The sequence below is a fragment of the Sphingobium sp. UBA5915 genome, from assembly GCF_002431195.1.
Taxonomy (GTDB): domain Bacteria; phylum Pseudomonadota; class Alphaproteobacteria; order Sphingomonadales; family Sphingomonadaceae; genus Sphingobium; species Sphingobium soli.
This window is the reverse complement of sequence record NZ_DJDV01000053.1, coordinates 113,333-226,974: the sequence shown is the minus strand read 5'-3', so window position 1 is coordinate 226,974 and position 113,642 is coordinate 113,333. Positions and strand designations below refer to the sequence as shown.

The 113,642-nt window shown below is 63.1% G+C and carries 106 protein-coding genes and 3 pseudogenes (2 of these 109 running past the window's edge); 50 read left to right on the top strand and 59 right to left on the bottom strand.

Annotated features, from left to right (window positions below; all coding sequences use genetic code 11):
- The 5 genes in view from B2V90_RS08570 to B2V90_RS08550 are tightly spaced (at most 56 nt apart) and all read right to left on the bottom strand, a layout consistent with a single transcriptional unit that may run on beyond the window.
- Positions 1-456 carry the 5' portion of a helix-turn-helix domain-containing protein gene (locus tag B2V90_RS08570; RefSeq protein ID WP_228221120.1) on the bottom strand. 339 nt of this gene lie to the left of the window's left edge, so the window shows 456 of its 795 coding nt (coding positions 1-456); it begins with the start codon at positions 454-456; its stop codon lies off the left edge, out of view.
- 56 nt (positions 457-512) lie between these two features.
- Positions 513-1,439, bottom strand: a complete 927-nt coding sequence (locus B2V90_RS08565) for a polysaccharide deacetylase family protein (protein WP_228221121.1) — start codon at positions 1,437-1,439, stop codon at positions 513-515.
- Positions 1,439-2,365: a polysaccharide deacetylase family protein gene (locus B2V90_RS08560; RefSeq protein WP_228221122.1), complete on the bottom strand. Its 927-nt coding sequence runs from the start codon at positions 2,363-2,365 to the stop codon at positions 1,439-1,441. Before B2V90_RS08560 ends, B2V90_RS08565 begins: the two co-directional genes overlap by 1 nt.
- Entirely contained in the window at positions 2,365-3,045 is a 681-nt protein-coding gene (locus B2V90_RS08555) for an isochorismatase family protein (protein WP_228221123.1), read from the bottom strand. The genes B2V90_RS08560 and B2V90_RS08555 overlap by 1 nt, the downstream gene beginning before the upstream one ends.
- Entirely contained in the window at positions 3,042-4,001 is a 960-nt protein-coding gene (locus B2V90_RS08550) for a hydroxymethylglutaryl-CoA lyase (protein WP_228221124.1), read from the bottom strand. The genes B2V90_RS08555 and B2V90_RS08550 overlap by 4 nt, the downstream gene beginning before the upstream one ends.
- Positions 4,002-4,167: 166 nt before the next feature.
- Here B2V90_RS08550 and B2V90_RS08545 point away from each other — a divergent pair, with 166 nt between their 5' ends.
- From B2V90_RS08545 to B2V90_RS08510, 8 genes and pseudogenes are all read left to right on the top strand, one after another.
- Positions 4,168-5,349, top strand: a complete 1,182-nt coding sequence (locus tag B2V90_RS08545; RefSeq protein WP_228221125.1) for a CaiB/BaiF CoA transferase family protein — start codon at positions 4,168-4,170, stop codon at positions 5,347-5,349.
- Positions 5,350-5,360: 11 nt separating this feature from the next.
- Positions 5,361-6,770, top strand: a complete 1,410-nt coding sequence (locus B2V90_RS08540) for a 3-isopropylmalate dehydratase large subunit (protein ID WP_228221291.1) — start codon at positions 5,361-5,363, stop codon at positions 6,768-6,770.
- Positions 6,767-7,387 carry a 3-isopropylmalate dehydratase small subunit gene (gene leuD / locus B2V90_RS08535; RefSeq protein ID WP_228221126.1) on the top strand — a complete coding sequence of 207 codons (621 nt, stop codon included), beginning with the start codon at positions 6,767-6,769 and terminating at the stop codon, positions 7,385-7,387. The genes B2V90_RS08540 and leuD overlap by 4 nt, the downstream gene beginning before the upstream one ends.
- A 109-nt stretch (positions 7,388-7,496) precedes the next feature.
- Entirely contained in the window at positions 7,497-8,912 is a 1,416-nt protein-coding gene (locus tag B2V90_RS08530; RefSeq protein WP_228221127.1) for an MFS transporter, read from the top strand.
- A 289-nt stretch (positions 8,913-9,201) separates the two neighbouring features.
- Positions 9,202-11,430 (top strand): TonB-dependent receptor, encoded by a 2,229-nt coding sequence (locus B2V90_RS08525; RefSeq protein ID WP_293920874.1) that lies wholly within the window; start codon positions 9,202-9,204, stop codon positions 11,428-11,430.
- A 50-nt stretch (positions 11,431-11,480) separates the two neighbouring features.
- On the top strand, positions 11,481-12,560 hold the full coding sequence (locus B2V90_RS08520; RefSeq protein ID WP_228221131.1) for an alpha/beta hydrolase: 1,080 nt from the start codon (positions 11,481-11,483) through the stop codon (positions 12,558-12,560).
- A 44-nt stretch (positions 12,561-12,604) separates the two neighbouring features.
- Positions 12,605-13,141, top strand: a pseudogene (locus B2V90_RS08515) (IS701 family transposase); the annotation flags it as partial.
- A 172-nt stretch (positions 13,142-13,313) separates the two neighbouring features.
- Positions 13,314-13,754 carry a hypothetical protein gene (locus tag B2V90_RS08510; RefSeq protein ID WP_228221132.1) on the top strand — a complete coding sequence of 147 codons (441 nt, stop codon included), beginning with the start codon at positions 13,314-13,316 and terminating at the stop codon, positions 13,752-13,754.
- Here the strand turns inward: B2V90_RS08510 and B2V90_RS08505 are convergent.
- The 21 genes from B2V90_RS08505 to B2V90_RS08405 all read right to left on the bottom strand — a co-directional run bounded on the left by B2V90_RS08505 (position 13,738) and on the right by B2V90_RS08405 (position 35,308).
- Entirely contained in the window at positions 13,738-17,457 is a 3,720-nt protein-coding gene (locus tag B2V90_RS08505; protein WP_228221133.1) for a conjugal transfer protein TraG N-terminal domain-containing protein, read from the bottom strand. The genes B2V90_RS08510 and B2V90_RS08505 overlap by 17 nt on opposite strands.
- Before the next feature lie 13 nt (positions 17,458-17,470).
- Positions 17,471-18,856 carry a conjugal transfer protein TraH gene (locus B2V90_RS08500; RefSeq protein ID WP_228221134.1) on the bottom strand — a complete coding sequence of 462 codons (1,386 nt, stop codon included), beginning with the start codon at positions 18,854-18,856 and terminating at the stop codon, positions 17,471-17,473.
- Positions 18,857-18,981: 125 nt separating this feature from the next.
- Entirely contained in the window at positions 18,982-19,581 is a 600-nt protein-coding gene (locus tag B2V90_RS08495) for a hypothetical protein (protein WP_228221135.1), read from the bottom strand.
- Positions 19,578-20,390 (bottom strand): conjugal transfer protein TraF, encoded by an 813-nt coding sequence (locus tag B2V90_RS08490; RefSeq protein ID WP_228221292.1) that lies wholly within the window; start codon positions 20,388-20,390, stop codon positions 19,578-19,580. Before B2V90_RS08490 ends, B2V90_RS08495 begins: the two co-directional genes overlap by 4 nt.
- A 29-nt stretch (positions 20,391-20,419) precedes the next feature.
- Positions 20,420-21,019, bottom strand: coding sequence for a S26 family signal peptidase (locus B2V90_RS08485; protein ID WP_228221136.1), 600 nt, complete (start codon positions 21,017-21,019; stop codon positions 20,420-20,422).
- A complete protein-coding gene (locus B2V90_RS08480; RefSeq protein WP_228221137.1) occupies positions 20,991-21,773 on the bottom strand; it encodes a type-F conjugative transfer system pilin assembly protein TrbC in 783 nt (260 codons plus the stop codon). Before B2V90_RS08480 ends, B2V90_RS08485 begins: the two co-directional genes overlap by 29 nt.
- Positions 21,774-21,795: 22 nt before the next feature.
- A complete protein-coding gene (gene traN, locus B2V90_RS08475; protein WP_228221293.1) occupies positions 21,796-22,881 on the bottom strand; it encodes a conjugal transfer protein TraN in 1,086 nt (361 codons plus the stop codon).
- Positions 22,881-24,827 carry a hypothetical protein gene (locus tag B2V90_RS08470; protein WP_228221138.1) on the bottom strand — a complete coding sequence of 649 codons (1,947 nt, stop codon included), beginning with the start codon at positions 24,825-24,827 and terminating at the stop codon, positions 22,881-22,883. The genes traN and B2V90_RS08470 overlap by 1 nt, the downstream gene beginning before the upstream one ends.
- Before the next feature lie 367 nt (positions 24,828-25,194).
- Positions 25,195-26,208, bottom strand: a complete 1,014-nt coding sequence (locus tag B2V90_RS08465; protein WP_414711591.1) for a TraU family protein — start codon at positions 26,206-26,208, stop codon at positions 25,195-25,197.
- On the bottom strand, positions 26,205-26,837 hold the full coding sequence (locus tag B2V90_RS08460) for a conjugal transfer protein TraW (protein ID WP_228221139.1): 633 nt from the start codon (positions 26,835-26,837) through the stop codon (positions 26,205-26,207). Before B2V90_RS08460 ends, B2V90_RS08465 begins: the two co-directional genes overlap by 4 nt.
- Positions 26,827-27,063, bottom strand: a complete 237-nt coding sequence (locus B2V90_RS08455) for a hypothetical protein (RefSeq protein ID WP_145206020.1) — start codon at positions 27,061-27,063, stop codon at positions 26,827-26,829. Before B2V90_RS08455 ends, B2V90_RS08460 begins: the two co-directional genes overlap by 11 nt.
- On the bottom strand, positions 27,060-27,386 hold the full coding sequence (locus B2V90_RS08450) for a hypothetical protein (protein WP_228221140.1): 327 nt from the start codon (positions 27,384-27,386) through the stop codon (positions 27,060-27,062). The genes B2V90_RS08455 and B2V90_RS08450 overlap by 4 nt, the downstream gene beginning before the upstream one ends.
- Positions 27,386-29,905, bottom strand: coding sequence for a TraC family protein (locus B2V90_RS08445; protein ID WP_228221141.1), 2,520 nt, complete (start codon positions 29,903-29,905; stop codon positions 27,386-27,388). The genes B2V90_RS08450 and B2V90_RS08445 overlap by 1 nt, the downstream gene beginning before the upstream one ends.
- Positions 29,902-30,525 carry a TraV family lipoprotein gene (locus tag B2V90_RS08440; RefSeq protein ID WP_228221142.1) on the bottom strand — a complete coding sequence of 208 codons (624 nt, stop codon included), beginning with the start codon at positions 30,523-30,525 and terminating at the stop codon, positions 29,902-29,904. Before B2V90_RS08440 ends, B2V90_RS08445 begins: the two co-directional genes overlap by 4 nt.
- Positions 30,526-30,557: 32 nt before the next feature.
- Positions 30,558-31,958 (bottom strand): TraB/VirB10 family protein, encoded by a 1,401-nt coding sequence (locus B2V90_RS08435; protein ID WP_228221143.1) that lies wholly within the window; start codon positions 31,956-31,958, stop codon positions 30,558-30,560.
- Entirely contained in the window at positions 31,955-32,728 is a 774-nt protein-coding gene (locus B2V90_RS08430) for a type-F conjugative transfer system secretin TraK (protein WP_228221144.1), read from the bottom strand. The genes B2V90_RS08435 and B2V90_RS08430 overlap by 4 nt, the downstream gene beginning before the upstream one ends.
- Positions 32,712-33,347 (bottom strand): type IV conjugative transfer system protein TraE, encoded by a 636-nt coding sequence (locus B2V90_RS08425; protein WP_228221145.1) that lies wholly within the window; start codon positions 33,345-33,347, stop codon positions 32,712-32,714. The genes B2V90_RS08430 and B2V90_RS08425 overlap by 17 nt, the downstream gene beginning before the upstream one ends.
- Before the next feature lie 7 nt (positions 33,348-33,354).
- The gene (locus B2V90_RS08420; protein WP_228221146.1) at positions 33,355-33,621 is read right to left on the bottom strand and encodes a type IV conjugative transfer system protein TraL; all 267 of its coding nucleotides are present in this window, start codon (positions 33,619-33,621) and stop codon (positions 33,355-33,357) included.
- Between the two features lie 122 nt (positions 33,622-33,743).
- Positions 33,744-34,055, bottom strand: a complete 312-nt coding sequence (locus B2V90_RS08415) for a hypothetical protein (RefSeq protein ID WP_093087992.1) — start codon at positions 34,053-34,055, stop codon at positions 33,744-33,746.
- A 214-nt stretch (positions 34,056-34,269) separates the two neighbouring features.
- On the bottom strand, positions 34,270-35,061 hold the full coding sequence (locus tag B2V90_RS08410; protein WP_228221147.1) for a DsbC family protein: 792 nt from the start codon (positions 35,059-35,061) through the stop codon (positions 34,270-34,272).
- Positions 35,045-35,308 carry a hypothetical protein gene (locus B2V90_RS08405; protein ID WP_228221148.1) on the bottom strand — a complete coding sequence of 88 codons (264 nt, stop codon included), beginning with the start codon at positions 35,306-35,308 and terminating at the stop codon, positions 35,045-35,047. Before B2V90_RS08405 ends, B2V90_RS08410 begins: the two co-directional genes overlap by 17 nt.
- A 370-nt stretch (positions 35,309-35,678) precedes the next feature.
- Here B2V90_RS08405 and B2V90_RS08400 point away from each other — a divergent pair, with 370 nt between their 5' ends.
- From B2V90_RS08400 to B2V90_RS08370, 7 genes and pseudogenes are all read left to right on the top strand, one after another.
- Positions 35,679-36,083 carry a hypothetical protein gene (locus B2V90_RS08400; protein WP_228221149.1) on the top strand — a complete coding sequence of 135 codons (405 nt, stop codon included), beginning with the start codon at positions 35,679-35,681 and terminating at the stop codon, positions 36,081-36,083.
- 174 nt (positions 36,084-36,257) lie between these two features.
- A pseudogene (locus tag B2V90_RS08395) lies at positions 36,258-36,476 on the top strand (transcriptional regulator); the annotation flags it as partial.
- A 51-nt stretch (positions 36,477-36,527) separates the two neighbouring features.
- The gene (locus B2V90_RS08390) at positions 36,528-36,677 is read left to right on the top strand and encodes a hypothetical protein (protein ID WP_228221301.1); all 150 of its coding nucleotides are present in this window, start codon (positions 36,528-36,530) and stop codon (positions 36,675-36,677) included.
- A gap of 12 nt (positions 36,678-36,689) precedes the next feature.
- Positions 36,690-37,346 (top strand): GntR family transcriptional regulator, encoded by a 657-nt coding sequence (locus B2V90_RS08385; protein WP_228221150.1) that lies wholly within the window; start codon positions 36,690-36,692, stop codon positions 37,344-37,346.
- Between the two features lie 153 nt (positions 37,347-37,499).
- Positions 37,500-37,631 carry a benenodin family lasso peptide gene (locus tag B2V90_RS08380; RefSeq protein WP_228221151.1) on the top strand — a complete coding sequence of 44 codons (132 nt, stop codon included), beginning with the start codon at positions 37,500-37,502 and terminating at the stop codon, positions 37,629-37,631.
- A 12-nt stretch (positions 37,632-37,643) separates the two neighbouring features.
- Entirely contained in the window at positions 37,644-38,327 is a 684-nt protein-coding gene (locus tag B2V90_RS08375) for a lasso peptide biosynthesis B2 protein (protein ID WP_228221152.1), read from the top strand.
- Positions 38,324-40,087: an asparagine synthase-related protein gene (locus tag B2V90_RS08370; protein ID WP_228221153.1), complete on the top strand. Its 1,764-nt coding sequence runs from the start codon at positions 38,324-38,326 to the stop codon at positions 40,085-40,087. The genes B2V90_RS08375 and B2V90_RS08370 overlap by 4 nt, the downstream gene beginning before the upstream one ends.
- Here the strand turns inward: B2V90_RS08370 and B2V90_RS08365 are convergent.
- The 4 genes from B2V90_RS08365 to B2V90_RS08350 form a co-directional block, all read right to left on the bottom strand.
- Complete coding sequence (locus tag B2V90_RS08365) at positions 39,996-42,098, bottom strand: Atxe2 family lasso peptide isopeptidase (protein ID WP_228221154.1); 2,103 nt, start codon at positions 42,096-42,098, stop codon at positions 39,996-39,998. The genes B2V90_RS08370 and B2V90_RS08365 overlap by 92 nt on opposite strands.
- A gap of 1 nt (position 42,099) precedes the next feature.
- Positions 42,100-45,048, bottom strand: a complete 2,949-nt coding sequence (locus B2V90_RS08360) for a TonB-dependent receptor (RefSeq protein WP_293920872.1) — start codon at positions 45,046-45,048, stop codon at positions 42,100-42,102.
- Positions 45,049-45,148: 100 nt separating this feature from the next.
- Positions 45,149-46,150: a FecR family protein gene (locus B2V90_RS08355; protein WP_228221156.1), complete on the bottom strand. Its 1,002-nt coding sequence runs from the start codon at positions 46,148-46,150 to the stop codon at positions 45,149-45,151.
- Positions 46,140-46,694: an RNA polymerase sigma factor gene (locus tag B2V90_RS08350; protein ID WP_228221157.1), complete on the bottom strand. Its 555-nt coding sequence runs from the start codon at positions 46,692-46,694 to the stop codon at positions 46,140-46,142. The genes B2V90_RS08355 and B2V90_RS08350 overlap by 11 nt, the downstream gene beginning before the upstream one ends.
- A 465-nt stretch (positions 46,695-47,159) precedes the next feature.
- On the opposite strand from B2V90_RS08350, the gene B2V90_RS08345 reads away from it, so the two are divergent.
- A complete protein-coding gene (locus tag B2V90_RS08345) occupies positions 47,160-48,053 on the top strand; it encodes a MucR family transcriptional regulator (RefSeq protein ID WP_293920870.1) in 894 nt (297 codons plus the stop codon).
- 268 nt (positions 48,054-48,321) lie between these two features.
- Here B2V90_RS08345 and B2V90_RS08340 read toward each other — a convergent pair whose 3' ends face one another.
- The 7 genes from B2V90_RS08340 to B2V90_RS08310 all read right to left on the bottom strand — a co-directional run bounded on the left by B2V90_RS08340 (position 48,322) and on the right by B2V90_RS08310 (position 55,215).
- Entirely contained in the window at positions 48,322-48,933 is a 612-nt protein-coding gene (locus B2V90_RS08340) for a plasmid pRiA4b ORF-3 family protein (protein ID WP_228221158.1), read from the bottom strand.
- Complete coding sequence (tnpC, locus tag B2V90_RS08335) at positions 48,930-50,462, bottom strand: IS66 family transposase (protein ID WP_414711590.1); 1,533 nt, start codon at positions 50,460-50,462, stop codon at positions 48,930-48,932. Before tnpC ends, B2V90_RS08340 begins: the two co-directional genes overlap by 4 nt.
- A gap of 58 nt (positions 50,463-50,520) precedes the next feature.
- On the bottom strand, positions 50,521-50,868 hold the full coding sequence (gene tnpB / locus B2V90_RS08330) for an IS66 family insertion sequence element accessory protein TnpB (RefSeq protein ID WP_228221159.1): 348 nt from the start codon (positions 50,866-50,868) through the stop codon (positions 50,521-50,523).
- Positions 50,865-51,254 carry an IS66-like element accessory protein TnpA gene (tnpA, locus tag B2V90_RS08325; RefSeq protein ID WP_228221160.1) on the bottom strand — a complete coding sequence of 130 codons (390 nt, stop codon included), beginning with the start codon at positions 51,252-51,254 and terminating at the stop codon, positions 50,865-50,867. The genes tnpB and tnpA overlap by 4 nt, the downstream gene beginning before the upstream one ends.
- 245 nt (positions 51,255-51,499) lie before the next feature.
- Positions 51,500-52,684 (bottom strand): hypothetical protein, encoded by a 1,185-nt coding sequence (locus tag B2V90_RS08320; RefSeq protein ID WP_228221161.1) that lies wholly within the window; start codon positions 52,682-52,684, stop codon positions 51,500-51,502.
- Entirely contained in the window at positions 52,677-53,681 is a 1,005-nt protein-coding gene (locus tag B2V90_RS08315; RefSeq protein WP_228221162.1) for a nucleoid-associated protein, read from the bottom strand. The genes B2V90_RS08320 and B2V90_RS08315 overlap by 8 nt, the downstream gene beginning before the upstream one ends.
- 181 nt (positions 53,682-53,862) lie before the next feature.
- Positions 53,863-55,215 (bottom strand): DUF5623 domain-containing protein, encoded by a 1,353-nt coding sequence (locus B2V90_RS08310; protein WP_293920867.1) that lies wholly within the window; start codon positions 55,213-55,215, stop codon positions 53,863-53,865.
- Between the two features lie 355 nt (positions 55,216-55,570).
- On the opposite strand from B2V90_RS08310, the gene B2V90_RS08305 reads away from it, so the two are divergent.
- The 5 genes from B2V90_RS08305 to B2V90_RS08285 all read left to right on the top strand — a co-directional run bounded on the left by B2V90_RS08305 (position 55,571) and on the right by B2V90_RS08285 (position 60,309).
- Entirely contained in the window at positions 55,571-56,698 is a 1,128-nt protein-coding gene (locus tag B2V90_RS08305) for an AAA family ATPase (protein WP_228221164.1), read from the top strand.
- Complete coding sequence (locus B2V90_RS08300) at positions 56,698-57,345, top strand: HNH endonuclease (RefSeq protein WP_228221165.1); 648 nt, start codon at positions 56,698-56,700, stop codon at positions 57,343-57,345. Before B2V90_RS08305 ends, B2V90_RS08300 begins: the two co-directional genes overlap by 1 nt.
- A 285-nt stretch (positions 57,346-57,630) precedes the next feature.
- A complete protein-coding gene (locus tag B2V90_RS08295; protein ID WP_228221166.1) occupies positions 57,631-57,792 on the top strand; it encodes a hypothetical protein in 162 nt (53 codons plus the stop codon).
- Positions 57,789-58,232 (top strand): hypothetical protein, encoded by a 444-nt coding sequence (locus B2V90_RS08290; RefSeq protein WP_228221167.1) that lies wholly within the window; start codon positions 57,789-57,791, stop codon positions 58,230-58,232. The genes B2V90_RS08295 and B2V90_RS08290 overlap by 4 nt, the downstream gene beginning before the upstream one ends.
- Before the next feature lie 502 nt (positions 58,233-58,734).
- The gene (locus B2V90_RS08285; protein ID WP_228221169.1) at positions 58,735-60,309 is read left to right on the top strand and encodes a hypothetical protein; all 1,575 of its coding nucleotides are present in this window, start codon (positions 58,735-58,737) and stop codon (positions 60,307-60,309) included.
- A 201-nt stretch (positions 60,310-60,510) separates the two neighbouring features.
- Here B2V90_RS08285 and B2V90_RS08280 read toward each other — a convergent pair whose 3' ends face one another.
- Positions 60,511-60,741 carry a hypothetical protein gene (locus B2V90_RS08280; protein WP_228221170.1) on the bottom strand — a complete coding sequence of 77 codons (231 nt, stop codon included), beginning with the start codon at positions 60,739-60,741 and terminating at the stop codon, positions 60,511-60,513.
- A gap of 105 nt (positions 60,742-60,846) precedes the next feature.
- On the opposite strand from B2V90_RS08280, the gene B2V90_RS08275 reads away from it, so the two are divergent.
- The 3 genes from B2V90_RS08275 (at position 60,847) to B2V90_RS08265 (ending at position 65,071) form a co-directional block, all read left to right on the top strand.
- Positions 60,847-61,584: a hypothetical protein gene (locus B2V90_RS08275; protein WP_293920863.1), complete on the top strand. Its 738-nt coding sequence runs from the start codon at positions 60,847-60,849 to the stop codon at positions 61,582-61,584.
- 99 nt (positions 61,585-61,683) lie between these two features.
- Positions 61,684-62,721 (top strand): AAA family ATPase, encoded by a 1,038-nt coding sequence (locus tag B2V90_RS08270; protein WP_293920862.1) that lies wholly within the window; start codon positions 61,684-61,686, stop codon positions 62,719-62,721.
- Positions 62,722-62,731: 10 nt separating this feature from the next.
- Positions 62,732-65,071, top strand: coding sequence for a S8 family peptidase (locus B2V90_RS08265; RefSeq protein ID WP_293920860.1), 2,340 nt, complete (start codon positions 62,732-62,734; stop codon positions 65,069-65,071).
- Between the two features lie 206 nt (positions 65,072-65,277).
- Here B2V90_RS08265 and B2V90_RS08260 read toward each other — a convergent pair whose 3' ends face one another.
- The 7 genes from B2V90_RS08260 to B2V90_RS08230 all read right to left on the bottom strand — a co-directional run bounded on the left by B2V90_RS08260 (position 65,278) and on the right by B2V90_RS08230 (position 70,000).
- Positions 65,278-66,207 carry a nucleotidyltransferase and HEPN domain-containing protein gene (locus B2V90_RS08260; protein WP_414711589.1) on the bottom strand — a complete coding sequence of 310 codons (930 nt, stop codon included), beginning with the start codon at positions 66,205-66,207 and terminating at the stop codon, positions 65,278-65,280.
- 62 nt (positions 66,208-66,269) lie between these two features.
- Positions 66,270-66,707: a TA system VapC family ribonuclease toxin gene (locus B2V90_RS08255; RefSeq protein ID WP_228221174.1), complete on the bottom strand. Its 438-nt coding sequence runs from the start codon at positions 66,705-66,707 to the stop codon at positions 66,270-66,272.
- Entirely contained in the window at positions 66,704-66,928 is a 225-nt protein-coding gene (locus B2V90_RS08250) for a CopG family transcriptional regulator (RefSeq protein ID WP_066860643.1), read from the bottom strand. The genes B2V90_RS08255 and B2V90_RS08250 overlap by 4 nt, the downstream gene beginning before the upstream one ends.
- 68 nt (positions 66,929-66,996) lie before the next feature.
- Positions 66,997-67,392 (bottom strand): MarR family transcriptional regulator, encoded by a 396-nt coding sequence (locus tag B2V90_RS08245; protein WP_228221175.1) that lies wholly within the window; start codon positions 67,390-67,392, stop codon positions 66,997-66,999.
- 14 nt (positions 67,393-67,406) lie between these two features.
- The gene (locus B2V90_RS08240; RefSeq protein WP_228221176.1) at positions 67,407-68,312 is read right to left on the bottom strand and encodes a phytanoyl-CoA dioxygenase family protein; all 906 of its coding nucleotides are present in this window, start codon (positions 68,310-68,312) and stop codon (positions 67,407-67,409) included.
- Positions 68,313-68,324: 12 nt separating this feature from the next.
- The gene (locus B2V90_RS08235; RefSeq protein WP_228221177.1) at positions 68,325-68,939 is read right to left on the bottom strand and encodes an acyl-homoserine-lactone synthase; all 615 of its coding nucleotides are present in this window, start codon (positions 68,937-68,939) and stop codon (positions 68,325-68,327) included.
- A gap of 302 nt (positions 68,940-69,241) precedes the next feature.
- Complete coding sequence (locus B2V90_RS08230; protein ID WP_228221178.1) at positions 69,242-70,000, bottom strand: LuxR family transcriptional regulator; 759 nt, start codon at positions 69,998-70,000, stop codon at positions 69,242-69,244.
- 397 nt (positions 70,001-70,397) lie between these two features.
- On the opposite strand from B2V90_RS08230, the gene B2V90_RS23220 reads away from it, so the two are divergent.
- The 9 genes and pseudogenes from B2V90_RS23220 (at position 70,398) to B2V90_RS08185 (ending at position 83,096) form a co-directional block, all read left to right on the top strand.
- Entirely contained in the window at positions 70,398-71,339 is a 942-nt protein-coding gene (locus tag B2V90_RS23220; RefSeq protein ID WP_422663666.1) for a DUF7146 domain-containing protein, read from the top strand.
- Positions 71,340-71,372: 33 nt separating this feature from the next.
- A complete protein-coding gene (locus B2V90_RS08220) occupies positions 71,373-73,388 on the top strand; it encodes a ParB/RepB/Spo0J family partition protein (protein WP_228221180.1) in 2,016 nt (671 codons plus the stop codon).
- A 134-nt stretch (positions 73,389-73,522) separates the two neighbouring features.
- Positions 73,523-77,860, top strand: a pseudogene (locus tag B2V90_RS08215) (strawberry notch-like NTP hydrolase domain-containing protein).
- 69 nt (positions 77,861-77,929) lie between these two features.
- The gene (locus tag B2V90_RS08210) at positions 77,930-79,609 is read left to right on the top strand and encodes an ATP-binding protein (RefSeq protein ID WP_228221181.1); all 1,680 of its coding nucleotides are present in this window, start codon (positions 77,930-77,932) and stop codon (positions 79,607-79,609) included.
- 106 nt (positions 79,610-79,715) lie between these two features.
- Positions 79,716-80,906 (top strand): DUF932 domain-containing protein, encoded by a 1,191-nt coding sequence (locus B2V90_RS08205; protein ID WP_293920854.1) that lies wholly within the window; start codon positions 79,716-79,718, stop codon positions 80,904-80,906.
- Positions 80,907-80,961: 55 nt separating this feature from the next.
- Positions 80,962-81,546, top strand: coding sequence for a hypothetical protein (locus B2V90_RS08200; protein ID WP_228221183.1), 585 nt, complete (start codon positions 80,962-80,964; stop codon positions 81,544-81,546).
- Between the two features lie 61 nt (positions 81,547-81,607).
- The gene (locus B2V90_RS08195; protein WP_228221184.1) at positions 81,608-81,910 is read left to right on the top strand and encodes a hypothetical protein; all 303 of its coding nucleotides are present in this window, start codon (positions 81,608-81,610) and stop codon (positions 81,908-81,910) included.
- Positions 81,911-81,931: 21 nt separating this feature from the next.
- Positions 81,932-82,774 carry a hypothetical protein gene (locus B2V90_RS08190; protein ID WP_228221185.1) on the top strand — a complete coding sequence of 281 codons (843 nt, stop codon included), beginning with the start codon at positions 81,932-81,934 and terminating at the stop codon, positions 82,772-82,774.
- A gap of 58 nt (positions 82,775-82,832) precedes the next feature.
- A complete protein-coding gene (locus tag B2V90_RS08185; RefSeq protein ID WP_228221186.1) occupies positions 82,833-83,096 on the top strand; it encodes an antitoxin in 264 nt (87 codons plus the stop codon).
- A gap of 52 nt (positions 83,097-83,148) precedes the next feature.
- Here B2V90_RS08185 and B2V90_RS08180 read toward each other — a convergent pair whose 3' ends face one another.
- From B2V90_RS08180 to B2V90_RS08170, 3 genes are all read right to left on the bottom strand, one after another.
- On the bottom strand, positions 83,149-83,538 hold the full coding sequence (locus B2V90_RS08180; RefSeq protein WP_293920851.1) for a DUF4186 domain-containing protein: 390 nt from the start codon (positions 83,536-83,538) through the stop codon (positions 83,149-83,151).
- A gap of 84 nt (positions 83,539-83,622) precedes the next feature.
- Entirely contained in the window at positions 83,623-83,898 is a 276-nt protein-coding gene (locus B2V90_RS08175; protein WP_095687240.1) for an HU family DNA-binding protein, read from the bottom strand.
- A 92-nt stretch (positions 83,899-83,990) separates the two neighbouring features.
- Positions 83,991-84,398 (bottom strand): HIRAN domain-containing protein, encoded by a 408-nt coding sequence (locus B2V90_RS08170; protein WP_228221188.1) that lies wholly within the window; start codon positions 84,396-84,398, stop codon positions 83,991-83,993.
- Between the two features lie 100 nt (positions 84,399-84,498).
- Between B2V90_RS08170 and B2V90_RS08165 the strand changes: the two genes are divergently transcribed.
- The 6 genes from B2V90_RS08165 (at position 84,499) to B2V90_RS08140 (ending at position 89,469) form a co-directional block, all read left to right on the top strand.
- The gene (locus B2V90_RS08165) at positions 84,499-85,662 is read left to right on the top strand and encodes a winged helix-turn-helix domain-containing protein (RefSeq protein ID WP_228221189.1); all 1,164 of its coding nucleotides are present in this window, start codon (positions 84,499-84,501) and stop codon (positions 85,660-85,662) included.
- Positions 85,663-85,782: 120 nt separating this feature from the next.
- Positions 85,783-85,995, top strand: coding sequence for a hypothetical protein (locus tag B2V90_RS08160; protein WP_228221190.1), 213 nt, complete (start codon positions 85,783-85,785; stop codon positions 85,993-85,995).
- A gap of 322 nt (positions 85,996-86,317) precedes the next feature.
- On the top strand, positions 86,318-86,776 hold the full coding sequence (locus B2V90_RS08155; protein ID WP_228221191.1) for a DUF736 domain-containing protein: 459 nt from the start codon (positions 86,318-86,320) through the stop codon (positions 86,774-86,776).
- 96 nt (positions 86,777-86,872) lie between these two features.
- A complete protein-coding gene (locus B2V90_RS08150) occupies positions 86,873-87,925 on the top strand; it encodes a DUF2493 domain-containing protein (protein ID WP_228221192.1) in 1,053 nt (350 codons plus the stop codon).
- Complete coding sequence (locus B2V90_RS08145; RefSeq protein WP_228221193.1) at positions 87,897-88,112, top strand: DUF6117 family protein; 216 nt, start codon at positions 87,897-87,899, stop codon at positions 88,110-88,112. The genes B2V90_RS08150 and B2V90_RS08145 overlap by 29 nt, the downstream gene beginning before the upstream one ends.
- A 418-nt stretch (positions 88,113-88,530) precedes the next feature.
- Entirely contained in the window at positions 88,531-89,469 is a 939-nt protein-coding gene (locus B2V90_RS08140; RefSeq protein WP_414711588.1) for a DUF2493 domain-containing protein, read from the top strand.
- A gap of 147 nt (positions 89,470-89,616) precedes the next feature.
- On the opposite strand, the gene B2V90_RS08135 is transcribed toward B2V90_RS08140, so the two are convergent.
- Positions 89,617-89,946, bottom strand: a complete 330-nt coding sequence (locus B2V90_RS08135; protein ID WP_293920843.1) for a hypothetical protein — start codon at positions 89,944-89,946, stop codon at positions 89,617-89,619.
- A 519-nt stretch (positions 89,947-90,465) separates the two neighbouring features.
- On the opposite strand from B2V90_RS08135, the gene B2V90_RS08130 reads away from it, so the two are divergent.
- The 5 genes from B2V90_RS08130 (at position 90,466) to B2V90_RS08110 (ending at position 97,664) form a co-directional block, all read left to right on the top strand.
- Positions 90,466-90,768 (top strand): hypothetical protein, encoded by a 303-nt coding sequence (locus B2V90_RS08130; protein WP_228221195.1) that lies wholly within the window; start codon positions 90,466-90,468, stop codon positions 90,766-90,768.
- A complete protein-coding gene (locus tag B2V90_RS08125) occupies positions 90,765-92,771 on the top strand; it encodes a type IV secretion system DNA-binding domain-containing protein (protein WP_228221196.1) in 2,007 nt (668 codons plus the stop codon). Before B2V90_RS08130 ends, B2V90_RS08125 begins: the two co-directional genes overlap by 4 nt.
- Entirely contained in the window at positions 92,768-95,713 is a 2,946-nt protein-coding gene (gene mobF, locus B2V90_RS08120) for a MobF family relaxase (RefSeq protein ID WP_228221197.1), read from the top strand. The genes B2V90_RS08125 and mobF overlap by 4 nt, the downstream gene beginning before the upstream one ends.
- Positions 95,697-96,245: a lytic transglycosylase domain-containing protein gene (locus B2V90_RS08115; protein WP_228221198.1), complete on the top strand. Its 549-nt coding sequence runs from the start codon at positions 95,697-95,699 to the stop codon at positions 96,243-96,245. The genes mobF and B2V90_RS08115 overlap by 17 nt, the downstream gene beginning before the upstream one ends.
- 351 nt (positions 96,246-96,596) lie before the next feature.
- Positions 96,597-97,664, top strand: coding sequence for an integrase (locus B2V90_RS08110; RefSeq protein WP_228221199.1), 1,068 nt, complete (start codon positions 96,597-96,599; stop codon positions 97,662-97,664).
- Positions 97,665-97,749: 85 nt separating this feature from the next.
- On the opposite strand, the gene B2V90_RS08105 is transcribed toward B2V90_RS08110, so the two are convergent.
- Both B2V90_RS08105 and B2V90_RS08100 read right to left on the bottom strand, forming a co-directional pair.
- Complete coding sequence (locus tag B2V90_RS08105) at positions 97,750-98,529, bottom strand: TetR/AcrR family transcriptional regulator (protein WP_228221200.1); 780 nt, start codon at positions 98,527-98,529, stop codon at positions 97,750-97,752.
- Positions 98,507-100,261 (bottom strand): cytochrome P450, encoded by a 1,755-nt coding sequence (locus B2V90_RS08100; RefSeq protein ID WP_228221201.1) that lies wholly within the window; start codon positions 100,259-100,261, stop codon positions 98,507-98,509. The genes B2V90_RS08105 and B2V90_RS08100 overlap by 23 nt, the downstream gene beginning before the upstream one ends.
- A 117-nt stretch (positions 100,262-100,378) precedes the next feature.
- Between B2V90_RS08100 and B2V90_RS08095 the strand changes: the two genes are divergently transcribed.
- Complete coding sequence (locus tag B2V90_RS08095; protein ID WP_228221202.1) at positions 100,379-101,731, top strand: aldehyde dehydrogenase family protein; 1,353 nt, start codon at positions 100,379-100,381, stop codon at positions 101,729-101,731.
- A 157-nt stretch (positions 101,732-101,888) separates the two neighbouring features.
- Here the strand turns inward: B2V90_RS08095 and B2V90_RS08090 are convergent, their stop codons facing one another.
- Genes B2V90_RS08090 through B2V90_RS08075 form a run of 4 tightly spaced genes read right to left on the bottom strand, consistent with a single transcriptional unit; the run spans position 101,889 to position 105,887 of the window.
- Positions 101,889-102,635, bottom strand: a complete 747-nt coding sequence (locus tag B2V90_RS08090; protein WP_228221203.1) for an SDR family oxidoreductase — start codon at positions 102,633-102,635, stop codon at positions 101,889-101,891.
- A 54-nt stretch (positions 102,636-102,689) separates the two neighbouring features.
- On the bottom strand, positions 102,690-103,958 hold the full coding sequence (locus B2V90_RS08085; RefSeq protein ID WP_228221204.1) for a cytochrome P450: 1,269 nt from the start codon (positions 103,956-103,958) through the stop codon (positions 102,690-102,692).
- 24 nt (positions 103,959-103,982) lie between these two features.
- Positions 103,983-104,408, bottom strand: a complete 426-nt coding sequence (locus B2V90_RS08080; RefSeq protein WP_066856949.1) for a VOC family protein — start codon at positions 104,406-104,408, stop codon at positions 103,983-103,985.
- A gap of 3 nt (positions 104,409-104,411) precedes the next feature.
- Entirely contained in the window at positions 104,412-105,887 is a 1,476-nt protein-coding gene (locus tag B2V90_RS08075; protein ID WP_228221205.1) for an aldehyde dehydrogenase family protein, read from the bottom strand.
- A gap of 121 nt (positions 105,888-106,008) precedes the next feature.
- Between B2V90_RS08075 and B2V90_RS23060 the strand changes: the two genes are divergently transcribed.
- Positions 106,009-106,539, top strand: a complete 531-nt coding sequence (locus tag B2V90_RS23060; protein ID WP_323132791.1) for a hypothetical protein — start codon at positions 106,009-106,011, stop codon at positions 106,537-106,539.
- Positions 106,536-107,324, top strand: coding sequence for an SDR family oxidoreductase (locus tag B2V90_RS08065; RefSeq protein WP_084438995.1), 789 nt, complete (start codon positions 106,536-106,538; stop codon positions 107,322-107,324). Before B2V90_RS23060 ends, B2V90_RS08065 begins: the two co-directional genes overlap by 4 nt.
- 54 nt (positions 107,325-107,378) lie before the next feature.
- On the opposite strand, the gene B2V90_RS08060 is transcribed toward B2V90_RS08065, so the two are convergent.
- The 3 genes from B2V90_RS08060 to B2V90_RS08050 are packed head-to-tail and all read right to left on the bottom strand — an operon-like array spanning position 107,379 to position 109,906.
- Positions 107,379-108,263, bottom strand: coding sequence for a crotonase/enoyl-CoA hydratase family protein (locus B2V90_RS08060; RefSeq protein ID WP_228221206.1), 885 nt, complete (start codon positions 108,261-108,263; stop codon positions 107,379-107,381).
- A gap of 30 nt (positions 108,264-108,293) precedes the next feature.
- Positions 108,294-109,073, bottom strand: a complete 780-nt coding sequence (locus tag B2V90_RS08055) for a FadR/GntR family transcriptional regulator (RefSeq protein WP_066856935.1) — start codon at positions 109,071-109,073, stop codon at positions 108,294-108,296.
- Positions 109,070-109,906: an SDR family NAD(P)-dependent oxidoreductase gene (locus B2V90_RS08050; protein WP_198162840.1), complete on the bottom strand. Its 837-nt coding sequence runs from the start codon at positions 109,904-109,906 to the stop codon at positions 109,070-109,072. The genes B2V90_RS08055 and B2V90_RS08050 overlap by 4 nt, the downstream gene beginning before the upstream one ends.
- Positions 109,907-110,019: 113 nt before the next feature.
- On the opposite strand from B2V90_RS08050, the gene B2V90_RS08045 reads away from it, so the two are divergent.
- Both B2V90_RS08045 and B2V90_RS08040 read left to right on the top strand, forming a co-directional pair.
- Positions 110,020-111,159, top strand: coding sequence for an acyl-CoA dehydrogenase family protein (locus B2V90_RS08045; RefSeq protein WP_293920829.1), 1,140 nt, complete (start codon positions 110,020-110,022; stop codon positions 111,157-111,159).
- 3 nt (positions 111,160-111,162) lie between these two features.
- The gene (locus B2V90_RS08040) at positions 111,163-112,083 is read left to right on the top strand and encodes an acyl-CoA dehydrogenase family protein (RefSeq protein ID WP_228221208.1); all 921 of its coding nucleotides are present in this window, start codon (positions 111,163-111,165) and stop codon (positions 112,081-112,083) included.
- A gap of 17 nt (positions 112,084-112,100) precedes the next feature.
- Here B2V90_RS08040 and B2V90_RS08035 read toward each other — a convergent pair whose 3' ends face one another.
- Positions 112,101-112,754: a TetR family transcriptional regulator gene (locus tag B2V90_RS08035; protein WP_066856929.1), complete on the bottom strand. Its 654-nt coding sequence runs from the start codon at positions 112,752-112,754 to the stop codon at positions 112,101-112,103.
- Between the two features lie 178 nt (positions 112,755-112,932).
- On the opposite strand from B2V90_RS08035, the gene B2V90_RS08030 reads away from it, so the two are divergent.
- Positions 112,933-113,642, top strand: partial view of an enoyl-CoA hydratase/isomerase family protein gene (locus tag B2V90_RS08030; protein WP_228221209.1) — the 5' portion only. Its footprint extends 292 nt past the window's final position; the window shows 710 of its 1,002 coding nt (coding positions 1-710); it begins with the start codon at positions 112,933-112,935; its stop codon lies off the right edge, out of view.

The following is a 113,642-nucleotide window of genomic DNA, read 5'->3' as shown; positions in this document are numbered from 1 at the left end:
ATCCGGCAGATAGGACAGATAGACGAGGCCCGCCGCGCATTCGAGGATCGGCAGGGCATAGCCGGGATAGTAACTATTGAAGGTCAGCGTCGTCAGCGAATGGGTGGAATCGCGGATGATCATCGAATGGCCGACATGGCTGGCAAGCGAGATCGGCCAGCCCAGCTTGCGGGTCAGTTCTACGATGTGCGGGCGCGAGAACTGGACCAGTTCGGCATGGCCCTGAAAACCGTGCGCGAGCGTCTGGACGAGCGCGGTCGGCCGGTAGTTTTTCCGCGATGGCTCGCGCTCCACCAGCCCTTCATGCACCAGCGTCTGCACCAGGCGGCACGCGGTGGGATAGGGAACATTGGAAGTGCGCGCGATCTCCATCATCGAAATCGTGCCGCCTCGATTGATAGCCTGCAACACGGCAATGCCGCGGCTGAGGGATCGTATCGGAACGCCTTTTTCCATGACGGGATGATGACAGATATGGGGCCGTATGCAACGGCATTTTATCCGACAGGCGGTTAAATGTGGGGAAGCGCGGCCTCCACCAGGGCGTCGCCGCGCGCGAACCACAGGTCGTCGCGAGATGCCATGCGGGCCAGCAGATCTTCGAACGCGCCCATGCGATAGGGCAGGCCCATGATATAGGGCGTGACATGGAGCGGCAGCATCCGACCACCGCCATGCGCCGCCGATTCCGCAGATAGCCAGTCCAGCGCGTCGACAACCTGCTGCGCATAGCTGTCGGCCGAACTCTGCTGCACGGTGATGATCTGGCGATCCGACAGTTCATGGTTGAGGGGCAGGTTGACGATGTCGCCCGCCGTCGTGGCGAAGCGATAGGGCAACTCGTCATTGGCCCAGTCGCACATGTAGGTCAGGCCCGCCTCCTTCAGCAGCCGGGGCGTGGCGAAGCTTTGCGACCGGGCGATCGACAGCCAGCCCGTGGGGCGGGTGCCTGCGACCCGTTCGATCGCGTTGAGCGAGCGGGCGATGAGGTCGCGTTCCTCGGCTTCGGGCAGGCCGGTCGCGATCGTGCCGTTCATGTCGGTCGAATGAGCGATGATCTCATGCCCGGCCGCGACGATGTCCCGGACGATCGAGGGATAGCGTTGGGCGATGGCGCCGTTGCAGGCGACCGACACCTGCGCGCCGACCTTCGCGAAGGCGTCGAGCATCCGGTAGAAGCCGACTCGTGTGCCATATTCGCGCGACGTATAGTGGCGATAGTCCGGATAGGCGGTCTGCATATGGCCGGGCGCGCGGAAGGGTTTGTCTTCGGCCAGGATCGGGAACCATTCCAGGCTGACGACGAACCAGGCGGCGACGGCCCTGCCGGTCGGCCAGGCGATCGGGGGGCGATCGAACAGGCTGGACCAGGGGTAGAGGTCATGGTCCATGCCCTTGCGGCGCATGGCATAGGACAGATAATCGGGGTCGAGCGCCATCAGCGGGCCTCCGTCGTGTAGCGTGCGGCGTCGGCCGCAGCATCGTCATAATGATGGGCGAGATAATGGTCGGCGATGTCGCCGCTGCGCGTGATCCAGGCGCGGCCGTCGGCTGCGATGTGCCGCAGCACCTCCTGAAACGCGCCGATCCGGTGCGGCTGGCCGATCAGATAGGCGTGGAGCGGGATGCACATCACGGTGCCCGATGTCGCGCCTTCCTGCGCGAGCCGGTCGAACTGACGGATCAGCGTATCGGCATAGTCGCGCGGCGACATATTGTAGACGAAGAAACCATAATGGTCGTTCACCTCCAGGCTGTAGGGCATGGAAATGAGCCTGCCGCTCTTGACATGGACCGGCCCCGGTTGGTCGTCATGATAGAGATCGCAGGTGTAGGTCAGGCCATATTCGGCGATCAGGTCCAGCGTGCGCGGCGTGTGGGTGAGGGCCGGGGCGAGCCAGCCCTTGATCGTCTGGCCGGTCGCGTCGCGGACGGTGCGGATCGCATCCTCGATCAGCGCGCGTTCCTGGCCTTCGTCCATGCCGTAGCTGTAGCGGGTGTTGTAGACGCCATGGCTGAAGAATTCCCAGCCGAGCGCGTTCACCTGGTCGATGATCTCCGGGCAATGCTGGCACATGGCGACCGAGAGGGATACCGATCCCTTGAACCCGTGGCGCTCCATCACCTCGGCCAGGCGATAATGGCCGACGCGGTTGCCATGGTCGCGATGGCTGTAGCCGACAACGTCGGGATGCGGCTTTGTCCAGCTCTTGCGGTGGGGGTTGGCGGGCGGATCAAGCTCGTAAAACTCGATATTGGGCGATACCCAGACCGCCACCGTCTTGCCGCCCGGCCATTGCACCTTGGCCCGGTCGCGATAGGGGCGGAAATCGTAGAGCCCCGGATCCATTTCCCCCTCGCGCATCAGCGGGCCTCCAGCCAGTCGATGACGGCCTGCACCGGCTCCACATCGGCATATTTGATCTGGAGGTCGGTCAGGTTGGCGAAATGATAGCTTTCATGCTTGTCCGCGCATGTCTCGATCGGCACGATCGCGCGGAAGCCGTAGGACAGCGCATCGACGGCGGTGGCGCGCACGCAGCCCGACGTGCTGCCTCCGGTCACGACGACGGTGTCGACCTTATGCCAGCGCAGATAGGAGTGGAGCGGCGTTTCGAAAAAGGCCGAGGGCATCCGCTTGGTATATTGCAGGTCGTCGGGCTCGATCTGGCACCGGGGATCGAAGGCGTGGCGCTCGCTGCCATATTTGATGTTCTGGAGCGAATCCTCCGTGTTGGTGCGGGTGCCCCAGACGCCTGCGTCGCCGGCATCGTCCTTGTAGCCGACCCGGCTCCAGATGACGGGCATTCCCTTGGCGCGGGCGAGGCGGGAGATGCTGTTGGTGTATTCGATCTGGCGCGGGTCGGTTTCATAGGCGGTCTTGAACATGTCGATCCGCGTATAGGCCTGCTGGAAATCAACGTTCACGATCGCGAGCTTTTCGCCGAAGCCGAATTTCCGGCGCGCTGGGCTGGCCATCACTTCCTCGAACAGGTCGCGCGCAGTGCGGCCATCGCTGACCATTTTCGTGCCGATGATGCTCATGCGATTGACTCCTTCATGGTCGCGGGCTGGAAACCGAGCGGGACGCCCGCATCGGGAATGAAACCGAACATCTCCTCGTTCGGCAGGGTGTCGCGCACGATCGTGCGGACGGCGGTGAGGGCGGCGATGTCGATGCCGGTGCGCAGGCCCATGGCTTCGAGCATGAAGACCAAATCCTCCGTCACGATATTGCCCGACGCGCCGGGCGCGAACGGGCAGCCGCCAAGGCCGCCGAGCGAGGAATCGAGCGTGGTCAGCCCGCATTCGATCGCGGCGAGCGCGTTGGCGAGGCCGAGACCGCGTGTATTGTGGAGGTGGATGCCGCTCAGCGCGTCCTTGCCCACCGCGTCATGGACCAGCTTGACGAGGCGATGGACGGCGGACGGATCGGCATAGCCGGTCGTGTCGGACAGGCCGACCTCGTCGCAGCCTGCCGCCATCAGGCTTTGGGCGAGGCGTGCGATCTGCGCGTCGGGGATCGGGCCTTCCAGCGTGCAGCCGAAGGCGGTGGACAGGCTGCCTTCGAAATGGGGGCGCTGATCGGACGGGAGCGCGGCGATCATGCGGGCGATGCTCCTGGCTTCGTCGATCACCTGATCATGCGTGCGCCGCAGATTGGCGAGCGAATGGGTTTCGGAGACGGAGAGCGGCAGGGTGATCTTGTGCGCACCCGCCGCGATCGCCGCCTTTGCCCCGCGTGCATTGGGCACCAGCACCGCGACGGTCAGCCCCGCTATCGTGCGGGCATGGGCGACCAGTTCGGCCGTGTCGGCCAGCTGGGGCAGGATCTTGGCGGGGACGAAGCTGCCCACCTCTATCTCGCGCACGCCGGCTTCCGCTTCCGCGTCGATCCACGCCTTCTTGGCAGCCAGTGGCATGATGGATTGCACGCTTTGCAGGCCGTCGCGCGGCCCCACTTCGCTGACGAGAATGTCGATGGGGGAAGATATGCTCATGGCAGGACAGCACCGCAACCGCGCCCGGCCGTCCATTCGCCGGCCCGCCTTTATCCACTGTGCGGATAGTCGCCAATCGCAGCCGCCTCCAAGCGGCAGAGCCACTTATTCAGGGGTCAGGAACAGCCGGGACGGACCGGACGATCGCGACAATGAGGAGTGCGCCATGGCGCCGGACGATCTGCCGCTCAGCGGCATCAAGGTTGTGGAATTCACCCATATGGTCATGGGGCCGTCGATCGGCGTGATCCTGGCCGACCTGGGGGCGGAAGTGGTGAAGATCGAGCCGATCGGCGGCGATCAGACCCGGCGGCTTCTGGGCTCGGGCGCGGGCTATTTCCCGATGTTCAACCGCAACAAGAGCAGCATTTGCCTGGATCTGAAAGCGCCCGAAGGGCTGGCGGCGGCGCGGGCGCTCACGGTGCAGGCCGATGTCCTGATCGAAAATTTCCGTCCCGGCACGCTGGCGCGGCTGGGGTTGTCGCGCGAGGCGCTGGCTACGGAAAATCCCGGCCTCGTCTATTGTTCGGCCAAGGGGTTTCTGGGCGGTCCCTATGAGAAGAGGACCGCGCTCGACGAAGTGACGCAGATGATGGGCGGCCTTGCCTATATGACTGGCCCGCCCGGCCGGCCGCTGCGCGCCGGGTCGTCGGTGATCGACATTACCGGCGGCATGTTCGGCGTGATCGGTATCCTCGCGGCGCTGCAAAAGCGGCACCGCACCGGCGCGGGCGGGGACGTCAAATGCTCGCTTTACGAAACAACGGCTTTCCTGGTCGGCCAGCATATGGCGCAGATGGCGGTCACCGGAAAGGCGGCGCAGCCCATGCCGGTCCGGGTGTCGGCCTGGGCGATCTACGACGTGTTCGATACCAAAATGGAGGGCGAGCAATTGTTCGTCGGCGTCGTCAGCGACGGCCAGTGGGTCACCTTCTGCCAGGCGTTCGGGCTGGACGCGCTGGGGGCGAATCCGGACTATGCGGTCAACAATCAGCGGGTGCTGGCGCGCGAGGTCATCCTGCCGCAGGTTCGCGCCCTGTTCGGGGCGATGGAGCGTGCCGAGCTCGTCGCCACGCTGGAGAGGATCGGGCTGCCCTTCGCGCCGATCACCCGGCCGGACGAGCTGTTCGACGATCCCCATCTCAACGCCGGGGGCCTTGTCGACGTGACGTTGGCGGACGGGACGGCGACGAAGCTGCCTACGCTGCCGCTGGAGCTGGACGGCGAACGGATGCAGGCCGGGCGAGACATTCCTCGCATCGGCGAGGATACCGACCGGCTGCTGGAACGGGCGGGCTATAGCGGCGCCGATATCGCGCGGCTCCGCGCCGCCGCCATCGTCGCGTGAGCGTGACGGATATGGCGCGCACGCTGTTCGACAAGATATGGGACCAGCATCTGATCGCCGACCTGGGCGATGGCACGGGCCTGCTCGCGATCGACCGCATCCTGTTGCATGAACGCACCGGCGGAGTCGCCTTGCAGAGCCTGGCGGAGGCGGGGCGCAGGCCGGTGATGCCGCGCCAGACCTTCGTGACGATGGACCATGTCGTCGACACGCTGCCCGGTCGGACCGACCGCACCATCATGCCCACGGGGCGCGACTTCATCGTCGCCACGCGGACAGCGGCGCGCGACGCGGGGCTGACGCTGTTCGACCTGGGCGATCCGGGGCAGGGGATCGTCCATGTGATATCGCCCGAGCAGGCGATCGTGCTGCCGGGCGTCACGCTGGTCTGCCCCGACAGTCATACCTGTTCGCAGGGCGCGCTGGGAGCGCTGGCCTGGGGCATCGGGTCGACCGAGGCGGAACATGCGCTGGCGACTGGCACGCTACGCGCGAAGAAGCCCAGGCGGATGCGGATCACCATCGACGGCGAACTGGCGACCGGGGTGACGGCCAAGGACCTGGCGCTCCATATCCTGCAACGCATCGGGTCCGCCGGCGCCAAGGGGCATGTGGTGGAATATGCCGGGGCGGCGGTCCGGGCGCTCGACGTCGAGGCGCGGTTGACGCTATGCAACATGGCGACCGAATTATCGGCTTTTTCCGGCATCATCGCGCCGGACGAGACGGCCTTCGCCTATCTCAAGGGGCGGACCTATGCGCCGACTGGCGCGCAATGGGACGCGGCTCTCGCCCATTGGCAGGCGTTGGCGGGCGATCCGGCCGCGTTGTTCGACAGCGACATCCTGCTCGACGCATCGGAGGTCGCGCCGATGTTGAGTTGGGGAACCAGCCCGCAGCAGGCGGTGCCGATCGCCGACGCGGTTCCCCTGTTCGAGCAAGTGGCGGGGCGGGACAGCCGCGAGGCTTATGACCGGGCGCTGAACTATATGGATCTCAATCCCGGCCAGTCGCTGCTGGGCCTGCCGATTGACGCTGCCTTCATCGGGTCCTGTACCAACAGCCGCATATCCGACCTGCGCCGCGCGGCGGCGCTGCTGCGCGGGCACAAGGTCGCGCCCGGCGTGCGCGCCATCTGCGTCCCCGGATCAACGGCGGTGAAGGCGCAGGCGGAGGCCGAGGGGCTGGATCGGATCTTTCGCGATGCCGGGTTCGAATGGCGCGAGTCGGGCTGTTCAATGTGCTTCTTCGCGGGGGGCGAGAGTTTCGGGCGGCAGGAGCGGGTGGTGACATCGACCAACCGCAATTTCGAAAGCCGCCAGGGACCGGAAACCCGATCACATCTGGCGTCGCCCGAAACCGTCGTCGCGTCGGCGATTGCCGGCGCCATCGCCGATCCCCGCCAGGTGAGCCACGCATGACGCCCTTCACCGAACTGACCGCCGTCGCAATGCCGTTGCTGCGCGACAATATCGACACCGACGCGATCATCCCGTCGCGCGAGATGAAGTCGGTGTCCAAGACGGGCTTGGCCGACGGGTTGTTCGCGGGCTGGCGCTATCTGTCCGTGGGTGGCCGGGACCGCAATCCCGACTTCATCCTGAACGATCCGGCCTTCGCTGCCGCGCAAATCCTGCTGGGCGGGGCCAATTTCGGCTGCGGATCGAGCCGGGAACATGCGGCCTGGGCGCTGGCGGAATATGGGTTCCGGGCCATCGTCGCCCCCAGTTTCAACCCGATCTTCCGCGGTAATTGCGTGCGTAACGGGATCGTGCCGGTCGAACTGCCCGCCGACATCATCGCGATGATCGCCGCGGCGGTCGTCGCCAAGCCGGATATCGCGCGGCCGACCGTCAACCTGGCCAATGGCTGGGTCGGTATACCCGATGGCCGGGCCTGGCCCTTTGCGTTGGAGGAAGAGGCTCGCACGATGTTGCTGGAAGGGCTGGACGCGATCGAACTGACGCTCAAGCGCGCGGCGGAGATCGTCGCTTTCCTGGACCGGGACCGGGCGTTGCGGCCTTGGGTCTATCTGTAGCATGGGGGCGCTATCCGACAGGCGATAATATCCCAGCCTGATCGCGCGTTGCCGGCGACATCATGCTTTTCTCGCCGCTTCACCTTATAGCGGATGCGTGTAACCGGCCATGAATCATCCCTTCCAACCCGATCCGTCCGCAGCGCAGAGCCTGGAAGCCGCGCCGCCCATGCCACTCAAGCTCTATATCGGCTGGAGTCTCGGCACGCTGGGGCTGACAAGCTTCATGGTCGGCAGCTACCTGCTGCTGCGCTTCATGACCGATTATATGGCGGTTCCGCCGGCGATCGCCGGGCTGGTCTTCGCCCTTGCCAAAATCTATGACGGCGTGGCCGATCCGATCTTCGGGTCGATCAGCGACCGGACGCGATCGCGCTGGGGTCGCCGTCGCCCCTATCTGTTCGCGGGCGCCTTCGCCTGTGGGTTAACATTCATGCTCGCCTTCAACGCGCCGATCGTCACCAGCCAAGCAGGCGCGGTTTCGTTGCTGGCCGTGCTCCTGGTACTCCACGCCACGTCCTACGCCGTCTTCGCGGTGCCGTATATGGCGATGCCGGCGGAAATGACCGACCGGCCGCACGAACGATCCAAGCTCATGTCCTTCCGGGTCGTCAACGGGTCGCTGGGCAATCTCGTAGGGGGATGGGCAACGGCGACGATGATCGCCTTTTTCGGCGGCGGACTGGTGGGGCACCGGGCGATGGGCATCGTCATCGGGATCACCATCTTCGCCGTGCTGATGGCCTGTTTCTGGCTTACCCGCGACGCGCGTCTGCGGGTCTATGATCCGCGCGGCCATGTGCCCTATCGCCAGCAATTGCGCAGCGCGATGCGCAACCGTCCTTTCATCATTCTGCAGGGCGCAAAGCTGATGCTGCTGAGCGCAGCGGCCCTGCATACCGCGTCGGCGGCTTTCTTCGTCCAGCGTCGGCTGGAAATGTCGGACGCTTGGCTCGGCACCATTTATGGCACGCTCACGATCGGCACGGTGATCGCCCAGCCTTTCTGGCTGGCCATGGCCCGCCGGTACGGCAAGCGCTCCACCTATACGTTCGGTGGCCTGTTCACCGCGCTGATCTGGCTTGCCTGGCTGCCGATGGGGCCGGGGACGCCGGGATGGCTGATCATCGCCATCGGCCTGGCCGCAGGACTGGGCAATGGCGGTATCGTCATGGTCAGCCAGTCGATGCTGCCCGATGCCATCGAATATCAGTATCTGAGCACCGGTCAGCGGATAGAGGGCAGCTTTGCAGGCCTCTACATCATGGTCGAGAAGCTCGGGCAGGCGATTGGCGCGTCCCTTGTCGGGCTGTTTCTGGGCCTGTTCGGTTATGTCGAAGCGCATGGCGGCGTCCAGGTGGCGCAGCCCAAAAGCGCGATTACAGGCATAACCCTCTGTTATTGCGTATTCTCAACGGCATTTCTGCTGATCAGCGTGCTGGCGATGCGCTTCTATCCGCTGGACGAACGCACCATGACATTGCGCGGGACGGCGACCCGGAATGATCGCACTGCGGATACTTGAGAGAAACGCCTATATCACGGCTTGCACGATAGCCAAGCTTACTCCGTGGCCGACGAAAGGTAAAAGCCGGTTGGACAATTAATAGTCGCAAGACAAATCCTGTGCAGGACAGGATTTTCAGAAATATTAGGGGCCGGGAATGAAAAATACGCGTCAAATCGAAAGCGTTATTGCTGTCTTGCTTGCAAGTGTCGCTCTGCCGACTGCTGGTTTTTCTCAAACTGACCCGGTAGATGAGCAGTCCGGTGTTGGTGAAATCGTCGTTACTGCGCGTAAGTCTAAGGAAACCTTGACCGATGTTCCGGTTGCGATCACGGCCCTGACCGGCGACGCACTAAATAAGCGCGGTATCACCGACGTTCAGGACCTTGCCGCCTTCACGCCCGGCTTTCGTTTTCAGAACCAGTCGGTCGGCCGCAACGACCGTGGCTACAAGCAATATAATATGCGCGGCATGGTGCCGAACAACGCATCCTCCGTCCGCCAGAACGTCACCATCTTCGTCGATGGCGCGCCGGTCAGCGGCGGCAACATCGCCGGTGTCACCGATGTCGAGCGGGTCGAAGTCGTCAAGGGGCCGCAGAGCGCCTTTTTCGGGCGCGGCACTTTTGCCGGCGCTGTCAACTTCATCACGCGCGAGCCCGGCTTTGACTGGGGCGGCACCGTCAGCGCTCAATATGAGCGTTTCAACAGCTATGACCTGAACGCCAGCGTCGAGGGCGGCATCATCGCCGACAAGCTGGCCTTCCGCTTGAGCGGGCGGGCTTATCATACCGATGGCCAGTACAAGGATTCGGTCTATTCCGACACGCGGCTGGGCCGACGCAACACCAAGTCGATCAGCCTCAGCCTGCTCGCCCAGCCGACCGAAAATCTGAAAATCCGTTTTTTCGGCGTCTATTGGAACGACAGCGACGGCCTGCCCGCCAACGCGCGCTACGGACAGGATCAATATGATTGCAATGCTGCGGGCGGCGCCACGAACAATTATATCTGCGGCGAACTGGGCAGCGTGCCGATGGGCAGCGCCACGTGGGCGCAATATATCGAGCCGACGGCCTATACCGCGCTTCAGAACGGGACGCTGCTGCACAAGAAGGGCTTTCTGGACCATCTGGGCCTGGAGCGCGACGCGCGGCAATTCCGCCTTTCCGCGGACTGGAACCTGGGCGACTTCACCGTCAGCGCGCTTGGCTCCTACGGCCTCAACAAATGGGGCTTCCTCCAGACCCAGTTCGGTGCGGACCTGCGCGGCATTCCCAATGTCGCGGCGACCGCCGCCAACGGTCGGCTGGGCTATGTCTATTCGCTGACCGAAGGCAATACGCGGGACGAGGACAAATATGTCGAATTGCGCGTACAGTCCCCGCAGGACAAGCCGCTGAAGTTCCTTCTGGGCGTCAACTATCAGAATCTGGAATATGACAATCTGACGACGTCCTACGGCACCACCGGCTATGTCCTGGCGACGCCGCGCGGATTGTCGGAAGCAAATACCTACAGCGCCTTCGGGTCGCTGACCTATGACATCATGGACAACCTGTCGATCTCGGCCGAGGGTCGCTACCAGATCGACAAGCAGTCGCAGACGACCTTCTCGACGACGACCTCTTATCTCGCCCATACGTTCAAGGCGTTCACGCCGCGCTTCATCGTCCAGTTCAAGCCCGATACGCGTTCGTCCATCTACGCCTCCTATTCGCGGGGCAATCGCGCCGGCGCGTTCAACAGCGTCTATTATGCGCAAAATGATTTCGTGAAGGCGCAGATCGACGCGGCAGCGCCGGTCCAGGGCATTGTGCCGGAAGAAAAGCTGTGGATGGGCGAAGTCGGTTACAAAGCGCAACTGTTCGACAATCGCGTTCGGATCCTGGCTGCCGCCTATTATGGCAAATGGACCGATCGCGGCATTCCCAGCGCCATCCCGATCTATACCGACGCCGCAGCCCAGGCGACCGGCGTTACCAACGGAACGGTGGTCATCACCGCGCCGGGCGGCCGGGTCGAGGTCAAGGGCATCGAGTTGGAGACGACCTTTAAGGCGACCGACAATCTGCTGCTCGAAGGCACGTTCAACATTGCCGACACGAAAATCCTGAACACCTACAGTTCGGACGCCTTCGCCCTGACCGGCAATGGAACCCCCTATGGTACGCAACTGCCCTTCTATCCCAAGATCACGGGGACCGCGTCTGCCACCTACAGCCGGCAGATCGGCATCTTCGACGCCTATGTGCGTGGCGATGTGATCTATACCGGCAAACAGTATGAAACCGAAGCGAACCTGGCCTATACGGCGCCGGCCGCGACGGTGAACCTGCGCGTCGGCGCGGAGTGGGACGGCAAGCGGGTCGAATTGTTCGGAACGAACATCTTCAATAACAAGACGCCGACCAGCCTGGCTAGGGGTACCTACGCCACCTATACGGCGGCGGGGATCGCGACCACGCGCAACGCCATCACAGTGTCGCTGCCGGATCGCCCGAGCTACGGGATCAAGGTCAGCACCAAATTCTGATCGGACGGCGGGCCGGAGCAATGCTCTGGCCCTTTTCCATGGGGAAATACATGATCCGAATGATGCGGGGATTCCGCGCGATATTGGTGCTGTCGGCAGGGCTTGCCCTGACCGGCGCGGGGCCGGCCCAGCCGGGCGCGATCGACTATTCCCTCGCGCCACAGGCGCCGCAGCCTTATCCGCAGCTGATGTTCACGCTGGACGGTGGCGTGCGCGGGATCGCCGATCTGACCTACGCCACCCAATATGGCTATCGGCCGTTGCGACTCGACCTTTATCTCCCGCCCGCAGATCGCCCCATACCCAAGACCGGGCGGCCGGTGATCGTCTATGTCCACGGCGGGGGCTGGGTGATCGGCAACAAGCGCCAGCCCGACTTTCACGGCCATTTCCTGCAAACCATGGCGGCGCTCGCGCGGCGGGGCTATATCGTCGCGTCTATCGAGCACAGGCTGCGCGAGGAGTCGGGCTTCCCGGCAGCGACGCAGGACGCCAAGTCGGCGATCATGTGGCTGCGTAAGAATGCGGCAAGCTATGATATCGACGTCAACCGGTTCGCCATTTGGGGGGGATCGTCAGGCGGCAATATCTCCGGAAATGTGGCGGTTAGTTGCGGAGTAAAGGCGCTCGATCCGGTCTTTTCCGCCTATACCCCAAAAGGCGCTACCCCGCCGCCCGATCCGCTCGCCGGCTATTCCAACTGCGTTCAGGCCGCCGTTGCCTGGTACGGGGTGTTCGACTTCAACACGCTCAAGGCGCAGGTCATTCCCGGCGGCGACTCGAATTTCGACGAGCCGACATCTGCCGCTTCGCGCTATCTGGGATGCGCCATCCAGTCCTGCCCGGCGGACCGGCTGAAAGCCGCTAACTCGGTCGCTCTGGTCGATGCGGGAGATCCGCCGATGCTGTTGATCCACGGCACGGGGGATACCAATATTCCCTACGGCCAGTCTGTGGAAATGGACAAGGCGCTCAAGGAAGCGGGCGTTTCCTCCATGCTCCTTCTGATTCCCAATTCGCTCCATGGCTTTCGGGCGAAAAACGACGATGCGTCCGCAGCGGACATGCGCAAGGCGCTCGAGGCTACTTTCGCCTTCTTTGAGGAGACCATAGGTCAAGGAGGGCGTTGAGCCTTTCCGGTTCCCGTAGGGCGTTTCTGCGCAACAATAGCGTTGTCCCTGACAGCTCCTCACTCGCCGCTCACAAGATGCTGGACAGTGCCAAATGGCGCCAGGTCAGCTGGCGGCGCGGGACAAAGGGCCGACTGTCCGCGCGCTTTGCCGCCATGCGCGTCCGCGTCGCCGATGGCGCGCCCCAACGCATCAGCGCCTCAGGAGCGCAGCATATGCCCGGTGAAGAGGTCTGGCTGGTCGGCGAACATCGCTCGAATGACGAACGAAAATACTATCTCTCCAACCTGCCTGCCCACATACCGATCAAACAACTGGCAGGGGCGATCAAGGCGCGATGGATCTGCGAGCAGGCCCACCAGCAGCTCAAGGAAGTGCTTTGTCTCGATCATTTCGAGGGCCGATCATGGACCGGGCTTCACAGGCACGGCCTCATGACAATGATCGCCTACGCTTTCCTGCAAACCCGAATAGTGACTGCGGAGAAAGTTTTGCAGTTGAGGGTTGCCCGAAGATCTCGTTTGAGCCGGAGTCAGACCAAATCGAGGAAGTGGACCAATGGGCTGGAGCCGTATAGCTAACCCCTGTCAGATCCTTTCTTTCTACTCTTGTTGTAACCCGATCAACCACGCGGTCATGGGTCGCTCCCGAAGCACGCTTTAGCTTGCCATGAACCGTATGAAGCGGAGCAGGAGAGAATTCTTTGTTATGTTTGCAAAAGGTAATTCGTAGGTATAGAATTGGGAAAATGCTATGCAAATCGACAACGAAACTGATGGTTTGATCAGTGGTTGCTCGCCTCTACGGCTTAGCGATTGCCTTTGGCGTCCTTGGCATGCGAAGCTCTGGTGGAGCGGTGTGCTCGTTTATTGGCTGGGCATGCTCGCGTCTCTCAAGATAGAGGCCTTGACCGAGGTTTATCATTCGGCTGCCGGTGGATATCTAGTCATCTTGTTCTATCCGCCGATTTTGGCCTTTGTCCTATCCTTTGGATTTATCAAATGCTGTTTGAGCCGCTTGCCTGCTGCTGCTGGGGATGATGAGATGGACGAGGAGGAATATTGGAAAAAGCGGAGGCTTGGCCCATCAGGTATGCCGAAAGAGGTGGATCCGCTTGAGCCAAGTTCAGGTACATTTTGGATCGGCAACCCTTTGAACCCGCTCAATCTGGGCAACATCAATCGCGGGTCTTGAACTCGGGGCTCCCATCCGTGGGGCCATGCCCCAGATCTATGGAAAGTCGGCCCGTGCGAAGAATCGACGATTGCTCCAGAGATGTAACCGGCGCGGTAATGTCAGTGGTTCCCCGACCGCTATCGGCTTCGCGCAAATATCTGTTCCGTAGGCCATGCGGGCCAAGGATATCAGTTGCGAGGTGACTGGCGAACGCTTCTGCGGGGTTGCGAGTTTTGGATGCAGCGCGCTCGGCATTTGAAATCGCGTGTCTAATATCATAATTTACCACGCTGAGTTGAGCGCTTGCAACTTCATTGGTCGACCCTGTCTCCTGGCTTGAAAAGCCAATCGATCCTCCCACTCGGCCGGCGGCTGCATTCGACTTTGCTCTGCCGCTCGGGCCACGAACATGCGATGTAGAACCTCCAATCTCACTCTGCGCTGATACGCTGAACGTATTCTGATCTTGCGCAGTTCGACCGATCGAACGATCCCAACCCGTCTGCGCCATGATCGCCTGCACATCCCGCTGCAGCGTATCCGCGACCTGGGGCTTCAAGCGCCAATCGCCCATCCTGTCCATTTCGAACCCGCCCTTGAGCCAGTTAGCCATGGCTGCGCGACCTTCCACGCCACCGCCCATGAAATGCTCGATCGTATCGGGACCGGCCTGCTTGCCCGCCTCGAACCGCGTGCTGGTGTCATTGCGGGCGGATTTCTCGAACCTGGCGCTGCTCGATACCAGCAGGTCATTATGGGCAAGACTGAACCGTGCATGGCCGCCATTGGCGACCGCGCCAAGCTGGCTCTCGTTGAGCAGGCCCGCCTTCCACATCTGCGTTGCGGTCGCGGGTGTCAGGTTGAGGCTGAAATCGCCATTCTGGCCCATGGCGATCTGCCGCTTGCTCATCTCGATGCCGTTGGCGCGCAGCAGCCCCTGCATCCGCGACAGGCGCTCGCGTTCAACGATGCTGGTCATCCGGGCGTTCCGTGCCCGGTCGGCAATGCCGTCGGCACCGCCTTCCGCCATATCGAGCTGGTTACCGCTGGCGTCGGCAAGCGTCCGGATGAAGCTGTCGAGACGGGCGGCTTCGCGCGTGGACATGCCCGCCGCTTCGGCGCCCTGCGCAAAGCCAAAATTCTCCGATTGCCGTCGCTGTTCGCCGATCCGGGCGGCGCTGCGGGTCCCGTCATGGCCGACCTCGCGCTGGGCATCGAGCTTGCCCGACCGCTCGGCAAAGTCGTAGCCGGCAGCCTCCTTGGTCCGTCCATAGACGCTCGATCCCTCGCGCGCCGCCTCGGCGGTCGCCCCGTCTGCGGTGCCGAGGTCCGTCGCGGCCTTGTAGGTCTCGAGCGCCTTGGTTACCTGGGCCTCATCGCGGCCAGTGGCGCGGGAGAGCTGCGTGATGGCGGAGGAGCGCGCTTCGCCGGAAAGGGCGTTAATGAAGGCAATGCGACGGCTCATCTCGTCAACGGGCAGGCCCAGCATGGCGGCGGCGTTGCGCTGGCCTTCATTGCCACCCGTGCGGTGGGCCTGTTCGGTCGCGACATTGCCGCGCTCCACACGTGCAACCCTGTCTCCCGCATAGTCGCGCCGCCCCTCCATAGCACCGACCTGCACCTGCGCTGCCGTCAGGTCATTGCGAAGCATCGCCTCCTGGGCGAAGCTATTGGCGATCAGTTTCGCGAACGTCGGATCGGCGCTGGCCTCGGCCACGACGCCGCTCGCCTTAAGTTCGGCATCTTGGTTCCCATAACCGGCCCGTTCAAAATGCCGGGTGGCCTGCTGCATCATCATGCCATAGGCGCGGGTGTCCCCGAACGCTCGCCACTGAACCAACCCCTGGGTGAAGGCGCCGAACGCCTTCTCGCCGGCCTCGCCCGCGCCAAAATAGCGGTTGCCGAGGGTCCGCAGCGCATCCTTCTCGGCAAAATTGTGGATGGCGCCCGTAGCTGCCGCCGCGCGAACCGCGCTGATCGTTGCCGGGTCGCCCAAGTCCCGGCCATCAAGCGCGGGCGCAAGGCCGCCCATCTCGCGGGCGGCATCGAGCGCGCCAAGCCCCATCGCCGCGCCACCGGGCGCGCCAGTGCCATGGGATGCCGCGACCGCGCCCGCCGCGCCGAAGCCGCGATTGGCGCCGAAGCTCGATCGCTCGCCAAAATCTCCGAAGGTCGACGCTGCGCCACGGCGCGCGCCCGTGCCCATGGCCGAGGCCTGCGCCTCCAGCGCGGAGGCGAGGCCCTCGGAGGTGGACACGCCAGCGGCGGCAGCCGAGCCCTGCGCCTGGACGCCCAGCGAGCCGCCGGTGAAGGAGGAGAAGACATTACCGGAAAAGCGGAAGACGGTGAACACGAACGCACCGGCCAGGCCTGCCGCCGCCGTGCGGAAGCTCCCGAAGATCGCCAGCGCCTTCATGGCGGAAGAGGGAGCCAGCATCCAGGCATTGGCGCCCAGGTGGTTTGAGCGCATTTCGGCGAGCACCGCCATTGCCCGGCCCAGCGTCAGCTGATAGATGCCCGCATCGATGACGCCCCAGAGCGCCACGAATACGAACAACCCCAGCGCGAAGCTCGCGACCCGAAGGTTGATGGGGGTGAGGATGAACAGGAGGGCGATCGGCATCATGAAAAGCATGATCCCGAACACGGTCGCGCGGATCGTCGGCATCCATTCATTGGCGGTGGACATGGTCGCCAGGCCGCCTGCGACGACGGCCCGGTTGGCCATCACCCGCGAGGCGGTCGCCGGACTGTCCTCGAACAATATATCGCCGACGCTGGTCCCCAGCAGCACATCGGTGAGGAAGGCCTGGGCGGTGAGCGGCGTGCCCAGCATCATGTCGCCCATCTCGGAGAGATTGCGGCGACAGCGGGCGAGCTGGTCGGGCTTGTCGATGTCATAGCCAGTGCGCTGGCAGACCTGCGCCGAATAGCCTTCGAACACAGCAGGGTCGGACAGCCGGTCCGCGATATGCTCCCAGGCCTCGTTGCAGCTGACCGTCGTCCCGCCCTTGTCGACAGCGGTGAAGACCGTGCTGAATGTCGCCGGCCCCGCCATCTCCGCGAAAGAGGCAGGGAGGTCGGTGCTGGTGCGGAACAACTGGTCATCATCGATCCCGTATGCGGGCGAGACCCGGGCGACCGGATAGCATTGGCGGACATAATCTTTGATCGTCGCATCGAGAAAGGCGTCGGTCATGGGACCGCGCGGGCTCACCGCATTGAGGAACAGGTCGAAGGCATGGCCGCCCGCACCGAACTCGAGCTTGGCGTGGGGGTCGAGCGTATTGTCGTCGATCGTCTCGGCGAGCGCCCGCTCCATCATGTTGGTGACGCCGGCCACCAGGACGATGAGATTGGGGACGTCGCCGACCGGCTGATAGGCATTGCGCACCCGGTCATAGACATGGACGGTGCCGGTGGTCGCAACCAGGCCGACGAACAGGCCGATCCCGACCAGCATCTGGAGGCCGAAGGCGACAAGGCCCATGCCGGTGCCGCGGATCATGGCGAGCACGGCACCCAGCGCGAGGCCCACCACCGCGACGATCAGCACCAGCGTCTCATAGCGGGGATCGGCGAAGATCATCGAGACGAGGCGGAAGGCATCGACCGTCTCGGCAAAGCCGTCATAGGTGTGGAAGCTCGTCTCCAGCGCCAGGGCGGGGGAGGCAATCGAGATCGCCGTCAGGCTGGCGAGGGTGCGGGCAAGGCGTTGCATCGACTGTCCCCAATCAGCGGTTGCGATTGGCGGCGGCACCGGCCGCATCGCGCGCGTCCCGGTCGCGCTGGCGGATTAGGCCCGCATAGCCGGTAGAGAGATTGGCCTGGGAAAGGGCGGCCAGATAGGATTGCCGCATCTGCGCCCGCTGGCGCAGCACCTCCTCACGCAGGTCTCGCAGTTGCTCGATCCCCTTGGTGAGAATGCGGGTCTGGCAGATATTGGCGCTCGTCCCGTCGCTGGCGCCCGCGGCATTGGTGCCGCGCTCCGCGTTGGAGAGCGCGAAATCGATGCTGCGCGAAAGGTCGTTCAGCATCTGATAGGCAAGGGTCAGCGCAACCAGTTCTTCGGTATCGCCGATCACCGAATCCACCACATCCTGCCGCACGCCCCATTCGAGCACGCGGTAGACCGGCAGGGTGCGGACATTGGCGACGAACCGCCGTTCCTCGGCCGAAAGCGCTGCGCGGGTGCTGATTTTCTCGGCGATGGCGGTCATGCGCTCGCGTGCGAGCGCCAGCGCGCCCTTGCCGCCATCCTGGGTGCAGTCGGCGACGGTCGGTGGCATGGCGAGCGCACGGCGCATCACCCGGCCGCTCAGGAAATCATCGGAGGATTCGGTATCCTGCGCCGCGCAGGCGGGGATCGCGGCAAAGAGCGGCACCTTGTCGGTCGCGTCCCAGCGCATATAGACGTCGCCCACCCGGGCGCGCATCACGCCCGCCCAGTCCGACGCGCCAACGCGCGAGGCGGCATGGGCGAGCAGCGATCCGGTGCGGAAGATGTCGGTCACTTCGGCCGGGCAGTTGGCGAGCGCGTCCTTCAGATCCTCGGTCGGACTATTCCCGTTCGCCTGGATCTTCTCGCGGCTCTGCTGATAGCTTTTGGCGTAACCTTCCTTCACCGACTTGTAGCCGGTCATCTCTTCGATGATGCCCGACATATTGTCGTCGCTCCTGGCGATCTGAACCATTCGGTTAGCGAGGCGGCAGTCGTTGACCTGGATGGAATTCAAAAAATTGGTGGCCGCCTCCATCTTTGAGATGATGTTGCCCATCTTCTCGTCGAGCGTCTCGAGCAGATATTGAAAGGCGACGGCGGGCGCGGCCTGGAGGATGCTTTCGAGCTTCTGGACGAGATAGTCAGGGTCAAGGAAGGACATGCCGCCAAGGAACATGTCGATGCCGCCGCATCCCGCCTTCACCTTGGGAAGGGTGAGGCTGGTCAGATAATCGCTATGGACATCGATCCGGCCCGACATGCCGCCGGCGGTCACATAGCCGCGGGTCTGGTCCTCGAAGCTGCCGGGGCTGGTGTAGGTCACATTGTCGAACCAATGTTCGGCCCAGCTTTGTGCATGGGCCGGCGCGGCGGTGAGGCCGCAGCTTGCGACCAGCATTGCCCCTAGCAAGGGAGTGGGGCGGCAAAGGCGAAGGTTAAAAAAAGCAGCGGCAAGGGCGGCGAGGACCATGGCGGACTCCGAAAGCATAGGGGAGGAAGGAGAAAGACCGAGCCCGCCATTGCTCAGCCTTTCCGACGATGGGAGAGTGCGGATTGCGCGGGTAGCCCGACGATCCCGGTGAATTTGGCCATGGCGCGCACGCCGACGGCCGGACGTACGCCGGTCTGCATCTTGATGCCGAGATAGAGATTGCGCGCGATATTGACCGCATGATCGGTCCCGATCGCCATTGGCAGGGTGCGGCCGCTGTCGGAGACCGGGCGTAGCCAGAGGATCGGATGGCCGATCCAGGGGAGGCCCAGCCGCCCCGATCGCAGCATGGCTTCCGGTTCGCCGATCGTGCGGACGGTCAGTCCGTAGCGGGACTTGAGCGCAAGCAGCCTGGACCAGAGATCGCCGCAAGGGACGCAGCCGGGGGTGGTACTCATCTCGATCACGAACGCCGTACCCTGGCCCTTCAACGTCGCGTCGAAGTCGGGGGGATAGTCGCGGGTTTGCGGAACCCGTTTTAGCCAGCCTTGCATCTCCGCCTGGGTTGCAACGGGATGGATGGCGGCGCGCGCGGCAAGGGTGCGATCCGGCGCGGCACCAGAAACGTGGATTGGGGCAAGTACCAGCATCGGCAGAATGGCGAAGATCGTGATGATCGCCGCTTTCTTCATGGCCGCGCTCCTGTTGCGCCCGCGGCGGGATCACCCGCCGCCACCGGCCCGTTAGCCAGCGCATCGAAGAAGCCATTCTCCTCGCCCGCGCCGGTCAGAAATTGTTCGGGCCGTATATCGCCGGAAAGAAGCTTGACCGCCTGATAGGCGGTCTGGATCAGCGTCGGGAACGCCTCGACCCCGTTGGCAATAACCATCCGCTGGCTCGAATTGCGGCGGATGACCATGGTGGTGGGGGTCACCTCGACGCCGAAGCGGGTGCCAAGCTCCGGTTTCTGGTCGAGATCCTGCCGCATCACCTGCCAGCCCGTCTCCTCCTGGAAGCGCTGGATGATCGGCCATTGCACCCGGCAATAGCCGCAGGCGGCGCGCGAGAACATGACCAGCGCGAACTTGCTGCCGCGCGAGCGGAGGTAGGAGCGACGAACCGCGTCCTTCTCCGCGCCCAGCGCGTCGCGCGCGTCGCCGACCATGGGATTGGCGGACTTGGCGCTGAGTTCCGGATGGGCGAGCATGGCGAGCTGCGTGACGCCGGCAAAGGCGCGGGCCTTGCGGCGGGCAAAATCCTGCAGCCGCCAGAAGTCCGACACCGCCTCGACCGTCAGCACGGTTGCGGCATAGTCGCGCTGCTCGACGATGAGCCTGGCGATCCGAGGCGGCGACCATCTGGCAAGCTCGGCGATGGGCGGGATGACGGGCGCCTTGATGTCCGCTGCGCCGGGCTCAGCCGGGTCGGGCTTGGCGACATACCACCAATATCCCTGTCGCGCCGGAGGTTCCTGCGCGACCGCCGGGAGGGACAGCAGCATGGTCAGCGCCGTCGCAAGGATGCGCGCCTTCACAGGATTTGCTCCATGCGGGTCAGGCGCTCGATCCGCACCGGTCCGAAATAGCGGCTGTCAAAACCGCCGGCATGATCGGAGCCGACATAGATATAGCCGGGCGGGATCGGACGATCGGCCCAATGGAGAGCGCCCAACGCCTGTCCGTTGCGGCCGAAGGGACGGGTGGCGCCAAGGAAGCTGCGCCCGCAATAATACCAGCTGCGCTTCCCCGGCTTGCCGTCGACCGCCGGGCGCTCGATCTCGCGGAGCCGTTCGCCGGGCAGGCAGAGAGCGCGCTTGGTGACGCTGACGGGCCTCGGGCCAGCGACCGGATGAGACAGCATGAACTGAACGAGGTCGCCCCTGGCGATCGGCCCGGGCGCAGGCCTGACCGCCCAGGCGTCGATCGACGGGCTCATCACCAGCGTCACCTGGGAAAGGCCAACCCAAGTGAGCGAAGCGACGGGCAGGATCACCGCCAGCATCGTCCAGAAGCGCCGACCACTGGCCGGCTGATCCCCCACCGCGCCGCCCAGCGCCAAGGCGGCGTCGGCGGGAAGCGTCCTGAGTCGGGGCCACGCGGTCCTAGCGGCGAGACAGGCGAGACGCAGCATCGCGGACCTCTTCCTTGCCGCCGAGGCGGGCATATTCTTCGATCAGCCCCGACAGCGCGGCATCGCCATAAACGATATGGCTCGCGCGGGGGCCGCTCTCCTCGTCGCGCTCGCAATAGGGAAGGGTGGGATCGCCCGGCACCATCGCGAAGGCAGGCACGCGGGTCACGCCATGCTGGCGGAACAGGATCGGGTCGACGACGATCTGGACATTGCGCATGGCGCAGGCCGGTCCTTCGCATCCCGGATCAAGACGCAGGATTTGGGCGCTAAGCTTCGCCATCGGGCCGATGCGGGAAAGGCCGCCGGGCACGCCGCGAAAGGCAATGACGCCGCCTGCCTTTTCAAGCTGCGCAACATAAGTGCGCAGGGTCGGGATCGGCATGGAGGAGGAAGCGAAGATCAGCGGGACCCATGCCTTGCTTGCTGCGGTGGGAGAAGGCTCTGGCATTGCCGGATCATCGGGGAGAGCGAGGCCGAGCGCCTGGTAAAGCCTGGCCTGCATGGCGTCATGCTCTGCTGCCAGGCGCTCGGTCGCGGCTGCTTTGTCCGCTTTCACCCGCGCTTCTATCTCGGGGAAACGGCCCCTGCGCCCGAGCGCGTCGAAAGCCCGCCTGCGCATCGCTTCGCCCGGGACGGGGATGGACGTTAGACCCGCCTGTGCGTTCGTCGGCGTCGGCGGCTCGGCATCGACCGGTTCGGCGGCGCCTGCCGGGCTGGCAACGCCAATCGAGGCGAATGCGAGCAGCAGCATGGGCCTGAGCCGTCGCCGCCGGTCAGGGCGTGATGGTGCGTAGATAGTCATCAACCTTGTCCTTCATGTCGATCTGGATATCGGATTGGGCGCGGGCCTCGATGTCGGCATAATATTCGGAGAGATCCATCCGGCTGAAATCGAGCGCCTGGAACTCTTCCGCCGAAAAGCCGCGGCAATAGGGATGTTTGGGGGTGCCCCAGCCAAGCTCATTGAAGGCGGCGAGCTGGGGCCGGCCCTGTTCCTGGATGATCCGGCCGAGCTTCGTGTTGAAGCAGCAATGGCCGATCGCCTTCTGGATGCAGACGCCAAGGATGCTCGACGCGCAATAGCTGCCGACCTCATGGCACATGTCCGAGCCCCGCAGCATGCCGGTTTCCATATCCTGTTGGTCGCAGCCCTGGAGCAGCAGCTCGATCATGTAATTGACAGCCAGGCTGATCGCGATCGAGGTGGGATCGATGCCCACGATGATCGCGTTGGCGCCCGCGCTCGCCGCCTCGCTCGCGGTCGCGCCGGCCTTGAAGGCGGTATAAGCCGCTTTCATGCCGGTGAAGACGCCCTTGGCGATGGCGATCTTGGTGGTGATCGAGCTGAGCGAGCCGCCCATCCCGTCCTTCACGATCTTGCCCTTATCCTTGCAGCAATTCTGGAAGGTGACACTGGCGCCAGGGGGGCGGCAGCGCAGCGCGCGTCCCCCGAATATCTCGATGGTGCCAAGGCAATTGCCTTCGGCGTCGACCGGCCCGTCGGCGGGCGCGCCCGGATCATCGACCAGCTCTTCGGTCTCAATCGGGGTGACGCTTGTATTGATGCAGCTATGGGGCGAGCAGGCGGGCACAGCGCCGCCGGCCGGGGTGAGGCAGGCATAGGCCGCGCCGAGAGGGCAGCCATAGGCGCCGCTGCTATCCGCCACGCAATCGACCTTGCCGATAGGACAGAGCGGGCTGCCATCGGCTGTCGTCAGGCATTGTGCCATTTCGCCCGCGTCGGCGGCATCGCCATTGCCGTTAAGGTCGGCGGCGCAAAGCTGGGCAGCATGGGTCGGGGACGCCAACGCTCCAAGGGAGAGGGGCGCTATAGCGCAGGCGATGGCGAGGCGGCGCATCATCGACTGGCCGCCGTGCAGGCCAGATCGGAACCGGCGAGCCGCACGGTCTGCATCATGACCACCGCCTCGGGAAAATCATCGAGGCAGCCACAGTTCGAGACGATCTCTTCGCCCGGGCCCAGCGGACAGACATTGTCGCTGGTGCAGACATGATAGAAGCTGTCCCAGCCTACCGGCACATTCTGCTTCTGCGCGACGGTTCCGGCCGGCCCGACGCCGCTATTGGCGCTGGGCGCGCGGGTCTTGCAGACGGCCTCGCAGGCCGCCACCGTGGGGCGATCGGGCAGGGTAAAGGCGCGAGTGGTCTGGCTGAGCGACCCGTCGGTGCCACGCGTCTGATCGGCGAGCAGCGTCTCGGTGGAATGGTCGATGATATAGGCGGCGCGTGAAAGATCGGGCTGCGTGATGCCCGATGTGTCGATCAGGCAGCCGTAGCGCCGGGTTCGCAGGAAAAAGTCGCGGCTATATTGGTAGGTACATTGTCCCGTGCCGAACAGCCTGGCCTGGGGCAAGGGCTTGAGCCCGGTATTGACGCCGTTGCGGACTGTCTCGACGCCATCGACATCCTCCTGGGTGAGGCGGCAGGCGGTATCGCCCGCATAGCCTGCGCACAGATCCACCAGTCGCTCGGAGACCTCGCAGTCGGTATCGACCTGGACCTCGACAGTCACATAGCCCCAATTGCCGCCGCCCCCGCCGCGCACGCGCGCGCCGACCGTAGTGGCGCCGGACTTGAGCCTGTGGGTGAAATCGATGGGTGTGCGATTATACCAGGGATCGTCGCTGACGCGGCAGTCGCCCGAGGGCAGGGCGTCGCCAAGCCAGGGCCGCTTTCCGGCATAGCCCACGACCACGTTGTTGATCCGGGCCTGGACCCAGTCATCCGCGCCCATCTCGACGATCCGCGCCGAGCGGATGCGCGCGGGAAGGATCGGCGTGAAGGTGACCGCATAGGCGGGTGGGCTGCTGCCGCAATTGCCCGCGCCCCGAATCTCGAACCGGAGGCAACCGGCGCCGCAACTGCTGGTCGACGTGATGGAGCCGCTGGCCGCGACGATATCTTCAAAATCCCAGGCCTTGACGCTGATCTCGCGCTCGATTGTGCAACTGCGCGACTCCTCCGCCTTGCCATTGCCGGCGGGTGAGGCGGCGAGCGCGGTGAAGACCGAACTTGCCTGTGATGCCGAAGACGCGTCGCCGCTGATCGCGGTCGGATTGGCGCGATAGCTGGTGGCCGCGACCTGCGGCGCAACTGTGCAGGCAGTGGTCTGCGCGCCTGTATAGCGGATGACCGGTCCCTCGATACTGGCCTGCGCGACGCCGATCCTGGGATCGGCGGTCGTGAGCGCGCCGACGACCCCGCCGCCCAGATCCTTGAGCACCGAGGGCAGATTGCCCGCAACGAGGTTGGCGCCGCAGCTGGCATTGACGCAATAGCAGCCGGAAAGTGCGGGCAGCTCGACCTCAGCAAGTTTGACGTCGCCGGACGCGGCGACGTCCCATTGGAAGGACCGGCAATTGTTCCATGTTCCCTGATCGCAGGACATGATGCCATTGGCGCAAATGCCCGAGACCGGAACCGGCACGGTCAGGTTGGTATCGAAACTGCCATTGAGATCCTTGTCCTGCGCGATCGAGAGATGGGTGATGTCGCCGGATGCACCGGGCTGTACCAGCAATTCGAGCATGGTGGTGCTCTCTTGGCAGGCGAGATTGGGGGTGAAGCTGCGGCTCTTGTCGACCGTGCTCACCGGCTGGTTGGCTAGGCCCGGCGTCAGATAATTGCTGGTAATCGCCTCGCTGTCCGATGATTTGGCGCGCGATGCCGCCGCGGCGGCCCGCGCCCGTGCATCCATGTCCTGCGCGCTGGCCGTTTGCGCCTGTGCTGTCGGGGCGAGCAGCACGCAGAGGCCGGCCAGGCTGGTGGAGAGTCTGCGCTTCATGCCTCAGGCTCGTCTGCTTCCGCGGACGCAATGCTGCGGAGGCGAAACAGGGAGCAAAGCGCGGCAACGCCAGGAGGCGCCGACAGGCAGCGGAACGCGGCCCGTCCATCCACTATGGTCAGCACGGCCGAAGCGAACGGGGCTTCAGGCAGAGGGGGGTAGCCTCGCTCGCCGGGGGTATATCCGGCCGTGCCGACCTTCCTCTCCTGCGTTTTCCAAGCCGCAGAAGAAGAAACCCGGAAAGGAGCGGCGCCGGATGGCGCCGGCGCCGCTCCGCCCGCGCAGCGTCCGACCGGGCCGACATGGCCTTGGCGGGCAGACCGGGCAGGGAGCCGGGTCGCTGCGGGGCTTGGGGGAGGGGATTTGCTCATGGGGTCGAGACCCCTGCGCAGCAGATCACCTTTTCAAAGGACATGAACTGGGCATTGTCCTTGCCCGGCGCATGCTTGGCCGAGGACCAGAGCGCGCCGGGGCGCCCGATATTGACGCATTTGCCGCCCTTGACCGGCTCCATGATCTGGAACTTGTAGCGGCTCTTGGTCCAGATCGGCTGGGCCTTGAAGGAGCAGCCGTCGGCTGAGGAGATAGTGAGCGCGCCGAGCCGCCCCATCATGAAGGTCCCGCGCGCAGCAAGGCCCGCCCAGGCCTCGACGCTGTCGCCAAAATGGATATCGCCCGCGACCGGATAGGTGGCGCCCCAGCTTCCCATGCACCAGAAGAGCGGATCGATGACCTTGCCGGCCGCCGCCGCGGCGCTGTCGGCCATGCAGGCGAGGCCCGCCGCGGGATTGCCGAAGAGAATGCCCTCGGGCTGGATGATCGCGCCCAGCGTTCCCGACTGCCAGGTCGGCAGCACTTCGGTGATCATCGCGACGTCGAACCCGTCATCCTCTATGCAAGGGAGGTCGGTGAACATGTCGAGCATCTTCCAGACCGGCGAGATGTAGTAATGCATCTGCGCAAAAAGCTTCTGGCTGTTGGTGCCGTCGGCGATTCCTGAATGGCTGCCCTGAAGCCTGCCGCCGGTCGGCAGGAGGTCGGCGCCGAGCGCCATCATGCATCCCGGCTCGGTGACGACGTCGATCATCCGGTTGGGCGACCAGAAGCTCACCTTGACGCCGAACCAGAAGGTCGCGCCCTTGCGGCAGGCGCACAAGGGTTTGGAAGCGGACTGGGCGTCGAGCGCCTTGTCGAGCTTGTCGAAACTGCCGACGCGCACGCCGCCGATGGTGATCGGGAAGATGCAGTTCCAGCGCACCTTGGTCAGCGGATTGAAGATGGTGCCAGCCTCGCACTTGGAGGCGTGGGCAGGTGCCGACGCGCCACCGGCAGCCAGCGCCAGGGCGAGCGGCGCCATGCGCGCGAGAAGCCTGCGCTTCATGGCCGCGCCCTCCCGTCCGCCGTGCGGAGCGGCGCATATTCGTTAAGGACTAGCTTCTTGCCTTGTTGTGCGACGATCACCGGCGCGACAATGAGGCCAAGCCGTTCCTTCACCCGTTCCTCCAGGATGAAGAGCGGCCGTCCGCTGCGTTCGGAAAGGTCGAGCGCGTCACCTGCGGTCAGCAGGATGAAATCGGTGAACCGCGCCTGTTTCAATGCCCAGCCCAGATCGCGCGGATGGACGATGACCAGGCGCTGTGGCAGCGACACATAGTCAAGCGGATTGAAGGTGAAGCCCTTGGGGTAAAGCAACCGACCATCGGGCAGGCGGATATCCTCCTCCACCGTATAGAAAGGGACGAGGCTGCGGACCCGAGCTACCCTGGCCTGCCCCAATGGCGCTGCCTGGAGCGCTGACCAGTTCGAGCGCGGGCCAAGGCGCGAGGCAAGGCTGGGTGCCTTGGCGGCGCGGGCCTCTATCTCCGTCATGGCGTCGGGCTCGGCGATGGGCCAGGTCCGGCCAATCGTAGAGGTCGCAGCCGTTGCAGGCTGACCGCAGGCGAGGCCCAGCATCAGCGCGCCGATCAGGGCGTGGCGGGCACGATCGGGGAAGCCTGGTTCAGCGACCATGGCGCTGTCTCCACCAGGGCCGCTCGTCAGTTCTGTCGCCACAGATCGCGCAGATGAGCGCTGACGCGCCGAGCACGAAGCCCGCGAGCAGCAAAAGCTGGAGACGCAGCGGCAGCGCACCTGGCGTTTCGAGCACGAGGATCGTAAGGACGAGGAGCATGAGCTGCGTGCCCACCAGCAGGCGGATAGGCCCAGTTGCCGGGGCGGCGCTGAGGATGCCCTTCATCGCCGGTTCCACCAGTGGCGTAGCCATTTGGCCGACGTGCCCGCAGCGCCGGTCATGCCGATGAGTAATATGCCGCTCCCAAAGCAGCACGCGGCAACCATCACCGCGGCGCGCAGGATGAGAAATGGCGGCTTCTGGAGCGCGATCCCGGCGGCGCCAACGAGCAGTCCCAGCATCATCGTCTCGATCGTCACAAGCCGAAAGCGCCATTGGAAGGCTTGCGCCTCGGCTTTTGCAGCAGCGCGCGCTTCGATAAAAGCTTCGAGCGCCGGATCGGGTTCGAACTCGAAGCGCGGCTGGTTCTGGTCGGAGGGCGTGCGCATCACAGCGGCTCCCCATCGATTGTGGGCCCAAGGATTTCGATCGGATCGACGCCGGCCAGATCGCAGACTGCTTCCAGCGGCGAGAGCCCTGCGCGCAGTCGCGCCTCGAACGCCGCCACCTCTTGCGGCGCGCTGGTGTTGATCCAGTAGGAGAAGGGATCGACGACGAGGCGTGCGATGCCCAGACCCAGCGGCGAGTCGATGAAGACTTCCGAATAATGGGGCTTGTTGTTGCGGACCGACTTCAGGAGATCGAGGACGAAGCCTGAATAATCGAGGATCTTGTTCTCGACGGCCCTCTCATAGGTCGACCCCTGGAGCAGGAAGCGGGTGGCGGCATTTTCGAGGATCACCTGTCCCGTGCCGCCAAAGAGCAGCAGGTCGTTCATCGACTGGAGGACGACCCCGAAACTCCCCTGATATTTGCGCGCCCGCCGGTAGCCCTGGCCGAAGACCTCGGCGAGGCGGGAAAGATCCTGCCCTTCGGTCCGGGTCATGAACTGGGCGGCCTCATCGCACAGGACAAAGCGGGGCCGGTCGCGGGCGGAAAGATAGAGTTCCTGCGTGACCGCGTTCACCACCACCATGACGATCACGTTGAAGAGATCGGGCATGGCTTTGAGGCGCTCAAGCTCGAGCACGACAAACTCGTCAGCGGAAATGTCGAAGGTCGAGGGGCCGTTGAAATAATGGCCATAGGCGCCTGAACTGCCAAAATCGCGCAGGTTGAAGGCGAGTTCGCGCGCGGCGGGGATCAGATGCTCGACCTTGTCGAGATCGCTTGAGGCATAAGCGGGATAAGCGCCGAGCCAGTCGCGGACCGCGTCGATCCCGGCTTCCGCGCGCCCACTGTCGATCGTCCACTGGACCGCGGACTTGAGCAGGTTCCATTCGGACGTGCTGACGCCCTTGCGGGTCGCGGCATTGGCCATTTCCGCGACGATCGCGACTGCCATGGAGATGGCCGACTGGCGATCGTCGCCGTCGAGCGCGAACCCCATGTCGAAGGGGTTGAGGACGAGATGCTCCTCGCCAATGTCGATATGGCGGCCGGAACATAGGGTGCAGAGCTTCCGATAGCTGCCGCCGATATCGATGATGCGGATGAGCGCGCCTTGCGCATAATATTGCTGGCACAGGTTATTGAGGAGGAAGCTCTTTCCCGCGCCGCTCTCGGCCGAGACGATGAAATTATAATTGTTGATGCGCGGGTCGAAGAGATCGAGCGTGATGAGCTGGCCCTTGCGCCCGGCATAGAGGAGGGCAGGGCGGCCCCCGCCGCGAAAATCGGTCTGAACCGGCGCCAGAAGCGCTGCCGCCTTGGCGGGCATGGGCAGATCGCGTTCCAGCATCCGTACCGTGCGCCGGTCGGGATAGAAGCCGAACGGCAGGGCCATCGGCAGCAGGACCGGATTGAGGTAGCTCTCCTCCTGCATCATCCAGGGCAGCGGTTCGCTCTCCCAGAGGCGCTTGGCGCGCGCGGCCATCTCGCGCGCCTGCGCGCTGTCACGGCCGAAGACCCATATGACCGGGATCACCGAGACGAAGCGGCTATTGCCCGCCTCATCGAGGACCCAGCCTATCTCCTCGATCTGCTTGCCCACCTCGACGGCAAAGCTGCCGGCGGCCTTTTGCGCGGAGAGGATCTGCGCGCGCTTGTGGATTTCAAAGCTTGAATGATCAAAGAGGATGTTGAGCGTGTAGAGGAACGGACCGCCTATCTGGTCACTATCTTCCGAAGCGCCGCGCATGCCGCCGAGCAGCCGGTTGCAGCGCTCGGCGGTGAGGCGCCGGGCCGGCGACTTGGGTGTGAGGCACCGCGCGACCTGGTTGCCCAGGAACAGTTCCGGGCCATCGAAGACGAGATCGGGGCCGGCATCGATCAACTGCTTGCGCACCGGGCGCGCGGGCATGTCGTCGCTGCCGCGAGCAAAAACCCCCGGTGCGTTCTCGAACACGCCGTTGAAGATGCGGCGATAGAAGGTAATGAGCGCCTCGGGCGCGAGGCGGGTGATGCCGAGTTTGGAAAGCTGTTCTTCGATCTGACGCCGCAGGTCGGCCCCAAGCGGCTTTCTCGTCTTGATCGAGAGGATCAGGCGGAAATTGCGCAGCGGAATGCCGTGGAGGGCGGCGAGCCCGCCGGTCCCTTCGCGCAGATAGGCGTAGGTGCGCCGCGCCGAGGCCTGGATCAGCGGGTCGGGCCGGGACTTCAGATCGAGAAAGGCATCGAGCGCCTCATCGATCAGCGGATCGGCGAAGCAATGGAGCTGGACCACGGTGCCGGTCGCGAACTGGATATTGAGGAGCCCGAGCAGCGCCTGGTGGACATGGGCGAAAAGATAGGCGGAGGGGACAAGTTCCCAGGCCTGGCCCCAGCCATCGTCGATGCAGAGAAAGGCTTCCTCTTCCTCGACCCATGCGACCATCGGCAGATAGTCGGAATAGGCGTCGCGCGAGACGCTCGACCGCAGCCGCTCGAAGGTCATGCCGCCGCCATGGCGGGTGCCGGGCGCCCTCATTGGGCTTCCTCCTGTGGGGGGGCGGGAATGTCGCCGCCCTCGCTCGATGCTGGCTTTGCCTTCACCTGATTGAGGACCGGCACGCGGGCTGACGGGCTGACGGGGCTCACCAGATAATCGCCGACCACCCATTGCGGCTTGTCGAGTATCGAATAGACATAGCGGGGCATGTAGAGCCGGTCGGGCCGCTCGCGGTCGGCATAGGGGAGGATGAGCGTGCGGATCGTCCGGCCGGGCCGCAGCATCGGCGTCACTGGTGCTTCGACCAGGCCCTGAAGCTCGCGATAGACGCTGTCCCGATAGCCGATATAGGGGGCGGCGACCTTGCCCCTGGCGCGGCCGGTCGTGCCGGTCGACGCCGCGGTGGCGCCGTTCGACAGCATCTTCCGGTCGTTGGTGACTTTGGGATCAGATCGCGAGACGGCGCCGGCAACCGCGTCCTCATAGGCGCGTTCGGGATGGATGCACTGGCCATGGTCGCTATTCTTGCAGCTGAACTTTTCAGGATAGGGCGACATGACCGAGCCGATGGCGGTGCAGGCGGGAAGGCTGGCGAGCAGCATCAGTGGCACGCTGACGCGGTATACAGACGAGGCTGAAGGAAATGCGAGGAGCGGCATGGGCGTGTCTCCTTGGGTGCGGGGCGGGCGCATCAGAATTTGCTTCCCGCAGTCGGCTTGATTTCGAGGGCGACGCCCTCCTGGATCACCACGACCACATCCTTGGCGGCGCCCACCTCGACGATGGGACCGGCCTGGCGGGCGAGATCGAGATAGAAGTCGGTGAGCTTGTCGGAGGATTTGGAGAGGCCGCCGGCGATGCCGGACTTGGCCGCGTCGCCCGCATCGAGCGATCGAACGGTGCCGAGCGCGGAGACCGACGTGTCGCCGAACGTGTTTTCGACGGACTGACTCATGCCCGAGATCGTGCCGGCAATGAAACTGCGGGCGAGCGCGGCCCCGGCGCGGGTGACGACCCGGCCCGACAGCCCCTTCTTCCCGTCGGTATCGACGAAGAAGCCCTTGATCGGTTGATCGACCACCGAGCGTTCGTCAAAGTCGATGCAGGAGAGGGAGACGAGCTGGACCTCGACCCGCTCCTTGGCGAGGCTGCCGGTCGCATTGCCGATGACGAAGCAACCCGACAGGTTCGCCTTGACATCATTGGGCAGCACGGCGGGCGCCTGGACGCGGGCGATCAGCGGTTCCGGGTTCGAGGTCGCGTCGCGGCTCGCGAGCGCGTCGATCCCGGTCAGCAGCCGCGCCTTCATGAAACCAGGCGGCAAATAGATCGTCCGGGTCTTTTTTTTAACGCCTGTTGCCCCTTTGTCGCCCGCGTCGGCGGTGAGTGCGGCGGTCGCGGTCCCGATCGAGCCGACCTGCCGCTCCACCGGCGGGGCGGGCGGCGCAGGCGGCACGGACGGCATGGGAGGCGGCGGGAGGCTGCCGTCAGCGCTCTCAAGTTCGCGCCCGCTGGGGCTGGGCGGGAAGGCCGGGATGTCGCCAGGCATGGCGCTGGGGAGATCGCCCTCTGCCGCGTCCGTGATGGTTCGCCCCCCAGGGGCGATCCTGCCTTCTTCGATCGCGGTCACCCGGTCGCCCAGCAGCGCCTGGCCGTCGAGGATTTTCTTGAGGTCGCCGCGCACCTTGGTCTCAAGGCTGTCCCCGCGAAGCCCCGCGCCCATGTCGAGGCGCGATGCCGCCGGTGCCGCTGGCGCCTCGTCCTTCGATCCGCTCGAGGCGGTGTAGAGGCCATAGCCGAACAGCGCGATGACGACGCCGACACCGGCCTGGCGGGCGCGCAATTGCTGATGGGCCGTCAGCAGCGCCCAGCGGGCCTTGAGGTCGAGCAGTGCCGGACCGCGCACCTCCCTGGCGGCGGGATCATCCGGTTCGCCGCCGGCGCCGTCCCTACTCTTTGGCGGGCGGGAGTAGCCCTTTATGCCGGCGTGGGGCCGCTGGGTCGGCGCGTCGGGCCTGGTGCCCATCGGTTGCGTGCCCGTCGGTTGCGCACCCGTCGGCTTCTCGCCGCCCTTGTCGCCGGGGCCGCTCACAGCGTCTCTCCCCGCCGCAGCAGAATGAGGCGCGCGGTCTCGCCGGCCTTCAGGGACAGGCGATCGAGGGTGACGCTGAAGATGCGCTTGCCCATCGCGGTGTCCAGGAACATCCGCTCGTCAATGTCGGTATCAGCGCTCGCCTCGACCCAATATTCCGACGCCGACAGGCCGGTGCCCTCGATCGTGACGCGGCGGCGTTCGGTGAGCTTCAGAGCTGGCGCGGCGCTGAACGCAAGCGGCCCTGGCGAGACGGCGACCTCGGTAAAGCTTGCCGGCACCCGGTCCTGCAGCATCGAGAGGGTGATCGAGACGGCGCGCTCCTCCTCGACCAGCGGCCCTAAGAGTTCGCCATTGGCACGGGCACGTTGGCTGGCGCCCGGCACGAGGGTCACAGTCTGGGCGGGAATGTCGGAGGGCTCGGCATAGAGCGGATAGATCGCGCCGTTACAGGTCACGAAAAATTCCGAGGGCGTGGTGACGAAGCTGCGCGTCACCTGGCCCGCATCGTCGCTTTCCTTGACGAGGAACTTGACCCAAGCATCAGCGCCCGCCTTCTCGACCGCGATCGCCTTTTCGGCGGAGAATTTGACGTCCTCGATCTCCCCGCCCTGGCAGACGAGATGATTGATGTCGCGGTTGGAGAGGCGGATGCTGCTGGTCTGGTCGGGAAGCGCGGTGATGGTCTGGGCCAGCGCCGCTATGGGCAGCATGGTGGCGATCGCGCTCGCCGCGAAGGGCGCGCAGAGGCGCTTACCGAAGTTCGGCATCGAAATTCTCCTCGGAAAGAGACAGGAGCCAGAAGCGTCCGGCATCGATCGTGTAGCGGATGCGCAGGTTGCCGCGGAACTTGCGGATGACGCCGCCGATGACGCGGACCTTTTCTACCGGCACCAGGATCTGGCGGTCCGTCCAGGTGACGGGCTGATCGGGCCGGATATAAGTGGCGATGGAGAGCGTGGGGTTGTTGGCGAGCTCGTCGAGGATCGCGTTCAGGCTGTCGCGGATGCCATTATAGGCGGTCGGGTGGACGATCGAGAGCAGTTCCTCGAACTGCCGGTCGGCCGACAGCGACGAATAGGTACCCGAGAGCGCGACGATATTGCGCGTCATGGTGCGCAGGTACGCGGCCGAGGGCTTGCCACCCGTCACATAGAGATCGCCGCCCGCGCCAAAGGGCACGACCACGGTCCGCTGGTTCTGGGCTGTCGTGTAGAGCGTGACGCCCAGCACCGCGGTGATGCCGAAGAGACCGGCGATTGCGAATTTGAGCAGCCTGTTCTCCTCGAACAGGTTGGACGAACCCTGGAGGTAGCGGTGGATGCCGAAACTGGATGGTTTGCCGAGCAGCGGGTCGCTGGCGTCTTTCGAAGATGTCTTGCCGAACATGGGTGCCTCACTCGCAAAAGCGGGTCTGGGTAGGACCGGGGTAGCGGGGGAGCTTGAGCAGCCCCCAGCGCCAGGCGAGGTGCGGCATGAAGCCGCGCGGCTTGGTCCGCTTCCAGGGAATGAAGAGGAGAAGGACGCCGACGAGCGACCAGCCCACGAGGCCGCCGACGATGACGGCGACGAAGATCGTCGAGATGACGACGATGAACTCCTGCGCGTCGAACCAGAGGATCTGGACCGGCTTGTGCAGAAATTGGGGCAATCTCTCGTCCACGTCCTTCTCCCTTGCTTCATCACGTCCGACCAGACGTGATTGTCGAAGGAGCGACCATTCGCTCCCCGTGTCCGACGCAGGCCAAAAAGGAAAGCCTGCGCCAGTCCTTGTTTCACGCGGTCTCAGACCATCATGCCGAAGGTCTGGAGGATGGAGTCTGCCCGGATCAGGCAGACCGCCGCGACGATCGTGGGGATGCCAATCATGATATTGGAAAAGAGGCGGCTGACCCCGAACAGGAAGGCGGCAACGCCGCCCACGAAGCCGAGCGGACCCTTCACCCCCTGGTTCACCACGATATCGTAGATATCGTAGCCAAGGTCGCCGGCGGCCGGCGCCTGGAAGGCGTGGGCGGCCGATGCCAGGGTCATCGCGACGAGGAGGGTTCCCACGGCATCGGCCGACGCAAAAGAGAGGCGGCGGATCCGGGGCATCGAGAGGTGAGGGTGCTTTACAGTCTTGAGCATGGCTTTTCTCCAGGCAAAAAGGAGCCATCCCATCGACATGCCTGCCGGCATCGACTTGGGTGATCGCTGTCGGCCAGCGAGGGGCAGGGCGGCTCCAGGAGGAAGGCCCATCGCCGGCATCTCGTGCCCGGGGGCCTGCACAGTGCGCGCATCCTCCCCGGGCCCGCCAAAGTTTTTGCGGTCAGCTGGGCGGCTTTCTGGGCGCCCGCTTTTGATCGAGCCAGGCTTCGATCTCGGCTTGCTGGAAGCCGGAAATGATGCGGCCGTCGAGGATGAGGGTGGGGGTGCCCGATATGCCCATCGCCTTGACCGCTTGCGCGTTCGCCGCGACGCGGGCCGCGCCCTCCTTGCAGGTTATGAGGGGCTTTGGCGCCTCTCCCGCATAGGTAGCGCGGAACGCGCCGGCCTGGTCCTTTGAACAGAGGATATGCTCGGCCTTCGACGCGGCTTGCGGGTGGATGCCGCTCACGAAATAGATTTGCCGCCGCACCGCTGTTCCTTCCGCGCCCTTGGCCGCCCAGAAGCGGTCGAGGGCGCGGCAATAGGGGCAATCGGGATCGGTGAACTCGATGACGGTTGGAGCGCCGGGTGGACCGATGGTGAGCGCCTGCGCCGGGTCAAGTTGACCCAGCTTCTTGCGCGCGCTGGCATCCTGCGCGAGGGCGGTCAGGTTGACGCCGTTCCTGTCATAGATGGTGGCGAAGAGGAGATGCTCGCTCTCTGGCGCATAATAGAGGATGCGCCCGCCCGCGCTCGCCTGGTACAGCGGCCCCTTGACCGGCGCCGGCCCAAAATCCTCGAACTGGAGATTGGTGAAGCTTTGGCGGAGGCTGGCTTGGGCTTTTTGGGCGAGAGCATCAAGCTCGTTCGCGCCGGACGATGCGTCCCTCGGTGCGGCTTGCAGGCCGCTCCCGGTCAGTGTCAGGAGGGCGATCATCATCCCATTAGCGAGAAGGTCAGTACGAATAGCCATCAGGATGCTCCCCGTGGATTGGCTGGGCAAGAAGATGTGGGTCGAGCCGGATCGTGCGTCCGAGCGGTACGAGTGCTGACTGCGCGGGACGCGCCTTGCCGGCCGGCGGCGCCTCGATGAGGAAATCGCCGCCATGCTGCCGTAGCATCAGCCGCTGGATGGGAGCGGCAGTCTCACCATGCACCGTAGCGGCTTGCCCTCGGCAAGCCATTGCGGGCATAGTTGCCGTCATGAGAATGACGAGCATGGGGGCGCCACAAAAAATGCCTCTGCCCATCGGGCCTGTCTCCTCGGTTCTGGGCCGGCCTTATGGCCGCCCGGTGTTCGGGATAGATGCCGGCGGGAAGCTTCGTTCGTTCGGGTAAGCTCGCCGTCACCGGTTGTTGCCACAATCGATGTCGAGCCCGCCCCCGCCCTGCAAGGACCAGGGCACTGAGTTGCCGGTGCGGGGCACTGACGTGCCGCCAGGCGGCAGTGAAATGCCGAATGGGCACAGGCGTGCCGTATCATGGACAGATTGTAACGGGCTGCCTCTGGAATAGCGCGGTTAGACTCTGCCGCGCTCCCACGCGAATCGCATGGGGATTCGCCCGTCACCCGGAAAGAAGGTGCGAAGAATGAATGGCAAAAGGTCGAGGGCCTACAGGCTCACCCTTTCGGAACGCGGACTGGATCTCTATCTCTCCGCCCATCTGCGGCTTTGCAGCCTTGCGCAGGACCTGCTGCCCTACGGCACGACGCTACAGGCAGCGATCGATCTGCTCGAGCGCCGGGACACCGATGAGGTCGCCGCCGATCTGATCGACCAGAGCCTTGATGCCTATATCGGCAAATGCGAGCATTTTGTCGGCGGTTCACCGGGCATTGGCCTCTCGGCAAGGGCGATTCGCGATCGGCTCTCGCAGTCGGGCGCGGTGCACGCGCCCCCGATCGGACGTATCTATATTGCCGCGCTCGCCGTCCTTGGCGCCGCGGGCAACGGGGAACTGAGCAAGTGGGTGGCGCGTCGGGCGAGTGCGTGAGGCAGGGGGCACTGCGCCGGGGAGCGGCGTGCGACCCCTTGCATCAGGGCCAAGCCGTTGAATTCATCCCAAAATGAGAGAGATTGTTTTTGACCGCGCGCGTCAAATGCATAGATTTTTTCCATCGGGTAAGTGCCATTGGGAGCTTCGAGCCAGTGTCAGGGGGACCTGCGCATGCCGACTCGAAGACTTCAGACCAAGGATGACGGGCTGGTTCTCTCCACGATAAAGGAGATTTCCGGGAAACGTATCGAAGAGCGCCGCCGACGTGACCGTATCACGCAACCCCAGCTCGCTCGCGCGGCCGGGGTCAGTGTTCGATGGTTGCGGGAAATTGAGGCGGGCAGTCCCAAGTCAAAGCTGGATGATCACCTCGCATGTGCGCATCGGCTCGGTCTCTCGACAACCCACATCATGATCCCGCTTCTTCTCCTGGAGCGAAGAATGTCGATACCCGAAGAATATCTGATCGAGGAGGACCTCTCGGAACTGGAGGACTGCTACATCGCCCTCGTCTACGAACATTCGCGCGCCGCGGTCCGTCGCCGCCAATCCTCCTTCTTCATGGACGCGGACGACCGCGAACATTCCTGATCGGAGCGTTCCATGGCCCCGGAACCGGTGACGGCTGAACGCATCTATCGACGCCTTAAGGCCGATATTCTCGACGGGCTGTTCCTGCCCGGGATGCAGCTCATCGTCCAGAATACCGCCGACGCCTATGGCGTGAGCATCTCGCCGGTCCGCGATTGCGCTCATCGCCTCGTCGGCGAGAGGCTTCTCGAACTGAACCATGGCGGCGGCTTTTCCGTGCCGCAGCTCAGTGCGCATGCGCTGCGCGATCTCTATGTCTGGCACGGCTATCTGGCCCGCCATGCATTGAAGGCCAAGGCGACAGGCGCAGATGATCCCGGACCCATGGCGATGGTCGAGCGCGGCGGCCCACATCATCCTACCATCATCAGGGACGCGACTGCCTGGCTATTCGGTCGCATCGGCGCTCGCCCCGGCAACCATGCGCATCTCACTTCGATACTGACCGCAGGCGACATGCTTTCGGTCGCGCGACTCCACGAATCTGAGGTGCTCAGCAATGTCGAGGAGGAACTGATCGGGATATGGAAGCTGGTCAAATCCGGTCGCGATGCGGACATTCGCGAAGCGATCTGGGCCTATCATCGGCGCCGAATTCGACGCGCGTCGGCAATTGCGAACCGGATTTCGATCCGGGGGAGAGGCACCGGATTGCCCGAGCAGGCCTGAATATTCGGCTATTCGGCACATGGATTGGGCAGATACAGTCGATCCGGCGCTTATAAGCAACCAGAATGAGACCTTATAAGTTCGGCTATAAGTCGCCACTCCCTTACCATCATGCATGCCGCAAATGTCTGCGGCGCAATGATGGAGATGAACATGGACCGTATCGAAGACCGCTCCGACGACTTCGTCGATCTGGGCAATGCCGCCTATGAAACCAAGGGCGCGATCACTGGCCTGGATTCCGACGGCGTCGGATTTCGCCAGAACGGCATGAGCGACGAATAAGCGGAAGGATCGGTGCGGCCTGCGGCCGCGCCGATCTACGGCACCATGTTCTACGCAGCGCCCCACTTTCACCATTGCCCAATCGACGGCCGCGTCGTCGCGCTGGATCTGCGCACCACCCGCTATTTCCTGGTGCGCGGAGCATCAGGTACAGCGCTGGTCCAATGGCAAGACGGCATGCGCCGCCAGCTTGCCGATGATGCGTTCGACGACCTGATCGCGCATGGATATGTATTGCGCGAGCCGACCGGCAACCGCGACCTTGCCGCGTGCGATGCAATATCCCCGACCAGCCGTTTCGAGACAGGACCGACGTGCGCGAAGCGCGCCGATCTTGCATTCCTTTCCTGGCTTCTTGGTTCCACGCGCCTGCGCATCGCGACGGGTTCGCTCGCAAGGGTTCTTCGGCCTCTGCAAAAGCGGGCCGGGCAGATGCGCGTCCAGGACAGGGAGGAATTGGCGAAACGCATGGGGCGGTTCGTCGCTGCCCGGCCCGCCATTCCGCTATCCCGATCCTGTCTCCTCGACAGCGTGGCGCTCTATCTGTTCCTGCGCGATTCCAGGGTGGAGCTGGTCTTCGGCGTCAGTATCGAGCCTTTCGCCGCGCATTGCTGGCTCGAGCGCGACAATTTCCTTCTGAACGACGAGCTTGATCATGTGCGCCATTTCACGCCGATCTTGCGGTACAGGGCATGAGCGATTTTCTGCTTTTCCCGGCCAATGGGGCCGGTGTCGGCCAGCCTTCGCACGCCTTGGCCGACCAGCTCTCGCACGATGGCTTTGCCGAAGCGAGGGTGGAGAGCGAATACAGGCTGTTCGTGCGGGGCGGCTTGGCCACCGCGTCTAACGGAGGCCTCCTCCTAATGGGCGATGCATACGATGCCGATGGCGGACAGATACATCAGAGCGCGTTGGATGAGATCGTGCAATCCGATGCCCGCCTGGAGATCGTGGCATCGCGCTATTGGGGCCAGTATGTCGCACTTGCGGTCGAGGCGCGGGCCGTCCGTCTGTATCGGGATCCATCGTCCGGGCAGGCCTGCTATATGTCTGGCCGGGGCGATGCGTTTCTCGCGGCATCGAGCGTCGATCTGCTGCGGCTGGCGACCAGCCACAGTTTCGATGTCTGTCGGGAGCGCGTCATCCGGGCACTCGCCTATCGTGATCTCCGGCAAGATCGCACGGCCATCGAAAATGTCCGGGAGTTGCCGCCGGGCTGTGCCACCGACAGCCAGGCAGAGGGCGTTCGCTATCTCTGGCAGCCGCTTAAGGGTTGGCAGTCAGGCCAGGCGCTGTCGGAGGAGGAGATGGCGCACCGGCTGAAGACGGCGCTGCGGCTCGCTGTGCGGGCGCAAACGGCCGGCGCTGGCCGTGTGATGCTGGAGCTTTCGGGTGGTCTCGATTCCTCGCTTCTCGCTCTTCTTCTGGCGGACATGCAGATCGACTTTGCGGCGGTCACCTATGCCGGGCGGCACACGCGCGAGGATGAAAGCGCCTTTGCGCAGGCGGTCTGCACGAGCATTGACCGCCCGTGGCGCCGATCGATGCTGCGCGGCGACCAGATCCGGCTCCATGAATCGGCCGCCGCCCATCTGGCCTGGCCCAGCGCCAGGCTGTTCACACAGCTGTTCGACAGCGCTGCGCGGGAGGCCATGGCGGACCTAGGTTTCGACAGAATCATAAGCGGTGGCGGTGGCGACAGCACCTTCTGCTATCTTCCTTCCAGCGCGCCGCTGGTTGATTGCCTGTCCCACTGGAGGACCGCCCTCAATGCTGGGAATGTGGTGCGCGACCTTGCGCTCGCGCATGAGACGACCAGTGCCGAGATCGTCTGGCGGGCCTTGCGAAGGATGAGCTTGCCCAGGGGACTGTCCTGGAAGCAGGATATGACTTTCCTTTCGCGCGATGTCCGCTGGTCGCTGTCGCGCCGGGCCTTCCACAAGGGGATCGATCTGGGCGGTGCCCCGCGCGGAAAACTGGATCACCTCAGGCAAGTGATCGGAATTCATAATCATCTCGACGCCTATGGGTCGCCGCGGCGCGAGGCCCTCCGATTTCCGTTGGTATCGCGTCCGGTGGCGGAAGCCGCGCTTCAGATCCCGAGCTGGCAATGGTTCGAAGGCGGAGCCAATCGCGCCCCCGTCCGGCGCCTGCTCGCGGGGCGGTTGCCCGCCATGATATCGGGCCGCAGGTCGAAAGGCGGCTTTGACGGCGTCATCCGCGACATCTTCATGCAGCATGGCGGAGAAATGAAGGCGCATCTCCATGACGGCTGGCTGGCCCGGGAAAAGATCATCGATGTCAATGCCGTCGATGAAGAGTTTCGCCGGTTCCAGGAGAGCGGACCTGCGAGGATCGGTCGACTCATGGCGCTCTGGGACGTGGAGATGTGGGTGAGGGCGGTGCGCCGGCGGCAGGTGTCGTCGTTCCCCCTGCCGGACGCAACCAACGGCTGAACCAGTCGATCGAGCGGCGATAGATGGCGAGGCGATGCGCGGGCTGCCATTTGATATGATGCTCGTCGGGAAAGACATATATTTCCACCGGCTTTCCTGCGGCTTCCAGCGCATGATAGGCGGGAAGGGCCAGTCGGAATTCGTCGTCCGAGAGTTGCATGAGGATGGGCGCGGCAATTTTTTCGGCATTCTCGACAAGCGAATAGAGTTTCCAGAAGTCTCGCCCGTCCTTTCCTCTGGGCGGATAGCCCCAGTTGACGAGATCGCGATAATATTCCTCGCCGGCGCTGTTGTAGTTACTGGCATCCTCGCAGCAGGAACTGACGGCCGCGGCGCGGAACATCGTCGAGTTGAGGAGCGCGAACTGGACGGTCGAGGCGCCGTCGCTCAGGCCCGTGATACCGATACGCCGTGAATCGACCAACCCTCGCCGAACGAGTTGCGAGACTCCCGCCTCCAGGGCTGCAAGGACATGGCGTCGGTCCGCCCAGCCTTCGACATTGTGCCGGCTGAACTCGGCCTGATCCCTGGCGGGGAGCCGGCTCGCATAGTCTGTCGGTCTCTGGAAACTCAGGACCGCAAATCCGGCGGCCGCGAGGGGCAGGATAGGATATTCGTCGCCCGTGCCACCGCGCAGGAAGCCGCGGCTGCTATATTGGACGACGACAAGGGGGAGCTTCGCGCCTCCGCTGTAACCGGGGGGCAGGACGAGATCCCCGAAGGCCTCGCCGCCCTCAAATCGCCAGGTGAGCCGTTCCACCCGACCAAAGCGATGGCGGCCGAAATCGGGATTGGGTTCGTAGACGGTCGATATCGACCCGTTTTTCGCGGAGATTGCGACCAGCCGGCGCGGATCGAGGCTGCGTTCATAGCCGCACAGCAATTCGCGGTTTGCGGCTTGGCAGCCGAGAATGAGATCTTCCGTGCGTAGAAGCAGGGCGGGCTGTCCCTTTCGAGGATGCCATTTGTAGAGCGCGAGGCGGCTCCTGTCGGCCGGCCCCTCCGTGCGCAGGAACAGCAGTTCGCCCGGCGCTGTCCACCAGATGCCGATCAGTTCACCGACGCAGACGTCGCTTTGGCAGGCGACCTCATGTCCATCCACCAGCGCATGGACTCTTGATGGCGAACGGACTTGATCCGGCTGCGCCCGCTCCGCCCAGGCTTTTGCCGTTCCCCCCTCGCTGACCGTAGCAAGGCTGGACATGGCTGGGATGCCCGGAAGTTGCGAACCGAAGGCCTGTTTTGCTACGCCAGCCTCCAGAGGCGACATTTCCCCCGTGCCGGGATCGACTTCGTAATAGGCGGGCGGATAGCGGCCGGGCGGAAAGGGAAGGGCGCGGGCCGCCTGCCAGGTCCGATAATCATAGCGAAAGCCCGACATCCCTTCCTGTTCGATGGCTTTTTCGGCCTCCACCCTGTTCGTGTCGGCAGCCAGATAGATGCGCCTTCCATCGGCTGACCATTGGAGATCAATAATCGGCAGGTCGCCTGATGTGACGGGCGTTGCTCCGCTCTCGTTCGCTTGGGCGATCCACAGCCGTGTCTGATCCCCGTCGCGTCGTACATAGGCGATGCGATTTCCCTCCGGGGACCATCGCGGCGTGAGCGGCATGGGCAGGCCGATCGGAAAGCCGGCAAGGCGGCGGTTGGAGAAGCGCGCCTTGATGAAATCACCGCCCTCGTCCGCAACGATCGGCGCCTTCTTTCCGCTCCTGTCGATGATCAGCAGCGCCATGCAATAGCGGTTGGTCGCGGCATCCGCGCGGCGCATCTGCAGCGCCACCTGGCTCCCGTTCGGCGACAGGGCGATGTGGGATGCATTGAGCGGGCTTGATCCGCCATCGCCAAAGTCCCACAGACCAAGGATATCTTCGGGACTGACATCGGAAACCGCATTGGCGCTCTGCACCGCCCGTGTCGGCGGCGCGGAGCAGAGCGCGGCGGCACCGGACGGCAGGGCGCCCGTGGCCGCCAACAGGGCAGCGAGGATGTTCCGGCGTTGGCGGCGCATCTCACCAGGCCTTGGTCAACTGGAGAGAGACAACCCTGCCCAGTGGACTGGCATTTTGCGGATCGTAGCCGACAGCGGTGATGCCGTTGAACGAGAAGGCGGCATAGGGCGGATCCTTGTCGAACAGATTGGTCGCGCTGAGCGCGAGGCTGACCCCGTGCAGCGCGCCTCCCTTGGCCTCGAAGCGGTAGCCGATCTGCGCATCGACCGTCGTCCACGCGTCGACATGCTCGGCCGGGCTGACGATGGTATTTTCATAGCCGCACACATAATTGACGCTGGCGAGCGCCGAAAAGGAACCCGACGTCCAGCCGCCATGGCCGCGCAGGCGAAGGTCAACCGGATTGTTGATGCTGTTCAATATGTCGATGGCAGGCGCCAATGCGCTCGCCGCGCGCGTGAAGCGGAAAAGATAGGTACCGTCGAACCCGAACCGCGCTTCACCGCCGCCCGCCGGGAAGCGGTATTGGGCCTCGAAATCGATTCCCTTCTGCCGGGTCACGGCGAGATTTTGCGTCCGCGCGTCGATGAATATATCGACATCGGCGGCCTCGAGGCCGAAATAGTCAATGAAGTTGGGTGAGTTGATATAGTTTTGCAGCATCTCGAGCGACGGATTGTCGTTGATGAGCGCGGCATAGGTTGCGCGATTGTTCAGCATCTGGAGCAAGGCCGAGGTAAGATCGACGATCTGGTCCTTGTAGCGGATATCGAAATAGGTGGACGCGAGGCGCAGCCCGGGAAGCATTTCCGGCTCGAGCACGAAACCCAGCGTAAAGGTGCGGGCCTTCTCGGGCTGCATGCCGGTCTTGTTGCCGCGATAATACATGACGTTGCTGGTGCCGGTGGGTGAGAGCGGGTCGCTGACGGGATAGATGAAGAAAACATCGGAATCCGGGGTCTGGCGCAGTTCGACAAAGCCCGGCGCCCGGAAGGAGGTGCCGAAGCTGCCCTTGAACTCAAGCCCTGTGACGGGCTTCCAGGATAGCCCGAATTTGGGGTTCGTGGTCGTGCCGAAGTCATTATATTTCTCGTGCCTGACAGCCGAGGAGACGCTGAGCGACTGGATCGCAGGCAGGGTGTTCTCCTCCCCGATGATCGGAACGAAGAATTCCCCGTAGACGGCCTCGATATTGCGAGCGCCCTGCGTCCCGGACGTTGAAATAAATGGTTCAAGCCGGCTCTGATCGGACAGGGTGCGCGATGTGAAGCGCTCGTCGCGATGCTCTGCGCCCAGGGCGAGACGCGCTTGGCCGCCGGGAAGATCGATCAGCGGACCATCGCCCCGCACCGCACCCGACCAGATGGTCGACCGGAACCGCGACTGCGTCGATCCCCGAATATAGTCGAGCACCGAAGCGCTGTTATTCTGGCCATCCCCGAACAGGTTGAGGGCGATTGCCGGATCGCTGCTCGCCCCGGCCACCACCAGCCGGGCGGTATTGGGAAGGTTGATCGTCCCGAAATTCTCGGTCTGCCGGCCATAGGTGCCACGAAGGTCGATCGACCAGCCGCCAAGCCTGAGCGTGCCGCCGGCATTGAAGCCCAGCCCTTCGACCTTGCCCTGATCGGTGCGCGGCCCAAGTTCATCGGTGAAGTCATAGCGCACGCTGATCGCCCGGCCCGTTCCGATCGGGTCGACATAATAGGGATTGTCGGGCGTGATCGTGACGGAGGACTGATAGCCCGCCGGATTGACGCGCCGGGAGAAAGTCCGCCGCGCGTACAGGCCCTCGACATCGACGGTCAGTCGGTCCGTGACATCCTGTTCGACCCGGCCATAGGCGGAATAGCGGGTCTGGCGGGGCAGGAGGTCGGCTTGCTCCCATCCGTCGTGCCGGTTGAGCGTGCCGGTGACAAGATCGGAAGCGACAAGCGACGTACCATCCTGACCCGCGGGGATTGCATAGGTCTGTCCGCCCGCCACGATGTTGCCCGGGTTGGCGAACTGGGCGCGATAGTCGCTACCGCCCCAGCGGCGCAGATCCTGTGTCGCATAGTCCCGGTCCGAAGCGGCAAGACTGCCGCGCCGATAATATTCGACGGCAAGGACAGCGCGGCCTGAGCGCCATTTCGTGCCGACGATCTGGCTGGCCTGAATTTCCGAGAAATCGCCGTCCGCCGTGCCGTAGCGCAGCGCGGTCTCGGCCCCCTCGTAATCCCTGCGGGTGATGAGATTGACGACGCCCGCCACGGCGTCCGATCCATAGATGGCCGACGCGCCGTCGGGCAGGACCTCGATCCGTTCGATCGCGCTGACCGGCAGCATCGAGATATCGGCGAACACGCCGCCCGAACCGCCAAGCGCCGGGCGATTGCCGTTCAGCAGAACGAGCGTCGAGGCGGGGCCAAGGCCGCGCAGATTGATCGAGGATCCATAGGAGGAATTGAGGTTCGCGCCACTGGCGCCGGTCGCGCCACTGGTCGTCTCGTTCGCGCCGCCGCCATAGGCTTGGGGGATCGACTGAAGGATTTGCTGCGCGGATGCATAGCCGCTTTCGCCGATTGCCTTTCGATCGATACGAATGACGCTCGATCCAGGCGCATCCGCTCCACGAATGCGTGAGCCCGTGACGAAGAGGGTGTTTGCATCGTCAGCCCCGTCACCTAGCGCCGTCGATGCTTCCGATCGCCCCACGATCACGAAACTCTTCCCGTTTTCGCGATAGTGAAGGCCGCTCTCCTTGAGAAGGATGGTCAATGCTTCGGCGGGCGAGAAGCGCCCCTCAAGGGCGGTCGCCCTCTTGCCGGCGACAGACTCCGACCGGAACAGGATCTCCCGTCCGGTTGCGGTCGCCAGCGCCTGAAGCGAGGCCGCCAGATCCTGGGCGTCTATATGGAGGTCGGACTTTTCGTCGGTTTGCGAGATGGCGATAGGGGCATAGCTCGCCGCCGCGACGGCGGCGATGCTGACCATGGATGACGCGAGGCCATGAAAAATCTGTCGCACGTAAAGTCCCCCTGTTCATGTCGCGCGCCCTTGTGGGCGCATGACGGGGACCACGGTCGATTTGGCCGATTTATGAGACGGCGGCGATCGGGCCGAAAATTTATTGGCTGACGATGCTGATCGAGCCGTCCGCCTCGTCCCGGACGCGAAGATCGAGAAGGACAGCAAGATTGCTTGCGAGGCGCCGGGTGTCGTCGATCCTGAACGTACCCGATGCGTTCAATGCCGCGACATCGGCATCAGCGATGCGGATCTTCGTACGGGAATATCTGTTCGCTTCCGTGATCAGATCTCCCACCGCAATCCTGTCGAATGTGCGCAAGGCGGCCGGCCAGTCGTCGCAGGCGGGCTCGGTCGCGGCATGGCCGACCAGATGCAGTCCCGCCGGGCCGGTCTCCGCAGCCTCGCCTGGAGACAGCATTTTCGCCACTGGGCGGATGGCCCCCGTCCGATTGGCCTCGCTGACCTCGATGGAACCGCGCAGCAGATGGACATGATAGCGATCGTTGGGGAGCGCGCTCACATCGAAAATGGTGCCGTGCGCGGTGACCGTCATGGTTCCGGCCATGACCTGGAAGGGACGGCTTTCGTGCGCGACGTCGAAGCGCGCTTTCCCCTGTTGGAGATGCAATATCCTGGAGGTCGGCGTGAAGGCGATCGTGACGCGGCTGTTCGTGTCGAGGGTGAGCGTCGAGCCGTCAGCCAGGGCGATACGACGGATTTCGCCGATCTCGGTCTGGACCATATTGGCGTGATCACCGGCCTGCGCCATGGGAAGGGGCTCTTGGGAATCCTGACCGGGATCGACAGGTTTTGCGATGAACCAGGCGATGGAGCCGACAAGGAGGCACAATACCGCCACCGTAGCGGTCAGCCGCCGCGCCCGATAGCGGCGGTCCGGAGGTACCGGACCGAGATCAAATTCCATTCCCTTGCCAAGGCTGTAGATCTCGCCAATTCGGGCATAAGCGGCGCGGTTTGCCGAGCTGGCGGCTAGCCAGGCTTCGAACTCGATTTTCCGGTCCTGCGCGGCAGGTCCACGCATGGCCGCGAACCAAGCGGCTGCTTCCTCGCGCAGCACGGCTGAAGGCTTATCGGACATCGTCACCATCCAAAGCCTGAGCAATTTGCGCGAGCGCGCGCCCGAAATGATATTGGACCGTCGGGATTGAGATGCCAAGTTGCTCGGCTATCTGTTTGTAGGTCATGCCCTGCGCGCGCTGCATGATAAAGACCTGACGGGTTTTCTGGGGAAGGGCATCCACAGCCTGGCGGTACAGCCGCAGCGCATCTTCGCCTTCGATGGCCAGAGCTTGTTCCGGCGCGACGCTGACCTCGAAAGCTTCCGCCGTCCGCCAGCCAAGAGCGGCTTCCTCCCGCTTAGACAGGCGAATGCGATCGACAAGGAGGTTGCGCGCTATGCGCTGGAGGTAGGATGCGGGGTGGGCGAGGGGAGTTTTCCGCATCTGGGCGATCAGCCTGGCAAAAGCTTCCTGCATCAGGTCGGTTGCATCGTCGATATTTCTGGTCTTGCGCTTGAAGTAGCGCAGCAGGCTCGGTGCTTGCGCGCGGTATGTCTGCGCGAGAACGGACGCGTCCATTTCTCCATCCGTCAACGGAATGACGACCCTCGTGCGCTCGCGCATGCTCTCGGGCTGGTCGGCGCAATAGCGCTCGTCTGGGATGGAGGCGGGGGAGGAACGGGACACGAAACACCTGGCCATGCGGCCGACAGCATCAACGCCCCGAAAATCGGGGGTGAAGGGGCTAGGTGTGTCTGGAACGATGCTGGCGCATCCGTTCCGACCGTCCGGCGCGCAGGGCGGACGTATTGATGCCTGACAGGGAAATCCTACCGGAAGGCTGTCAGCATTTTCCGACCGGCCGATGGATGATGCATTGTGTGCAAGCCGATTTCAAGTCGTTGAGCTGGTCGAATTCTGTGATCGGTCAATCGAGGTTCAACGGTTCGGAATTCCAATCTTGGTTCGACCACGCTCGACCGGCGGTTACATTGAATTTGAACGGTCTGATCTCGTCACGGCATTTACATTTTCTGCAGGTGGCCGCAGTAGACGGGTTGTCCTTCTCCAGCACCAGGGTTCGCAAAGATGGCCGATGATACACCGAATGAATTCACTACCCTCACCGTCCAGCTGTTGAGCGCCTTCGTCTCCAACAATAGCGTGCCGAGCGATAGTCTGGCGGAACTGATCAAGTCGACGCGGGCTGCCTTGGCGGAAAGTCCGGCCTCCAACATACCGGAGCAGCAGGCGCCGACCTTCACGCCTGCCATCTCGGTGCGCAAAAGTCTCGCATCTGCTGATTTCATTTTGAGCCTGATCGACGGGAAGCCCTACAAGACTTTGAAGCGGCATCTGGCGCAGCATGGTTTGACGCCGGAGCAGTATCGCGAACGGTACAAGCTCCCCAAATCCTATCCAATGGTGGCGCCCGCTTATTCCGAAGCACGCCGCGCCGTCGCTGAAAAGCTGGGGCTTGGTAGGAGACCAGCGGCCGCTGCCGCGAAACCTGATGAGAGCGTAGCCCGGAAGAAACCTGTCTCCGCAGTCGAGGCTGCCGTGCCCGGCGTCGCGCCCACATCTGAAAACGCTCCGGCTGACGCTGGGCAAGGCAAAGCGAGCAAGGTCAAGTCGGCTTCAAGCCCGGCGAAGATGGCAGCAGGGCCCAGTCCGGCGAAGCCGGAAGCGAAGAATTCCGCGGCAGCTGCAAAAGCATCTCGCAAGCGATTGTCGATCGCGGCGCCGACGGATGCAAAGCCGGCTCCGGCGGCCAAGGCAGTTGCTGAGCAGCAGGCTGGTCTGGGGTCGGTTGAAACCACCCCTGCAAAAACGAAAGATGCGCCTCGGAAGAGCGTGGCTGCCGATGCGGTGAAGCCGAAGCCATCCGGCAAGCCAAAGTCGTTGAAGTCGGCCATGAACGCAGCTTCCGCGCATCTCAAGGCTGAAGGCGATTCGACTGAGGCTGCGGCCACCAAATCGTGAAGATTGAGGGTGCGGCGCGCGTGGCGTCGCGCCCTCTCGCGAGTGCTACAGCATTTGGGAATGATCGACCCTTGTCGGACACTCAGCGCCCGATTTTCGATCCCCAGCAGCAGACGTTCCGCTTTTCCGGCAGCTGTCGACCAGCCGGCTGAAAGCGCTCCGCACCGTTCACGGCGTGGAGCTCGTGACGTTTACGCTGGATACGACGGGTGCCGAACTACAAGGTGATCGTTTTCCCGGCTGTAAGCGTGGCGTGGGAGCCGTCTTGTCAGGCTGATTTTCGTTTGGCGAAGGCAACCTTGCCGGCGGCGCGGCGTTTGGCGATGTCGCCGATGCGGAGTTTTGCCGTGGGTTCATCGAAGCTGGCGGGGTCGAAGGCGTGGCCATAGCAGCCGAGGTGCCATTCCGTGGCTTCGGCATGCTCGGGATGTTTGGGGTTGGCGATGGCTTCGAGGAAATTCTCGAACCCGGGCGTGCCGCCGACATCTTCGGGCGGAGCGCGTCGTTCGCCCTCGACATAGCGCGGATATTTTATGCCCGGCTGACCGTCCTCGACAGCTTCGACGATGATGAGGTGCTCCCAGTTGTCGCCCATGTCGTAGGTATAAAGGAACTGGCGAACGCCGCGATCGAGCAAGGTCTTGAGCTTGACGGTCTTTGCTGCGGACAAGCTTTCGTCCGGCCATTCCTTGTGCGGCAGGCCATAGCGCTTGTCGCCGGCTTCGAACTCCCAGAGATGATAATCCATCCAGCCCATGGCGCCCTGGATGACGTCGTGGAGCATTTTGAGGCTGGCTTCGAGAGGCACATCGACCCTTCGCCAAATCTCGGGCTCGGTATCGATGAGGCTGACGCGAATCCGCGCGATCTGGTCGGTCATGCTGCCATGCATAGGGGCGAGCTTGCGGCTGTCCAGTTCCAGGGCATGAGTTCGTCCCAACGCGAGGCTGGCCAGTCGCTGGCGATCCTGGCGATGACATCGGCGATATAGGCCTGCGGCTCCACGCCATTGAGCTTGCACGTCTCGATGACGGAATAGAGGGCGGCGGCGCGCTCGCCCCCGGCCTTTGAGCCGGCGAACAGCCAGTTCTTGCGGCCGATCGCAATGGAGCGGATCGCACGTTCCGCGATGTTGTTGTCGATCTCGGCGCGGCCATCGTCGAGGAAGCGGGTCAGCGCCGTCCAGCGCTTGCGGCCATAGACGAGGGCCTTGGCCATGGCCGACTTGGGCGACAGGCGGCGCAGCGCGTCGTCGATGGCTGTGCGCAGGTCATCGATCAGCGGCTTGCTGTGCCGTTGCCGATGCTGGCGCCGGAGATCGGGCGGTTGCCCTCGAATATCGGCCTCTCGGGCGTAAAGCTGTGCGATCCGCTCCAGCAGATCCGTGGTCAGCGGCGTCGGGCTGGTGGCGTGGTTCTCGAATATCTTGCGCCGGAAATGCGCCCAGCAGGCGACTTCCCTTACCCTGCCGCCCTCGTAGAGCTTGTCGTAGCCGGCATAGCCGTCGGCTTGCAGCAGGCCAGTGAAGCTCTTGAGCTCGGTCTGCGGATGGATGCCGCTGCGGTCGGGCGTGAACTTGTACCAGACCAGCGCCGGGCCGGCGGCTCCCGAGGCCCGGTCATCGACGACATAGGTCCACAACCGTGCCGTGGCCGTTCTACCCCTACCGGGGTGGAGCATCGGGACCGGCGTATCGTCGGCATGGAGCTTGTCGGCCCTGAGCCCTTCCTCGCGGATGCGGGCAACGATGGGATCGAGCAGCGCGGCAGCCTGTCCCGCCCAACCGGCGAGCGTCGAGCGATCGATCTCAATCCCCTGTGCGGCCATCATCTCGGCCTGGCGGTAGAGCGGCAGATGATGATCGAACTTGTTCACCACCACATGCGCCAGCGTGGCGAAACTCGCCTTGACGCGCGCAATCGCCTTGGGCGGTGCCGGCGCCTGGACGATCTTCTCGCAGGTCCGGCAGCTATACTTGGGGCGCACGGTGCGCATGACGCGCCATTGCACGGGCAGCACATCGAGCATCTCGTCGCTATCCTCGCCGAGCGGGCGCAGCGCGCCACCGCAATCGGGACAGGTGCAGGTGCCGGCCGCCGGTTCGATCCGATGCTCCTCGCGCGGCAAATGCGTCGGCAACGACCTGATCGGTGTGGGCCGGTCACCCCGGTCGACGCAGGGCTGGCGGACGTCGGCAAGCTCGGCTTCGCCCTCCAACTCTTCCAGCGCTAGTTCCAGCTGCTCGATTTGCAGGGACAGCTTCTCGGACGACTGGCCGAAGGTCATGCGGCGAAGCTGGGCAAGCTGGACGCGCAGCATCGCAATGAGGCTGTCGCGCGCCGCCAAGGCCGCTTCCAGCTCGGCGATCCGGGCGTCCTTGTCGAGGGTTGGAGAAGCAGCGTCCGACACGGCGAACTGCTAGCATAAAGCGCCGCCTTGCACCACAAAAACAGCGGTAATCTGCCGCTTATCCGGCCAGCAATGGCGCTGCCGTCCGCTCCGGGCGGCGCCAGTCAATCCCCTCCAGCAGCATCGACAACTGGGCCGCGCTGAGGGTCACCTTGCCCATCTTGGTCGTCGGCCAGACGAACTTGCCCCGGTCCATCCGCTTGGAGAACAGGCACAGGCCCTGACCATCATACCAGAGCAGCTTGACCAGATCGCCGCGCTTACCGCGAAAGGCGAACAGCGCACCCGAATGCGGGCTCTGCTCAAGAACCTGCTGCGCCATCACCGCCAGTCCGTCGAACCCCTTGCGCATATCGGTCGCGCCGCAGGCCAGGAATATCCGGGTTGATGATGGCAAAGGGATCATCTGGCAGCCAGGGCCGTGAGCACACGGGCCAGCGCGTCGCCGTCGACCGCCGCATCCACGGTCAGACGGACACCTGACGGCAACTCGATCCCGATCTGGCCACAGTGGGGCACAGGTTCTGCTGGCAGCATGGACGGCGCCCGCGGCGCGACCACCTCAACTTCTGCAAATGAGGGCAGCGTCGGCGGCTGTATCCCGGTCAACTCACCCGACATCGCTTGCCGACGCCATGTGTAAATCTGGCCGCTGCCAACCTCATGACGCTCGCAGGCATCGCGAACCGATCCATCCGAACCAAAGGCGTCGCGCAGGATCGCCAGCTTCTGCTCCACCGTCCAGCGCCGCCGGCCAGATACCCGGCCAACAACCTCGATCCGAGTGCTCATACGACCGCTCGTATGACTGCTCGCTCCATCCGCCTCGCTATCGTCCGACATCACCGCTCCCGAAAAAGAGCGGCAATCAGCCTATCGCACACGCGCCGCGCAAGGCGGCCACCAGACCACGGTTACTCCCGGCTCAGGCGTCACTGGACATGTTCTACGCGATCCAGATGCTACGTCGGCTGCTCGACAGCTCGCCTGCCGCCTTCAACAAGCTGTTCTGATCCGCCGACCTTTCTGCGGCTCGTTCAGCCACCGACAAGGCAACGTGCCGAACCGCTCTCCGTCAGCATGAGGAAGCCGACAGTCGCTAGCACGGCGCCGGCGAGCGCCAGCCCGCTTACCCCGACCAGCACCTGGCGGTGCCATTTTATCCTCGCGTCGAGATCGTCGAAGACGTCGACGAAATCGCCGCTCAGGGTTGCGTAATCGTCGCCGAGCCTGACCCGTTGTCCCGTAATCTCTCCGGCCAGCATCGACAGCGTGTGCCACTGGTTCCTGACAGCCAGCCAAAGCAAGCCGATGAATATCCACGCTCCGAGCAGCACGGCGCAATTCGTCCAGAACTCGGTACCGCAGCCCTTTGAGAGCTTCAGCTGCGATGCGACGACGATCGTTGCGACGGGAATGCCCAGCAGCTGCCCTTGTATGTCCACGATCGTCTTGTGGATCTTGTTGATGTAGTCGAGCCGCGCGGTCTCGATCTCCTTCCGGATCTTCGAATACGAGAAGCTCGACACGAAGAGACGGTAACCCTTCTCGACCTCGTCGCAGACACGCTCCAGGTTCGAGACGATGAACTGGAAGCGGCGATCGATCCGCTGACCGCCCGCCAGCTCGATCACGGCTGCCCCCAGCAGTTCAGCTTTCTCCTGGGCGTGGAGCGGGTCAGCGAACAAGGTCTCAAGCCGACCTGCTGCGCCTATCAGGGAAGGCGTGAGATCCGCCTCCCTGAACCTGATCGGCACGACCACGCTCTCGGTGCCGATGAACACGAGCTCGCGCTGAAGCTCGATCACATAGGAAGCGGCCTCCTTGAGTTGCGCGGTGACGGTCAGCATTGCACGATAGGCGAGGAGTAACGGAGGCGCCGGGGCATCGCCGCTGGCATAGCTGCAGTCGATAACGAAGTAGCTGACCGGCTCCGCGAACGCCGCGTCCGGCGCCAAGAACAACTTCTCAAACGTGTCGGCGAGTATGCCCAGCTTGAGGTTCGGCGGGGCCACGTTGATGGCGACCTGCGAGCCGACCACCGGCTCGCCCGGCTCGACCAGGCTGACCTGCGTCAGATCATACAGGGACTGGTCCGCCTCGATCGAACGCAAGATCGCGGCGATCCCCGAGTTGGCCACGGTTAGTATGCCGCCGCCGTTCCCATCGAAGCGCGTGCGTCTGTATATCTCGACGAGGTCGGCGAAGCCGACGTCAGCCATTGCCGAGGCCTTCGGACTTCAGCTGCTCGACGAGGTCGTCGGGCAGCCCCGTCAGCGTGAGCGTGTTCGCGCCGGCGTCGTAGATCACCGAGCGGTTACTGACCGCGTCGCGGTCGAACTCGACCTTCCACTGCTTCGTGCCACCCCGGAACCGCACGAGCGATGCGAGAGCGCGCCGGTCCGGGACGAACCGGTCGCTCAACCCCCGATCGGTGTGGGCGAGATGGTCGGCCAGTTTCTTGGGATCCTTCGGCATCAGCTCATTCGCGAGCGCGTCGAACTCGATTTCCTCACGCGCGCGGGACGCGCGCTCGCAGATCGCCTTGGCCTTGCCGAGAAACTCGTTGCCCTCCTTCTCGGGCATCTTGGTCTCGGCCACGAACTCCTTCAGTGCAGTGACGAGGTTCGACGTGTCCACCCGATCCTGAACGACGGAATCGCAGCCGAGGAAGTGCTGGAAATACGCCGACACATCGCCCTTTCCCTTGAGAAAGCTGATGTAGCGTTCCTCGCCGTTCGACCAGGCTGTCAAGTTGATGCGCCCCGCGAAGCGGAAGCCGTCCAAGTCTAGATGCCGCACGTCCTGCACGTCGCGCTGCGAGGTCAGCGCGGCGCTGAGCTTGTCGGTGATGATGGCGACGAGCAGATAGTCGCGCGTTTCGCGACGGAAGTGCGCGAACAGGACGTGCCCGCCAGTCGACGCAGACCGCGCCTGCGCCTGATTGCGCAGCGTCTCCATCATCCGCGATGTGAGGCTCAGGAAATCCTTCTGCGGATCCGCCACGTAGTCGCGCACCTGCGCCTGCGTCGGATAACCCTCCGCAGTCGTGAACTTGCCGTGCGACTTCGACGCCCGACGGTTGTAAAGGTCGTACAGTTCGTCGATCAGCCGCTGCGTCGTCGGCGTGACATTAAGCTGCTTGTCGGCGGCTTGGACCTTATAGACGCCATCGCGGCGATCGAGGTCATGTATGGCAAGTGCTACGATCTCGTTCAACGTTTCGATCCCCCCTCAGCGCCCGGCGCTCGATCCTCCTAGATCTGCGGCAACGGGCACGGAACATCATAGCAACTGAGCGTTGTGACGGGCAATGGTTTCATATAGCCCTGAAGCTCATGAGGGAGTCGAAATACCCGTCGCGGCGGGACGCGTCTTAGCAGCTCGACCAGCGACTAAGCTACCCTGTGCGTTCGTCACGCCGAAGACTGGGGTCACCCCTAAACGAAGGGCTTTCGTGCGCGAAGTCATCGCAGACAATTCGCACTGACACGTCGATCCTGGACATCATCGCCGCGCGCGGTGCGCATATGGGATAGACTGACTCCAGCTTGCGCTTCAGCTCAAGCAACAGATAGGCGACGCCTTCGCTCGATTGCGCGAGCAACTCGAAGGGGTCGCCATCCAGCAGGTCATTATAGTAGACGTCGAAGAATTCCGGCCCGTCGAGATCGCCTTGCTCCAGCTCATAGTTCAGCCAGTCCTCAAGCGTCGAGCGGACCTTGTCCATCCGCCTGTTTACCGCCCATGGTTTGTGCCGGGAATGCAGCACGGCCTTGATCATCCGCCCCATGACCTGATGCGCCTCCAGGCCTGGCGTGCCGTTGGGTCGGCGCTTCGCATGTCCCCACATGCCAAAATAAGGCGTGGTCGTCTTCGATGGACGGGCCACGACCAGCGCCTTCGCCTTGGCGCGGCGGCGGTCCTGCGGCGTTTGCGCTGCCGGACTGACGAATAGCGCGTGGCCACGCGCCGAGATGCCGAACCAGTTGTCGGTGATAACCGGGATCGCGTTGATCCGGTCCATCAGCGCGGAGAAGTCGAAACCGGCATTGGCATTGGCCGCCACGAAAAAGGCGCATCGGTTGGGGAAATAGATACCGGGCCAACGCGCCGCTTCGATGTGCCAGCCATTGACGCGTGCCCATGCTGCACGTTCGCTCGAAACGACCGGGCGGCTATAAGGCTCGTCGATCATGACATAGTGACCGGAGACCGGATCATACCAGTCACTGTCGTGGTCGTGATCCGGCAACTCTTCGGAGAGCGACGCCTTGGCTTTGCGTGACGGCTCATGGTCGCACGGGCGCAGGCCGGTGGCCTCCATGAATCTCAGCGCGCGGACCGATTTGAGGATTTGACCTCGCGCGAACTCCTGGCTCTGCCCCATCATGTCCGTCACGAGATGATCGGGCGCGACCAGACGCATGTTCGCAAGACCGCTCACCATCTTCATTTCGGCCTTGCTACACAGGTCGAGCAGCGGCTGGGACAGCCAGATTTCTAGCGTTTCACGGCCGCGCCGATAGGTCTCGCGATCGGTCCAGTAGAATGTGAGGAAGAGCTGGAAGCGTGGATAGCCCTCCGCCGGCCGCACCAATGCCTTGTGGGCGAGCGGGAAACTCTGAAATGAGGCCGCTCTCGACGCAAGATCGAGCGCCTCATGATGCGGGATGCCCACAGTCTTTTTGATCTGGGTTGCAAGTCGTTTGATGCCCTCGATGGACGAGGGACGGGTATCAGGATTCAACATCATCATTCTCCCGACCTGCAACGAAGTGTTACCCGCCAACCACTTCACAGGTCCGAACAATGTGTTGATCGAGACCGAATGTCATAGAGTAGTGCTGTCAACAGCTTCGCAACGGCGGGTAGCGTGCTCCTACCAAGAGCAAAGTCGATATTGCCGTGTCGGCAGAGCTATTTCAAGCCTTGTTTCGGCGAGATCGCACCGGCGTCGAAAATTGAGCGCGCCGGCTCCATTGCGCGAACGGTCGGCATGCGTGGCTGCTGGTTGATTTCTCGGCACGATGCCGTGATGAACCGATGACGTCGGAAATGCGGGGCAACGCGCGATGCTATATTCTGAACTCGGTCTTGAAGAGGGTATGCGAAAGGACGAGCGGGTCGCGATCCTTGTCGGACCGAACGGCGCGGGAAAGAGCAGGTTCCTGTTCGACCTCGCGCAACGCAACCGACACTATCGCAAGGTCGCCATCATCTCCAACACGGCCTATGATCGATTCAGCGGCTTGCGGGGCGTCGAACGCATCTCGGCGGGCAAAGGCTTCAATTCGCCGATCTCGATCATAAAACGCTGCGTCCAGATGACCTTCGCCGAGATGGACTCACGCTTCTACCAGATCGGATCCGTGCTCGAATATTGCCATTACAGGCCGCAGTTCGGCTTCCGGGTGAAGCCGGGCAAACGCGGCGACCGTAAGCGGTCCACCGTCTATTACGAGAATGATGTGTATCGAAATCTCGTCGACAATATCGAGCGGGGAGCGTTCTCGGACATATTCTGGATCGATGCAGCTTCCTCCGGTACGCGTTTTTCCTACCGCGCGGATGATGTGCAGGCTTTGCTGTCGTTCGAGCGCGATCTGCGCCGGGACCGGGTGGTGCGCGGCATCGATGTCTATCTGGAGCGCGACGTTGACGGTCGGACGATCGAATTGCACCGGGCAAGTTCGGGCGAACTGTCACTCATGTCGTCGATGATCTTCCTGGTCGCTAACGTCATCGACGATGGGGTGGTGATCGTCGACGAGCCGGAGAACAGTCTCCACCCCAACTGGCAGCGCGAATATATCGACACGGTACTGACAACCCTGCGCTATCGCGATGCCGCCATCGTCGTGGCCACTCATGCGCCACTCGTCGTGACCGGAGCGATCGCCCAGAATCCGGGCATGATATCGGTCTTTCAGGTCGAGAATGCGCGCCCCAAGCTCCTCAAGCTTGACACCGCTGCGGCCGGTGGCAGCATCGAGGAGATGCTGTGGAAGGCGTTCGAGGTGGTCACGCCGGTCAGCCATTTCGTGAGCGAGGAGCTAGTAGGCGCGGTCTCGCGGTTCGAGGCTGGCGATACGACGAAGGCGGAAGTTCTTGACCTTATCGCAGCTATGAAAGAGGCCAGTTTCGACCGGAAACAGGAAGCGTTTCTGGAGGCGGTCTCGAAGCTGGTGGACGACCTCGATAAGAAGCTCAGCGCCGGGAGCGGCGTATCCTGATGGTCGATGCCTATTTGCCTGCGTTAAGCGATTTCAAATTCAGCGCCGAAGAGGAAGCCGCGATCGCTGCGGCGATGCTGGAGGAAAGTCCATGGGACAAGGTGCCTGCCGCCCACAAGGACGCGATGAAGAGCGCCAAGCAGCGTATCCTTTCCTACCATATGGCGCGGCACAAGCAGCAATGCTGCTATTGCCGCGCCATCCTTCAGGGCGGCGGCTATTTTATGATCGACCGGGAGCATATCCTCCCCAAGAGCCTGTATAAGCCCTTCACCTTCGCGCCATGGAACCTGTCCGTCTCGTGCAAGCGCTGCAACATGCAGTTCAAGAAGGATTGCGTGGCTTTTGTGATCGATGCGCAGGGCGCAGGCCCAGCGGACACGGGCGCAAATTACCGGCTCGTCCACCCCAATTTCGACGTCTGGGACCATCATCTGCTCAGAACGACGGTTCAGACCAGCGGCGATGTGCTGGTTAAGTTCACGGTCGTGCCGGGAAGCGCCAAGGGCAACTATCACCACGAATATTTTGGCCTGAAGGAATTGGAGATCGACACTTTCAACCGGGCGCAGGGACTGGAGGCGGCTGACGGATCGGTGGCGGACGCGATCCGAGATTTGGCCCGGCTGCACGGTCAGGCGAATTGAGCCGTCGATAACGGTCCGTAATGCCGGTCTTCAGGAGATGTGCAGGCACGGACCTGCACAATTGCGCCTTTACTGATCCACGGATTGGCACGGACTTGCGTGTCCGCGCCAATCCGTGGATCGGGGCGCCGTCAGGCGGCCCGAGGCGGCCCGGCCCCATCGCGTTTGCCCGAAGGCTACATAAGTAGGAAATTCCGTAATTGTGCGAATACGGACATACCCACCGACGCGAAACTTATCCCCTGCTGCTCCACGGATTTCGCGCTTGGATATCGAAGAACTGATTTGACGCTTTCGCGCGATCGATTAGCTTCGACCGGATCGAAACAGGAAGAGCGCGAACAGATGGATCGTCAGCCCGCTGAGTTGAAAAACGCCTTGGAAGATCGGCCGGCTATCATTGCCGGTGCAGTCGCGAATGATCGAGCGGGCAACCTGGCGCAATGACGAAACTGCCTCATGTCGAAACGGTTACGGTGGACGAGTTGCTCTTTGCTTATGCCGTTGGTGGTAATGCCGCAACCGGGGCGATACCGCAGTCGGGCGTGAAGGGTATGGGCGTCAATCTCCGGATGGATGACGGGGATGTTCAGCGGATTGAACTGACCGACACCCCGCTCAACCGAGCCGCAATTGCAATCCGCGATCAGTTTCCCAAAGGAAAGCTTCAGCCCATTTTGCTGCGGATCATGGCGCTCAATGAAATGGCCGCACTTGACGATGCCCAGACCTATATCAGGGCTGCACCCGACAATCCGGGAGAGAGTGAGATTAGCGGCGCGATGTTCAAGGTCGCGGCCGAAATGCCGCTCAATCAGAAATTGAGCTTCAACCGATCCGCCTTTTTCAAGCGCGTGGAAAAGGCGTTCGCGGCCGATCCCGACTGAGTGCGATATGGACCGCCCAAAGCGCAGGCATCGCCGCAAGAGCATCGAACAGATCGCGCAGCAAAAGCGCGATATCGCCGCTGGCGCTGCGGAACCGGATGATTGGCGACCAGATCCCAGCGGGCGGATGTATGAAGCCAGGATAAGGGCGTGGAGCCGTGATTGCCCCAAATGCGGCGCGCCTGCGCGTCAGTCCTGCGCAGGTGCCAGAGAGGGAACGGTGCGCTGGTCCTTCCACCGCGAACGCTGGGCGCGCAACCGCACGACATCGTCAGCCGGGGATGCCGAATCGGCAGAGTGACGAAGGTCGACGGAGACATATTTTCCGCGTTCAAAAGCACGGCGAAGATAGCTGATCTAGGGGCTTTGTGACATGAGCCGACGAAATACCGCTGGGAAATGCATTATAACCTATTGAAATTACTGAGACTGTAAACACAAGCGCGACGCGCCTCGTCTGAAGGTAGTTGTATTAATAAATTAAGCAGTGTGACATGCGGAAATGACCACTGTTGCGCAGTTCCTTTCCGACCACGGTCCATCCCGCTCGTCGCTGATCGTGGAGGCTCTGGTGGCGTCTGGCCTCTCGCCGGTCGCGGCCCGGCAACGTGTGTCGCGCGCTTCCAAGCCCGTCCTGCGCTTCCCTGTTGCTTTGCTGCCGAAGCGGGAAGCCTTTCTCTATCTGGCGAAAGATCGGAACGGCGAGCGCTTCTGGCAGAACTTCCTGCGCGACCTGCGCGAGACCAACTCGGTCTATGCGGCGGCGATTGATGGGTTCATCGCTCGGGGTGGCCGTCTTCCCTCAGATCAGTTTGCGGTGATCAGCGGAGCGACCGTGTCACCGCGCAAGGGGCAACTGCATGTCGATGCAGTCGCGAAGCGCCTGATCGCGGCGAGCTTCATCAAGGAAGTGCACGATGCCGACGACGGGCGTTGTTACGAACTTGCCGGGTCTCTCGCCTATGGCACGTCCGCCGTGATGCGTGCGCGCGACCTGACCGAGCGGATCACTTTGGATGGCGTGCGTGAATGGTGTCGTAAGATCGGCATGGCCAGCTACAATTCGATCCGGATCAGGGGCGACGACGAGTTGCGACCGATTGGCCCGTTCGCCTTCGACCTGGCCGGACCGAGCTATCTCCTGCCATTGCAGGGGGCTGGCTCCAAGCCGGGCTTCGTCGTGGCCGATGCGTTCGCCGAGGGCATTCTCACGGTCCAGGAGATCCAATATTTCATCCGAAAGGCACGCGTCCTCAAGTCTACGCTGAAGGACGTCGGGGTTTTGGCGATCATCATCGCCGAGGGTTTCACGGGCGAGGCACTGACGGCCGGGCATGCCGCCGGCGTGATGCTTGCCACGCCAAAGGATCTGTTCGGCAGAAAGGTCGGGGCGGCGATCGCCTCATTATGCGAAGTCCTCAAGGACGCAGCGCGCTACGCGTCGTCCAGCCCGGATCGGCTGAACTTCCTGCTCGACAATCTCTTCGACATCGAAGGCCGCAATGGGAACCTGCGCGGCATCCTGTTCGAACTGATGGCCGGCTATCTCGCGCGCAGGAACGCCGTTTCGATCGACATGGGCATCAGGGCCAAGGACCCAAAGAGCGGCAAGAGCAAAGACATCGATGTCCAGGCGATCACGGCGCACAATAGCCGCGTGACGGCGATCGAGTGCAAAGGGAAGGGACCGGGTGGCACATTGAGCCTCGAAGATGTCGATGACTGGCTCGCGAAGATCCCGGTGTTCCGCGCCCACTATGCGCATCACCATACGCTGCGCGAGGCGGAACAGCGATACGAGATCTGGACCAGCGGCTCGATCGCGCCCGATGCCCTGGCGAAGCTCGAGGCCGAGCGGGAAAGACGGGTAAAGGCCCCGATCGGGTGGATGGATGGAAAAGCGGTTCTCGCGCTTGCGCGCGACGGGAAGGAAAAGGCCATTGCCGACGCCATGAACCAGCACTTCATCGAGCATCCGTTCGCCACGGTGCCAAAGGCGCTGGCAGCCGATGCGTCCGCTGATACCGCTTTGCCTGGCGAGGCCGACAGCCCGCCGCGTCTGACCTATAGTGCGTGACGCTCGGTGGCCCCTGCGATCAAGGCATTGGGCCCACGGGAACCGCCAGATCGGCGACCTGACAGCGCCGACCGAGATAGCGGGAAAGGCAAAGGGCGTGAGCGACGTCGAACGACCGACAACGCCCACGCCCCTGAACATGCGCGACAGCCTGGACCTTCAAGATATTGTGTTGGTCCGATGCCCTCTGCGGTGAGCCACCTATGACTGCTGGGTCGGATAATCGACATATCCCCGGCCATCGCCGCCATAGAAGGTATTCCTGTCCGTCGAATTGAGCGGCGCATTTTCAAAAAGGCGCTGCGAACGATCCGGGTTGGCGATGAACGGCTGGCCGAACGAGACTGCATCGGCATGGCCACGCGCGATCGCCGACTCTGCGGAGGTGGCATGAGTGTCGATCGCGCCACTGGCCGGCCGGTATTGCCTCACATTGTCATTTCCCTAGCATCGCGTCAGATTGAACTTTTCGAGTAGATTTGGGGGGATGACGGAGTGGCGCTTACCGCGTTGGAGGATGCCCGCGGCGAACCGGGATTGCTGGTCGAGATCCGCGGAACGATCAGCGCGAATGTCGCAGCTGATCTGCTCAAGGCCCATAACAAGGCGTTCCGCGCTTGGTGCCGTGCAAATGGCGAGAGCGCTCGCGACCTTGTTATCGTCGATAGCGGCACTGGCAGCTATTGGGCGCGATTGAGGGACGCAGCCGAAGTCGCCGGCCTCCTGCAACTAGGTTCCGACATTTTGCCCGCCTTCATGACGCACCTTGCCGAGATTGTGCACCTCGGCTTTGCGAGCGACCCGTCTGAATTCAGCGCGCTGTTTACCGATCTGCTCAAAGCCTACCGCAAAGCTATCGCGAACAAGACGGTGCAGGCCGTCGTCATCAGCGGCCTCACGATCAAGCCCATCGAAATTACCACGGTCAAACAGGTCGATCAGATCATCGTGGTTGCAGAGGCGCAACGCCTCTCGAAAAAGGCACCGACCCCTGTGCGGCCGGTCATAGCGCATGATGAGGTGGAGTGGCGGATACCTTCTGCCCAGCGCGGTCCTGGCTTCAAGCGACATGGCACCGTTCGGCAAGTGGATCGGACAATTTATGTTAGGCTCGAGGGCATGGATGGGGCTCTGCTACCTGCCCATGGCAGGCATGTCGGTCGCCTGAAGGACGGGCTCGCCTATGAATTTGAGGGGCACACGCTCACAAATGAGGCGAAGGAGACGATTGGTTATGTGATCGATCGCGCCGATTCGATTCCTCAGCTTCTCTAAGAAGGGGCTCTATGGAATCTCGCACTCGAACCGGCATGGTTGAGCTTCCCGCTTGGACAAAAATCACGCGGCGGGATCGCGAACATATGGCGAAATCTGGTGATTCCGCTATTGTCCAATTTCGGGGACCGATTTTCTGGCAAGGGTGAGATGGCGCGCGGCGAGCTGATGAAAAAACTGCTGGCGAGCTACGGCCGAGACGATGAGTTTCGGGCGGTTGCCGAGCAGATCATCACGGAGGAGGAAGCGAAGAACAACAAGGTTCTCGCCCGATCGCTCCGCCGTTCGCTGGAAGTCGCGCCGCCCAAGGCGAGCCGGCCCAAGGCACTTGCGTCGCTGATTCCCTTTCCGGAGGCGGCAGGCGACTTCATCGAACTCGTTGAGCCGAGCCATAACAAGCAGGATATCATCCTCTCGGCTGAGAATACGCGCATCTTCCAGGGACTGCTGGAGGAGTTTCGCCGTGGCGAGGAAATCCGCCGCCGGGGACTGTCGGTGCAGTCCAAGATGCTGTTCTGCGGCCCGCCAGGATGCGGCAAGACACTGTGCGCGGAGATTTTCGCCGCGGAGCTTGGCTTGCCGCTCTATGTCGTCAAGCTGGACCGTCTCATTTCTTCCTATCTTGGAGAGACGGCGACCAACATCCGCAAGATTTTCGAGTTCGCGCGCAAACAGCCATCAGTCCTCTTTTTCGACGAGTTCGACGCAATCGCGCGGGCGCGGGATGAGGATGGCGAGCACAATGAGCTGCGCCGGGTCGTGAACAGCCTCTTGATCTTCATCGATCGGATCCAGCCGAAGGGCTATCTGGTTGCCGCGACCAACCTCGATCATGCGCTCGACGCGGCAATTTGGCGCCGGTTCGACGAGGTCGTCTGGTTTGACCGCCCGGATCAGCGAATGGTTGCCCGCTTCCTGAAGATGAAATTCAAGAATGTGGCGATCGCATTCGACCCCGCTGATCATCTGGATGTGCTTCAGGGCCATTCCTACGCAGAACTGGATCGTATCTGCGTGCAGGCGATCAAGGCCGCGATCATTGATCGTCGCAAGGAGGTCTCTAGTTCGGACTTCAAGGATGCTGTCGCCGACGAGCAACGGCGGCAGCGTCGGACTCGGCGCATGACATCAGCCTGATTCGGACTGCATGGCCCGCTACGACCATCTGCAGCTTGTTCGGCTGCCTGAGCGGATGCCGCGGCGCAAGACCGGCGGCGGTGGCCCGCCGCCGATCCGCGAGCCAGGCGGCCATAGCCGCAGGCTTGGGACGGAACTCGATCAGGCAGTTGCGGAGCAACGCCAGCGTCGACGGCCTGACGCAGTCGATCCCGCGTTAATCCTTCGGGTTAATATGAGCGGGCCGTTGCTGGAGGAGGAATGGGCGAAGGTCGGCTTGACCGTGCTTTCCAGCGACGAGGATCGCTCGCTGGTTCTGTTCGCGTCGAGCGAAGAACTGACAGATTTCCGGCGCAAACTTGCCACCTATGGTGCAGGCACGCCGGCAGGGCAGTTGAACCCCTCTTATTCGGGCTTCATTGCCAACGTCGAAGGTATCACTGCTGTGGCGCCGCGCGATCGCATCGGCCTGCGCGCGCGCGAAGCGGGTCTCGTGGAGGCGGACGACTTCCAGCCTGATACGGCCTACATCGTCGATCTGGAGCTTTGGGATCTTGGCCGGCGTGATGTGCGCGAGCGCAAGCTCGATGACATCGTTTCCTACGCCGAGGCGCTAGGCGCTGAAGAACTTGACCGCCACGTTGGCCCGAACATCACGATGGTTCGGCTTAGCTGCGACGGCCGTGTCGTGCGGTCCCTGCTTTCGATCGAAGAGATTGCCGAGATCGACTTCCCGCCGGAACCGGATTTTCTGGCGGGAGATACAGATGATCTGGCCATCGGAGATCTGCCGCCTGTAGAAGAACTCGCCGAAGATGCCCCTCTCATCGGGATTATCGATAGCGGCGTGAACGACCACCCTCTGATCGAGGATATCATCGCGGGCGCCATAGGCGTACCGCCAACCCTGGGCACAGCTGACGAATGGGGACACGGCACCTTTGTAGGCGGCATTGCGACGTTCGGAGACCTGCGGGCGCAGATCGGAAATGGCGCGCTCGTCCGCAATGCCCGTCTGTGCTCCGCCAAGGTCGTTGATGCGACCGGCCGCTTTCCCAACAGCCGTCTCATTCCCCGTCTGATGCGCGAGGCGATTACGCAGCTCAACGAGGAGTTTGGTTGCCGGATATTCGTCATTTCTCTCGGCGACCGCACTAAGCTGATCGAGGGCACAAAAGTGGGCGTCTGGGCACAGACCCTGGACGAGCTTGTCCGCGAACTGGACGTGGTCATCATCGTCTCTGCCGGTAATCGGCAGCCGCGCAGCCATTTGCGCGTGGAAGAGGCGGTCACCGAATATCCAACCTATCTCGCAGAGCCTGCAAACCGACTTTGCGAGCCGGCGGGCGCGATGAACATCGTCACGGTGGGCGCGCTGGCCAACGGCAATGGCCTTCCGGCGGCGGCGGGAGGTGTCGTCGGCATTCGCCCGATTACCGAGCGCCTGGAGCCATCTCCATTCTCACGAACAGGCCCAGGCGTGCGCGGGGCCATCAAACCCGATTTTACGGATTTTGGTGGAACACTGATTTACGACGGTACGACGAATCGTCTGCAAGGCGGGGAAGTGCGACCGGAAGCGGGCGTTCTGTCGCTTCACCATCGGCCGGTCGACCGCCTGTTCGCAACGCGGTCTGGCACATCTCACGCAGCACCTCTGGTTGCCTATAAGGCGAGTCAGATCCTCGGGCGCTTTCCTAATTCGTCAGCCAATCTGGTGCGCGCGTTGTTGGCTGGAAGCGCCACTATCCCTGCAGAAGCCACGCGCCGGCTTGCGACGCTCGGCGAAGCACCGACGCGCGCGCAGTGCGGCTATGGGATGGTGGATGCCGAAATGGCTTCCTACTCCGATGACAATCGAGTGGTCTTCTATGCCGAAGACGAACTGACGATCGACCATTTCGCGGTGTACCAGATTCCGATTCCGCGGCCTTTTCAAACGGAGCGTGGCCGCCGCACGATTCGGGTGAGCCTCGCCTATGATCCGCCGGTTCGGCATAGCCGGCTCGACTATAACGGCGTCTCCATGAGTTTTCGGCTTATACGCGGGTGCACGCCTGAAGAAATCTTCGACCACTATCGCCGACGCACTCAAGCGGACGGGCCGATCCCTGAGATGGCAAACCGCAATAACTGCAATCTCAGTCCGTCGTCGACGGCGCGGGAGAAATCGAGCCTCCAAAGCGCTTCGGTCAGTTTCGCTCGCGATGTGAGCGGTTACGGCAACGTCTACTATTTGGTTGTCCGTTGTGCAGGTGGCTGGGCCGGTGACGTTGGACAGCAGAGTTTCGCGGTCGCGGTCGAAATCTCGCATGAAGCCGAAGTGGGGCTGTATGAGCGCCTCCGCCAGCAGGTGCGCGTCCGCGCCTGATTGCACGCCTACTTCCTCCCACTGGCGGGGTTCGGTATCGAGCATGCGCGGTTGGGGACTTTATGCCTTAGGTCCGGACGTAACCAATCGGCTCCAGCGCAGGGGGCAAACCCGCCGTTAGGTTACGCAGGGAACGTCCGCTTTCCTCACCCTGAAGCTCAAGACCGGACAGAGCACAATGTCCCAGGTCTGCCGCTTTTCGGACCTCAATTTATCCTGCTGGATCCGCTCTTTTCGGATGAATCCAGCACCTCTACAGCGGGCAAGGGGAATGAGCTGCTGGAATCGGCATTCTCCCGCAACGCTGTGATATGCTTCAAGCAAATTTCATGCGTCTTTCGCCCGAGAAGTTCGATCCGTTCGGCCAGCCAGTTCAGTTCTTCAAGGGAAATCTGGTAATGCCGCGAGTAGCGCGCCTTCACATAGGCGTCCTTGAGCTTTTGAAACATTGCTCGCTCCTTGCGCGAGCCGCGTGGCCAGACGTCGAACAGCGACGGATTCCGGCCTTCAGCTTGGACCCGTAGAAATGCGATATTGTGATCGTATGGTGTATAAAATGTGAGTGTCAGCAAAATTGCCTGATACAATCTCTCAGTGGTTTGATGAAGGTCAAAGGCTGCCTTCTTAACGAACGATTTTTCGATACCAAATTTCGCGACTTCGAAACACTGCATTGCCTCGCCGAAATACTCGTCAAAATACTCCTGCGCGGCCTCATAGGCCTGCTGCGGCGTCTTCGGCTTGGGCTTGGCGAGCTCGCGGCCATCGGCATCGTAAAGGGCGATACCTTGCTCGGCGATCTCCATGAAGAAGACGCGCCCATGCGACAGGCCCTGGTTCACCTGCTGGAGCGAATGAACGATGAAATGGACCGGCGTCTTGATCCGCCGTTCGATAAGATAGGCGTCAATCAGTCGCTGCTCGGCCACGGACCAATAGGCCGCGACGTCGGTCATCTCCTTCTGGTTGACGATTACCAATATGTCCATGTCGGACTTGTACTGGTTGGCGTCGAACGGCGCGTCGACCCAGTCGCCCCTCGCATAGGAGCCGAACAGGATGATCTTGAGAATCCGCGCCGATTTCTTCCGGCCGGTGGCATTCTCCGTCGCCTCGCGGAAATCCGCGAACAGCATGCGGACGACCTCCTCAAGCTCGCGCTGCTTGGCGGCGGGAAGATGATCCAGGTCCGTGCGCATCACTGATGTCCAATGAGGTGGAGGGCGGCCTTGCTGGCGGTGACGGCCTTGGGCGAAAGCCGCCGATCGAAGGTTGCGAGTTTGCCTTCGTGCGCGACCGCCAGGGCCAGGAGATAGGTGTCGGTCACCTGCGCCGACGTGAGCAACTGGCTTGGATCGATACGCTCGTCGCCGAGCAGACTGATGTCGTCCGCCCAGAAGACATGGCCCGGCAGTTCCCGCATCTGCGCGACGATGCGCGCGACTTCGGCCGGCGAGCCCGGTGTCGAAGGATATTTGACGTTGCCGACGATGCGGATGACCCCGTTCTCCGTAATGGGACAGGTCGCCCACGCTCTGGCACCGATGGTCTCGAACCAGTGGTGGGCGGCGTCATGGGCGACATGGTTGGGATCGATCAGCGCAACCAGCACATTGACGTCGAGAAGATAGGTCACGGGGCCTCGTCTCGCAGCGCATTGACGATTTCGGGTGTGACGACCACGCCCGGCTTGGCGGCGAGGAGCGCGATGCCGTTGCGACTGCGTGCAGCTTCGGGCGCGCGGAGCGACCGCCGGGCAAGATCGGAAACGACCTGCCCGATCGAGCGGTTTTGATGTTCGGCGATGGCGCGCGCGGCTTCCATCACATCATCGTCAATGACCAGCGTCGTACGCATGACCCTATTCCTATCGCATCTGTCATCACGCATCATATGGGATGCGCGGCGGCGACGCAACTCTCTGGTTACTGGCCCCATCGCGCAAGGCCATCCATAATGCCGTCCAGCGCGAGGCGGGTTTCGTTCGTCATCGTGACGATGATTCGGCGCTTGTCCCTATCGTCAAGCTGCCGGTCGAGTACTCCCAGAACGGCCAGCTTGGCGGTCCAGCGATGCGCGCTGGAATCCGGAATCCCGGCGGACAGGCAAAGGGCTGACTGATAAACGGCACAGCCTTCGATGTCCGCGATATACAGGGCAAGCAGCATATCCCAATTGGCATTGGTGCAAAGCGGCCCGAAACCATTGCGAACCAGTCGGCGCTCCTCGATCAAGGCCCGACAAATGCAAGCCCGGTCCGGCCTCAGTTCCTGATCGAGGGGAACCGGTTCGGTCGTCTCAGCTTTCACGGACATGTTCATGGCTTGGCCTCCCATCAGGCCGGGGTGAAGGGAGACGCTTGCGCGTCGCGCCGATAGGCCTCGATCAGCGCATGCTGCTCGTCACCCAGTGCATCGATGGCTCCGGCATTGGGATGGGGATTTCGAAGCATCATCGAGGGACAGCGCCCTTCATAATTGCCCAGATTTGGGCGGTGGATGCGATAACCGACCAAGTCGGCAAGGTCCGGGTCGAAATCTCTCGCGATCTCCGGCGGATAGGCCAGCCACTGCAATTCATAGGGTTTGAGCCAACCGAGCGCATAGCTGACGATCATGCCCCGGCGCGGATTGGCGGTCATATTGGCGCCGCCAGCATGGAGAGTGGATCCCAGGAACAGCAGGGCCGAGCCCGGCTCAATGGCCGCGACGATCGCGGCATCGGGTTCGAGCAGCGCCTCCTCCTGCCGCCGATGGCTGCCCGGCCAAAGCCGCGTGGCACCATTCGCCCTCGTATAGGGCGTGAAAGGCCACATCACATTGACCAGAAATTCGACGCCCAGACGCGGATCGACAAGGCGGCTGCAAGGCCACATATCCTGGTCACGGTGCGGAACCTGGTCGATCGAGCCGGGCATCAGTTCGATCGCCTGGGTCAGATTGAGCGCGACATGGTCGCACCATGGTCCAAGGATTTGCCGGACGATGGCGAGGACCAGCGCATGCCTGACAAAATCCGCGGCATGCGGCGATCGCCTGAGCAGGCTGCCGAAACGCTTGGTGTCGTTGCCGTAGAAAGGACCGGTGGAAGACGCGGCCTGGACGAAGTCCGCTTCAAGATCTTCGGCGAGTGCCAGAGCGGATGAAGCGGGCAGGGCGGCGGGAATGATGCAATAGCCCTGGTCGAACAGGGCGCCCGCATAAAGATCGGCGAGCGGGGCAAGGTCGGGTAAATTTGCCATGGTCGCTTCTCCTCAGGCCGCCGCAGCGGCCGCGAAATGCACGGGTGCCTCGTGCCAGACGCCGGCCTGTGCCATGCGGGCCGGCGTGTCTCTGTCGATGTGGATTTCCATCGCCCCGGTCATGCCGCAGGGCAGCAGCTGTGGAAGGCCGAGCGGGCGGCATTCCCACCCGAAGGAAAGGATCTGGCTGAACCAGGGCATGTCGGCGATGCAGCAATAGCTGGCGATGCCATTGTCGAGCGCGAACCGGGCCGCCATCGTCACCAGCCGGTTGCGGACCTGCCGCCGCTGGGCGGCACGCAGCTCCCGCGAAAGGCAGAAGCGGGAAATCTCCCAAACAGTGTCTTTCGACGGCGGGGCGTCGTCGCACAGGAAATCGAAGATGTCGCCGAGCAGCGTCGGACCGCTGGTGGGCAGCAGCCGCATCGATCCCAGATGCGTGCCGTCAGGCTCTGCCGCAATCAGATAGAGAGTCTGCGGCCCGTCAAACTGGTCGATCTCAAATTGACCATCCAGGACCGGGACGTCCCAGCCTAGAAGGTCCACAAAGACGCTCTTGCGCGCCGCGTACATCGATCGCAGGACCGCATGCTCCTGCCCGCGGCTGCCCTCAATCATATGGGTCATATCGGCTCCCTATCTGCTGTTACTTTGGTGCGAATCGAATTTCGCGCAGATGGGACGGGGCGGACATTCCTCGAAAAAGGGGGGTGGCGGCCGGCTGAAGCGGGCGGCATCATTGCCACAAGCCCATGGGGCGTCGAGCGTCGGCAGCGCGGCGTGTCATAGGGCAATCGCCAAGGACGGTTCCTACGTCTTGCTGCCAGGCATCCACGCCCGCCTGGGACTGCCGGAGGCTATGCGAGAATCAGCGAAAGATCGGCATCGGCCGGGCCGATGCCGATTGTGTCGGTAGCGTTGGGCCCATTTCAGGAGCGGAAGAGTGTCCGGTAACAGATCTGCCCGTCGAACAGGGCGCGCACCACGAGTTCCGTGCGCTTGTAGACGTCATAGCGGCGCATCGCGTCGTCGACATAGTCGCGCACCGTATGCTGTGAGAGGCCGAGGATGATCCCGATCTCCCTGTCCGTCTTGCCGCAGGCAACCAGCGCGATGCAGTCGAGCTGGCGAGGGCTGAGGGTAGGGACTGCCTGTCCGTCGGCCATGATCCCCCAGCGCTTGAGCTGGAGGCGGCGCGCCGCCTCGAAGGCGAACATGCCGATAAGCTGCACGGTACCCAGCAGCGCCGCCGTGAGTTCGATCGGCCTGCGACCGCCGAAGGAACAGGTGCCGCGATATTCCCCCGGGGAATGGACAGGAACGGTCAGGCCCTCGACGAGGCCGAACGGCCGCGCCTCTTCAAGGATGCGCGCCTGCCGCTGGGTCAGGCTGATCATCTTGGGGATGAGGCTCCAGAGAAAGGCCGTCACCGTGCGCGTGCTGGCTGCATGGACCGGATCGTCGACATAATAGTTGCTGAGCAGCGAGCGTTCGACCCATCGCTCGTCATAATTCATGATGATCATCGCCTCGCGCGGCGGGCCGACAAGGTCGACGTGGCTGACAAGCGCGAATTGCTCGCAACCGATGGACGGGGTGATGTCCTCGAGCAATTCCTTCAAAAGAAGCTCGTCTTCCACCGTCCGACAATTGCCGACAAATTCGCTCAGTCTGGGTCCGATATACATGGGCGTTCTCCTCACAAGGGGTGGCGCCTTTGGCCAGCCTTCTCCAGGCAGGACGATGCCCTTCCATCTTTGGGCACCGCCTGTTTTTATGCGCCTCGGCATGACCGATGGCCCGTCCCGCTCACCGCCTGGCTGTTGCCCTCAGCCGGTCCTTGCGACCGGCTTATCCTTCGCTCTACGGGACAACTGAGCCTATCGCGCCGACCGCCCGATGATAGTGGGTTTCGGTCCGAAACGGGATTTCATGACATTTTTATGACTTGCCGTTGCACCGGCGCAACGGACCGGTTGTTGTCCCGGCCTTCGATCCGCGCCACCTCAACAAGGGAGAATTGTCACTGTAGGCTTTGTCAATTGGAGGGAGAGGGAAGGGGACGGGATTGGCGCCCCATAGAGGATGGGGTCTTGTGGCAGTTGCGATCACAAGCAACGACCTTCCCGGGGGATCTCCATGAATGCAGATCTGAATGCAATGGGGGCGCGTCTCGTTGGCAAGTTCGGAGGCGAGTGGTCAAACGGCAGCGGCATGTGCAGGTGCCCGGCGCATAACGACAAAACCCCGAGCCTTTCCGTTCGCGCTGGCGACTCCGCGCTTCTCTTCAAATGCTTCGCCGGCTGCACGATCAGCGAGATATTTCAGGCGCTGCGGCGGGAGCATTTTGCGATCAGCTCAATGCCTTCGATCCCCCACCACGCCATCGGTGAAACCAAAGCAACGGAACGTGCCGCGCGTCGCCTCTGGGACCAATCGATGCCGTTAGCCGGAACGCCAGGAGAGCGGTATCTGAACCGCCGGAAAATTGCGTGCCAATCACCAGCGCTGCGCTATCATCCCGCCACCCCGATCGGGGCTGGAAAGTCGGTTCGCTTCATCCCCGCGATCCTTGCGGCCGTAACGCATCGGCGGGTATTTTTGGGTGTGCTTCGAATCTTCCTTCAGCTTGATGGGCGACCGGCCCCCATGATCAGGCACAAGCGGACATTGGGCCGACCGCGCCACGGGGCAGTGGTCCTGTCGCCTGCGATCGACGTGCTCGGATTGGCCGAGGGTGTCGAAACCGCGCTATCCGCTTCCATGCTGCTGGGCGTCCCGGTCTGGGCAACGCTGGGCGCGGAACGGCTCGACCGGATCGAGGTCCCTGAGGAGGTGACTCGCCTGATCCTCCTTGCCGACAATGATCGGGCCGGACGCAGGGCGGTCGATCGAGCGCGCGAGCGCTACGCCCTCGTGGGGCGGGAAATCCTTGTCCTGTGGCCGCCGGCACCGTTCACCGACTGGAACGATATGCTGCAGGCAGGAGGAAAGGGGGAGGCGGAAAGGATGCGGCTTGCGGCTTGATGGTCAGGGCGCGGCGCGCACCGGAGAATGTCCATGACACAGAAGCTACAGATCATCTTCGTTCCCGCCTCCAGGCTCACCGTCGCCCCGACAAACGTCCGCAAGCGGACTGATCCTGTCGCCGACGAAGAACTCAAGACCAGCATCCTCGCCAAGGGCATCATCCAGAATCTGGTCGGCTTGGCCATCCCGCGCAAGAAGGGGGAATATAGGATCACCGCGGGCGGCCGCCGCCTCAGGCAGGTCCATGCGCTGATCGAGGAGGGCAAGCTCGACGCCGATTATGCCGTTCCGGTCCTCGTGCTGGCCGACAAGAATGATGCGGTCGAAATCAGCCTCATCGAAAATTTGCGGCGCCTCAATATGACCCCCGCCGAGGAATGTCGCGCTTTTCAGGCGATCATCGAAATCGAGAAGAAGACGCCCGCCGATGTCGCCAAGCGCTTCGGTGTGACGGAGCGGTTCGTGCAGGGCAGGCTTCGGCTTGCGGGCCTTGCCGATAGCATCTTCGAAGCCCTTGCCGATGGCGAGATCACACTCGATGTCGCAAAGGCCTATGCCAGCGTCAGTGACACGGTACGGCAGGCCGCCGTGTTCGAGGAACTGGGTGATGGCTGGGGTGCGAACAACTGCGGTGAAATTCGCCGGCGCCTGATTTCCGGCTTCTACCGCGGCAGCGACCCCAAGGCGCTGCTGGTCGGCCGGGACGCCTATGTCGCAGCCGGTGGCCGCATCGACAGCGACCTCTTTTCGGACGCGGCAAACGAGAACTGGATCGACAGCGACCTCCTCGAAAGCCTTGCCGACGAACGGATGCAGGCGGCGGCGCAAGAAATCCAGGCCCGCAATGGCTTTGGCGAACTGCGGATCGTTTCTCAGACACGCGTTCCCTATATGGACGTGATGGCGCTCGACGAGATCGAGGGCGAGCCCGTACCGCTGAGCCCGGAAGAGGAAGATCGCCAGCGCGCGATCGAGCAGCAACTCGAGGCGATCGCCGAGAATGCCGATGAAGACGGCTATTCCGATGAGGAGCAGCAGGTCATCCAGGCACTGGAAGCGGAATATGACGCGCTCAATGAGCGGCCGCCCGTTCTTACGGAGGATCAGAAGGCAGCCTCGCTCGCCTATCTGGTGATCGGCCATGACGGCACGCCGCGCCTTCATGAGCAATTCTTCGCCATCCCGGAACCCGACCCTGAAGTGGACGAAACCGAGGGTGATCTTTCGGAAGATGTGGAGCAGGACGAAGAGCCGGTCGAGGAAGCCAGTTCGCGATCGCCCATCAGCCAGCGTCTCGCTGACGAGATGGCGATCATGAAGACCGAACTGCTCCGCGTCCATGTCGCCAGCGATCCCCATTTCGCGCTCGACCTTGGCACCTTTTTCATGGTCGATGCTACGTTTGGCTTCCGCCATGATCTGCCGAGCGATCTGCGCGCCACGGCACCCTATTCGCGGGTGCCCGGGTTCGAGAGCGACACGCCGGCGGCAGAGCAATGGGAAGAACTGGAGGCAGGCCTCGATCGGAGTTGGGCTGACTCGCCCGATATCACCGATCGCTACGAGGCCTTCTGCGCCCTGGACGAGGACGCCCGCGCCGCCTGGCTTGGTTGGGCGATCGCGCGAACCCTGCACGCGGTGCCGGCTGGCGGATCGGGCAGCGCGATGCTCGATCATCTCGGCCGGAAGCTCGACATCAAGGTGGCGGACTGGTGGCGCCCGACCGCCCGCCGCTATTTCGACCGGGTGAGCAAGAACATGATCCTCGATCACTTTGATGAGGTCGGCGGCATCGAGCTTCGTAGCCGGTACGGCGCGTCGAAGAAGCATGATCTCGCGCTCTCGGCGGAAAAGCTGTTCGGCGGGCAGATCATCGTCGAAGCCGCCGTGAAGGAGAGGGCGCTCGCCTGGGTGCCGGAGGCGATGCGGTTCGATCCGGATGGTGAACCGAACCGCGCCGTCGACGGCGATGACCATCTGTCTGAAAGCGACACCATCGACCAAGGCGGAACGGACGAAGCCGACGGGCTTTCCGAGGCCGCCTGACCTCCGACCGGGTCGGGGCTGCGTTCGCGCAGCTCCGGCCCTTTGCCGCTCGCCATGACCCCGTCCTGAAGGAGGAAGGGGGTGGGATTGGCGTGTGTCGGCGCTGATCGCCGCGCTTTTCCTGGAGTTCCCCTATGACCCGTTCGCTTCTTGCGGCCCTTGAGGCCGGTTCCGATCCGCTCGACCAGAAGGTCTGGACGCTGGCCGCCGTCGTAACAGCCCTCACCGACCTGATCGCGTCCGGACAGCCCATCACCCGCCAGCGCCTGTCCCGGCTCATGGCGATGCATTTCGGGGCGAGTGACGCCAGCGGCGCCTGGTCGCTCCGCGAGGCTTATGATGCCCTCGAGATCGCGGAGGTCGTCGCCCTGCTGGACGGCGCCATCGATCTGGGAAATACTCCGGCCAAGGCGCTTGCGGTTTTGAACGACTTGCTCGGTCGGCTGCCGACCCAGACCAACAGGTCCGAGCAGCAGGTCGACATGCAACAATTCTCGACGCCCGCTCCGCTGGCCTATCTGGCAAGTCTCGCTGCCGCCATCACGCCGGGCGACATCGTGCTGGAACCGTCAGCGGGGACCGGGCTGCTTGCGGTGTTCGCAAAGCTTGCCGGGGCGTCGCTACTGCTCAACGAACGTGATCCTGTCCGGGCCGGACTGCTCGCCCAGGCGCTGAACCGCGAGGTCGCCCGCCACGATGCCGAATATATCGATGATCTTCTTGTTCCGGGCGAGCGGCCAACCGTCGTCCTCATCAATCCTCCGTTCGCGCGCAGCGAAGGCAGGGGAAGGGACCCTCATGCCGGGGCACGCCACCTCCGATCGGCCTTGGCCCGTCTCGCGCCTCGCGGTCGCTGCGTCGCCATCATGTCCCCGGCTTTCGCCCATGATGGCAGTGGGCGGAGCGGCTATGAGGCTGTCGCGGCGTTGGTGCCGCCCCGGATCGAGATCACGGTCCAGGGCCGTCCCTTCGCCAAACATGGCACGAGTATCCAGGTCCGGTTGATCATCTATGACAAGGGCTGGACCGGCAGGCCCGACCGGCTGACCGTGAAGTGCCTCGACGATCTGCTTCCGCCTATCCTGTCGCTGCCACCCCGCCTGTCCGATGAACTGCCGCCCGAACCATCCCCTGATCAGGCGAAGCCAAGGATCACCGCGCCTGCGGCAAAGGCGGTCGTTCGCCCGCTCTTCACATCGGGCGCGCGCCCGCCGATGCCACGGCCCAAGCCCCGCCCCATTATTGCCGTCGACGGGATGGTCGAACCACTCTCCTACAGCGTCCGGGAAACGCCGCTGCTCGCTGGCGAGCAGATCGGCATTTACGTGCCCTGGCGTCTGTCGCGGATGGAGATCCCCGATGCCAAGCCGCACCCCGACCAGCTTGTTGAATCTATCGCGATGTCGTCGATCATCCCTCCGCGTCCAACCTATGTCCCGATGCTGCCGCGCTGCGCGGTGGCGGCCCTGTCCGATGCCCAGCTCGAAACGATCGTCTATGCAGGCCAGGCGTTCGAACGTGATCTTCCGGGCCTTCATGCCCCAAATGGTCCGGGGACGCTGCTAACCCCCGATGCCAATGGCGTGGCCTATCGCATGGGCTTCTTCATCGGCGACGGCACCGGCGTCGGCAAGGGCCAGCAGGTCGCTGGCTGCATCCTCGACCAATGGTCGCGCGGGCACCGCAAGGCTGTCTGGATCTCCAAGAGCGCCGCCCTGATCGAGGATGCCCGGCGAGACTGGGCTGCGCTGGGCGGCTTGCCCATCGATATCCAGCCGCTCGATGCCTTTGCTTTCGGCGCCCCGATCGCGATGGAAAGCGGCATCATCTTCCTCACCTATGCGACGCTGCGCTCCCAGCGCCATGACGAGGCATCGCGCCTGTACCAGTTGCTCGCCTGGCTGGAGGAAGATTTCGAAGGGGTCATCTGCTTCGATGAAGCCCATGAGATGGCCAATGCCGCAGGCACGGAAACCCAGTTCGGCACCCAGAAAGGATCGGAACAGGGGCTTGCCGGGGTCCGGCTCCAGAATCTACGCCCGCGCGCCCGCATCCTCTATGTCTCGGCGACCGGCGCCACCGATCCCGCCAATCTCTGCTACGCCATTCGTCTCGGCCTGTGGGGCCCCGGCACCTCATTCGATGACCGCGTCGCCTTCATGAGCGGGATCGAGAAGGGCGGGATCGCCGCGATGGAAATCGTCGCGCGCGATCTCAAAGCGCTCGGCCTCTACACCGCTCGCGCGCTCACCTTCAGCGGCGTCGAATATGACCCGCTCGAACATCCCCTGACCCCCGAGCAGATCGAGGTCTATAACGCCTATGCCGACGGTTGGCAGGTGATCCATGCCAATCTCGACGAGGTGCTGGCGCTCACCAACATCGTCGATCGCATGGCGGATAAGGCGCTCAACGCTCAGGCCAAGGGCGCCGCCCTGTCCCGGTTCGAGAGCGCGAAACAGCGATTCTTCGCCCAGCTCCTGATCGCCATGAAGGTGCCGAGCCTGATCGCGGCGATCACCCAGGAGGTGGAAGCCGGGCATCACGCCATCGTGCAGTTGGTGACGACGGCAGAGGCGATGCTCGATCGCCGTCTCGCGAGCCTGACAGCGGACGAGCGGGCGCACCTCGATATTGAGTTATCTCCATCGGCCGCGATGATCGACTACCTCAAGACCGCTTTTCCCGTTCGCATGATGAAGATCATCAGGGGAAGCGACGATGTCGAACGCTCCGAGCTGATGATTGACGAGCAAGGCAATCCCGTCTTTTGTCAGCAGGCGCTGGCGCTTCGGGACGAGATGATCGAACAGCTATGCTCGCTCCCGCCCATCCGCCTGGCGCTGGACGAACTCATTCGTCATTTCGGGACGGACCGGATAGCCGAGGTGACCGGGCGCTCCCGGCGGCTGGTCCACGATGCAACCGGGCACCAGCGCGTCGAACGCCGGGGTGGCCGCAGCAATCTGGTCGAGGCCGAAAGCTTCATGTCGGGCGCCAAGCGGATTCTCGTCTTCTCCGACGCCGGCGGCACCGGTCGCAGCTACCATGCCGATCGCAACTCGAAATCGGCGGATCGCCGCCGCATCCATTTCCTGCTTGAACCGGGCTGGCGGGCTTCCAACGCCATCCAGGGACTGGGCCGTTCCAACCGCACCAACCAGGCGAGCGCCCCGGTTTTCCGACCGGTCACCACCGATTGCCGGGGGGAACGGCGGTTCATCAGCACGATCGCGCGGCGTCTCGACAGTCTGGGTGCCCTGACCCGGGGTCAGCGGCAGACCGGCGGACAAAATCTGTTCGATCCTTCCGACAATCTGGAGAGCGATTATGCCCGCGATGCGCTCGTCCAAATGGTATCATCTGCTCCACCGGGGCAAGCTCACCAGCACGTCGTTCAAAGCCTTTGTCGACTCGACGGGCCTCAAGCTCGTCGACAAGGACGGCGGCGGCCTTGTGGATGACCTCCCCCGATCCAGCGCTGGCTGAACCGGCTGCTGGCGCTGCGCATCGAAACCCAGAACGCCATCTTCGAGGAATATATGGCGCTTATCCAGGCGCGCATCGACGCCGCGCGCGAGGCCGGTACCCTCGATGTGGGCGTGGAAACGATTCAGACCGAACGGACCATCCTCCTCGATGAACAGCTCCTATGCCGCGATCCCGTGACCGGCGCGGAGACGCGGCTCAGCCGTCTGGAACTTCATTATGGGCGGCGCGCGACCGGCTACGGCCAGTTGATGCGCGAGCATGGTCATGCGCCTGTTTCCTGGCTCCGCAATGGACGTTCGGGCCGGGTCGCGCTGCAACGGCCGAGCTGGAGCATCATGGATGGAGAGGGCAATGCCATTACCATGTGGGAGCTGGTGCGGCCCATGGGTCGCGAGCGAATCAGGGACGTTGCCCTCAAGGAAAGCCATTGGGCGCCGATCGATGCCCACGAATTTGAAGCGTTCTGGAACACCGAGGTCGAAGAGGCACGCGCCCGGATCGACATCGAAACCATCAATATGGCGACCGGGCTGCTGCTCCCCGTCTGGAACCGGTTGCCCGACGATGATCTGCGCGTCTGGCGGGTCACGGACGCCCAGGGCAATTCGATCCTCGGTCGCATCATTTCGCCCAGCGGGGTCGAGAAGGTCATTCGATCCTTCGGCGTCGATATGGCGATCACCCTATCGCCCGCCGAGATGATCGCCGGCGCGCGGGACAGTGACGGCGTGTCCGTACCGGGAATGGAGGCGGCACGCCTCATCTGGGTGCATGTGAACGACAGCCGTCGCCTGGAGCTTCGCGATTTCCCTGCTGCGCGGCGGGACTGGCTGAAGTCGATCGGCTGCTTCACCGAGGTCATCCAGTACAAGACGCGGATGTTCGTACCGGCGGATCGGGCATCATCCATCGTCGACCAGTTGGTGCGAACGGGGACGCGATGGAATGTCCTGACCGGTCCGGCGCCGAGGGCTGCCTGACCATGGCAGGAGGGAGGGGGAAGGGGATCGGCGCAGCGATTGATCGCTGTGCTCTTCGGGAGAATCCTCATGACCCTTTCGACCACCGTTTCCACCTCCGTTTCGCAGGGGGCGATCACCCGAATCACCAGGCTTTTCAATGGGACGCTGCTGGATGTTCTGAATGAGCTTTTCCAGAACGGGTGGCGCGGGGCGGCCAGCCAGGTTGCCATCACAACCGTCACGGAAGGCGGCCGAACGCTGCTCTGCGTCGCCGATGACGGCACCGGGATCGACGATCCGGCCCATCTCATCACGCTGGGGCAGTCGGGCTGGGACGATGAGGTCGTCCGCCGGGAAGACCCCGCTGGCATGGGCATGTTCAGTCTGGCGGGCCGCCATGTCGAGATCCGATCCTGGTCGCCGCGCCATGCCACGGGCTGGAAGATGGTGATCGGCCCCGATGACTGGGAATCCAGCGCACCCATTGCCGTCGAGACGAGCAACATCGCTTCGGGGACCGAAATATCCTTCGAGCTATGTCCCGCCTGGGAGAAGGCCTTGTCCTGGTCGGTCGCCGCGGCGGCGCGCCATTACCCCTTGCCGGTTATGCTGAATGCCAAGCCCGTGGATCGGGCGGACTGGCTCGCGGAGGCCGAGCATATCGAGGTCGCCCTTGGCTGCCGCATTGGCGTGTTTTCAGGGAAGACGCTCTCTGATCAGGTCCCCCGGATCAACTTCCATGGCGTCACCGTTCCCTGCCGACTGCCCAGCCTGATCGAATGTGGGCGCGCGGCCCAATGGTCCGTGGGGATCGACATCATCGATGCGCCGCAGCTCCAGCTGGTTCTTCCGGCGCGCAAGGAAATGATCGAGAATACAGGTCTGGAGGCATTGCGCGCCGCCTCTATGACGGCGATCTTCAAGGCCATCGCGAAACGCGACGGCCACTGCCTTTCGCGTAAGGACTGGTTGCGGGCGAAGGAACGCGGCGTTCTATTGCCCGAAGCCCGGCCTCGGCTCCGGCAATGGTCTGCGATGACCGGAGAATGCACGCGTTCCGGGACTGCCCGACTGGTTGACGCTAAAGGCGCGCTTGTCACGCCCTGCCATAGTCCCAACTTTGCTCAATGTTTGTCGCGCGCGCTCAAGGCTAATCCCGATTTTTCCACGCCGCTGGTTGAACCGGAACCGGGGTTTGCAGGCTATGCCTGGTATGATGCGCTGCCAAAAATCGAAGCGTGCGAGTTCCTGATCGTTCAAGACGGGAAGGAGCATCTGTTCGACGAGACCGACGACCGGCCCGATCTCAATTCAGGACGCGCGGACAGCATCACGGCGCTCCTGCACATCGCGACCCCCGATGATGCGAACAAGATCGTCCGCTTGGCCGCCGATATCTTCATCTCCTATGATAGCTGCCTCGACTTCGAGGTCGAGGACGCGGCGATTTTCCTGACGCCGGCCTGCACGATGGACGTCGACGACCTGACCGACCTGCTGGAAGCCATCTGCTTCGAGGCCCATCGGGATAGTGACGCCGATAGCTGGGACACCCAGCACGACCGTTTCCTGCTCGACGCGCGGCAACTGGCGATAGAGCAGCTCCTCGACGCCGATGAAGCGCTGATCACCCGTTGCGGCGCGGTCGTCTCCAAACATCTGCGCTGGCTGGTGCCGCAGGGCCGGATGATCACCATCTATCTGGGCGCTGACCCGACCAGGATCGAAATCAAGGATCTTCCCGTGTCGGAAGAGCAGGGACGCTGATCCCGGCCCCGCGCGGCGGCAAGGAGGAAAGGGGGAAGGGAGGGGTGGCGATGCGGGGGCAGAGGCCCGCCACATTTCGCCCATCCCCAAAGCCCTGGAGGTTCCCATGACTGCCATTACCGCAACCGATCGCGTGGCTTCGCGCCCGTATCGCGTGGATATCTCGCGCGGAACGAACATCTCCCGCGTCTCGTCCGAATGGTTCAGCCGTCCGCAGGACGAGCGCTTTCTCTCGCTTAGCGAGCTTTACGACAGCGTTCGGACGCGCGCCGACCGCGCAACCACCCGGATCGTCGAGAGCCGCAACGTCCGGGTGGAAGCACGCAGCGACGAACCCGAGCGTCTGGCGTTGATCATGCCGGGTGATGACGCGCCCGTCGCGCCGACCAACTGGTCCTTCGGCCAGCTCTGCAGCCTCGTCGGCGCGCCGGCGGCCTATCTGCGCCAGCTTCCGGCCGCGCTCGCCGGCATCAATCTGCAGCATGGCCTGATCTCGCATTCGGGCGAACATGTGAAGCTGCTCCAGACGAGCGATGGCCGCAGCGAACTGCGCGCGGTTACGGGTCCTGATTATGGCCGGATCTGGGATCATGAACTGGTCGCGGCGGTGATGAAAATCGCGGGCAACGGCACCGGCGACACGCGCTGGAAGGTGCCCGGCGTGCTCGATTGGGGCGCGACGACCTACAACCCCATGGTCGACATCACGCATGACACGACCACCCTCTATGCGTCGGATCGCGATGTCTTCCTGTTTCTCGTCGACGATCTTCACCCGATCGAGGCGGGCCGATTGCCCAATGGCGAACCCGACCTCTACTTTCGCGGATTCTACACCTGGAACTCGGAAGTCGGATCCAAGTCCCTTGGAATAGCGACTTTCTATCTCCGCGCCGTGTGTCAGAACCGGAATCTCTGGGGCGTAGAAAATTTCCAGGAAATCAACATCCGTCACTCCAAATTCGCGGCCAACCGCTTCGCGCATGAGGCAGCCCCGGCGCTCGAACATTTTGCCCAGAGTTCGCCCCGATCCTTCATCGACGGCATTGCGGCCGCTCGCACGAAAATCGTCGCGCGCAAGGATGAGGATCGCGAGACCTTTCTGCGCAAGGAAGGCTTCTCCAAGGCCGAGACCGGGAAGATCATCGCGACCGTCCTGGCCGAAGAGGGCCATCCTCCCGCCTCGGTCTATGATTTTGTGCAGGGCATCACCGCGATCGCCCGCAGCCGGCCGCACCAGGATGGCCGCCTCGACCTCGAATCCAAGGCGCGCAAGCTGATGGAACGCGCCCGCTGACCTTATCCGGCCGGACGTTCGTGCCGGCCCCTTCACCATTTTTAGGAGAACCACAATGGCGACGACGCCCGTTTCCACGCGCCTTTTTGCGGTGCGCATCCAATATTTCAGCGCCGGTGAATGCTATGCCAGCGAGACCATCGATGTCGAAGTGCCCGACGGCGCCGATGTCTCGGCGGCGGTCCATGCCGCTGCGGAGGCCAGCACCTATCATGATGTGCGGATACCCGAGCTGAGCTTCACCGTCGAATATATCGCGCCCGACCCGGACGATCCCGACCCGGCGCCGCTCGCGGGCCGGCTGAAGCCGGTCTGCGCCCGTTGCGGGTCGGAGTCGATCGTTCGGGATGCGGCGGTCCGTTGGGATATCTTAAGCCAGCAATGGGATGTGTCGGGCATTTATGACTGTACCAGTTGCGACCTGTGCGGCGCTGAGAGCGATGACTTGGCGAACTGGGTTCCTGCCGAACGGGTCACACCGCCTGAACAGTTTGAAATCGACCTTGCAGCCAGGATCGGAACGCCCGATTTGCGCGGCGACAGCAGCTTCCAGCAATTTTGCTTCGGGCTGTTCCTGACCCATTCGCTCGAGGATGCCGCCGCCGCATGGCTCGCGTCCGACCATGCCGGTCCCGGCTGATGTCGCCGGACGAATGTCCCTTTTAAAAATGCCGGTTCCCACTCCCATGAGGAGCGATCCCATGACCATTTCCATACCCGACGATCCGCTCATCGAACGCTTCAATGCACGGCTCGCGGAGCTCAATTCTTCTGCCCGTGTGGCCTTCACGCGCATCGCCGGGCACAGCGGCATGCTGGAGCTGCGCGATGACGCGGAGAATTTCCTCGAATTCATCCCCGCCGAAGCGTCGCCCGAAATGGCCGCCATTGCCTTCCGCCTCTACGCCCGCGGCCTCAACCGGGGCGTCCGGGCAGGCGAGGATGCCGCATGGGCGAAGCTGCGCTACCTGATCGGCGCTGCGGCCGCCCCCGCCCACTTCTAATTGATGGAAAAGGCTGACGCTATGGCCGATACCTATGTTTCCGGCTGTTTCACCTTCTGCTGTACCAACGCCGAGATGGCGCTGCTGGAGGAGGCGTTCAACGCGGCAGAAGATCTGAACTGTGAACTGGAGCCGCCCGCGCCGAGCCAGGAATTTCTGAAGGCATTCCCGCCATCGGGTGTCGACGACCCCTGGAGTGGCTTCCTCACCATATTCGACGATGCGACGTTTCCGATCCTGGGGGCTGACCTCACCGGAGGAAACAGCTTCGAGGAGCCGACCGTCTCGACCCCCATGATTTCCGGCACGGTCGATTTCCAGCCCTGGCCCATCGCCGAACTTGTCCGGCGATGCTGCCAGGTCTCGCTCGCCAAGGCGCCGGTCAGTTTCGAATGGGCTGTCACCTGTTCACGGGCGCGCCCGGGTGAATTTGGCGGGGGACGCTGCGTCATCTTTGCCGACCGGGTCGACATTCAGTCCACCGGCGAGGCCCTGCGCGTAGCGCTGCAACGCCCAACCGCCAGCACCACGTCGCCTGCTGCCCTGCCTGCGGATGACCCTTCGGATCGCCCGCATATCGGCCGGAGCCTGCTGATTAATGCGCCGGAATATTTCCGCGACCCGGCGTTCAGGCACTGGCTCGGCGGTGCGCAGCCCAAATTCACATGGCATCGCGGCGGCGAGCCAGATGAATGGTCGGACGTGATCGTCATGGTCGATCCCAGCCTCAGCGGCGAAGGCAGCGATTACGACATGCCTGCGCATATCTGGGAGCGGATCGTCGACGCCTGCCGAACCCATCTTGGTCACGGGCAGGGACGTTCGCCGCATTATATGGTGCGTCTGACCAACCTCGATGGCTGATGTAACCATAAACCCATATTATACGAGTGTGGGTTTGTGGTGAGATTTGCGAGGGCCCATGCGTCGCCTGACGATAGATTTTACCGAGCAGCAGCATCAGAGGCTGAAGGCTTTGGTGGCGTTGCACGGAAAGACGATCGAGCAATATGCGATCGAACGCCTCTTTCCCGTGGACGCGGGGGATGATGAACCCTGGCTCAAGCTTAAGGCGCTTTTGGAGAAGCAGATTGCGCAAGGGCAAGCCGGCAGCCTATCCGACAAGGATTTTGGTTCGATTGTCGACGACGAACTCGGCACAGAGAAGGTTCGAGGCTCTCGCTGACGAGGCATCTTTCTGGCCCGGTCATCCCAACGATGATCGGGCCATTTTTCTGTCACGGTTGGCGATCGCGAAGCCAATGCTTGATGACTGCCACGAAATAGCCCTGTTCCTGGGCACTCAGCCACTGACCGGCGCCAATTCCGTGCCATTTGGCGAGGCAGGTGCGGCAGCAGGTTGCCGTTGCATGCTGGGCCACGAAGACCGGATGTCCACGCATCGGCGTCTGTGTGCCGTCATTGAGCGGCAGGGCCGGCGCCAACCGCTGGGCGATGAAGTCTTGCCCATGGGCGAGGAACGTATCGAGGCCGCGCACAGCCAGATAGTCCTGTTCCTTCGCGTTCAACCGGAACCGCGATCGGAACGCCGATCGGCCAATGCGAGCGAAGAGCGAGGCGAGGTCGTCCATGGCGTTGGCATATAGAGTGCCGCCACGATCTTGCATCGGTCATCGATGCAGGGACCTATACTTTCCTGATGGTGCCTAACGGGAGGCGGCCCGCGCTTTCCGCGCAGAGCGCCGGAACGATCAGCCGTTCAACTGATCCTTGACCGCCTTGGCAGGCGTGAAGGCGAGCTTCTTCGACGCGGCGATCTGGATCGTCGCGCCGGTCGAGGGATTGCGGCCTTCGCGGGCGGGCTGGTCCTTGACCTTGAACTTGCCGAACCCGTTCAGCGAAATTTCCTCGCCCTTCGCCGCGGCGCCGGCGATGTTCGCGAAGACCGAATCGACCAGCTTGCGGGCATCGGCTTTGGTGACGCCATGCTCGGCGGCCAGTGCTTCAGCCAGATCGCTATTGTTCATTGGATATCCTTCTCAGAAGTGAGGCGCCCGCAATAGCGGCAGCGCTGACCGTGCAAAAGCCATTTTCATGGCTATGCTTGGCGATCGACGCGCTAATCGTCAGGCGGGATATAGTCGGGATAGAAGCCGCTCTCCTCATCCAGGGAACGAGCCTGGGGCTTCCGCGGGCGTGCGGGGGGCAGTATCGGATCACTGCTCGAAAAGCTGATGCGGATGATAGCGCCGCCCTTGGTCGCTTCCTGGAAGATGGCGCAGATCTCCTCGCCCTGCGCCATGCGCGACCCGATCCAGCCGCAGCGCTCCGCCGACAGATAGCCGATTTGAACGCCGCGCGTGCTCCAGACCGCGATGGCCGACGGATCGAACGGGTTTTTTGGCTCCGGTGCGAGATCGACGGGTTCGCCCGGGACGCAAAGCCGGATCTCGAACAGGCGGTTGCTGCGGTCCTTATTCTCGTGGACGGCGCCGACGACAGCGAGGCTCATGTCGGGACGACTCATGGCAGCATCGATAGTTCGGCGAGCTCTTTCCGCCAAGCGCCTGCAAAGCTTCCCGATCGTTGATGTCATTGTCTCCCTCCTCAGTCTAGCAAAGGGCGGCATGACTGACAGCATATCGCTCCGCGAGGCCCGGCGCATTGCCCTTGCCGCCCAGGGTTTCGGAAAATCCCGGCCTGCAAGCGTCAGCAAGGCCCATGTGCGAGTAACGACCGCGCGCCTCGGGCTGCATCAGATCGACAGCGTCAATGTTCTGGCGCGGGCCCACTATATGCCGGCCTATTCGCGTCTGGGCGATTATGACCGGAACTGGCTCGACCAAGCCGCCTGGGGGAAGGCTCGTGACCGGCAATTGTTCGAATATTGGGCGCATGAAGCGTCGCTTCTGCCGATGGACTACCACCCCTTGCTGCGCTGGAGGATGGCGCGGGCCAATCGGGGCGAGGCGGGGTGGAAGGGACTGCGCGCCTTTGCTGGAGAGCGGCGCGGCGAAGCGGAGACGCTGCTCGCGCGGTTCAGGACCGACGGCCCGCTTGCGGCCTCCGACTTTGAGGGCGCGCGCAATCGATCGGGCTGGTGGGAATGGGGCGAGGCCAAGCAGATGCTCGAATGGCTTTTCTGGGCGGGGCACGTCACCACGGCCACCCGCCGCGGCAGCTTCGAGCGCGTCTATGATCTGACCGAGCGCGTCATTCCGCCCGACATCCTCGCCATCCCGACACCGGAGCCACGCGACGCCCAGCGAGCGCTCATCGAGCAATCCGCCCGGGCGCTCGGCATCGCGACCGCTGCTGATCTGCGGGACTATTTCCGGCTGAAGCCCGGTGAGGCCCGTGACGCCATCCAGGATCTGCAGGACTTGGGGGCGCTCATTCCAGTCACGGTGGAGGGGATAACGCAGGCGATGTTCCTGCATCGCGACGCCCAGGCGCTGCGCCGGATGACCGCGCGGGCGCTCCTCTCGCCCTTCGATCCGCTGATCTGGGAGCGATCCAGAACCGAAAAGCTGTTCGACTTCCACTATCGTATCGGCATCTACACCCCGGCGCCCAACCGGTCCCACGGCTATTATGATCTCCCCTTCCTGCTGGGTGACCGGATCGTGGCGCGGACCGATCTCAAGGCTGACAGGAAATCGGGACGGCTGCTTGTGCAATCTGTCCATATGGAATCTGGCGCCCCGGCAGACACGCATGAACAACTCGCTGCGGAATTGGGGCTTCTCGCTCAGTGGCTCAAACTGGAGCTGGTCGCGCCCATAATCTGACCCCGCAGATTCCGAGCGATTTTCGAGCCGGGTCGGATCGTTCTTGCCCGCGTGAAAACCGTCGAAAGGCGGCCTCGAAAGGGTTATGACGTGCCGCGCATTGGCGCGGAGGAGCCCGTCATGGCTGAATTTGAAGGACGCGATCTGCACCTGGTCAAGAAGGCCCTGTGCATCGGCATTCTTATGATCGAGAGCCAGGAGGATGGACCGTTCAAGGCCGAGTCGGATCTGACCGACATGAAGGCGCTGGTGGACGATCTGATGCCAGGCGGCGTCGAGCTTCATCACTATATGCGCTCGGCGCATATCGCCCTTGCCGGCAGACCGGACTGACAATCGTCTAATCCCTCTGGCGGGCTGATGGGACGTTGCGCCGTCCCCGACGGGATCGCGCCTTGCAAGCGTCGCACCCCTGATCGTCTCCTTGTGCGCCCGCACCGCACGGCACCTTTGGCTTCATTTCTTTCGTCGGTGATCACGCCCGTGGCCACCTATCGCGCGCGCTGTCGGGGGGTCGGAGGGCGCGGTCGCGGTGAGGTCGTGCCCTCATGCGAGGGCCGCGCTTGGGGCGCGGGCAGGGACCAGAGGGGAGGAGGATTTTGGAGGGTGTCGCTTTCGGATGGTCGAGAGCGGCATCATCCAAGGAGTAGAAGTCATGAATATCGGTGAAATCCAGAATGTGAATGGTCGTCTGACGGGCTCGATCGCCACGCGCACCATCGACCTGCCGCGCATCGGTCTGCGCAAGGTCGAAAGCATGAGCGATCGCGCGCCTCTGTACGAAATCCTCACGCTCAACGTCGCCCGCCGCTGGGTTCAGATCGGTGCACTCTGGGAAGCGGCTTCGAAGAAGACCGGGGAAGCGTTCCTTGCCGGTTCGGTCGACGATCCGGGCCTGCCCGAGCCGCTGCCCGTCGCTCTCTTCCCGACCGAGGACGGCGGCTACACCATCGCCTGGCGCCGTGAAACGCTTCGCGCGGAATTCAACGGTGGCTTCGGGGCGTCGCAACGCTCCTATGACGAGCGTGGGCAATCCGGCTTCGGTGAAAGCACCGCCGGCGCCGATGGCTCGCTGATGGGCAGGAACGATCTCGACGACGAGGTCCCCTACTGAGAATCCAGCGAAGCCAATATGGGCCGGGAGAGCATCCGCTTTCCCGGCCTTTTTTGCGTCCGCATGTCTTCCCTTCAAATATGAAAGGACCGCGCCATGGCCAGCGCCCCGCGCAGCAGCATTGATCGCTTTGCCGATCTGCCCACCCTCTACGTCGAGATGACCGCCACCCCTGAATTCCAGGCCGCTTTCGGCGACCCGCTTGGTCTCACGATTGTCTCGCCGGGTGAAGAACCGGCCGAATATGAGATGCCCGAACCTATCGCCGCGCAGGCGGAATGCGGCGGGATTGTCGCCGCCATATTCGATCTGTTCTGCGATACCCGGCTTGAGACGCTTGCCCCCGAAATCGCCTGGGGCATCGTCAACAGCTTCCACTTCGTCGCCGGAAAGCTCGAACGACAGGAGGACCGGCTTGCGCAGGAGGTCGGCGAACTTGCCCGCGAGCCGGACGTCAGCGAAGTGTACACGACCTCCCTGGAGGAGAAACAACTTCTCTGCCAGTCGATCGCGGAACAGCGCCATGCGATCGAGTGCATGCGCGACTATGCCGCCGAAATGTATCGTGCTCTGTCGGGGTGGCCATGGTCGCCCGCTCGCGGCACCCGGGCGTCGACTGCGTCAAGCGCGAGCCAGATCGCGGCGCTCGATTTTCTGCGCGCGCGCACCCTTGCCATACGCGAAAAGCATATGCCGCAGGGGCCGATCGTGGTCGTGACCGGGCCTGCCGACTGGCATGACTGGAAACTCATCTGGGACCGTCTCGATCTCATCAAAACGCGTATCCCGCACATGACCCTCATCACCACCGGGCAACGGCGGGGCGTCGACCAGATCGCTGCGGCCTGGGCGGCGAGGACCGAAATAGGCGTCCCGGTCGTGGTTTACGGCCTTTACGGTTCGGGGAGGAAGACCGCTTTCAAGCGGAACCGGAAGATTCTCGAACTGAACCCCGTCGAGGCTTTGCTCTGCGAGGGGTCGGGTATCCAGGCGAACCTCTATCAGTTGCTGCGGGACGCAGATGTTCCGATCCACGCCTTCCACCGGGCGGATCAGGCGCCCGACACACCCGTGCTGGCGCGGCAACGTCGTCAGGCGAGCAATCGAGGGGAGGCGGCGCATGGCCATTCCCGACTATCTGCGCACTAATTTCCAGACCCTGCTGCGCGCGGCGGGGGACGGCAATCTCGCCCTCATGGAGTGCCAGGATACGCAGACGGGTGAACCGCGCTTTGTGATCTGTGCCATCGGTCGAGATGGTTCGGACTATGTGATGACCCCCTTTGGCCATCTGGTCGAAGGCAATCCCTATGACGCCTATGTCCCGCCGATTTGAATAAGATAAGATCGACCGGATAGTTCTCCAAGGGATCGGCAGCACTCCGGCTGTCGGTCCCTTTTTTTATCCAATGGGAGAGGGCGCACCGTCGGTTACGGGTCTGTTGGGCGAGCGCTGCGTCTGGACCCAAGCCTCCATGGGGGCATCGAGCCCCCATGGAGGCTGCCTCTCTTCTTCTCTCAACAAGCGGGATAAGTTTACACGGGAAACCCCGGCGGCCTCAAGGACGACGGGGCCCCACCATTTTTTCTCGCGGGCGGGCACCTGCGCGCCATCGCTGCGAGGGTGCGCGCGAGAAAAAATCGTGACCCCCATCGCCGCTTCGCGGTCGTGGCTGCGCCCCGATCCTTGACCCCGCCGAGGCGAGCCCGTGTGGAAGAGGAAACCTCTTGAAGAGCAAATGAAGGAGGTTCCGATGCTGAATATGACTGACCGCGACGCAACCCTGGATCGCTTCGCCGACGCCTTTATCGAAACGACCGACAGCTATCGTATCACCCCCGGAGACGACGTCACGAGCGCGCCGATGCCCGACGGCGAAGTGGTGGCCCGCGCCACCGAGTTGCTGGTCACGACCCTGTTCGATGTCCTGCGCGATACCCGGCTGGAGGCCATGGCGGACCGGATCGCATGGGGCATCGTCCACAGCGTCCACAAGGTTGCAGGCCAGATTGAGGGGGAAGCGGACAAGGCGGCGATGGCCGTCCGTCGGCTTATTGAACAGAATGACGGGAGCGAGATTGGCAGCGTCGAACTGGAAGAGGCACAGATGCTCTGCCAGTCGCTCGACGAAACCCAGGACGCGCTGGCGTGCATGCGCGACTATGCCGCCGCGACCTACCATGCCGAGACCGGACGGCCCTGGTCAGCCCCCCGCGCCTCGCTGGTCTCATCCAAGCGGACCGCATCGGTGGTGGCGGCGACCGATTACCTGGCGGCCCGGCGCAAGCGGCATATCGATGCACGCGCGCCCAAGGGGCCGGTCGTGATCTTCTCCGGCGGGCAGGTCTGGGAGGATCACCGCCTTCTCTATGCAGCGCTCGATAGCATCAAGGTGCGGGTGCCAACGATGGTTCTCGCGACAACAGGGCAGGATAAGGGGTGCGACGCGATCGCGGCGGCTTGGGCGGCGCGTAACGCGTGTCATCTCATCCCCTTCAGCCTCGACCGGAAACTCGGAAACAGGGCAGGGTTCGCGCGCAACGAGCAACTGCTCAGGCTCCGCCCGGTAGAGGCGGTCGTGTGCCAGGGGTCCGGGTTGCAGAGCCATTTGGCGCGCGAGGTGCGCAGGCTCGGGATCCCCGCGCATTTCTTCGCCCTCGCTAATCAGCATCACAATCGCGCGACCCGATAGGAGAGGTCGAGCAAAGGAAAAGAGGCGGTGGAGCGCGCGGCTCCGCCGCCTCTTTTTTGTCGAGTGGGGGAAAGGTCGTCGCGCTCGGGGACCCGGATGGAGGCCGCAAGCGTCCTCCGTCCGCGCCCGTCGCGCAACGATGCAGGATCAGCCTGGCTGATCCTGGCCAGCTGCGCGCGGCTCCGCCGTGCTCGCTGCAGTGACAACCCTTCGGGTTGTTTTGCCGGTCGAGATTTCGCCGGGTTCAAGCCGATCGATCGCGCGCAAGGCTTCCATGGCCCGGTCGCCACCGATGCGAATTGCGTGCCCCACGATTTCGCGAAAGGCGCGTTCGCTCAGTTGCTCGACGGCCAGTTCTTCGACCATCGAGGCATATCTGCCGCGCAGAGCGCGGCGGGCGCCCAACACCTCTTGCGCGAGCTTTCGTTCCCTTGCCTCAAGATCGGCAAGGCGTTCGCGATCATTCATTTTGGGCATATGTTATCCTTCACAATTGCGAAGGTCTGCCCGCCAAGGTCGATATTGCCACGGTGCATCCCGGATGCAATCGCTGGCGTGGCGATGGACCTTATTTGGGGAGGCAAAGCCCCTTTTCCCGATCAGAGAGGCTGTTCACTGTCTAAAAATTTGAGACCCCTTCGGGGTGCCCCGCGCCTTCCGGCACGAGGCAGCGCAGCGCGCGAAAGCGCTGCGAAGAAAGGACGCACGCCATAGGCGTTTTGTAATGCACCGTACGCACGGGTGCTGCGGGTGCGAATCGCCAGCATTTGCGCGGATTTCTGGCCGAAGACACGTCTTACGCTCTAGGCACTGATTGACGCCCCCGGCACGCTTTGGCTGTCGTTTCTGGCCGCCAAGTAGGTAAGTCCTTGATCTGCCTTGGCACCGTTTGGCTGCCACTCTGAATACATGTAATCATTTGAGATCAGGCTGAAATCCAGTTATAAGGTCCGCGCTTCATCACGATTGGCCAGGCGACGAACAGGAGTTCGGCGCTTGCCCAGAATTACCATCAGGTTCAAGGACGCCCTCTTCGGGCGTCTCGTCGTCGGCGCTCAGGCGGCCGGCTCGACCATCCCCGACTATGTCCGGGACATTCTTAACCGCTATGAAGGCATGGACGCTGCGGGCTATCATGGCCGCTTTGACGAAGTGCAGGCTGTCCTCATCCAGGTCTTCGCCATCCTTGCCGCATCAGTTAGCGAGCGCCGGCCCGATATTCTCGAGAAGGGCATGGATGATGCGCGCGCCTTGCTGCTGGAGCGGGGCCTTCTCGATTCCGAGGAGGTACTCCAGTGAGCATCTTCAGGAACGACACGCTCGGTTCCTGGACGAGGGGCGGTCAGGCCATCGTCCACAATGTCCGCATGACCACGCAGGTCTTCTTCCAGACCCTGCTGGCGGGGATCGCCATCTGGGTCAGCGGCACCATCTGGTATGTGCTGGAGAAGTCCACCGACTATCAGCGCTTTGTCGCCGTCAAGATCGCCGAGGCGACGCTCAAAAGCGACGTGCCTGGCGGCGCGCCGCTACTCTTTCGGACTCCGTCTGGTCGCCAATATTGGACGACGTCCGATGCCTTGCTGGGCTCCCGCGTCGCCAGAAAGACCATGCAGGCGATGGAGCAGCATCTGGTGTACGGCGCGGCACTTGCGGGCGCCTTTGCTCTCCTGATGCTGGCCTGGGCCTGGTTCTATTTCACCCGGACAGGGAAGGGCCTTGGTTCCAATCAGTTCCTGCGCGGCGCGCGCTTTGGCACCGCGCGGCAACTGCGGCGGCAATTGTGGCGCAGCCGGAAGGGCAGCTTTGCGATCGGCGGCGTGCCTGTTCCCGACGCCTTCGAGCCTGAGCATATCCTCATCTGTGGTGCACCCGGCACGGGCAAGACCAACATCATCGTCAAGATGCTGGGTGGCATGCGAAAGCAAGGCAAGCGGGCGATCGTCTATGATACCGCCGGCACCTTCGTCGAGAAATTCTATCGGCCGGGGCACGACATTCTGCTCAATCCACTGGACGACCGTGCCGACTGCTGGTCGCCCTGGGTCGATGTGCCGCGCGACTATCATTATGACCAGATCGCGGAGTCCACGATCCCAGACAAAGGTGGCGATCCCTTCTGGGCGAAGGCCGCCCGCGGCACGCTGGTGGCGGTCCTGCGCAAGCTTGCCCGACATGAGCGGACGCTGGTTTCCGGGCTCCTGGAAACGGTGCTGCGCAGCCCCCTGAAGACGCTGGCAAGCTTTGCCGAAGGCACCGATGCCGCAGCCTTCATATCGATGGAAGGCGACCGTACGTCGGCCGGTATCCGGGCTGAACTGGCCTCGGTGATGCGCAGCTTCTCCTATCTCGATGACACGGCCGACGGCTTCTCGATCCGGGATTGGGTCGCGAACGAGGAGGATGACAGCTGGCTCTTCATCACCGTGAAGGCGGACCAGCTCCCCTCCCTCCGGCCTCTTGTGACCGTCTGGCTCGACATCGCGATCAGCGCCATCATGAGCCTCCCGCCGGATCGTAAGCGCCGCCTTTACTGCGTCATCGACGAGCTCCCGACGCTGCAGAAACTGCCATCGCTCAGCGACTTTCTCGCCCGCGCGCGCAAATATGGCGGCTGCGGCATTTTGGGGTTTCAGTCCTACCCGCAATTGGAGGCGACTTACGGTATTCAGGATGCCGCGGCGATTACCGGCTATTGCTCGACCTGGGTGGCGCTACGCGCCAACGACACGCCCACCGCCAAGCATGTTTCGGAAAATCTGGGGCAGGTCGAGCAGGTCGAGGCCAATGAGGGCATGTCCTATGGCGTCAACGATATGCGGGATGGCGTCAACCTCTCGCGGATGCAGGTGACCCGACCGCTGGTGATGCATACCGAGGTCACCAATCTTCCCAATCTCGTCGGCTTCCTCCGGTTCGGCCGTAACCTTCCCGTCGTCCGCTTTACCGATAGCTACAATGCTCTGCCGAGCCCGGCGGCCGCGTTCGTCGAACGGCAAGTGCCGCCCGTTTGTCTCGATCCGGAAGAGGAAGACAAGTCTCCTCCGAAATCTTCAGGATCGCGATCCAAGCGTCGGCGAGCGAGGAAATCGGAAGCGCCCGAACTTCCCCTGGAAGCGGACAAGGGCAGCACGCCCGCGCATGACGAGCTTCGTCCAGAAAGCCCCTCGTCCAATTCTGCAGAAGGGGGAATTGGAAATGCGGATAACGGTCTGCCGAGGCTCCTTGGAAGGACGAGCGGCTTTCGCCTTCGGCAACACGGGCGCGCATCTGGCGACCGTAGTGATGCGAGGCCGGCATGATGCACCCCCGCCGCCTGAAGGGTTCGCCCGGTAACATCGCACGCTATTACGCGATCGGCGATTATTATGCGAAAGGTGAGGCGGAGAGATCGTCCTGGGGTGGTGCCCTGGCGAGGGAACTCGACCTTTCTGGCGATGTCGATCCTGAAACCTTTCGGTCCCTGCTCGTCGGCAAGGTGGCGGGCCAGCAGCTTGGCCGACATCGCGCCGAGGGCATCGAGCATCATCCCGGCTGGGATTTTGCGATCAGTGCGCCCAAATCCGTATCAGTAATGGCGCTCGCCTTGGGAGATGAGCGGATCGTCCAGCTCCATGAGCGATCGGTCGATGTCGCGCTCGCTTATCTTGAAGAGCATGCCCAGCTGCGAAAACGGGAAGCGGGCAACATTGTCCACGAGACGACGGGCCGATTGCTGTGGGCGCGGTTCACCGAACATGCCAGCCGCGAACTTGATCCCCACCTCCACACCCATGTCGTCGTCCTCAACATGACCAACGGGCAATCGGGCGATCCGATGGCAAGCCTCGAAACCCGCGCCATGTATGCCGAGCAGATGACCAGCGGGCAGATTTACCGGAACGAACTCGCCCATGGCCTGCGCGAGCTCGGCTATGAGATAGACTTCGATCCACGCCGGGGTCTTTTCGAAATCAGGGGTGTTCCCAAGGCCCTCATCGAGGAGATGTCGCAGCGGGCCGAGCAGATCAATGAACATGCCCAGCAGCATGGCCTGGTCGGTCAGGCGTCGCGCCGCCAATCCTTCTACGCCACCCGCGGCGCCAAGGTGAAAACCGGGATCGACACGCTGCTCATCCAGTGGCGCGGGCGGCTGGGGCCATATGAAAAGCCGCTTGAAGCGGTGAGAGAGGGCGCCGCCCGATCGGGCGAGCATCCCGTCCCGGTTGACCGCGCCGACGCCGCCCGCGCCGCTCTGTTCGGGATAAGACAATCGGAGGGGAAGGAGGCCGTGAACCCGCTTGGCCGTCTCTATACCACGGGGCTAGCCTCCCATGTCGGGGAGGTCCGGTTTCAGGATCTGCGGCTCCTGATCGATGCGCATGAAGAACGGCGCAAGCTCCTCGTTACCCGTGGCCAGACTGGGGATGAGATCCTGATACGGGGCCGGACGAGCCGCCGGACGGCGCGCCTGGAGCAGTCGCTTGCCATGCATCTTGCCCTTGCCGTCGGGGACGGTCGGCCCGTGGCAAGCGCCGATCGCCTGCTTCCCATATTGGAGCAGGCGGGGCTTTCTCCGGCGCAGGAACGGACGCTGGTGGACATGGCGACCTCGCATGACCGGGTTACCGGCCTTCACGGCGTAGCAGGGGCAGGAAAGTCGACGCTCGTTCGCTCACTAAAAGATGCGGCGCTGCCGGGTAAGACATTCATCGCCTTGGCGCCGACATCTTCCGCCGCTGCCGAACTGGGGGAGAAGGCGCAGATCGAGTCGCGCACGGTCGCGAGCCTGCTTGCGGCCGGTGGCTATGGGATCAGCGGCAACCATGTGCTGGTTCTCGACGAAGCGGGCCAGTTGGGAAGCCGCCAGGCTTTGCGGGTGCTGGAAATCAGCCGGTCTACTGGAGCTCGCCTCATTCTTCTGGGCGACAACAAGCAGACCGGCGCGATCGAGCAGGGCAAGGCCTTCTGGCTCATGCAGAAACTGGGTATGGAAACGGCCGAACTGACCGAGTCTCGCCGGCAGGAAACCGAGGCGATGCGACAGGCTGTCTCGCATGCGCGGGGAGGGGATTACGCAGCCTCGATTGGACGGCTCGACAAGGTGATGGAAGGTGAGGATGCCGCTACGCTGGCTGCAGGAATGGTCGCGGAATGGACCCGGCTTAGCCCCAGGAGCCGCTCTGCGACCAACATTCTCGTTCTCGACAATGCGTCGCGCCTGATCGTGAACAGCAAAATCAGGGAGGTCCTGCAGCGCGAGGGCCTCGTTGCGGCGGAAGAGACCCGGCTTTCGGTCCTGACACCTGGTGGCTTGAGCGATCAGGAAAAGCGCATGGCGCGCTTTTATACAGGGGGACAGGTGGTGACGTTCGTCCGCGATCAGCCACGAGCGGGATTGGGGCGGACGAGCGAATACCGCGTCGCTGGGATGGTCCGGGACGGTCGAGGTCGGCAACTGGTCCGGTTGGTCGATGGGCAGGGCGGCGTCCATCTGTGGGATCCGCGCTCGACCAAAGCCTCGCAGGTCAACGTCTTCATAGAAGAGAAGAGAGACCTCAGCGAAGGCGACCGCATCCAGTGGCGCTTGGTCTCGAAGGAACTTCAGCTCAAAAATGCGGAGAGGGGGACGGTCGAGAAGGTCGATGGCTCGCTGGCAACGATCCGCTGGGATCGCGGCAAGCGGGTTCAGACGATCGACCTCTCCCTTCACAGGACCTGGGATCATGGCTATGCCGAGACCATCTATTCGGCACAGTCCAGGACCTATGACAGGGTCTATGTCCTGGCGCCTGTCGGGTCGCCGCTGGTGAACGCCCAGAATTTTTACACGGCCATTACCCGCGCCCGATTTGGGGTAAAGCTCTGGACCCAGGACCCGAAAAAACTGGTCGAGAGGCTCGAAGAACGATCGGGCGAGAAGACGTCAGGCCTTGAAGGCCTTGGGCGCCTGGAGCGTGATCATCGGGACCAAATGGCCGCCAGGCAAGGATCGCATCTCCGGCAACTGAAGGAAGATCAGGATAGGGAGCGACTCTTGCGCAGCGATCGCCGGCTTGAACGCGAGCTTTGGACCCGCAATGCAAATCCCAAAGGCGTGGCGGACAAACTCGCTGGTCGGGCTCAACAGGTGTTTGAGGCGCTCGATCACCATCTTCATTCTTTGCTGAGCGACCGTCGCAGCAATCGTGACACGTCTGCTCCTGCGCGCGAGCAGCAGACCCGCAGAAATGAAAGGGAGGGCGGCCGTGGCCTGGATCGCTGATCGAGCTTGGATCTGTGTTGTCCCGCTGGCGCTGACGGCGGCGCTAACGTGCGAAAACGCAATAGCGGCGAGGCCGCCGGAGCAGGCGGTGGCCCGATGCATCCGGCAGGCGGCACGCGGTCAGTCCTGGCTTGAAAAGACGCTTTGGGGATTGCGTGATCAGGAAGCTGGCTGGATCGGTGCTGAAATCCTGAACAAAAACGGGAGCCATGACTTGGGACCGCTTCAGATCAACAGTTGGTGGGTGCCCAGGATCGCCGCGCTGCTGTCGCAGCGCGAGAATGAGGTCCGGCGCTGGCTGCAATTTGATCCTTGTTTCAACGCCGAGGTGGCACGCTGGATTTTTCTCAATGCCTTGAAGACGAGCGGCAGCTACTGGAAGGCGGTGTGCATTTACCATAGCCCGAACGGTAAACGCCAACGCCGCTATGCGGCCTTGGTCGCGGTCCATCTGCGAAAGCGGTTTGGGGCCGATGTGTTCGATAACGGCGGTTCGTCCCGGCGCGAGTACCGCTCTGGAAGTGCGTCTTAAGGAAATGTCGCGCCCTTTTGCGACTCTGACTCCACTTTCGCGGGAACGATCATGATCGGTAATTTACTATCGATAATGGGGTCTTATCGATAGTGACAAAGGGTTTTTCACCGCTATATTCACGGCTATGAGCTTGAAATCAGCCCTGCGAACGTCGGCGCAGGCACAGCGCTTTCCTGCGCCAAAAGCCGCGGTCTCCAGGGAGATCGTGACCGTCCTCGCGCCAGGCGAGGCTAAGCTGCCTCGCCGGCGCTCCGGCTCTGCGCAGGATCGCGCCGGCCAGCTTGTTGCCTTGTTCGAGGAATTGACAGGGGAGGCACCGTTCTGGACGCGCTCGCCTTCCGCAAGGGCTTGGAGGCGCGGGCCCACGCCAGCATCAAGGCGCTGGCGGTTGATCGTGACTGCTATGCCCACTTCGTAGCGCGCCATGGCGGGATCGGCCTGCCCGCCAGCGAAGCGCGGCTCGTCGCCTATATTGACTATTGCGAGGCGCGGCGGCTCAAGCCCGCGACCGTGTCGAGCCGTCTGTCCTCGCTCGCGGTGGCGCATCAGCTGCTCGGGCTTACCAGCCTGCTTGGTGGATCGGTCGTGCGTGACGCGCTGCGCGGGCACCGGCGGCGGGTGGGGGTGCGGCAGCGTCAAGCTGGCCCGTTGCGTTTCGGCGAGGGCATCGGACGCGACGCAGCCAAAGGATTCACATTGTCGGTCCTGCTCGATGCCTGCGGCGGTGATGTCGTGGGGCTGCGCGATGCGGCGCTGTTGTCGCTGGGCTATGATGCGGGTCTGCGCGTGTCGGAGCTGGCGGCGGTGGACCTCGACCGAATCGAGCCCCAAGAGGACGGCTCGGGCGTGCTCGAGCTGGCGCGCTCGAAGACCGACCAGGAAGGGCAGGGGGCCTTTGTTTGGCTTTCGCCCGATACCATGCGGCGCGCGGCGCTTTGGGTGGAGGCCGTCGCAATCCGCGCTGGCGTGCTGTTTCGCCGGGTCGCGGTGACCCGAACCAAAGCACGCGACGCACAGCGCGAGCGCTTCATCGGTGATTTGGCCTGGCATGCCCAGGTCGACCGCGACCGCATGGCGGCCAGACCGGCGCGCGCGGCGAGCGCGATCTACAAGATCGGGGAGCGGGCGCTGACCCCAGCCGCCGTGCGGCTGATCATCAAGCGTCCCGCGCTGGCTGCGGCCGATCAGGGCCTGGTCGACCTCACTGGCGTCGATCTGGCCGGGGCGGTCGCTGCGGTCAGCACACATTCGCTGCGGGTAGGTCTGACCCAAGACCTGGTCGCCAGCGGTGAGGATGCGGGACCGATTGCGCAGGCGCTGCGCTGGACCTCCACTGCGACCGCGCTCCGTTATGGTCGCAAACTTGCGCCCTCCGCAAATGCTGCGGCGCGCATGTTGAAAGGCGTAAGAAAATGATGCGCTGCAGCAAAGTTAGTCCATCAACCAAAATGGCTGGTTTGCCTTGGCCGCGATTTGGGGCCGACTGCTTTATAGTCGCCCGTTAGGCGCTGGAACTATCGCACATTGATGCGAGCAACGCTACAAGCGCTTGAATTTCCATATCGGTCCGGTCCAGTGCGGCTTGCAGGTCGACCAGATAGGTGCAGGTCAGTTCTGGGCGCTCAGTAATGTCCGTTGGCTCGGCGCTGGTATCATTGCGGGCCTGGGATATCAGAACGGGCAGAATGAACTGATCGATATACCGCTCGAGCGCATCCCGCCCGCGCGGCCCGTCGGCGGCGAGATACAGGAAATTGCGCATCTGCCATTCCGAAAGTTCGGCCAGTTTCATCGTGGCGGGAATGACTTTTGCCGCCCGCGCATTTTCGAACAGCGCCTGAAAAGAGGCATCGACCAGTTCCTGATAGACAGGCCGCACGATCCGCAGATTATAAGGTGACAGGCCGCCACCAAATGTGCGGGCAAGCAGCGGATAGCGCGGCAGAGCCTCGATCGCATGGATCATGCCTGCCTTGATCCGCGCGGGAAAGCTCTTCTCGCTCGCGACCGCAGCTTCGGTCTCCGCGACAAAAGGGGCGGCATGGCGGCGCAGGATCGTGCCTATAATCGCCTCTCGACCACCCACGCGGCGGTACAATGTCGCCCGCGAGATATCCGCCGCGCGCGCGATGTCGTCGATCGTGACCTTGTCGACGCCTAGGTCAAGTATGACCGCCTCGGCGGCATCGAGAATGGTCTCGATGCCGCCGATGGTGCCGCCCGCTTCTCCGTCCGACCCGGTGTTCACGCTGGTCTGATCAGCGAACCTCGTAGATGTCATAAACCAACACGCCCATATTTGCTGCGCGGCCCTTCGCAATCGCCTGCACCTTGTTCAACCAAGCATAGCGAGGATCGGCCGTCTCAAACAGAGGCGCAACGATAATGGGCGAATTTCCAGCCCTTCCATAATCCGACCGTCCTTCGTACCGCACATAGATCAGGGCGCCGTCGTCGGTCTCCAGCGTCGTGCGGACATCGACCTGTAACGTGCCGTCGGGCGAAACGACGGCCCAGTCGCCGGATGGCTGCGACAACTGGCTTGCCTGCAGGCGCTCGCCTTCCCACCGCGCATCCTCCACATCGACGATCATCCGCATCCCGCGGGGCGTTCCCGGCATGACGGCCGGGATGCCCAGCTTCAGAGTGGCGCGCGCGATCGGCACGAGCTGGATGCCGTCGTCGCGATTCTCGACAACGGTCGGCTGGACGGCCGCCGCCGCCGCCGAAGCTGCGGCCGCGATCGAGGCGCTATTATTCTGGGATGCATACATGGCTATATCGGCGCTGTCGCCCAAGCGCGGTCCAGGGGTAAAGCGGACCGGCATATGTTTGATACCATTGGTGAAGTTGGATCGTAGACGGCGTACTGGCCCATCGAGTTGCAGGTCGTTCAGGCGCATGATCGATTCCGTGAACATGGCGTTCAGCTCGGCCTTGGCCAGCATACTGCCGAGGCATCGATGGATGCCACCGCTCGCGCCGAAGGCGAGATGTTTGGCGGCGGCGTTCGCGCGGCGGATGTCGAAACTGTCAGGGTCGGGGAATACTGTTTCATCCCGGTTGCCCGAGACATACCATAGCATCACGCGTTCGCCCTGCCGGATGGTCTGGCCATGCAGCTCGTGATCGCGCGTGGCCTTGCGTGCAAAGCCGAGGGCCGGGGTGGTCCAGCGCAGCATTTCCTCCACGGCATTGGGAATCAGGGCGGGATCGGCGCGCAGTTCCGCCATCACATCGGGCCGGGCGATCAGCTCCGCCATGCCGTGCAGATATTGCGTGCGGGTGGTTTCGTTGCCCGCCGTAGCCAGCACGATGAAGGTGGCACCCATTTCCATATCGGTAAGCTGGCGCCCGTCGCGCACGGCATTGGCGATCATCGAAAAGACATCGTCGGTCGGCTTCGCTCGCCGCCGCCGGGTCACTCGACGGGCATAGGACATCATCTGGAAGCCGCCCAGCGTCGCGCGCTGATGGTCCGACAGTTCGGGATCGAGCTGGCCGAACATCGCATTGGCCCATTCGAACAACTTGGGCCGGTCATGCGCGGGCACACCCAATATGTCGGCGACGACCTCGATCGGGGTATAGGCGGCGACGTCATGCAGGTCGCAGGCGCCTGTCTCGATCACCGCATCGATCGCGTTGCGGGCGTAAACCTTCATCGACTCCTCAAGCCGCTTCACCGCCTTGGGCACGAAAGCGTCGCGGATCGAGCCGCGCAGGAAGCCATGCTGGGGCGGGTCGGTCAGGATGATCGAATTGTCGATCGTATTGGCCAGTTGCGCTTCGGACGTGTCCATCGGACTGACATTGGTGCGCGAGGTGAAGCCCTCGACATCCTTTTCGATAGCGGTGATGTCGGCGTAGCGCACGACATTCCAGAAGCCGCCATCGCTCGCTCGCGGCGAGAAGGTGAGCGGAGCCTGTTCGCGCAGGAACCGGAAATAATCGAAGGGAACCGCCTCGATGAAGGAATCGGGGTTGGTGAGATCGACGTCGCCAATGTTCATATATGCCTCATGATCGAGAAACGGTCTTGCTCATCATATCAGGTAAGTGATACATAATTCAATACCGTATCAATCATAGCCGGCGAAGTCGGTAAAAATGCTGGAGCAGAAGGTGAAATGACCGAGTTGGATGATGGCCAGGCGGCGATGAAGGGCGTGTTTGAAGCGCAACGCGCGCATCTTCCCGTACTCAAGCGATCGTCTGCGGCAGATCGAGTCGATCGGCTCGCGCGGTTGCGCGCGAGCATCATCGTCCATGCCGACGCGATTGATCGCGCCCTGTACGACGATCTGCGCAAGGCGCTGGCCGGCATCACCAATTCCGAAATCCAGTCGGTGCTGCACGACATCGACGAGGCTATCGAGCAATTGCAGGGCTGGATGGCGGATGAAGTGATCGAGCCCTCGCCGAAATTCGCGGGCAACCGCACCTTCATCCGTTATGAGCCCAGAGGAAGCGTGCTGTTGCTGGGCCCCTGGAATTTCCCCTTCGCGCTGGTCTTCTCCCCCCTCGTACCCATCATCGCGGCGGGCAACAGCTGCATCATCAAGCCCAATGAATTGCAGCCCGCGACCTCCGAGATTGTCGCGAAGATCGTCTCAGACTGTTTCGATGTGCGCGAAGTAGCAGTCTTCCAAGGCGGTGTCTCAATGGCCGAGGCGCTGCAGGAACTGCCCTTTGACCACATCTTCTTCACTGGCAGTCCCGCCGTGGGCAAGCGGGTCATGGCTGCGGCTGCCCGGCATTTGTCGTCGGTAACGCTGGAACTGGGCGGAAAATGTCCTGCCGTCATCGGGCCGGGCTATGATCTGACCGACGCGGCGGGCAAATGCGTTGGCGCCCGGTTCACCAATGCCGGCCAATTGTGCCTGGCGGTCGATCATGTCTGGGTGCCCCGTGCGCAGGTGCCACATTTCGTTGCGATCGCGTCCGCCATTATCGACAAGATATTCTATGTCGATGGAGCGCTCCAGCGCGACCGACTGTCTCGTCTGGTCGATGCGCGCAATTTCGACCGGGTCATGGCCTATATCGACGATGCGACGGCACGCGGCGCGCATATTGCCAGGGGGGGAAACGGTGATCGCGATGAACTGACCATCCATCCCACCCTATTGGTGGATGTTCCCATGGATGCGCGCATCATGCAGGATGAAATTTTCGGCCCGTTGCTGCCGGTCATCGGCTATGACGACCCGGACCAGATCGTCGCGCAGATCGATAAGACCGGAAAGCCGCTGGCGACCTATATCTTCAGCAACGAGGCAAGCTTTGTCGACGATCTGCTGATGCGGACGACATCGGGCGGCGTTACCGTCAATCATGTCGTCATGCATTATCTTGAAACCCGCCTGCCTTTCGGCGGCGTCAACGGCAGCGGCATCGGGCGCTACAAGGGCGTTCACGGTTTTCGAGAGCTGTCGCACGCCCGATCGGTGTTCGTCAGCAATCCCGATGCGATCCGTTAGGGGGCGGCCATTGGCATTGTGCCTAGAGCACGCTGCGTTTAATAGGACGTAGGTCGCGTGCTCTAGTTTTTTGTTTTCTCAACGCTTTCCGCGAAAACCGGTTCTCGCTTTTCAGCAACGCTCTGATGCACGGTTATCAACGGCCGTCCTCGCGTGGCTATGGCTTGCGGATCATGCCACCGTCGACACAGAGCGTTTGGCCGGTGATGAAGGATGCTTCGTCAGACAACAGGAACAATACGGCGTTGGCCTGTTCGTCGGTTTCGCCAATGCGCCCGAGCGGCATCTGACCGACGATGCCTGCGATCACCTTTTCGTCGACCTGCTGCATTGCACCGGTCATCGTTGGTCCGGGCGCGACGCCGTTGACGCGGATATTTTTGGGCCCAAGTTCCGCTGCCAGACTCATCGTGAGGCCATTGGTGCCGAGCTTGGATATACCGTAATAGGCACCGACGCTGCCTGACAGATAGGCGGCGGTGGAGGACTGGTTGACGATCGCGCCGCCGCCGCGGGCCTCCATCAACGGCACGATCGCGCGGGTGACGAACAGCGCGCCGTGCAAGTTCACCGCCATGAATTTCATATAATAGTCGATGTCGACGCTCATCAGCGGTTCGTAACGCATTCCGGCAAAGATCGCAGCGTTGTTGATTAGATAGTCAACCCCGCCAAACGCGGCCATGGCGGCGTCCGCGAGCGCCTGGCAGGATGCGGGATCGGATACGTCGGTCTTCACGAAGATCGCCGCCTCTCCGATCTCGCTGGCGACCCGCCGGCCCTGTTCCTCGTTCAGTTCGGCGATGACGACTTTTGCCCCTTCGGAGGCGATCCGCTTGGCATAGGTTTCGCCGATGCCCTGTCCCGCGCCGGTGATGACAGCGACCTTGTTTTCAAAACGCATCAATCTCTCTCCATTGTCTTCGTTCGCCGCTTACGATCAAGCGATCGCTCTCTATTACCAGCGGATGTGCATGTTCCTCGTGGCGTGCAATCCAGGGAAGGCTGTCCTGTCGGCGTCGCTCGCCAGGCTGAAGGTTGGTACCCGCCGCAGCCAGTGCTCCAGCGCGATCCGCAATTCCTGCCGCGCAAGATGTGCGCCCAGGCAGATATGCGGACCGCTCGCCAGGGTAAAGTGCCGGTTGGCCTTGCGTTCCGGATCAAAATGACGGGGGCAGGGGAAAGCCTCCGGATCGAAATTGGCCGTCATCACCAGCGCCTGTACCCAGTCGCCCGCCTTCATCTCGATGCCATGCAGCGTCAGATCCTTGCGCAGCTGACGCATTCCCGCGATCAGGGGTTGCGTCCGAAGAAATTCCTCCACTGCACCGGTGATGAGTTCCGGATGATCACGCAGTCGCTTCTGAAGTTCATGGTCGAGCGCCAGGCGTCGGAACATCTTGCCCAGCGTCGAGGCGACCGTGTCCAGACCTCCGAGCCACAGTAGGAAGACCGCGCCCATCTTCTCCTCTTCGTTGAGAGGGCGGCCATCGACTTCGCCGTGCAGGATTTTGGACAGAAGGTCGTCCTGTGGCGCTGCCTCACGATCGGCCATGATCGCGCGCAGATAGGCCAGCACCTCGGTCAGTGCGCCGCGCATGATGTCGAAGTTGCGGCTGTGCAGGATCTGGTCTTCCCAGGCGAGGAACTGGTCCAGCATGGCGTGTGGGAAGCCCATCAATGTCAGGAATACCTTCACCGGGAAGACGCGGGCGAAATCATAGGCGAAGTCGCCGCCGCTGTTCGCCAGGAACCCGTCGATCATCTCGTCGCACAGATTGCGGATATAGCCGTCAAGCTCGCCCACGGCCTTCGGCGTGAAGAAGGGATTGAGGAAACGACGATACATCATGTGTGCCTTGTCGTCATAGGACAAGGGCAGGTTGCGGAAGGTTTCGCCGATAAGACGCTGGAAATCCGACGATCCGCCGCTGATGAAATGCTCCGTGTCCTGATAGACCTTGGCGCAATCCTTGTAGCTGGTGACGACCCACATCCCGGTTGTTATCCAGGTCGCGGGGAAAGGGGACCACATGACCGGCGGCATATCCGCTGCACGCAGTCTCTCGTTCGGCAGATAGGGGTCGTCGAAATCATTAGGTGCCAGCCCCAGATATGCGCGCAGATCGCGGACCAGTTCCTTGGGCACATGATCGGGCACCGGGACATTCAGCACCACTGGCTCGGCCGGCGGCGGGCTCATCATGATTTCCATCAGGTCAGCCATTTTGCGGTTCCTTTCAGATTGTGTTCATTGTCCCGGTAGCGTCAGGCCGCCATCGGAACCGATCGGCATGTGCGGGCTCCATACGACTTCCCAGCCATTACCTTCCGGGTCGGCGAAATAGCCAGAATAGAGGCCCATATCGCGGTCGCGCACCGGACTGGCGACGGTAGCGCCGGCATCGATCGCCTTCTGGAAGACGCGATCGACCGCCTCCTTGGATTCGACGAAGATCGCCCAGATCGACTTGACGCCGTCGGCCTTGGGCAGGCCGCTTTCCTGCGCCTGATAGTCAGCGTTCAGGAAGACCAGAATGGACGTCCCGACCTTGTAGAGCACCGACATGTCGGAAGCCGGTCCCCAGGCGGTCCATCCCAGTCCCTGTTCATAGAATCGACGTAGCGCAGGTACATTTTCTGCGGCGGTCATGATCATGTTGATGCGCGGTTGCATCGCTCATCCTCCCTTGAAGCTGATTGTCTTGATGTTCGTGAATTCGTTGATGCCCTCATAGCCATATTCGCGGCCGTAACCCGACCGCTTGATGCCGCCGAACGGGGCGTAGCTGGACATCTTGCCACCGCCGCCATTGACGGCGACTCCGCCGGTGCGCAGTTGCAGCGCGATCTCATAGGCCTTGCCGACGTCGGCGGAAAAGACCGCACCAGACAGGCCGAAATCGCTGTCGTTGGCGATGGTGATCGCTTCCTCGTCCGTATCGTAGCCGATGACCACGCCGATCGGGCCGAACACCTCTTCCTGCGCGATGCGATGGTGGTTTTCCACGTCGGTGAATAGGGTCGGTTCGTAGAAGAAGCCCTTGTCCAGGCCTGCGGGGCGTTTGCCCCCCGTGACCAACCTGGCGCCCTGAGACAGCGCGATGTCGACATAATTCTGAGTGCGCGTCCGCGCGACTTCACGGATCAGCGGACCCATGGTGCTGGTCGGATCAGCCGGATCGCCGACTTTGACATGGGCGACCATCGCCTTCAATGTCTCGATATATTGCGCCTTGACCGAATTATGGACCAGATGGCGGGTCAGCAATGCGCAGCCCTGGCCGCAATGGACGGTAAAGCCCATCAAGCCGTTCATCGCCGCGCCCTGAAGATCGGCATCGGGGCGGACGATCAGTGCGGACTTCCCTCCCAGTTCCATCACCAGCCGTTTCAACGTCGGCGCTGCCTGCGCTTGGATCAGCGACCCTACCCTGTCCGACCCAGTGAAACTGACCAGATCGATCCGCTTGTCGGTCGTCAGCGCCTCACCCGCCGCGACATCGCCGGTGACGATGTTGAAAACGCCCCTGGGCAGGCCGACCTCGTCGGCGATCTCGCCCAGGATCAACGCTTCGAACGGGGTGTAGGGTGACGGTTTGAGGATGACCGTGTTGCCCATCAGAAGGGCAGGTACGACCTTGCCGACATTCAGGAAGAAAGGGAAATTATAAGGGGTGATCGCGGACACGACGCCAACAGGGTCGCGCACCTTGACGCCTGCGCCAAGTGTGGTTGTGCCTTGCGCATTGGGCGTGGTCTCAACCGGCAGGGGCGTGATCGCAGGGCGGCCCGACAATTCGATCGCGGCCCGTGCATGTTGCATCGGGATGCCATATTGCAGGAATTGCGCGAGCATCTGGGTCGAACCGGCTTCCGCGACGATCAGGGCGATGATTTCCTGGGCGCGTCGGTCGATGGCGTCGAGAAATTCGCTCATCTTGGCTTGGCGTTCCCGCTGCGAAAGGCGCGGCCACGGTCCTTTGTGGAAGGCTTCATGGGCCGCTGCTATCGCCGCTTCCACATGGGCAGACGTGCCGACCGGCGCATCGCCGATATTGCCCTCGGTCGCAGGATTGATAACCGCTTCCGTCTGGGTGGTCGTCACCCATTCGCCGTTGATGTAAAGCGCGTTCTTGTTCCTCAGGATTGTCATCCGATGTCCTCTCGAAGGGCGATATTTTTGGGGATCAGTCTTCCGGCGCGATTGTCACGCGCAGGGCGTCGAGCGCGTCGTCCAGCCTGATCTGGCACGACAGGCGAGATGGGACGGTGCAATGGTCGCTGCTGTCAAGCAGGTGGTTCTCGTCGGCATTTGCCCGACCGACACGGTCGATCCAGTCATCATCGACGACTATGTGACAGGTCGCGCTGCTCAGGGACCCGCCACACAGGGCCGGCATCTCATCGACGCCCGAGTCGCACAGCGCTTCCATCAGGTTCGTTCCCGGCTGCGCATCCAGTTGATGCACATCGCCACCACGAAGAACGGCTCGAACGCTGACCACAAACATTCTCCCGTAGACGTACCGCCGATCCTGCCGGCGGAACTTTCTCATCATTATGTTGCGAATTATGATACAATGAAATATACTTGTTTCAAGTCGATATTGATTAGTAGCCGGACGACGATCGGATTTTGGGAAAATGCCTTGCGGAATGTGCTGCCGCGCAGCCTGCTCATCAGGCGTATGGACCGGGCGGGGTCGGGTCATCGGCGCGATATTGCGACAAAAATCGCAGACGCCGGCTGTCGTTTTCGGGATGCGGTGCAGTCCAGCAGACTGAACATAGGAGATGATGCATGACGTTAGAGGGGAGAGTTGCAGTCGTGACTGGAGCATCCAAGGGGATGGGCAGTCACTTCGTGGATGCGCTGGTGGCGGCAGGTGCGCGCGTGGCGTGTCTGGCCCGCGCGTCGGTCGAACTCGATGCGGTGGTCGCGCGACATGGCGGCATGGCAGCGGGATTTGCTTGCGATGTCGGCAATGCGGGGGCCGTCGATGCGGCAATCGCTGCCGCGGCGGATCGTTTCGGCCGCATCGACCTGCTGGTCAACAATGCCGCCATCTTTCATCCGTTCCTGGTCGAAGATGCGACCGTCCATCAGGTGGAACAGCATGTTGCGGTCAACCTGATGGGACCGATCTGGTGCATCCGGGCGGCGATCCCGCACCTGCGCAAATCCCAGGGGCAGATCGTGACGATCAGTTCGGAATCGGTGCGAATGCCCTTTCCCTATCTCACCGTCTATGCCGCGACGAAGGCGGCGGTCGAAGCCCTGTCGCAAGGGTTGCGCGACGAATTGCGCAGTGACGGCATCCGCGTGTCGGTGCTGCGCTCGGGGTCGGTGGCAGGCGGTACCGGAGGCCAGCATTGGGATGGCGAGGTGGCCCAGCGCTTCTTCGCCAAGATCCAGGAAACCGGACATGCCAGTTTCACCGGTGACTTTGCTGAGCCGACGACTATGGCCCTAACACTGGTGGCGATGGTTTCGCTGCCTCCCGACGTAAATCTTGATCTTGTGGAGGCTCGCTCGGCCAAACCCGCAACGCCCGACTCGCTCAGCAGGTCGGGGGCTAACAGGCACTGACCTTTCAGGGCGGCGCCGGAAAAAAATAGGCGCCGCCGCTGGCACTTCTGCCGTTCAGCGCCAGGCGGGTTCCTCCCACCAGGGATAGAAGCCCGGCATGTCCTGGCTGACCTTGTCAGGATAGATTGGCGCGCGCTTTTCCAGGAAGCTTGTGACGCCTTCGCCCGCATCAGCGCTGCGCCCGCGCGCGTAGACGGCGCGGCTGTCGATGCGATGGGCCTCCATCGGGTGGCTCATGCCCAGACCGCGCCACAGCATCTGGCGCGTGAGCGACACCGAAACGGCAGCAGTATTCTCGGCGATCTCGCGGGCGATCTCTCGCGCAGTGTCCAGCAGTGCGTCGGGCGCATGGACCGATCGCAACAAGCCGCCGGCCAGTGCCTCGTCCGCCAGCATGACGCGACCGGTCGCGCACCATTCCATTGCCTTGCTGATGCCGACGAGCCGGGGGAGGAACCAGCTCGACGCCGCTTCCGGCACGATGCCGCGCCGGGCGAAGACGAAACCGATCTTGGCGCCATCGGCCGCGATGCGGATGTCCATCGGCAATGTCATGGTAATGCCCACGCCCACCGCGGGACCATTAATCGCCGCGATGACGGGCTTGAGGCTGTTGAAGATGCGCAGCGTTACCCGGCCGCCGGTGTCACGCACTTCTGCGTGGGACCAGTCTATACTGCCGTCCGCGCTGATGGGCCCGCCGTCGCGCACGGCATAGTTGAAGGTGTCGGCTCCCGCCTCCAGATCTGCGCCGGCACAAAAGCCCCGGCCCTCGCCGGTAACAATGACCACACGCACCAGATCATCCGCATCGCTGCGGTCGAACGCGGCGATCAGTTCCTGCGCCATGGTCGGATTGAAGGCGTTGAGCCGATCGGGCCGGTTGAGCGTAATGGTGGCGATTCCGTCGGCCACGTCATAGCGGATCGTTTCGAACATGGGGCTTTTCTCTCCTTATGCGCCAATATTTCAGCGTGCGCCGCGATCGCCGATCACGTCGATGACGGCATGGCGATCCTCACCCTTGAGCCAATAGTCATTGGCGCCTTCGACGTGCAAGCGCCAATGGACTTCAGCCGCATCGGCGTCGCCTGCCTCTACCAGCGCGATCAGGCGCGCGACCGATCGGACGCCAAGGCCGCGGAAGGCCAGCCAGGACGCATCTGGATCGGCCGGCTCGTGCAGGGCGGCATTGCGGTTTCGCTGGTGCCGTTCGAGCAGGGTCGCGATGGTATCGGCAGTCAGGGTGAGCATCTGGTTGCCGGTTAGTTCGACCAGCAGATGATGGAAACGGGCCATCGCTGCGCCGAGCGCAGGCCAGGCCCTGGCCTCCAGCAGTCCGTCGAGATCGGCATGGGCGCCGCGCAGGCGACCGATATCGCGCCGGTCGCAGCGCTGCGCGACCAGCCGCGCGGCAAAGGGCTCGAAGGCTAGGCGGGCCTCGTAAAGCTGTTCGATCGTCGTGCCGGCCGCTTGCAACGTCTGGCCTGTCATCCGCACCGCGCCTTCGCCACTGGGTTGCCGGACGCGGACACCCGTGCGGCTGCCGTGGCGCACCTCGATCAGCCGCTCGCTTTCCAACATGCGGAATGCTTCCCGCAAGGTGGGGCGCGACACGCCGAAGCGCTGCATCAGTTGCGGCGTAGGATCAAGCAGGCCGTCGGCAAAAGCGCCGGCCGCGATTTCGCGCCGCAACTGATCGGCGATCGCGTCGGACGCGCGTTGGCGGATCGGGGCGTGGTCAGTCACGGCGCGCCCCTGTCGGCGCTGCGTGCGAACGCTTCCTGGCTGCGCTTGTGGAGATAGGTCAATGCCCCCACCGGAATGCGGCTGCCCCCCGTCACCTGTACCACCGTGCCCGACGTCCAACTGCTTTCGTCGGCGGCGAAATATACGGCGAGCGGGCCGACATCGTCGACCACGCCCAGCCGCAGCAGGGGTACGGTCTCGATCTGGCGGCGGCGGCGATTCTCGCTATCCATCGCCGAGGAGCTTTCGGTCAGAACAACACCGGGCGCAATGGCATTCACGCGGATATTGAGATGCCCCCATTCGACCGCCATGGTCGCGGTGAGGCTTTCCACGCCCGCCTTTGCCGCGCCGTAATTGCCGGTCATTGGGCAAGGCTGAGAGCCGGAGCGCGAGGAGATATTGACGATCGATCCCCCGATGTCCCGCATCGCGCGCGCGGCAGCCTGCGCGGCGAAGAAGGTCCATTTGAGGTTGAGGTCGACGACCCGGTCCCATTGCCCTTCGTCCATGTCGATCAGCGGGCCGACATCGGCGGGCGTCGCGCTGCCGGCATTGTTGACCCAGCAGTCGATGCGCCCGCGCCCCTTGAGCGCCAGCGCTGCGGTGACCAGGTCGGCTATGCCCCGATGGCTCATGATGTCGCCGGGAGCGACAACGACATGGACACCTAATGCGCGTAATTCTGTGGCTGTCTCCTCCAGCGGACGCAGGCTGCGGCCGCTGATCACGATATCGGCACCCGCCATTGCCATGGCGCGGGCGATCCCGCGTCCGATACCCCGGCCACCACCCGTCACCACCACGGTCTTGCCCGTCAGGTCGAACATCATCCCTCTCTCCGTGCCACTTATCAAGGAACCCATCTGATATTGACATGGAAACCCTGTCAATATCAGATGGGTTCAGGGTCGGCATGAATCGGCCACGGCAGGAGAAGATGGCCATGGAGTTCGCCTGGACCGACGACCAGCGGGCGTATCGCGAGCGGGTGCGGGGTGCGCTCGAAGAATTGCTCCCGGCGGACTGGGACAGCCATTATGTGCCCCAGGGCTATGGATCGGCCGACCAGATCGCCTTCAGCCGGACATTCTGCCCGCAACTGGCCGAACGCGACCTGCTGGTGCGTCACTGGCCCGAACAATGGGGCGGCCGAAGCGCCGATCCATGGGAACAGTTCATACTGGCCGAAGAGATGAAATGGCGCGGGGAACCGCGCGGCCCCCAATATATGAACGTCAACTGGCTTGGGCCGACGCTCATGAAATATGGCACGCCCCGGCAGCAGGCCGAGCATCTGGGCCGGATCGCGCGGGGTGAGGTAATCTGGTGCCAGGGCTATTCAGAGCCGGGGGCGGGCACCGATCTGGCCGCGCTCCAGACCCGCGCGCAGAAGGTGGAGGGCGGCTATGTCGTCAACGGCCAGAAAATCTGGACCAGTTATGCGGGGAAGGCCGATTTCTGTTTCCTGCTCGCGCGCACAGGCGCGGATCGCAAGGCGATTTCCATCTTCCTGGTACCGATGGATTCAGCCGGGATAGAGGTGAAGCCTTTTCCGGGGCTCGTGAGCGAAGGGCATCTCAACGAGATGTTCTTTACCGACCTGTTCGTGCCCGACAGCGCCCGGGTGGGGGAAGAGGGCAAGGCCTGGGACATCATCACTTATGCGCTCAGCTTCGAGCGGGTCGGCATTCCGCGCTATCATGTAGGCAGAAAGCTGCTCGACCGCGCCATCGCACGATTGGCAGCGGAGGGGCGCGGCGATGATCAGATCATCAAGGCGAGGGTCGGCCGTATCCATGCCAAGTTCGAGGCAGCCCGCCTGTTGACCTATGTCGTCGTCGACGAACGCGCCAGGCAGGCGCCGCCCAGCGTCAACGGCAATATCAGCCGCATCGCCGCGTCTGAGGCCTGCACGGATCTCACCCATTTCCTGATGGAGTATCTGCCCGACATATTGGCCGGCGGCGACGCGATCCTGCGCGAATTCCATCGGGGCAACATCGCTGCGACCATCGCGGCAGGCACCTACGAGTTGCAACTCAACCTGATAGCGCGCGGCGCGCTTGACCTGCCGAAGGGGTAGACCATGGACATGGAACTGAACGGCGACCAGCAGATGCTGGTGGATGCGGTCCGTACTCTGGGGGCGAAATGGCGCGACATGCCGATGGGGCATGAGCGCGACTATAGCCATTTTGCCGCTGACCTTCAGGATGCGCTCGATGTGCATGGTTTTATGCGCGCCGGGGTGGATTGGGGAATGCTGGAGGCGGCGCTGGTGGTGCTGGAAATATCGCAGTTGCCGGTCGTGACAAGCGCCGGCGCGTCCGCGCTGGTGGCACCTGCATTGCTGGGCGGGACGCTCGACGATCCGATAGCGTTGCTGTCAGGCGACCTTGGCAAGGCGCAGCGGCTGCTGCCGGTGGCGCGCCATGGCCTGGCCGAGCGAAAAGGGCAGGCGGTTCTGCTCGATCTTTCAGGGATGGTCGTGGAGCCGGTCGAGTCCATCTTCGCCTATCCCTATGGCCGCTTCGTCACCGTACCGGATATGTCCGTGGCACGGCCCGTCGGGGATGCCGCCCGGCTGCGTCAATGGCATCGCGTCGCCATCGCTGTCGAATGTGCTGGCGCGGCGAAGGCTGCGATAACCCTGACCGTTCAGCATGTGAAGGACCGTATGGTGTTTGGCCGGCCGGTCGGATCGTTCCAGGCGGTGCAGCACCGGCTCGCCCGATGTCACCAGATCGCCTGCGCGATGCGGATGCTGGCCCTGTACGCCGCCTGGTCGGTCGAGGCGGTCGCGGCGGACGTTGCGGCGACCTATGCGCAGGATCATGTCGGCAAGCTCGCCTTCGATCTGCACCAGTTCAACGGCGGCATGGGCGTGACGGCCGAGCATAAGCTGCATTTCTTCACCTATCGCCTGCGCGCGCTCCAGGCAGAACTCGGCGGTGCGGATGCGGCCGCCGGCGCGGTGTACGACGCGCTCTGGAACAGGGCTGCCTAGCTTTCTGCCAGCGTTCTTCAGGCCGGCGGAAAGCCGACGCTGGTCGCAATCTGTTGGGCGCAAGCGGCGATCATGCCTTCCAGGGTCACATCACTGCGCGCGCGATGGACATCCATCAAGGCGCCCAGTCGCTCCAGCATCATCATGATCGTGCCCGACATTGCGGCGGCAGGAGCGAAAGAGGGCGTGCGCCCCGCCTGCTGCGCCGCAACGATACGGTCGGCGAGCGCAACAAGCAGGGGCCTGACAGAATCCTCGCGCACATGGACGAATCGCACGTCGCCTTCCTCGGCGGCAAGATTGCGGGTGCGCAGCAGTGCCCGATGTCCGTCCCAGAAGGCGATGTACAGCCTGACGAGGCTGATGGCCTTTTCCATGCTGTTGTCCTGGGTCCATTCGCTGTCGAACAGTGCCATGATCTCCGGGGTGCTCTGCACCAGTTCCGCGCTTGCGGCGCAAACCACTTCGATCACGCTGTCGAAATAAAGATAGAAGGTGGCCGATGCGGTTTTGGCGCGCGCAGCGATATCCACGACCTTGATGTCGCGGATCGGAATGCTGTTCAGCAGATCTACGGTTGCGTCGATCAGGCGGCGGCGGGTCTTCAGACCTTTGGCGCCCATGCGTTGTCCGCTTTGATTCTCTTTCGGTTGCGCGAGCGCGGTTTTCATATTCATTCCTGCGGCGTCGGTACTGGCGGTTCGAAGTCCGTCCCTGACATTCGTCCGTCTTTGCAGAAGCATCGGATTCTTGCAAATGCACAAGGCATTTCCGTCGCAGCGTGGGTGCCACCCATCATGCTGGCGCCTGCGCAAGGCGATGGGTAGGATCGTGGTCATGGAAGATGCTATGACTGATCATCTGGCCGCAGAGGCTTTCGGCCCGCTTGGCGACCGGCCGATCATGTGGGTCGATTGCGCAGCGGCCAGCGCGGAAGGGATGGCGCGCCGATATCGGCAAGATACGCGGGCAATCGTCGTCGGGGTCGATCTGGCTGGGGCGTGCCCATCGCTTGACCCGGCTTTTTTCGACATGCTGCTGACCACCGTCGTGGCGCCGTCATCGCCATGGGTCGGCGTGGCGGCGAGGCGGATGGACGATCGGCGGAAGGCGATCGAGGCGCGCGTCGCCAATGCGCCGATGGCGGCCGGGATCGCGGTGGATGTCTTTCGCGCCTGCGATCATCTGCCTTTCGACCTTGGGATAGCGATGGAATCGCTTGGCTACTCCACCCTTCTGGCCGGGGGTGAATTTCGCAAGTGGCGGCAAGGCCGCTTGAGGCCAAGCACGATTGTCGATGAGGTCGATCGGCCGCAGGTCCGGGTCGAGCGCGATGGCGACCATGTCACGATTACGCTGGCCCGGCCCGATACGCGCAACGCGATGCGCGCGTCGATGCGGGATGCGCTGCACGAGGCGCTGTGCGCGGTGCTGGACGACCCGAGCCGCCCCGGCATGACGCTGCGCGGTGAGGGCGACTGCTTCTCGACCGGTGGCGACCTCGCCGAGCTCGGCAGCGCGGACGACATGGCGCAGGCCCACGCGATCCGGACGCTGCG

Bases quoted from the DNA above. Each gene is read 5' to 3' on its own strand.
- B2V90_RS08105 (WP_228221200.1), bottom strand. From the start codon at position 98,529: ATGACATCTACGAGGTTCGCTGATCAGACCAGCGTGAACACCGGGTCG.
- B2V90_RS08440 (WP_228221142.1), bottom strand. From the start codon at position 30,525: ATGCCGCTCCTCGCATTTCCTTCAGCCTCGTCTGTATACCGCGTCAGC.
- mobF (WP_228221197.1), top strand. From the start codon at position 92,768: ATGATGCACCCCCGCCGCCTGAAGGGTTCGCCCGGTAACATCGCACGC.
- B2V90_RS08400 (WP_228221149.1), top strand. From the start codon at position 35,679: ATGAATGGCAAAAGGTCGAGGGCCTACAGGCTCACCCTTTCGGAACGC.
- B2V90_RS08230 (WP_228221178.1), bottom strand. From the start codon at position 70,000: ATGTATATCGGACCCAGACTGAGCGAATTTGTCGGCAATTGTCGGACG.
- B2V90_RS08060 (WP_228221206.1), bottom strand. From the start codon at position 108,263: ATGTTCGAAACGATCCGCTATGACGTGGCCGACGGAATCGCCACCATT.
- B2V90_RS08430 (WP_228221144.1), bottom strand. From the start codon at position 32,728: ATGCCGAACTTCGGTAAGCGCCTCTGCGCGCCCTTCGCGGCGAGCGCG.
- tnpB (WP_228221159.1), bottom strand. From the start codon at position 50,868: ATGATCCCTTTGCCATCATCAACCCGGATATTCCTGGCCTGCGGCGCG.
- B2V90_RS08550 (WP_228221124.1), bottom strand. From the start codon at position 4,001: ATGAGCATATCTTCCCCCATCGACATTCTCGTCAGCGAAGTGGGGCCG.
- B2V90_RS08045 (WP_293920829.1), top strand. From the start codon at position 110,020: ATGGAGTTCGCCTGGACCGACGACCAGCGGGCGTATCGCGAGCGGGTG.
- B2V90_RS08380 (WP_228221151.1), top strand. From the start codon at position 37,500: ATGGACCGTATCGAAGACCGCTCCGACGACTTCGTCGATCTGGGCAAT.
- B2V90_RS08555 (WP_228221123.1), bottom strand. From the start codon at position 3,045: ATGAGCATCATCGGCACGAAAATGGTCAGCGATGGCCGCACTGCGCGC.
- B2V90_RS08145 (WP_228221193.1), top strand. From the start codon at position 87,897: ATGGCCATTCCCGACTATCTGCGCACTAATTTCCAGACCCTGCTGCGC.
- B2V90_RS08485 (WP_228221136.1), bottom strand. From the start codon at position 21,019: ATGCTGCGTCTCGCCTGTCTCGCCGCTAGGACCGCGTGGCCCCGACTC.
- B2V90_RS08240 (WP_228221176.1), bottom strand. From the start codon at position 68,312: ATGGCAAATTTACCCGACCTTGCCCCGCTCGCCGATCTTTATGCGGGC.
- B2V90_RS08185 (WP_228221186.1), top strand. From the start codon at position 82,833: ATGCGTCGCCTGACGATAGATTTTACCGAGCAGCAGCATCAGAGGCTG.
- B2V90_RS08455 (WP_145206020.1), bottom strand. From the start codon at position 27,063: ATGAAGGGCATCCTCAGCGCCGCCCCGGCAACTGGGCCTATCCGCCTG.
- B2V90_RS08090 (WP_228221203.1), bottom strand. From the start codon at position 102,635: ATGCGTTTTGAAAACAAGGTCGCTGTCATCACCGGCGCGGGACAGGGC.
- B2V90_RS08155 (WP_228221191.1), top strand. From the start codon at position 86,318: ATGAATATCGGTGAAATCCAGAATGTGAATGGTCGTCTGACGGGCTCG.
- B2V90_RS08300 (WP_228221165.1), top strand. From the start codon at position 56,698: ATGGTCGATGCCTATTTGCCTGCGTTAAGCGATTTCAAATTCAGCGCC.
- B2V90_RS08165 (WP_228221189.1), top strand. From the start codon at position 84,499: ATGACTGACAGCATATCGCTCCGCGAGGCCCGGCGCATTGCCCTTGCC.
- B2V90_RS08350 (WP_228221157.1), bottom strand. From the start codon at position 46,694: ATGCGCGAGCGCACGAGGGTCGTCATTCCGTTGACGGATGGAGAAATG.
- B2V90_RS08505 (WP_228221133.1), bottom strand. From the start codon at position 17,457: ATGCAACGCCTTGCCCGCACCCTCGCCAGCCTGACGGCGATCTCGATT.
- B2V90_RS08385 (WP_228221150.1), top strand. From the start codon at position 36,690: ATGGCCCCGGAACCGGTGACGGCTGAACGCATCTATCGACGCCTTAAG.
- B2V90_RS08135 (WP_293920843.1), bottom strand. From the start codon at position 89,946: ATGCCCAAAATGAATGATCGCGAACGCCTTGCCGATCTTGAGGCAAGG.
- B2V90_RS08490 (WP_228221292.1), bottom strand. From the start codon at position 20,390: ATGCTGCTGTCCCTCCCGGCGGTCGCGCAGGAACCTCCGGCGCGACAG.
- B2V90_RS08365 (WP_228221154.1), bottom strand. From the start codon at position 42,098: ATGCGCCGCCAACGCCGGAACATCCTCGCTGCCCTGTTGGCGGCCACG.
- B2V90_RS23060 (WP_323132791.1), top strand. From the start codon at position 106,009: ATGGTCGCTGCTGTCAAGCAGGTGGTTCTCGTCGGCATTTGCCCGACC.
- B2V90_RS08510 (WP_228221132.1), top strand. From the start codon at position 13,314: ATGCAAATCGACAACGAAACTGATGGTTTGATCAGTGGTTGCTCGCCT.
- B2V90_RS08085 (WP_228221204.1), bottom strand. From the start codon at position 103,958: ATGGCTGACCTGATGGAAATCATGATGAGCCCGCCGCCGGCCGAGCCA.
- B2V90_RS08095 (WP_228221202.1), top strand. From the start codon at position 100,379: ATGACCGAGTTGGATGATGGCCAGGCGGCGATGAAGGGCGTGTTTGAA.
- B2V90_RS08470 (WP_228221138.1), bottom strand. From the start codon at position 24,827: ATGAAGCGCAGACTCTCCACCAGCCTGGCCGGCCTCTGCGTGCTGCTC.
- B2V90_RS08180 (WP_293920851.1), bottom strand. From the start codon at position 83,538: ATGCAAGATCGTGGCGGCACTCTATATGCCAACGCCATGGACGACCTC.
- B2V90_RS08305 (WP_228221164.1), top strand. From the start codon at position 55,571: ATGCGAAAGGACGAGCGGGTCGCGATCCTTGTCGGACCGAACGGCGCG.
- B2V90_RS08290 (WP_228221167.1), top strand. From the start codon at position 57,789: ATGACGAAACTGCCTCATGTCGAAACGGTTACGGTGGACGAGTTGCTC.
- B2V90_RS08265 (WP_293920860.1), top strand. From the start codon at position 62,732: ATGGCCCGCTACGACCATCTGCAGCTTGTTCGGCTGCCTGAGCGGATG.
- leuD (WP_228221126.1), top strand. From the start codon at position 6,767: ATGACGCCCTTCACCGAACTGACCGCCGTCGCAATGCCGTTGCTGCGC.
- B2V90_RS08415 (WP_093087992.1), bottom strand. From the start codon at position 34,055: ATGCCCCGGATCCGCCGCCTCTCTTTTGCGTCGGCCGATGCCGTGGGA.
- B2V90_RS08200 (WP_228221183.1), top strand. From the start codon at position 80,962: ATGGCGACGACGCCCGTTTCCACGCGCCTTTTTGCGGTGCGCATCCAA.
- B2V90_RS08445 (WP_228221141.1), bottom strand. From the start codon at position 29,905: ATGAGGGCGCCCGGCACCCGCCATGGCGGCGGCATGACCTTCGAGCGG.
- B2V90_RS08260 (WP_414711589.1), bottom strand. From the start codon at position 66,207: ATGCTGTTCGCGGATTTCCGCGAGGCGACGGAGAATGCCACCGGCCGG.
- B2V90_RS08345 (WP_293920870.1), top strand. From the start codon at position 47,160: ATGGCCGATGATACACCGAATGAATTCACTACCCTCACCGTCCAGCTG.
- B2V90_RS08040 (WP_228221208.1), top strand. From the start codon at position 111,163: ATGGACATGGAACTGAACGGCGACCAGCAGATGCTGGTGGATGCGGTC.
- B2V90_RS08320 (WP_228221161.1), bottom strand. From the start codon at position 52,684: ATGGCTGACGTCGGCTTCGCCGACCTCGTCGAGATATACAGACGCACG.
- B2V90_RS08150 (WP_228221192.1), top strand. From the start codon at position 86,873: ATGGCCAGCGCCCCGCGCAGCAGCATTGATCGCTTTGCCGATCTGCCC.
- B2V90_RS08080 (WP_066856949.1), bottom strand. From the start codon at position 104,408: ATGCAACCGCGCATCAACATGATCATGACCGCCGCAGAAAATGTACCT.
- B2V90_RS08460 (WP_228221139.1), bottom strand. From the start codon at position 26,837: ATGGTCGCTGAACCAGGCTTCCCCGATCGTGCCCGCCACGCCCTGATC.
- B2V90_RS08175 (WP_095687240.1), bottom strand. From the start codon at position 83,898: ATGAACAATAGCGATCTGGCTGAAGCACTGGCCGCCGAGCATGGCGTC.
- B2V90_RS08190 (WP_228221185.1), top strand. From the start codon at position 81,932: ATGGCCGATACCTATGTTTCCGGCTGTTTCACCTTCTGCTGTACCAAC.
- B2V90_RS08465 (WP_414711591.1), bottom strand. From the start codon at position 26,208: ATGAAGCGCAGGCTTCTCGCGCGCATGGCGCCGCTCGCCCTGGCGCTG.
- B2V90_RS08560 (WP_228221122.1), bottom strand. From the start codon at position 2,365: ATGCGCGAGGGGGAAATGGATCCGGGGCTCTACGATTTCCGCCCCTAT.
- B2V90_RS08390 (WP_228221301.1), top strand. From the start codon at position 36,528: ATGTCGATACCCGAAGAATATCTGATCGAGGAGGACCTCTCGGAACTG.
- B2V90_RS08220 (WP_228221180.1), top strand. From the start codon at position 71,373: ATGACACAGAAGCTACAGATCATCTTCGTTCCCGCCTCCAGGCTCACC.
- B2V90_RS08500 (WP_228221134.1), bottom strand. From the start codon at position 18,856: ATGCTGGTCGCAAGCTGCGGCCTCACCGCCGCGCCGGCCCATGCACAA.
- B2V90_RS08100 (WP_228221201.1), bottom strand. From the start codon at position 100,261: ATGAACATTGGCGACGTCGATCTCACCAACCCCGATTCCTTCATCGAG.
- B2V90_RS08405 (WP_228221148.1), bottom strand. From the start codon at position 35,308: ATGCTCGTCATTCTCATGACGGCAACTATGCCCGCAATGGCTTGCCGA.
- B2V90_RS08235 (WP_228221177.1), bottom strand. From the start codon at position 68,939: ATGACCCATATGATTGAGGGCAGCCGCGGGCAGGAGCATGCGGTCCTG.
- B2V90_RS08195 (WP_228221184.1), top strand. From the start codon at position 81,608: ATGACCATTTCCATACCCGACGATCCGCTCATCGAACGCTTCAATGCA.
- B2V90_RS08340 (WP_228221158.1), bottom strand. From the start codon at position 48,933: ATGACCGACCAGATCGCGCGGATTCGCGTCAGCCTCATCGATACCGAG.
- B2V90_RS08545 (WP_228221125.1), top strand. From the start codon at position 4,168: ATGGCGCCGGACGATCTGCCGCTCAGCGGCATCAAGGTTGTGGAATTC.
- B2V90_RS08170 (WP_228221188.1), bottom strand. From the start codon at position 84,398: ATGAGTCGTCCCGACATGAGCCTCGCTGTCGTCGGCGCCGTCCACGAG.
- B2V90_RS08520 (WP_228221131.1), top strand. From the start codon at position 11,481: ATGATCCGAATGATGCGGGGATTCCGCGCGATATTGGTGCTGTCGGCA.
- B2V90_RS08285 (WP_228221169.1), top strand. From the start codon at position 58,735: ATGACCACTGTTGCGCAGTTCCTTTCCGACCACGGTCCATCCCGCTCG.
- B2V90_RS08035 (WP_066856929.1), bottom strand. From the start codon at position 112,754: ATGAAAACCGCGCTCGCGCAACCGAAAGAGAATCAAAGCGGACAACGC.
- B2V90_RS08065 (WP_084438995.1), top strand. From the start codon at position 106,536: ATGACGTTAGAGGGGAGAGTTGCAGTCGTGACTGGAGCATCCAAGGGG.
- B2V90_RS08410 (WP_228221147.1), bottom strand. From the start codon at position 35,061: ATGGCTATTCGTACTGACCTTCTCGCTAATGGGATGATGATCGCCCTC.
- B2V90_RS08355 (WP_228221156.1), bottom strand. From the start codon at position 46,150: ATGTCCGATAAGCCTTCAGCCGTGCTGCGCGAGGAAGCAGCCGCTTGG.
- B2V90_RS08530 (WP_228221127.1), top strand. From the start codon at position 7,497: ATGAATCATCCCTTCCAACCCGATCCGTCCGCAGCGCAGAGCCTGGAA.
- B2V90_RS08310 (WP_293920867.1), bottom strand. From the start codon at position 55,215: ATGTTGAATCCTGATACCCGTCCCTCGTCCATCGAGGGCATCAAACGA.
- B2V90_RS08205 (WP_293920854.1), top strand. From the start codon at position 79,716: ATGACTGCCATTACCGCAACCGATCGCGTGGCTTCGCGCCCGTATCGC.
- B2V90_RS08140 (WP_414711588.1), top strand. From the start codon at position 88,531: ATGCTGAATATGACTGACCGCGACGCAACCCTGGATCGCTTCGCCGAC.
- B2V90_RS08425 (WP_228221145.1), bottom strand. From the start codon at position 33,347: ATGTTCGGCAAGACATCTTCGAAAGACGCCAGCGACCCGCTGCTCGGC.
- B2V90_RS08480 (WP_228221137.1), bottom strand. From the start codon at position 21,773: ATGCTGCTGCTCGCATTCGCCTCGATTGGCGTTGCCAGCCCGGCAGGC.
- B2V90_RS08245 (WP_228221175.1), bottom strand. From the start codon at position 67,392: ATGAACATGTCCGTGAAAGCTGAGACGACCGAACCGGTTCCCCTCGAT.
- B2V90_RS08565 (WP_228221121.1), bottom strand. From the start codon at position 1,439: ATGGCGCTCGACCCCGATTATCTGTCCTATGCCATGCGCCGCAAGGGC.
- B2V90_RS08210 (WP_228221181.1), top strand. From the start codon at position 77,930: ATGACCCTTTCGACCACCGTTTCCACCTCCGTTTCGCAGGGGGCGATC.
- traN (WP_228221293.1), bottom strand. From the start codon at position 22,881: ATGCGCCGCCTCGCCATCGCCTGCGCTATAGCGCCCCTCTCCCTTGGA.
- B2V90_RS08050 (WP_198162840.1), bottom strand. From the start codon at position 109,906: ATGATGTTCGACCTGACGGGCAAGACCGTGGTGGTGACGGGTGGTGGC.
- tnpA (WP_228221160.1), bottom strand. From the start codon at position 51,254: ATGAGCACTCGGATCGAGGTTGTTGGCCGGGTATCTGGCCGGCGGCGC.
- B2V90_RS23220 (WP_422663666.1), top strand. From the start codon at position 70,398: ATGGGGTCTTGTGGCAGTTGCGATCACAAGCAACGACCTTCCCGGGGG.
- B2V90_RS08495 (WP_228221135.1), bottom strand. From the start codon at position 19,581: ATGAAGAAAGCGGCGATCATCACGATCTTCGCCATTCTGCCGATGCTG.
- B2V90_RS08250 (WP_066860643.1), bottom strand. From the start codon at position 66,928: ATGCGTACGACGCTGGTCATTGACGATGATGTGATGGAAGCCGCGCGC.
- B2V90_RS08540 (WP_228221291.1), top strand. From the start codon at position 5,361: ATGGCGCGCACGCTGTTCGACAAGATATGGGACCAGCATCTGATCGCC.
- B2V90_RS08370 (WP_228221153.1), top strand. From the start codon at position 38,324: ATGAGCGATTTTCTGCTTTTCCCGGCCAATGGGGCCGGTGTCGGCCAG.
- B2V90_RS08450 (WP_228221140.1), bottom strand. From the start codon at position 27,386: ATGCGCACGCCCTCCGACCAGAACCAGCCGCGCTTCGAGTTCGAACCC.
- B2V90_RS08160 (WP_228221190.1), top strand. From the start codon at position 85,783: ATGGCTGAATTTGAAGGACGCGATCTGCACCTGGTCAAGAAGGCCCTG.
- B2V90_RS08075 (WP_228221205.1), bottom strand. From the start codon at position 105,887: ATGACAATCCTGAGGAACAAGAACGCGCTTTACATCAACGGCGAATGG.